The following is a 107,764-nucleotide window of genomic DNA, read 5'->3' as shown; positions in this document are numbered from 1 at the left end:
TCAGGCGTGCCCGAACTCGTCGCCAGTGCCTCTAGGGCGCCGCAGCGCCGGGCGGCCCACGGGAGCGCGATTCCGCGCCACCCCGGCTCGGAGCGGTCCTGGGTGGGCATCTCACTCCCCGCCCTGCATCGGGACGAACCGGACGGCGCCGTGGTCCTCGCGGCGCAGGCCGTCGTCCGTCTTCGTCGCCCTGACGAGCGTCTGTCGGCCGCGACCGATCGGGGCGAGGACGACGCCGCCGACGCGGAGCTGGTCGACGACCCGGTCCGGCAGCTCCGGGGCCGCGCAGGTGAGGTACGCCGCGTCGAAGGGGGCGTGCTCGGGCCAGCCCGCGTGGCCGTCGCCGACGCGGACGTTGACGTCGTAGCCGAGGCGGTCGAGCCGGCGCCGGGCGTCCTCCGCGAGGTCGGCGTGGTACTCGACGCTGTAGACGTTGCCGTCGCCGACGATCTCGGCGGTGACGGCGGCGTGGTAGCCGCAGCCCGTGCCGATCTCGAGGACCTGGTCGCCCGGCGAGAGTTCCAGAAGGTCGCACATGATGCCGACCATGTGCGGTGCCGAGACGGTCTGGTCGTTGCCGATGGGCAGCGGCCGGTCGGCGTAGGCGCTCTCGCGGCGGGATTCCGGGACGAACTCGTGTCTCGGGACCGTCTTCAGCGCCTCGATGGTCTCCGGTCGCTCGACGCGGCCGGACTCGGCGAGCCCCTCGACCATCCGCTCGCGTCGGGTCTCGAAGTCGTCGGGACCGGAGTCGCGTCCGAACATCGGCTCACCACCCGGACCACGCCCGCTGCTGTGCGTTCTCGTCGCGTGCGTACACGCGCTTGCAGTCCTTCGCCAGCGCGAAGTCGCCGTCGTGGTCGTACCCCTCGCGGTGGTAGTTCGTGGCGTCGTCGCGGACGAGGATGCGCTCGACGGTGAACTCCTCGCCGCCGTACTCCTGGACTTCGCCGACGACGAACTTCTCGTCGCCCGGCACCTGGATCTTCACGCTCCGCGTCTCATCGTGGCCGCCGTCCTTCGGGTGCAGCGTCAGGTTCACCGCGACGTTGCCGACCGCGCGGGTCCACAGCGTCTTGACGTCCTCGGCGGACGCCTCGTCGGCCCGCGAGCCGTCGGTGAGCTCCAGGGACGTGACCCGCGCCGTCAGGATGGCCTCGTCGGTCTCGACGAGGAACTCGTCACCCGTCGACAGCTCCTCGGCCGGCGGGATGTCGATCCGCGCCTCCGTCGACTCGTCCTCCTGGGAGACGATGACCCGGCGGTCGACCCGGGACTCCTCCTGGATGGTCGTCTTGTGGACGTGGCTACACTCCCCGCACCGGACGGTCGCCTGTCCGCCCTCGTTGAGGACCTCGTGGGCGGTCTCCGCCCCCGGCGAGCAGGACGGACAGCGGACCGCGACGCGCTGTTGACTCATTGGAGGTACTTTTCGGTCGGGACGTATAAGCGCGCGGCTCCGCGTCTCAGGTGGCCGACCCTCACGCCGGGACTGCAGGTCGCCCCGTCATCGGACGGTCGGCAGGTCGATCTCCTCCCCGTCTACGAAGACGGAGGGCTCCCGGAGGATGCCGTCGAGGTGGATGGGCGCGTCGTTGTCGCCGCCGATGCCGGCGTCGTCGCCGAGCGCGATGTGGACGGTGCCGCCGGCCTTCTCGTCCAGCAGGACGCTGCCGACGAGCTCCGTGACGCCGATGTTGGTCCCGATGCCGAGCTCCGCCAGGTTGTAGGCGTTCTGCCCGACCTGGTCGGCGGCCTCCTCGACGTCCGCGCGGATGGCGTCATCGCCGATGTCGGTGACGTAGCCGTCCTCGACCTCGAAGGCGACCGTCTGGCCGTCGTCGAGCAGGCCGTGCGGGCGGATGGTCCCGTCGACGACGTAGGTGCCGTCGGCGGACTCGGGGCTGACGAACACCTCGCCCGCGGGCAGGTTCGAGAACGCGCCGTCCTCGTGGACGATGCCGGTGTCGTCCTGCCAGACGCGGTCGCCCAGCTCGAAGGTGATGTCGGTCCCCTGCGGCGACCGGACGCGGATCTCGTGGGCACCGACGACCTCCTCGAGCATCGACTCGCACTCCGCGGCGATGGCCTCGTAGTCGGCGTCGAGCCCGGTGGTGAACACCTCCTCGGTGATGCCGGGGAGGGTGGCGCCGCGGGCACCCTGGTCCGTGGCGTCCGAGCGGGCGCGGGTGTGGCTCAGGCTCTTCGTCGTCGGCGCGAGGAAGGCGTCGGCCGACGCCAGCGCGGCGGCGACCGGCGCGGGCGGTTCGGCGCCGTGCTGGGGCCCCGGCGGGTAGCGGACGACGACCGCGTCCTCGGTGGCCTCGAGGGCGGCCTCGTACAGCGCCTCGCCGATGGGGCGGCGCTTGTCGTCCGTGACGACCACGCAGGTCTCGCCCGCCTGTACGTCCAGACACTGCTGGACGGCCGTCTCGGCCGCGGCGGCGACGGCGTCGGAGTCCTGTATCTCGAGTACGTCGGAGTCGCTCATGGCCCGTGGTTCGACGGGCCGCCGGATATTCGTTCCTGTCGTCGGTCACTCCTCGCGGAGCTTGAACTTCTGGACCTTCCCGCTGGGGTTCTTCGGCAGCTCCTCGACGAGGTGGTACTCGCGGGGCCGCTTGAAGTCGGCGAGGTCGTCGCTGTCGCGGACGTGGGCGTCCAGCGTCTCGCCGTCGACGTCGCCGACGACGTAGGCGACGACGAGTTCGCCCCACTCCTCGTCGGGCTGGCCGACCACGGCGGCCTCGACGACGTCGGGGTGCGAGAAGAGGACGTCCTCGACCTCCGTCGGGTAGACGTTCTCGCCGCCGGAGATGATCATGTCGTCCTTCCGGTCGACGACGAAGAGGTAGCCGTCCTCGTCGCGGTAGCCGAGGTCGCCGGAGTAGTACCACTCGACGCCGCCGTACTCGCGCAGCGACTCGGCGGTCGCCTCCGGCCGGTTCCAGTACTCCCGCATGGTGCAGGGGCCGGCCAGGAGGATCTCGCCGATCTCGCCGCGCTCGACGGTGGCGTCCGGCGCGGCGCCGGGTTCGACGATCCGGAGGTCGTGGTTCAGCGCGGGCAGCCCCGCCGAGCCCTGCTTCGAGAGCTGCTCGTCGGGGTGCTGGAACGTCCCGCAGGGGCCGATCTCTGTCATGCCGTAGGCCTGGAGGTAATCTTCGCAGAAGCGGTCCATGCAGGCGTCGAGGACGTCCTTCGGCATCGGGGAGGCGCCGTAGAAGCCGAGCCGGAGCGAGGTGGTGTCGGCGTCGACGGCGTCGGCCGCCTGCACCAGGCCGTTCCAGGCGGTCGGTGCGGCGAAGAACAGCGTCACGTCGTGCTCGTCGACCGCCTGCAGCACCGCCGCCGGGTCGAACTCGTGGTGGACGACGTTCGTCGCGCCGACGTGGACGCGCGGGAAGAGGTTCGCGTGTAGCTCCGCGCAGTGGTACAGCGGCAGCGCCGAGAGCCCGACGTCGTCCTTGCGGATGCCGCCCTCGGCGACGCAGATGAGCGAGTGCTCGACCATGTCGCGGTGCTCGTGGACGACCCCCTTCGGACGGCCCGTGGTTCCCGAGGTGTAGATGAACGCGTAGACGTCGTCGGCGTTAACGACGGTCGACGGTGGTTCCGCCGGGGCCGCCTCGACCATCGCGTAGAAGTCACGGGCGTACTCGGGACCGTCCTCGTCCACGTAGACGAACTCCTCGACGGTCTCGAGGTCCTCGCGGGCGCCCTCGACGGCCTCGCGGGTGTCGGCCTCGAAGAGGAGGACGCTCGAGCCGGCGTCGTTGCAGATGAACTCCACCTCGCCCGCCGGAAGGCGGTAGTTCAGCGGGTTGAAGACGGCGCCGAGCTTCCCGCAGGCGTACGCCGTCAGGACGATCTCGCTGCCGTTGTACAGCATCGTCGAGACGCGATCGCCCTTCCCGACGCCGAGGTCGGCCAGGGCGTTCGCCAGCCGGGTCGCCCGCTCGTCGAACTCGGCGTAGGTGTACGACTGGTCCTTCCGGGGGTAGACGAGCGCCTCCTTCTCGGGGTACCGGTCTGCGGTCAACTCGAGGGTGTCTGCCAGCGTCGGTTGCATGAGAATAACACACAGTACGGCCCCGGGGAGTTAACGGTTCGGGGGTCGGCCGGCAGTCGAGGAGGTCCCTGTTCCGCTCGGCCCACAACGATTCGGCGAGAAGCCGGCCCCGACGCCTATGCCGTCACGACGCCGGTACTGGACGATTACTGTCACGCGTCAACGGGGCACGAACTGTTGGTTAGGAGAGAAATGGTTATTCGGGTCGCCGAGAGATATCAGAGTATGACCATCCAGGTCGCGGTCAACGGCTACGGGACTATCGGCAAGCGCGTCGCCGACGCCGTCACGCTCCAGCCCGACATGGAACTCGTGGGCGTCGCGAAGACCAGCCCCAACCACGAGGCGGAGCTGGCCGTCGAGAACGGCTACCCGCTGTACGCCGCCATCGAGGAGCGCATCGAGCTCTTCGAGGACGCCGGCATCGAACTGGCCGGGACCGTCGACGAACTCGTCGACGCGGCCGACGTCGTCGTCGACGCCTGCCCCTCCGGCATCGGCGAGGAGAACAAGTCCCTCTACGAGGAGTACGACACGCCCGCGCTCTACCAGGGCGGCGAGGACGCCGACATGGTCGACGTCTCGTTCAACGCGCGGTCGAACTTCGCCGACGCGGAGGGCGCCGACCACGTCCGCGTCGTCTCCTGTAACACGACCGGTCTGTCGCGACTGCTCGCGCCGCTGCAGGAGGAGTACGGTGTCGAGAAGGCCCGCATCACGCTCGTCCGTCGGGGCGGCGACCCCGCCCAGAGCGGCCGCGGCCCGATCAACGACATCCTGCCGAACCCGGTGACGCTGCCGAGCCACCACGGCCCGGACGTCAACACCATCTTCCCGGACCTCTCGATCGACACGCTCGGGCTGAAGGTGCCGGCGACGCTGATGCACACCCACTCGGTCAACGTCACCCTGGAGACGACGCCCGACGCCAGCGAGGTCGCCGACCTGCTCCGCGAGCAGAGCCGGACGTTCATGATCCAGGCGGACTCCGGCATCGACGGCGCCGGCGCGCTCAAGGAGTACGCCCAGGACCGCGACCGCCCGCGGGCGGACATCTGGGAGAACTGCATCTGGGAGGAGTCGATCTCCATGGAGGGCGACGACCTCTACCTCTTCCAGGCCATCCACCAGGAGTCCGACGTCGTCCCGGAGAACGTCGACGCCATCCGCGCCGTGCTCGGCGAGGCCGACGCCCAGGAGTCGATCGACCGGACGAACGAGGCGATGGGCGTCGGGTTCTAGGCCGACGACCGCGACGAACTCGCTTCTTGCCGCGTGCCGAACTCGCCGGCCGCGCGGCTGGCGAACGTCGAAGAACTGGCCGAGAACAGCGACGGACTCAGAACTGGGGGACGAGGGGCGCCTCTACCTCTGGCGCCTCGTAGCGCTTCTGGCGGCCACCGTCCGCGACGACGCCGGAGGTGGACGTTTGTCGAGGCATCACGGGAACCATCGGCTCGATTTCATCGTTCGTCATCTACCTATGGGTATCGGCTCGACAGTATTAAACCTCATGATTGTTAGTGTAGATGCGGCAATCGTTGCCGGACACGGTCGCGACGGGGGGTCGCTAAGCGAGCGTTACGGTCTCCGTGGGGCTTAGCGGCCCAGTGTAACGGCCTCTTCGAACTACCGGCGCCAGGTTTTACGGTACCGTTGTAACAGAGTAAGCACAGGCAGGGCTCGCAAGGCCGACGTCGTCACGGCCGCGAAAACGGAGATGGAACGGGGACTAGCCCTGCGCGGGCAGCGACTCGAGGGCCGAGGGGTTCTCCCACAGTTCGTGGAGCGTCCCGGCGGCGAGGAAGCGCGTCGGCGCGGCGACCCACTCGCTCGCGGCGGGGTCGTCGATGGCCGGCGCGTCCGGCGTGAACCACCACGCCACGTATCGGCCGTCGTCGAGCCTGGCGGTCGGGTACGCCTCTTTCTCCACCAGGATGTCGATTCTCGTGTTCGACTCCACGGCCGGCTGCTCGTCCTCCGCGTCCACGCTCACCTCGATGGGGACGTGGTCGTCGTGAGGAGGGTCCTCGTCGGGAGTGTCCCGTTGCGACATGGTCTGGGAGTGGTCTCTTGGCCGAGATACTACAAAAAGGTCCGTCAGCCAGGCGTCTGACGGTCCCGCCTCGATGGGGTTGACGGCGGCCGGTGGACCCACGTCTCGCCCTCGCCGGAGTGCATGCGCCGACGCGACCCCGGGACGTCAGAGCGGCCGTCTCGGGCCGTCTCCTCCGGGTTCCTCTCGGGCGGTCGGCGGCGGAACGGTATCGAAACGTGCCACCGACAGAAGGCTTTTCATGCGGACTCTCGTACCCACGCCCATGCGCCGGGACGACCGCGACGACCCCTTCGACGACATCTTCAGCGAGATAGAGCGGATGATGGAGGAGATGACGGGCGGTGTGGCCGGCGGCAACGCCGGCTTCGGCAGCGACGCCCACGTCTCCATCTACGAGGAGGACGACGAGATCCGCGTCGTAGCCGACATGCCGGGCGTCTCCAAGGAGGCCATCGACATCAAGTGCGACGGCCGGCACGTCACGATCTCGGCGTCGACCGACCGCAGCGACTACGAGGAGCGCATCGAGCTCCCGACCCGCGTCGACGAGCACTCCGCGAAGGCGACGTTCAACAACGGCATCCTCGAGATCACCCTCGACCGCACCGGCAGCTCCGCGAACATCGACCTGTCCTGACCCGGTCCGCGTCCCGCAGCCGACTCCGCTTCCGTCTTCTTCGCGCCCCGTGTCCCGCGGTCGTCCGTCTCGCTTTCGCTACTCCTGCCGCGCCGTCGTCCGTATCAGCCCCGCCAGCCGGTCGTAGAACCCCGGTTCGTACTTCGTCGCCGCGTCGACGGTCGGCCGCGCGTTCGTCTCGTTGACCACCGCCCGCTCGCCGGATACGAGCAGGTCGACGCCCAGCCAGTCGATCTCCAGGGCCGCGGCGGCGTCCTCCGCGAGCCGCCGGAGGGCGTCGGGGAGTTCGACGCCCTCCGCCGTCGCCCCGCGGTGGACGTTGTGCTTCCAGCGGCCGGCCGCGCGCTCGCCGTCGGGGAGCCGCCGCTCGACCGCGCCGACGTACTCGCCGTCGACCACCATCGCCCGGTAGTCGCGGGCGTCCGGGAGGTACTCCTGGACGAGGAACGACCGGTCGCCGGTCGCGCGGAAGTCGTGGATCAGCGAGAGGTAGTCGCAGACGCCGAGGAAGGAGTCGAGGTCGTGGGCCTTCGCGACGCCGACGCCGCGGGTCGTCGAGTTGGGCTTGACGACGACCGGCGGGTCGAACCGCTCGAAGACCGCCGCCAGTTCGGACTCGCCGACGGGACTGGAGACGTAGGCGGACTCGGGCGTCGGGACGTCGGCCGCCCGGAGCCGCGCCAGCGTCTCGGCCTTGTTCCGGCTCCGGAGGACCGCCTCCCGGTCGTTCACCCACGGGACGCCGAGTATCGCGTCGGCGACGCCGCCCTCCATCAGTCGCGGCGGGTAGACGAACCCGGCGTCGAAGGCCCCGTCGGCGAGCGGTTCGTCCAGCGGCTGGGCGCGCTCGCGGGTCGGGACGTGCTCGGCGCGGATGTCCTGGTCCGCGAGCGGGTCGCGGATGCGCTCGAGGGTCTCCGCGTTCGTCGCCACCGCCAACCTGAGCATGGGTGTGCGTGGGCCGGCGTCGTCTTGAATCCGCAGGTCCGGCGACCGGTACGCCGTGGGGCTGGCTGCGCCTGAACGGTCGGCGACCGCCGGCTAGTCGTCGTCCGTCTCGGTGCGGGCCTGCCGCTTCGCGGCTCGCTCGATGAACTCCTCGGGCAGCTCGTCGATCTCGCCGGCCTGGACGCCCCAGAGGTGGGCGTACAGCCCGTCGTTCTCCAGGAGCTCGTCGTGGGTGCCGCGCTCGACGATCCGGCCGCCCTCGAGGACGACGATGGTGTCGGCGTCCTTGATGGTCGAGAGTCGGTGGGCGATGGCGAAGGTGGTGCGGTCGGCGGTGAGGCGGTCGAGGCTCCGCTGGATGAGCATCTCCGTCTCGGTGTCGACGTCCGAGGTGGCCTCATCGAGGATCAGTATCTCGGGGTCCTTGAGGACGGCGCGGGCGATGGAGATGCGCTGGCGCTGGCCGCCGGAGAGCTTGACACCGCGCTCGCCGACCATGGTGTCGTAGCCGTCCGGGAGGTTGGTGATGAACTCGTGGGCCTCCGCGGCCTTGGCGGCCTCGACGACCGACTCGTGGTCGGCGTCGAAGGCGCCGTAGGTGATGTTCTCCTCGACGGTGCCGTAGAACAGGAACGTGTCCTGGCCGACGTAGCCGACGTGCTGGCGCAGCGAGGGGAGCGTGACGCCCCGGACGTCCTGGCCGTCGATGCGTATCGCGCCGTCGTCGACGTCGTAGAGCCGCAACAGGAGCTTGAGGACGGTCGACTTGCCGGCGCCGGTGGGGCCGACCAGCGCGAGCGTCTCGCCGCCCTCGACCTCGAAGTCGACGTCCGCGACGACGGGTTCCTCTTCGTCGTCGTAGCCGAAGGTGACGTCGTCGTACTCGACGCGGCCGTCGTCGACCGTCAGCGGTTCGGCGCCGGGGTCGACGGCGAGGCGGTCGGGTTCGTCCATCAGCCCGAAGATGCGCTCGGCGGAGGCGTACGCCCGCTGGTACATGTTGATTATCTGCCCGAACTGCGCCATCGGCCAGATGAACCGCTGGTTCAACAGGATGAAGGTGACGAACTCGCCGGCGTACAGCGGCCGGGTGAACGGCCCCGGGGCGCCGCCGGTGGTCTCGGTGGTCAGCACCCAGACGCCGCCGATGAGGAACGTGAGGACGAAGCCGACCCCGGCGAGGACGCGCAGCCCGGGGAAGAACTTGATGCGGGTCTCGATGGCGTCCCAGTTGGCGTCCAGGTAGTCGCCCGAGACGTCGTCGACGCGCTCGCTCTCGTAGGACTCCGTGTTGCTCGATTTGATGACCTGGATGCCGCCGAGGTTGTTCTCCAGCCGCGAGTTCACGGTGCCGACCGTCGAGCGCACCTCGGCGTACTTCGGCTGGATGATCTGGATGAAGAGGTAGGTGAAGCCCGCGATGAGCGGGACGGGCAACAGCGCGACCAGCGCCAGCTGCCAGTTGAGGTAGAAGAGGATGCCGGCGATGCCGATGACCATGACGACGAGCCGGAACGCGGAGTTCAGCCCGTCGTTGAGGAACCGCTCGAGGCGGTTGACGTCGTTCGAGAGGATGGACATCAGTTCGCCGGTCTGCTTGTCGGCGAAGAAGTCCATGTTCAGCCGCTGCATCGTGTCGTAGGTGTCCGTCCGGATGTCGTGCTGGATGTGCTGGGCGAAGGCGTTGAACCCCCAGTTGCGCAGCCAGTGGAACCCGGCGCCGAAGAAGAACGCGCCCGCGATGAGTGCGACGACGAGGTACAGTTGCCCGTCGGGCGTCGTCGGGGTCCAGGCCTCGGGGACGAGCCAGAGCGCGAACGCCCTGTCGTTCCGGAAGATCGCGTCCAGCGCCAGCCCGAGCAGGACGGGCGGCAGGAGGTCCAGGAGCCGGGCGGCGATGCTCGCGACGACGCCGACGACGAACGCCAGGCGGTTCTGCGCGCCGTACTCGGCGAACAGCCGCTGCATCGGGTTCTCGGCGTTGGCCCGCTGTTCCTCGAATGGGTCGTCGTCCCCGTCCAGCCCGTACTCCGCCATTACCCTAACTGACCGTCCGGTCAGTATAACGCTTGGCCCAGCGGCCGGAACCGCGGGCTCCGGCTGTCGACGCTGTCGAAGACGCGGGGCCGATCACTGATCGATCTCGACGTAGCCCTCGATGGCGACCCGGTCGCCCTCCTCGACGCCGCGTGCGTCGCTCCAGCCGCGGTTGACCTCGAGGACGTACGTGCCCCTGCCGCTGTACTGCTGGTCGCCGCCGTCCTCGTCGTCCCCCGGCGCCGGCGCCTCGTGGATGGTCGTGACGGTGCCGTTCTCGGCGACGAAGACGATGTCGAGCCCGAAGTCCATGTTCCGCATCACGTAGGTCCGCCGGTCGGCGTCGTCGTGGACGAACAGCATCCCACGGTCCGCGGGTAGTTCGTCGGTGTTGCTCAGACCGACGTACCGCGTCCGGAAGCTGTCGGCGACGGCGGCCTCGACGGTGCCGAGTTCCTCGCCCGTCGCGTCGTCGACGACCGTGACTGTGGTGTGGTCGTAGTCGCCCGGCTCCGCGGGGTCGTAGCCGCCGAGGTACGGGACGAGCAGGCCCGTCGCGACGCCGAGGTACAGCAGCGCGACGGCGACGGCGACGGCCGTGAGTGCGTAGCCGGGCGTGCGGGACCGCATCGACCGGGCGAACGGCGGCGGCCGCGAAAAGGCTGCCGACGCGCGGGCGGCGTCACCCGCCCCCGGCGCGCCGCCTCACTCCGGGAGCTCGAACTCCACGCGGTCGCCGGCCTCGATACCCCGCTCGGCGGTCCACTCGTAGTTCACCTCGAGGACGTAGCGGCCGGTCCCCGAGTAGCCCTGGTCGTTGCCGTCCTCGTCGGGGCCGGGTGCGGTCGCGTGGTGGGTCGACGTGATGGTACCGTTCTCGGCGACGAAGACGATGTCGATGCCGAAGTCCATCTTCCGCATCACGTAGGTGAGGTCGCGCTCTCGCTCGTGGACGAACAGCATCCCGCGGTCCGCCGGAAGCTCCTCGGTGTCGCTCAGGCCGGTGTAGCGGAGCGAGCTGTTGTCCGCGACGGCGGCCTCGACGCGTCCGAGTTCCGCGTCGGTCTCGGCGTCGAGAACGGTCACCGTGGTCTGGTCGTACCCCTCGTGTGCCGCCGGCGGGGGTGACGGCGAGGGCGTCGGCGTGGCCGTCTGCGTCGCCGGCGTCTCGGCGGTCGGCGTCGACGAATCGCCGGCGTCGAAGGGGGTGACGCAGCCGGTCGCGAGGAGAGCCACGACGAGGAGGAGGGCGGTCGCGAGGGTGCGAAGTGAGGTCACGCTCCGGGATATCGTCGCGGGCGACCCTAAGCGTTCCGCGACGGAGAGTAAGCGTTATCCGCTCGGGCCGATTCCGTCCCGGTGCGGGCGCGTGGTCTAGTGGCTATGACGCGTCCCTTACAAGGACGAGAAGATGGTTCGATTCCATCCGTGCCCACTCGCTTCTGCGGCCGCGAAAGGCCTATCAGCCGTCGCCACCGACTAACACGTAATGTCAGGACGCGCTGGGTCGGACTGTCCGGAGTGCGGCGGCCAACTGGTCTCGGAGGACGGCGTGGAGTACGTCTGCAAGAACTGCGGCCGGCGGTTCGACTCCGCGGACGTCTTCCTCATCTGACCGCCGCGCCGGGCAGCGACTTTCGAAACCCTTTTTGATAGCCTCGGCCTCGGTTCGTCTGCGAGCCGCCTTAGCTCAGACTGGGAGAGCACTCGACTGAAGATCGAGCTGTCCCCCGTTCAAATCGGGGAGGCGGCATTTTCCTGCGAGTCGTCGAGGGAGCGGAGCGACCGAGACCGCGAGCAGTGAAAACGCTCCCGACCCGATTCGAGTCTGGTAGTCGAAGCCCACACAGGGAGTGACCAGCGGGAAGGACCGAGCAGGACCGTCTACCAGCTATTGGAATCGGGGAGGCGGCGTGATTTCGCCGTGGATTACATCCAGCCCCGTGTGAACGAGGCGGGTTACTCGACGACGACGCCGCCCAGCATGCCGTTCCCTCTGTGGGGGTTGCAGTAGTAGCGGTAGTTCCCTGACTCCTCGAAGGTGTATTCGAAGGTGTCGCCTTGCTCGCCCTGGAGGTCGCTCTCGAAGTCGCCGTTCTCGTGGACGACGTTGTGGGAGCCGCCCTCGCCGGTCCACTCCCAGACGACGGTCGTTCCGGTGTCGATTCGAATCGCAGCCGGGCCGAACGCATAGCCGATGTCACCCGTCCCGACGTCGACGGCCACCTCGTCCTCGCCCGTGTGGTCCTCGAGCGAACCGTCGTACCCGTTGGCGTTCGAGAGGTACTCGTCGATCTCGTCGGGGACGTCGCCGCCGTTCCCGCCGTTGCCACCGTTCCCGCCGTTGCCCGAACAGCCCGCGACGGCCGGCGCGACGGCCGTCGCTCCCGCGATCTTGACGAACGCTCGTCGGTCCAGATCTGTCATGGTGCACCTGGACGGTGGAGGCGAACACTGAAAAAGGATGCCAGTGAGGCGCCGAGATTCCGCTCGCTGAACACTGACGAGGCGGTCGATACGGGTGGCGCTCCGGTGGGGTACCGATACGAAAAATCCGGTCGGTTCCTTCCCAGAACCGGTCCGCGCCCAGGTGGTCGATGCTATCCGCTGCTACGGAACTTACGGGCGAGCCGTCGGATCAGTCGGACGGTGGTGATGATGCTCGTGACGTTGTACACCAGCTTGCCGAGCCGCTTGAGTTTCGAAGCCATGCCCGTAATTAGGGCGACGAGAGGGAAGGGCGCGTGGCTGGCATTCGCCGGGTCGGGGGCGTCTCTGAAGCGACCGATCGGCTCCCGTACTGCCAGCACGGGCGATACATCTGGGTTCTCCAGAAGGGTGGTGGCGGATTCGACCGTGGTCACGACGTTGCGTCCGCCTCTACACCAGCGACTCCCGACCGGAGACGCTGCGTTCCGTGTCCGGCCTGCCGCCTACAGCAGCGAGCGCAGCAGCCGGAGCGGGAACGTGATGATCGCGATGACGAGACTGATGGCCTCCTGTGCGAACGAACGCAGGGTACCGAGCATACATCTGTCAATAGACGAACCAGAAGGAAGCCAGTCCGGGCTGCAACTGCAGGGCCTTGATACCCGGGTCGGCACCGAAGGACTGCGAGTCGGGCCGGCTGCGATTCTGTCCTCGGTTCGCGGTCGAAAGTTCGAAACGGCCGGCCGCCGACGGTACACACGAGACCATGACCGACGACCAGCCCGCCGAAGTCAGCGAGGCGCACATCGACGACGCCGTGATCGACCGAACGGCCGACCGCTTCGACGTCGACGCGGCGGAGATCCGGAACGTGCTCGTCGTCCTCTACGGGGACCTGCTCGGACGGCACTCCGAGTACGAGGCCGACCACGACTACGTGACGGTCGACGAGACGCGAGCCTACCGCGTTCCCTCGTCCGTCTGGGACGAGCTGGCCGAGGAGTTCGACCTGGACGACGACGTCGCCGACGCGGTCGAGCACGCCCACACGGAGCAGGCGCGGCTCGCCTTCGAGGACGCCGTCGGCGTCGACGAGCGTTTCGCGGACGACGACAGCGGGATCGTCGTCGGGATCGACACGGCGGAGGAGTTCTGATCTGGGTTCGGATTCGTCCTGACTGTCCCAGGCGAGGCGCCCACCGAGATTCGTAGAAATGCGCAGTGAGCGTCGATGAACGCCGCTCAGGAGCACTCTCAGGGAAGTACTCACCTCGCGTAAGGTCCCCGTTCTACGGCCCGGTACTCGACGTCGGTACCGATTCGAACGACCTCTGATTGGCGGCCGGGCGACCAGCTATCCGGTCAGCAGACGGTAAATTTCTGCCACTATATTATTCTAATCGTGACGAATATTTTGATAACTTAACTTGGTGGCGTTCTTCATATATTGTGTCTAACAATTCGTGTCCCATCCGTAGGTAGGGACTCATGGTACAACCTGACCAGCTATCGACGGTCGCACAGGTCGGAGCCGTGGAAGACCAGTTCCGAGAGGCGCTCGGAGCGGCGATCACGTTCCTGCCGCGGTTGATCGGCGCGCTCATCATCCTCCTCATCGGCTGGGTGGTGGGACGGGCGATCGGCGGCGTCGTCGAACGGCTCGTCGACAGGGTCGAACTCGACGAGATGGTCCTCGAGACGCCACTCGGCAACATACTCGGCGGCACCGAACGCGCGGTCGCCCACGCCTTCGGGACGCTCACGCGGTGGTTCGTCTACGCCTTGGCCATCCTGGCGGCCGCGGACGTCCTCGCCATCGCCGTGCTGTCGGAGTGGATCAACACCGCGGTCTCGTACCTGCCGGCGTTCGTCGCGGGACTGCTGGTGATCATCCTCGGGTTCGTGGTCGCCGACTTCGTCGGTGACGCGATCAAGCGGACGGAGGCGGCGACCCGCACCGGCTACACGAACTGGGTCGCCACCGGCGTCCAGCTGTTCCTCTACTTCGTCGTGATCGTGATCGGCCTCGACACGATGGGTATCGACGTCGGCATCCTGTTCGTGTTCGCGCGGGCGATGGCCTGGGGCCTCGCGGTCGCGCTCGCACTCGGCCTCGGTATCTCCTTCGGCCTCGGCGGCCAGGACTACGTCCGGGAGAACATCGACCGCTGGGCGCGCTCCGGGAAGTCCGAGGTCTCGTCGTCCGGCGCCGGTCGCGACCCGGACTCCGGAACCGGCCCGTCCAGTGGTCGGCCGCCGGAGTGACGACACTGCCGCGCTAGCAGCGTCGTCGACCCTGCCGGGCGCGTCGGCGTCCGGAGGGACGCTCCCCCTTCCTTTCGAGCTCGTACGCGTAGCTGAACGTCCGCAGGTCCACCTTCGCCGATAATCCGGCACAGCTGCCGTCGTGGACCGAGTGGTTGATCTTCGATGTTTCTGGCGACCCCCCAAGTCGCGACCCAGTTCGGGACCGCTGATCGGACCGACCGAATCCGACCCTTCTGGTACGACCGGCGGGTGACTCGATGTCTCCTCGCGCCCGTTCGACCGCCACCCAGCTTCCAAGGGTGGTCGCCCCCTCACGTGAGGCATGTGCGCCAGTCACGAGTACACCCCGCTCGACGACGTCGACCGCGCCATCCTCCAGTTGCTCCAGCGGGACGCCCGCAACCTGACGGCCGTCGACATCGCCGACCGCGTCGGCGTGACCGACGGGACGGTGCGGAACCGCATCGACAAGATGGAGCAAAGCGAGATCATCGAGGGGTACGTCCCGATGGTGGACTACGAGCTGGCGGGCTACCAGCTGCAGATACGGATCATGTGCACGGCGCCGATCGTCGATCGGGAGGACCTGGCGCGCGAAGCGCTCCAGATCGAGGGGGTCGTCGAGGTCCACGAGGTGATGACCGGCCGCGAGAACGTCGAGGTCAAGGCCGTCGCCCCCCGCCACGACGACCTCACCCGGATCGCTCGGACGCTCGACGAGATGGGGCTGAGCGTCGAGAGCGAGGAGCTGATCCGCCACCACTACTTCCGGCCCTTCAACCACTTCGGTACCCAGGACGTCAGCGGCAGCGACGACGAGGCGGTCTACGACGTCTGATCGCGAAGCGAGCCGAGCGCGTCCGGTTCCGACTTCCGAAACGGTATCGCCGTTACTTACCACTTGAGACAACGTTCGGCGGACCTCGGTAAGAAATCCGTAACCTTCGGATTGTGGTTTTCGTAACTCAAGGGATTGCGAAATTCGAAATCACTATACGGGCTTAGATTCTGTCGGAGGTAATGACGTCGCTCGACCGAGGCGCTCCCTCGACCGGTGGCCCAGGGTTTTCTGGCACGTGCGGCGACGACGGGACTGCAACCGAGAGCATGGTCGAACAGTCCGACGACCGAACCCAGCGTGGGGGACTCGGTAACTGATCATGGCGTGTGCAGAGTGCGGTCACGACGACGCGGAGACGGTGCGCATCGAGTACGTCGAGGCGGCGACGGAGACGCTCCAGCTCTGTGAGGGGTGCCGGCGGGAGTTCGAGGACGGCGATCTCGTCACGGTCGTGTCGGCCGTCTCGACCAATCAGGACTGAGCGGCGCCGACCCCTCGAAGGTCGTTCCGAACCGGTCGCAGTCTGCGAACCCATCTCCCGTAGATGTCAGCGAACCATACTTTCTCTAGGTGGTGTGTACTAATCCCTATCGACCGCGTACGTGGTATCATGTCACGCACCGGAGGCGGAGCGAACGACGAGACCGTCGAGCGAGGTCGCACCGAACGCGCCGGCGAGTGGTTCGCGGAATCGACGCTCCGGATCGCCCTCGCGGTCTTCGGGTTCGTCCTGTTGCTGTTCGCGCTCGGGCAGGCAGTCGGCATCGACCTGCTCGGGATGGTGGTCAGCGCTCTCAGCACGCAGATGGGTCGCTGGCTCCTGGTCGCGTTCTTCGCGCTGGCCATCATCGTGATCGCGGTTCGAGGTTTCGGTCCGTCGTCCTCGAGTCCGCCGGAGCGCGAGCCGGAACGCGAACCGGAGCGCGAGCGCAACCGGAACCGATAGGACCGTCCGCGGGTCGCCGTCTACGACCCGGGACAGGTATCGACGCCGAGCAGCGCGTTCACCGGACACCGCTGGATGACTGCGGTCGCCAGGAGGTCGCTGCCGGCGAGGAACGCGAGCGTCCCCGTTCTCGACTCGCGGTTCCGATAGCCGAACCCGAGCAGCGCGAGCGCCACCGCGACGCGGAGCCAGCGATCGATGCCGCCGACGTTCCGATCCATATCGGTACGTCGTTACGTGCGCCGAAAGCCGTGTTTGCCGGCTGGCTAATCGAGCCGATAGCGTGTTTGCCCGGTCGTGACCACTCCGTTCACGCTCGCCGTTACGTCGACCGTACTCGCGAGACCCGGCGCTCGCGGGCGGATTCGACGCCGCTGACGGGGCCGTAATCCCCGATTTGGTAGCGGCGAGGCGACCTTACCAGGGAAACTATTGGACCGCTTTATCCGGGTTCCGGGCGTCGTTCCGGGTAGCGGGTACTCCCCGCCTGTGATCACCGTGAGTCAGAATCCACATCGACACGCGAATCCGCAGGCGTATCGGGAAGGCCAGGACGACGAGGACGGGAGGGACGACCAGCAACGGCAGTACGGTCAGCAGTACCAGCAGGGGTATAGCCAGCAGGGACAGGGGGGCCAGAATCGGCAGCACCAGGGGCAGAACCAGCGGCAGGGACAGCATCAGCAGAGTCAGAACAGGAATCGGCAACAACAGTTCGGCGGCCAGCAGAACCAGCAGGGTCGTCAGAACCAGCAGTCCCAGGAACCGCTGCGACAGGAGATTCAGCAGCAGCGACAGGAGGAACTCTCCGAGCAGCCCACCCACTCCCAGGGGTCCCAGCAGGGCCGCCAGTCCGGCCAGGACCAGTACCGACAGCACGGCCAGCAGTCGGGCCAGCGCCAGCAGTCCGGCCAGAGGTCCCAGGGTGGCCGCCAGCAGAAAGTGAGCCAGAACCAGCAGCGGCAGTTCGGTGGCCACCAGGACCAGTTCGGAAGCCAGCAGAACCAGCAGGGTCAGCAGCACCAGCAGAGCCAACAGCCGCACGGGACGGCCGAGAACTACCGGACGCAGCAGGGTTCGACCCAGCAGGGACAGCAGCAGGGTGGCCAGTCCCAGCAATACAGCCAGCAGCGGGACCAGACCCAGTTCGGCGGCCAGCAGTCCAACCAGGGCCAGCAGAACCAGTTCGGTAGTCAGCAGGGACAGCGCTCTCAGCAGGACCAGGGCCAGCGGACGCACCTGGGTGGCCAGCAGAGCTACCTGAGCCAGCCGAGCGACGACCAGCGCCAGCAGTCCCAGCAGGGCTCGTCCCAGCGGTCCCAGCAGAATCAGCAGAGCCAGCAGAATCACGGGACGCCCCAGAACTACCGGACGCAGCAGGGGTCGACCCAGCAGGGACAGCAGCAGAGCGGTGGCCAGCAGGGTGGCCAGTCCCGACAGTTCGGCCAGCAGCAGGGCAGACAGCGGCGTCAGCAGAACCAGCAGGGCCGACAGAACCAGCAGGGCCAGCAGTACGGCCAGCAGCGCCAGGGCAACCAGCAGGTCGACCAGGGGCTCCAGTACGGTGGCGAAGCCCGCCACGAGCAGAACGACGCGTACGTGGGCGGCGAGCAGTCCTTCGGTGAGCCCACCCAACAGCAGCAGGGCGGTCGCCCCGGCCAGCAGGACGTCCAGCAGCAGGCCGAGCAGTTCCCCGGCCAGTTCCAGGGCCAGCAGCAGTACAGCCAGGGCCACGCCCACGAGATGGACGCCGAGCACTCGCCCATCAACCAGGACATCGACAAGCAGCAGCGATAGCCGCTGGGACGCACCGTTCAGGGGTTCGTGAGCCGCCGTTCGATTTTTCGTTTCCCGTCCCCTAGTAGCCGACGCGATGGTGGCAGACTACGACGTCCACGAACCCGAGTACTCGGGGACGACGACCGACGAGTGGTCAGCGCCACAGAAACAGGACTTCGACACCGACGACCTCGGAGAGATCGCCGATCACTTCGTCATGTCCGAGTCGGGGTTCCCGCCAGACGCGTTCACCGACCTGCAGTTGCCCGTCGTGGAGCCGGACGGGGACCTCAACGAGAACGCGCTTCAGACGGCACACGGCGGCGCACACAGCGTCGAGGCGATGGACGACGTCGACGACGAGACGGTCGAGGACGTCCAGGAGATCCTCGAGGAACTCTCGCAGGAGGCCTTCAACGAAGATATCGGCGACTAAGAGGGGTTGCCGGCTACTCCTCGTCCCCGTCCTCGTCGCGACCGAGGCGGCGTCGCGCGAGCTCGCCGAAGCCGAGCAGTCCACCGAGCCCGGAGACGAATCCGAGGCCTGGCTGGTCCTCCGCGCCGGCGGCGTCGGTGAGCTCCGAGGTCGCCGTCGCGGTCGAGGGTTCGTTGCTCGCCTCCGCGGCGGCGTTCGTCCGGGACGCGTTCGTCGGGGTGGTGTTCTCCGGGGTAGACGAGGTGTTGAGCTGGATGTGCTGCTCCTCCGTCCGGTTCACGCTCACGGTCGACGTGTCGGAGTCGGCCGTCGGAGTGGGGGTCCCATCGGCGGACAGGTCACTGCTCGTCGAGCCGCCGGACGTACTCCGACTCGAGGTGCCACCACCGCTCGTGGAGCCGCCGCTCGACGAGTCCTGTGCGCTCGTCGAGTCCGACGACGGCTGTGAGCCACCGGACGAGTCGTCGTCACTCGTGCTGTCGTTCGTGCTCCCGCTGCTCGTGCTGTCGTCACTCGGGGTGTCCTCGTTCGTATTATCGCTGCTCGTGCTGTCGTCGCTGGTGGAACCCGATTCGGTGGAATCGTCGGGGGAGTCGTCGCTTTCGTTCTGCTGCTCGTCCGTCCCGTCGCTCTCCTGGGAGTCCTGCTGGCCGCTCGTCTCGGGCGAACAGTTCGCCGAGTCGAGGTTGGCGTAGCTGTACTGGTCTCCGAGAACCTTGAAGTGGAGCTTATCGATGACTTTTCCGGCGTTATCGCCGGTGCCCTCGAGGGTCACCGGGAGTTCGTAGGCGCCGTTGTCGGCGTCGTCGGCGGTCCCGGGCGGGTTCTCGCTCGACCCGTCGGTGAACTCGAGGCGGACGTCGTCGATCCGATCTTCGCCATGGATCAGTTCCTCTTCCTCGACGGTAACGCTGGTGCAGTTGAAACGGAGCGCCTTCTCGGAACCGGGCGAACAGCCCTCGAATTGAACCTCCATCTCGACCTCGGGGTTGTGCTCGACGACCCTCTGGAGCGAGCGGCCTGGCGAGCCGTATCGTCGCTCTGCGTCGGGACCACTACCGCCGCGGTTCCGGAACTGCTTCGTGGCGCCCTCCGAGACCACGGCGAGATGCCTGGGCGGTTCGTCCGGCGTCTGCCACATCGAGCAGGACACCTCGAGGCTGCTGGCGCGGTCGTTGGTCTCGGTGACGGACTCGTCGCCGCGCGTCGCCGTGACCTCCCTGATGACGCCCTGCCAGCTACCGATGCGTGCGCGCGACGAGCCGTTCGTGTATCCGACGTCGAACTCGTTGCCGGCGTTCCACTCGTCCCGAGCGGCGCCGTCGAACGTGTGGGTCTCACCGTCGGCGGTGGTGATGCTCACCGTGTCGGGGTCGACGTCGTCGTCGCGCGCGCCGATCGTCGCGACCAGATTGTTCGAGTGGATAGTGATATCGGGAGAGAAATCCTGGGAATCCTGTTCTTGCGCTTCTGCGGACGCGACAGTGACCGGGACGACTGCGCCTGCTGCGATGGCGTTCACGACCTGTCGCCTTGTCGGGGACATTGCTCCCCAGAAAGTTGTTGGTAGTGATATACCCGCCCGACCGTGTAGAGTGGTAAGACCGACGTACGTCCGTGTAGGACTGTCTTAGAACGGACGTATTCGGACGATTCCGGCGCTGTATCCGACATCTAGGCGAAATCAGTAACCGACGGTTTCCATCGACCCTTCCGACCCCGAAATTTGCGATACCGCTCGACAGTGGCTAGATCGACTCGATGACTCGCACGTGTGCGAACAAGCGCAATATCTACTACCTGAGAGGAACGAGGAGCGCGTCATCACGAGTCCGTCCCCTAGCGGACCGACCTGGTGGGCGACGGACAGCGGGAATGTATCGGCGCCTAGGCAAGCAGTTAACGACCTCATAATAATCCTCCTCGTAACCTGACGTAGGGTGGAATGAAGCGAGGAGCTCTCATCACGGTGGGTGTGGTCTGTCTGGTCTTGCTCGGGGGGCTGCGTCGGCCCCTTCGGCGGCGGTGAGGAGACCGACGATCCGACGGCCACCGACACGGCCACGCCGACAGAGACGGCGACACCGACAGCAACGTCGACCGACCGAAACAGCGACCGCGACGCCGACTGCGACTGCGACGGCTACGGCGACGCCGACCGCGACCCCACAGGAGTCCTGGTCGGAACCGGAGCAACCGAACACGCCGCTGCAGAACAACATGGACGAGGAAGAGGGCGAGCGAATCCAGTCGATCGACGTCACCGGGTACGGTGGCGGCGACGGCGGATCGGCCTCGTTCCGCCTCGACGTCACGGCGAACACGTCGATGCCGGACGTCGACCCGGCGGAGCACGGGACGGTCCGGGGGGAGCCGTTCTTCCTGGTCTACCTCGACGCCGCCACAGAGAACGACTCCCGGTTCACCTACGTCGAGGGCGCGCTCGTCGAGCGCTCCCCGGAGCTCTCACACGAGTCCTCCGGCAGGTACACCCTGACCGTGCCGCAGGGCGCCTTCGAGGAGAACGGCGCCGAGCCGGGCGAACACGAGCTCCTGGTGCTGCTGATGGACCAGGACAAGGACTGGGACGACATCTACGGGATGCAGACGGTCACCGTCGAGTACCAGCCCGACGAGTAACTCGTCGGCCCGGCGGTTCCGGCTTCGGTATTTCTCTGGGGGATACTTCGAACGAGCCGATAGCTCGGAGCCGGCGCTCTCACCAGCTCGTCTCCGGGAGCGTCGATCTGGATTCGTCGTAGAAGCAGCGCGGTCTCGTCTCGGGTCGTTGCGTCCGGTCTTCGAGTTCGGAAGGGCTTCAGTTACCGTTCGGAGCCGCGTCCAGGTCTTCCTCCAGTCGACCGAGTCGGGCGGCGATGGTCTCACGGAGCGAACTGTCGTCGGGGGCACGGAGGAGCGCGATGAGCGACCACATGGTGCAGGCGCCGAAGGAGCCCAGCGCGGAGAACGTCATCCCCATCGTGAAGAACGTCATCGAGTAGACGGCGCCGATGGTCATCGACGGGATGCTCGTCGCCCGCGGGACGCGCGCTGCCGTATCACGGAGGGTCGGGTAGAGGAACATCACCGACAGGGAACTCCCCGCCAGGAAGATGAAGTCCTGCCACATCATCGCTGGTTGCCTCCGTTCGATACTGATTGAAGATTCGCTACCTGGAACACACTGCTTACTTCGCGTCAGGGGTTAAGTAATCGACGATTGTGAATATTTGATGACAGGATGATGGTTGGCTGTGGTTGAATATCGGGGGTATTGAGTTGCTACCTGGGCGTATTTCCCATATCGGGTCCTACAGGCTTCTAAGGCTGGTTTAGGGTAATATTACTACCACCTTACCGGTCTGGTCGGTGAATCTGTACCATGTTTGGGAGTCCTTTCCACCGGGTACTGGGCCCGAGTTTGGGCCGTCGGGATGCGCGCGCCAGACCAGGCGAAGAATTACCTCGGTGGGGTCGCTGCGAGCCCCCATGGAGAAGACGAACGTCGACGACCAGGAGTGGTCGACGACCGAGCGGGGGGAGACCGAGTTCAGACGGAAGCAACTCGCCGAGGCGGCCGGCGGCGAGGAGATTGGCTGCAGCCTCTACGTGCTTCCGCCGGGGCGGCGGTCGTGGCCCTACCACTACCACACCGCCAACGAAGAGGCGCTGTTCGTTCTCGAGGGTTGCGGGACGCTCCGGCACGACGACGGGACCGCACCGCTCGCTGCGGGCGACTACGTCGCGCTCCCGTCTGGGGCGGAGGGTGGCCACCGGGTCGTCAACGACTCCGACGAACCGTTACGGTACCTGGCGGTCTCGACGATGAACGACCCGGACGTGACGGTGTATCCGGACTCCGAGAAGGTCGGGGTGTTCGTCGGTTCGCCGCCCGGCGGTCGCGACGAGCGCAGCGTCCACGGCTACTACCGCCGCGACGACGACGTCGATTACTGGGCGGGCGAGGAGTAGTCCGCTCAGTCGAGGCGGTTGGCGTCCGCGAGCTCGCCGACCTCCTCCCAGCTCTCGTCGCTCATCCCACGCTTGCGGAGCCGGATCGGCCCGCCGGGCTGGGGGCCGCTGGTGAGTTCGACGAGGAACTCCTCGTCCTCGTTGCGGCCCTCGGCCTCCAGGCCGCGGTTCTCGTCGACGTCGACCTCGGTGAGCGTGGTCTCGATCGTCTCGCCGTCCTCGATCGAGAGCTTCCAGTCGCCCTCACCCATCTTGCCGATCGTGACCGCGAGCTGGTCGAGTTCCGACATGGGAGATTGTTGTTTCTCGGGCGACAAAAAGAGCCGGGTCGTACGACCGACGTACCGCGTGGCACCGGGTTTCCGTTCGGATTCCACGGATAGTAAGACCGCGCTTCGCGGGCGCTGCTGGGATTAACAGACGGGTCGGACCCTCCTAGCGGGGGCTTTCAGGTTCCATCCGCGTGAACGGTGGCCGTCGTTTAATCGCTCCTCCGCGTACCTTGAGCCGAGCTACCACATGCACCAGCAGGACCGCGGTACCCAGGGCCGAGGCGGACAGCACGGTGGCCGACGCGACCAGTCGGGCGGTCGGCAGCCGCCGGACCAGCAGGGCAGGGGCAGAGAGCAGCAAGGTGGACAGCAGTACCCGCCATCCCAATCCGGCCAGCCAGGTGAGAGGCAGCAACCTCCTCAGGGCAGCTCGAACGAGCCCCGCCGGGGCCAGCAAGGCGGCCAACCGGCGCCACAACAGCAGGGTGGACAGCAGTCCGGTGTCCAGCAGGGCGGGACGCGGGGCGAGCCCCCTGCTGCTCAGGACCAGACTCGGGGACGACAGCACCAGTCCAGTCAGCAGCATCACCACCAGGGTCAGCAACCTCCACAGTCCGGAGGCCACCCTGGTAACCAGCCGCAGTCGGGACAGCGACCCAGTCGGCCACCCGGTGGACAGCAGCAGTCCGGTCAGCAGGGCGGACCGCCGCCTCAAGGGCAGCATCCCCCGGAGCAACAGGCCGTCAGCCACCGATCGTCGCCCGGCGGGCAGCAGAACCGCGGTACCCAGCCCCCGGCGGGCCAGCGACCGCCGGAGGGACAGGTTCCTCGGCAAGCCCAACAGCCACCGCAGAACCGACAGCCACCGCAGAGCCAACAGACGCCACAGGGCCAGCAGCCCACGGGGGGACGACCGCAGGAACCGCAGGGAGGGCAGCGTCGACAGGGTGGACAGCGACAGTCCGGGCCGTCGGGCCAGGGCCAGCAGCCCCAGCCCTCCGGCGGCCAACGGCCACCGCAACCCCAGAACCAGCCACCGTCGCAGTCCGCCGGCCGGCAGCCGCCGAGGTCCGGGGGTCGACAGCCGTCTCCACAGGGAGGGCCGAATCCCCAGCCGACTCGACAGCAGGGCGAGCAGTTCCAGGGACAGGGAGGCCAGCAGGGTGGCTCGGCCGATCGGCAAGGTGGCGGGCAGGGGCGCAGTCAGCACCCCACCGGTCACGAGGCGCTCCCGCCGAAGGCCGATCAGTCGGGACAGCGGGGTGGCCGCCAGCAGCAGTCCCAGGTGAACCAACGTCCCGTCCAGTCCGGACCGCAGAGCCACCAGGGACAGGCCGCCGGTCGGCAGGGTCGACCGGAGCGACAGAGCCACCAGAACGCCCCGTCGGGCGGTCACAGTGGGCACCGATCGGGAGGAACACAGCAGGGCAGGCCAACTAATCAACACTCCCCGGAGCAGGACCGGCAGCGGACGGGCGGCCAGCACTCGCGAGATCAAGCCCCTGGCTCACAGGGCCGCGGCCAGCAGGGCCGGAACGCCGAGCCGTGGGGCCGGGACGCACAGCGATTGGACGAGGAACGAGACGGAGGGGAGCACGAGCAGGAAACGGGTGGCCAGCAGGAACAGGGCGACGCCGACCGCGAAAGGGACGACCGTCAGGAGGAGCCCGAAACCGAGCAGAACCGAACTGCAGACCAGGCGGAACAGAGCGGTCGAGCGGAGGAGGACCAGGAGTCCGAGGAAGGAGAGAGCCAGGAACTCGGAGAGCAGGCGGAACAGCAGTCACAAGAGCGGACCGACGAGCAGTCCGAGGGCCAGGCCGACGAACAGTCCGAAGCGCTGTCCGACGAAGGTGAGGAGGACGACAGCGATAGCGGGCTGACTGACGAGGACCGGAGTCGCGGCGGCAAGAACTCCTCGGAGAACCTGGAGCGCGACGACCAGGGCCGCTTCGTCAGGAAGGACTGATCGAGCCCCCGGGTCGACGGACCCGACGCGACGTCGACCGAGCCGGGTCTGGCCTCACCGACAGACGCCGTGGAGGTCGTGCAGGGAGTCGAGGTCGTAGGTGGGGTCGACCGATAGCTCGTGGTCGATGCGGTGCGGTCGGCGGAGGAACGCCGAGTCCACGCCGGCGGCCTCGGCCGCCCGGACGTCGCTCTCGTTGTCGCCGACGAACAGCGCCGTCTCGGCGTCGAGGTCAGCGAGCGCCCGCTCGATGTAGTGCGGTTCGGGCTTCTTCAGGCGCAGGCTCTCGACGGTCGGCTCCCGGCCGTAGGCCGCGTCGAACAGGTCGGCGACACCGAAGTGCTCGAGGGCGAAGTCGACGGTCGCCTGCTGGTTCGAGGAGACGATACCGAGCGGCTGGTCGAGGTCCGCGATGGTGCTGATGTCGTCGTAGAGGCGCTTGCGGCCCTCGCGGATCTCCTCGCGCTGGACGTCCGCCGCGACCCGGTCCCGCGTCGCCCAGAACTCCGCGGCGTCGAGGTCGTAGGTCGTACACACCTTCCGGACGTCGTCGGGCGAGACGCCGACGACCATGGACTCGACGTGCTCGGGGTCGGGGTCCGGGACGCCGACCTCCTCGAAGGCGTCCCAGGCGGCTTCGTGTAACCGTTCGTAGTGGGTCCGCCCGACGAGCACGCCGTCGTTGTCGAAGACGACGGCGTCGTAGTTCATACTCCAACGTCGTCACGTCCGCCTAAAAGCGTTTCACCCGACCGTAGCACGCGTCCGCGCGTGCGACAGCGCTCGGACCGCCGCCTCGGTCCCACCCGAAAACGTATTACTCCTCGGTGTCGCAGGCCGGGTAAGACTCCCCTATGCCGTCTCCCGACCACCCTACCGTCCTCGAGATGGTCCGTGCCGATCCCGTCCGGAGCGGCCTGTTCGTCGCCACGCCGATCGTCGTCGCCGCCGTCCAGTTGCTCAACAGCGTCGTCCACGGGCTCTCCTTTCTCGTCTCGGTGCCCTTCGCCGCCGTGATGCTGGCGTTCTCGGCGCTGCTCGTGTCCTACCAGTTCGCACAGTACCGGGTCGACCGACTCGAGACGGAGACGTACGGGTCCGCGACCAACTGACCGTCCACCGGGACGGTCAGCGCGTCAGGCGCGGGCGCTCGAACCGCGCGGGGCGTCCGTCCGTCGGCTCTCGTAGGCGTTGTACCCCGACAGGATGGCCACGGCGATTCCGCTGGCCATCGTACCCCAGACGAGCGCGGCGCTCCCGTACGCCAGCAGGAACGGCGCGGCGATCGCCCACAGCCCGAGCAGCGACGTGAGGCTCGTGCTCCCGACGTCCGGTCGGCGGTCCTTCGACATCCGGTAGAAGCCGTAGCCGGCGAGCAGGAATATCGCACCGCCCGTGGCGGCGTTGTTCCACTGGGACACCCGGGCCGTCTCGTAGAGGAACGCCGAGGCGGCGATCCACAGCCCGATGAGCGAGACGACCCCGCTCAGCCACTTGACGGCGTCCGTGTCGGCGCGCGCACGACCCTTCCTGTCCGTGTCCACGCGGCCCTGCTCCGGGTCGGTGTTGGCGGGGTCCGTCCGCTCGGACGGCCGGCGGTTGGAACTGGTGGTCGGCGAGTCCTCCGACCGGTGCCGGTTCGTATCGGCGCCCGCTCGGGCGTCCCCGGCTCCGAGCCGGTCAGTGCCCGTCACCTGGCTGTCGGGGTCGGGGCGTCGATCACCGTCCGTCCGCTCGTCGGTGTCGTTCCCGGCGCTGCGGTTCGGGTCGGTCGGAGGGTCGCTCATTACGGTCGGCGAATACGGCTCGACGCTTCATAACGACCCGACACGGTTTGCCGGCGACGCCTCCGCCGGTGGCGACTACGGTCGGCTTAACCGGGACGTGCTGTCTCAGGGCTCGGAGCCCGGGTCCGGACCCGGGTCCCGGTCACCGTCGATGTGGAGGGCCCCCGAGAGATCGTGTTCGGAGGGCGGACTGACGCCGATGCCCGCCGCCTCGAGGCGCTCCTTGACCCGACGGATGTACGTCGACCGCGTCCTGATGACGTTCTTCCGCGTCGGGTCCTCCAGCCAGAAGAAGACGCGGAGGTGGACGGCGCTGTCCCCGAGGTCCTCGACGACCACCTGGGGCCGCGGCGTCTCGAGGACGCCCTCCAGTTCTTCGACCTCCTCGCGGAGCGCCGTCGCCGCGGCGTCGATGCTGTCGTCGTAGGAGATGCCGAACTCGGCGCCGATGCGGATCCGGTTGCGGTTGTATGGGTGGGTCACTGCCGACGTCGCGAGCGTGGTGTTGGGAACGACGATGACCTGGTTGTCGGCGGTCCGGACGCGCGTCACCCGGAACCGGATGGTCTCGACGACGCCAGCGCCCTCCTCCCACTCGATCCAGTCGCCGACGTTGAAGTCCGGGTCGACGACGAGGAAGAGGCCGCTGACGAGGTCGCCGATGACCTCCTGGCCGGCGACGCCCAGCGCCAGCGTCGCTGCCGCGATGACGAGCGCCGACCCCGAGAGGAGGTCGCCGTACCCGGAGAACGCGAGGCCGATGATCGCCGCGAGGACGAGGATCGCCAGCCGCGTGTACCGACCGACGGCGTCGACGAGCGTCGGGTTCCGCTGGTTGCGCCGGCGGATGACGCGCATGATGGCCGGCCTGACCACCAGCTGTCCGACGAGGTAGGCGACGACGAACGCGAAGATGCCCCAGGCGGCCGGTTCGGCGAGCTGGCTGTACTCCTCGGACACCTGCTCGACCTCCGGCGGGACCTCGACCATCAGCTCTCAGGAGCCACGTCGGCGCTCTCGGGCAAAAAAGCGGGGTTTCCGGCCACGAACCGCGTTACGCGGGGATCTGCTGGTAGTCGTAGGACTCGGTGAGGTCCTTGAGCTTCTCGAGGGCCTCCTTCTCCTCCTCGAGGTTCTGGCCCAGCAGGTCGGCCGCCTCGTCGTAGCCGAGCTGGTCGGCCAGGAACGCGAGGTTCCCGTAGGCCGCGATCTCGTAGTGCTCGGTCTTCTCGGCGGCGTTGATGTTGTGGACGTCGAGGATGTGCTGTTCGGGGTCCTCGTCGAGGAACGACTCGTGCTCCTCGACGAGTCCCTGGATCGCCTCGCACTCCTCGGTCTCCGGCGGCTCGCCGATGATGTCGAAGACCTCCTCGAGGCGGTCGACGTGGCCCTCGGTCTCCTCGTGGTGCTCCTCGAAGGCCGACGCGATCTCCTCGTTCTCGGTCTGCTCTGCGAGCTCCTCGAGGGCGTCCAGGAGCTCGTTCTCGGCGAAGTAGATGTCCTCCAGCTGGTGCTCGAACAGGTCTTCGATTGAGTCCATGCTCATGCGGATGGACGTAGCCGCGACAGCCGGATTAGTATACGTCGGCTTCCCGACCGCCAACACGTCAATCAAAATGTACGTTCGCGTTACTCCCGGGAAAGCCCGGCGCAACGCCTGAAACCGCGTTCTGTCACCGGCTCGGACCGCTGATTACTTCCATCGGGACCGACCGCGTTCCGAGCGCTCGCTGCGACCGCCGCGAGCGATGTACGGCGGTCTTACTCTGAGGTGCCCTGGCTTTCCGTTCGCACCCTGTTGCTAACAAAGGGCAAAGCGGCGCGAGTACCTATGCATGCAGAACCAATCGCAGATGAAGGAGTCGAAAGAAGCGTCGAAGAGCACCGCCATCGATCCGCTGGTGCTGACCGCAGGTGCGTCCGTCCTGCTCGCCTGGGCGGCGTTCTACGGGAAGGGCGACAAGGAGCAGGGCCTGTTCATCGGGCTGTGGCCGCCGACGCTGCTGGCCTTCGCGAGCTACTTCCGCCTGAACAAGATAGAGGAGAAACTGGAGCAGCAGGGCGCCTCCGGCATCGTCCGCCGCGTCCAGCAGGCGATCGAACAGCAGCAGTAAGTCGCCCCGCAGCACCGCGATTCACAAGGGCACTCTGGCCGCCCTTTTTGCAGTCGCTCTCACTCCAGAGCCCTGGGCTCGCCGGTCAGTCCTCGTAGTCGTACTCCTCCTCGGGGTCGTCGGCGCCCTCGCCGCGGGAGCCGACCCACGCGCCGAGCGTGAGGCCGTAGACGAGGTGGCCGGCGTGGAACAGCGTGAGTTCGTCCTCGTCGAGCCGGATGTCGAGGATCTCCTCGAGCATGACGCGCGACCCGAACGCCGACAGGCCCATGCCGTAGACCGCACCCCACATGATGCCGCGCTGTTCGGCCTCGATGGGCCGTTCGGAGTCCAGGAAGCCGAAAAGTCCGCCGAAGACGGCGCCGGACGTGACGCCGTAGACGAGGTGGAGCAGCAGGCCGGCGACCGGGTAGTCCTCGGGGTCGCCGCCCCGGACAAACTTCGCCCAGAAGTTCGCCGACGGCGGGAGCGACCGCATCAGCGGGAGCCGGAACGCGGTCATCACGAACGTCGCGACCAGTCCGCCCTGGACGCCGCGACCGATCCAGTGGACGATCGACGGCCGGTCGTCGCTCGACGATTCCTCGGCCTGGCGCAGCAGTTCGGCCATACCGACACGACGTCGGACCGCTCCTTTAGTACGCTTCCCGTAGTCCGGCGGTCTCGAGGCAGCGCGGGGGCGAAGGCCGCACTTACGCGCCGTTCCGGTCGGCGTCGGGTCGCGCCGTTCCGGTCGGACCCCGTGCTAACCAGAACCAAAGGCTCAAAGACGTGCCGGTCGTCCCACCGATATGGAGACCAGCGATCGGCCGACCTTCGAGAGCGAGGCCGGCGAGGAGATCTACCGGTTCGTCGAGCGCCACGGGACGGCGGCGCGACACCGCGTCCGCGAGGTGACGTCGCTGCCCCCCGAGGAGTTCCAGGACGCCCTCGAGCGGCTGCAGTCCCGCGGCTACCTTGAGGACGACGGCGGCACCCTGGAGGTCGCCCTTGACGTCGGCTCCGTCGAGGCGTACTCGACCGACGACGGCCTCGAGTACGTCGTCCGGCCGGCCCGCCAGGCCGACTTCGAGAGCCTCATCAACACCATCCGCGACGTCACCAGCGAGGAGACGTACGTCGTCGCCGAGTCCATCGCCGAACAGCTCCTCTACGAGGACGCCGTCAACCGGCACAACACCGCCGAGTCTCGCGTCTTCTTCGTCGCCACGGTCGACGGCGAGGTCGTCGGCTGGTCGCACCTCGACCTCCCGCAGCTCGACAAGCTCCAGAGCAACGCCCAGCTGACGGTCGGCGTCCGCAGCGAGTTCCAGGGCCACGGCATCGGCACCCGCCTCACCGAGCGCGCCCTCGACTGGGCGGAGGCCAACGGCTACCGGAAGGTGTACAACAGCGTCCCGACGACGAACGACCGCGCGCTGGCCTTCCTCGAGAACAACGGCTGGGAGACCGAGGGCGTCCGCAAGGACCACTACACCATCGGCGACGACCACGTCGACGAAGTGATGCTCGCCTACACGTTCTGACCGACGGCGACGCCGGGCCCGTCCCTGTACTTCGACGGCCGGCTTTTCAACGAACCTGCAGTGCGCGGTCGAACACCTATGGTGGTGGCTCGCAAAGGAAGCACCGACCATGAATATCGATAACACGCGGCATCTCCAGCTGGACCGGGAGAGTCGGGGGACGCGCTACTACCGGAACGCGGTGGAACGACACTGGGACCCCTTCGACATCGACCTCGAGGCCGACAAGGCGGCGCTCGTCGACCACCTGCAGACCGTCGACGAGGCGGAGTCGCACTTCGACGGGATGCGGATGGGCGTCGCGCGGTTCGGCGCCGGCGAGCAGGCGGTCACCGAGGACCTCGCGCCGCTGGCGACCGCCCTCGACGACATCGACGACCAGATGTTCGTCACGACGCAGATCTACGAGGAGGCCAAACACACCGACCACTTCGACCGCTACTGGCGGGAGGTCATCCACCACGCCGAGGACGAACTCGGCTTCGAGCGCTCCTCGCCGACCGACGACAAGTGGTTCAACGACGCCTACGACGAGCTCTTCGAGCGCAACGAGGACGCGATGAACCGCCTGCTCGACGACCCCTCGCCCGAGACGTTCGCGAAGGCGTACTGCCACTACCACCTCGTCATCGAGGGCATCCTCGCCCAGACCGGCTACTACGGGATGCAGCAGTCCTACTCGGAGAGCGACCATCCGGAGCTGCCGCACCTCCCCGGCCTCTACGAGGGCTTCACGCTCATCCGGCAGGACGAGGGCCGCCACGTCGGCTTCGGGATGGCGAAGCTCAAGGAGCTCGTCGAGGAGGGCGTCGACCCGCAACTGCTCGACGACACCGTCAACGAGATCCTGCCGTACGTCAACAAGATCGCCGCCAATCCCGAGGACGAGTACGTCGAGGACGTCGGTCCCTCGCCGACGGAGCTGCAGGCCTTCGCTACCGACAAGCACGTCGAGCGGATGGAGCAGATCAAGGACGCCGCCGAGGACATCCCCGACCTCGAGTCGCTGACCGAACTGCAGGGCGTCGGCGACGACTGACCGCGTCGCACTGCGAACGGCGGCGACGCCGGACGTCTCGAACGGCCTCTCCTCGAACGTTTTCTGGTCGTCACGAGAGCCTCGACGTAGTCGATGTCACGCCAATGCCACGGAGTATTATAGGCGCGGCGGCCGAACCTGGACGTAGACCGCGACCATGAACACCGAACTCGATCTCGAGAGCGAACTCGTCCAGGACGTCGTCAGAGACGTGGTCCGCGTGGGGCTGCTCTCGCCGCTCCGCGACCCGATCCTCGAGGCCGTCCAGGAGGTGACCGGCGAGCCCGTGGCGCCCACCGACGAAGCGGACGTCGACGAGGCGGAGACCGAGGAGTCCGCCGATGGCAGCGAGAAGAGCACTCTCGCCAGGGGCCTGCGGGGCCTGATCGTCTTCGTCGTGATGTTCAGCGTGCTGTACCTCACGATCCAGCGGTTCGCTGGCGACGACTAGACCCGACGGGACTGCGCCACAGGCCGCCGGCACAGCGCAGTTCAACGAGCGGCGTCCATCCTCCTCGTGAGAACGGTGTCGAGCGTCGAATCGGAGCGACGCTACTCGTCCGTGGACTCGACGACGAGGGACCGGGCGACGCTGGCGCGCTCGTCCCTGAGACCGGGGCATCACCCGAGGACGCGACCTGAGCGTCACACTGGACTCCCGGGACGGCCGTCGTTCCACCACAGCGCCACCGCGAGCGCCAGCAACACGAGTTCCACCCACAGCGTGGTGACCGTCGCCCCGCCGATATCGACCAGCGGCTTCGTGCCCTCGTACTCGGGCATGGGGGTGACGGGCCACAGCAGGAACCCGAGTTCGTCGCGGAGCCCGAGGACGAGCGGCCAGAGCGCGTCGCCGGCCAGGTGTGCGCCGTACCCGAACGCGAAGGCCGTGCCGACCGGCTGCGGGAGCGACGAGCGGCGAACGAGGCGGGCGACGGCGAGGCAGACCGGGAGTGCCAGCAGCAGCGTGTGGCCGATCGTTCGCGTCGTCGGGAACCCGGCGAGGTGGTACAGGGGCTGGTCGATCAGGTCCGGGAGCACCGCACCGCCCACGAGGGCTAGCGTCGCCAGGGTCGTCGGCGCTTCCTCGTCGACGATTCGGCGACTCCCGCTGTACAGGAGGTAGGCGACGCCGGGGTGGGCTGGCGGGAACACGCTACTCCAAACCGACGAACACGGTCTTCAGTCGGCTCCCGCAGTGCGGACAGCAGAGCGTCTGCCACTTCTTCGGGTCGAGACCGCCCATCGTCTTCGTCCGCCGGGCCGCCTCGCTGCGGACCTCGGCGTCGCAGGTCTCGCAGGTGAGTGTCTCGGGGACGGACATCCCGTCGGCAGTAGGGACTGGATCCTCCTAACCGCTTCCGGTGGCTTCGAGGGCAGGGCTGATCCCGACTCGTTCGCGACCGCTAGTCGCCCTCCCGGGTGAGTTCAATGTGGGTCCCTATCAACAGGAGAACGACGCCGACGAACCCGAGCACGTACCGGAGTGCCTGGTACTGCCGGAACTCCGGTCCGGGGTGGTTGATCGATCTGTCGGTACCCACGACGGTGTAGAAGGTCCCGTTCTGGAGGTAGATGCGACCGAGGTCGTCCCGCTCGAGTTCCTCGAACGACGTCACCGTCTCGCCGCTGACGGCGGCGTAGTGTTCCAGGGTGGTGGTGCTGCGGTCGGGGATCGAGTGGCCCGAGACGTCGGCCGCGGATTGGGTCAGGACGCTCCTCGGCGGGACTTGCGTGACGTCGTGCGTCACGTTGGAGTCGTTCGGTCGGTGGATCCGTCGATAGTAGTCGCCGTTGATCTCGACGAAATCGGGAGTGGCATGGCCCCACTTCAGCTGTCTCGAGACCGTAACCGGCGGGTTGTCCGCGAGGTACTCGTCGAACGCGCAGGCGCGTTCGCCCTCCCGATCGGTCCGCTGGCAACCGACATCTTGGAGATTGTTCCGGCGGTGGAACCGACGGTTGTCGATGCCGTCGTAGGTTATCGTCCCGTCTTCGACGGTGATCTCCGAGCGCTCGTACGTGTACTCGGACTCACCGGCGTGCGGGAACAGCCAGATGGAGTTCGTGACCAGGAGGAGGCCGACGACCGCGAGGAGGGCGGCCTGCGTTCGGCGGGAGACCATAGCCAGAACGGGTACACCGGGGGGCCTAAGTATTTTCGGGTAGGGATTTTCTGGAATCAACGCACGTTCTGATTGTCGTCGCCTCTGCGTTCGTTCGAGGGTGGTTCCCTAGCGGCCAGATATCCAAATGTCTGGAGGCCGACTTCGATAGTATGGCAGGACAGGAGGCGACCCCATCGAACGCTGAGATCGAGGAGCGACTTCAACAGGTCGGTCGGTACTCACGCCTCGTCCGCGCAGGGCTGGGCGTCATCGTGATCGCGTTCCTGCTGGCGGTCGTCGGCGTCCTTCCCGCGAACCTCGACAGCCCCGCGCAGGCGATCCAGGCCATCCAGATGCCGCTGACGTTCGTCGGCCTGGGACTGATCCTCTTCGGGATCGGGATGCACCTCCACCTGATGCACCTGAACCTGGTCCGGCAGCTCCAGCCGGATTCCGACGACGGGTCTCGCTCCGACTCGGACGCCGACGACTCGGGCTGACCGGCGCCTCACCGGAGTCGGCGCCGGATGAACGGGACGAAGTCCTCGAAGTAGCCGGTCCCCCAGACGGCGACGAGGACGCCGCCGATCACGTTGAACACCATATCGGTGACGATGTCGTCGATGCCGAACACCTGGACCGGCGACGTCGTCCCGAGGACCTGCGAGACCCAGACGGCGCCGAACTCGAAGACCTCCCAGATGACGCTGAACGCGAGGACGAAGACGAGGATGAAGACGCCCCGCAGGTTCGACGTGAGCTCGATCTCCGAGGAGTGCTTCTCGAGGGCCGTCAGCACCGCGTAGCCGATGCCGGCGACGAGGAACGCCGAGACCGTGTGGGTGATCTCGTCGTACCACGAGAACCAGACGTAGAACCCCAGCGAGCCGAAGGCGTGCAGGAACACCGCGACGGTGATCAGCAGGACGAGTCCGGCGTCCATCGTGTAGCTGTACTCCCGCCGCAGGAGCGCTGGGAGGAACGTCACCGCCAGGGGCAGGCCGGCGTTGACCGCCAGTTCGAACTGCAGCGTCACCAGCCCGTAGCCGAGGATGACGGCCAGCGCAACCTGCAGGGCGCGGACGAGGCGGTACTCCTGTGTCTCGGAGAGCTGCAGGTGGTCGCCGAGCGTCATGGCGAACGAGCGGTGTCGTCCAGTTGTTCGTACGTTCCGACGTGCTCGACGCGACCGAAGTACCACTCGAAGAGGACGCCCATGACGAGGCCGACCACGGTCACGGCGACGATGTCGACCTGGAGCTCTCGCTGAGAGTGGAGGAAGCCGGTGTCAAGCCACAGGTCGGAGTAGTACTGGGCGATCACCCACAGCCCCTGGACGGCCAGCGTCGAGAGGACCGCGAAGGCGACGGCGAACCGACGGCTCATCTCCACGGACGTGAACGCGTCTATCTCGACGGCCGTCAGCAGTGCGAACCCGGCGACGACGAAGTAGCCGGCGACCTCCGTCGAGAGCCCGTACCCGCCGAGGAGGGCGGCGACCGCGGAGACGAGCAGGAGCGGCCACGGCGCCATCACGCGCCAGTCGCGCATCCAGATCGGCGGGAGGACGACGACGGCGAGGAGGATCGCTGCGAACCCGGCCCACAGCAGGGCGCCAGAGAGGACGCTCTGGACGACGACGAACGCCACGAGGCCCGTCGACAGCCAGCCGACACCGGCGTTCACGGACTCGTTCCTGGCGAGCACGTCGAGTGGTGCCACACCCTACGTAGGGCCGAGAGACGGATAAATCGTGACATAGCGGCCCCTCGCCGCAGTCCTCGTCTCGATATCCGTACACCGAAGTGGGGCCCGGTCGCCACTCGAGACGTGCAGCACGAGGAGCGACTGGTGGGCGGCTACACCGGCCGGATGCTCGCGGTCACGGCGCTGGCGTGGGCGGCACTGCAGCTTGCACGCTTCGCGGTGCCGCCGTTGCTGCCGGAGATCCGGACGGACCTCTCGCTGACGCTGGCACAGGCCGGCGTCGCGCTGACCGTCCTGCAGGGCGTCTACGCCGTCTTCCAGTACCCGAGCGGCCGGCTCTCGGACAGCTGGAGCCGGGCGACGCTGCTGGTGCCGTCGCTGGTCGTCCTCGCGGGCGCGTGCGTCGTGGTCGGGACGGCCCGGAGCTACTGGTGGTTCGTCGCCGGCGTGGGCGTCTTCGGACTCGGGAAGGGGCTCTACGCCATCCCCTCGCGGGCGCTGCTCTCGGACCTGTTCGTCGAGCACCGAGGGCGGGCCCTTGGCGTCTTCAGCGCGGGCACCGACCTCGGCGGGATGCTCGCCTCCGGCGCGGCGGTCGCGGCGATCGCGCTGGCGACGTGGCGTGCGGTGTTCCTGCCCGTCGCGGTCGTCCTCGCCGCGCTGGCGGCGCTGTTCGTCCTCTGGAATCGCGAGCCTTACGTCGTCGAGGCCGCCGACCTGGCGGTGTTGTCGACCGCCCGCCGGCTCCTGGCCACGCCGCGGCAGCGCTGGAGCATCGTCTCGTTCGTCCTGTTCTACTTCATGGTCAACGGCGTGCTGAACTTCCTGCCGGAGTTCCTCCGCGAGACGAAGGCGTTCTCGCCGACGCTGGCGAGTGCCGCCTACGCGATGCTGTTCGGCTTCGGCATCGCCATCAAGCCGGTCTCGGGTGCGGTCAGCGATCGGTTCCCCAGACACTCCGTCGCCGTCGCGGGGATGATCCTCGCCGCGGCCGCCCTCGGTGTGCTCGTCGTCGCCGAGTCGCTGGTCGGTATCGGCGTCGCCATCGTCCTCTTCGCGGTCGGCTACAAGGCGCAGTTCCCGGTCATCGACGCCATCCTGCTGGACGCGGCGCCCGACGCGAACGCGGGCGGCGACCTCGGGGCCGCCCGGGCGCTGTTCCAGGGCGTCGGCAGCCTCGGCCCCGCCTTCGTGGGGTTCACGGCCGGGGCTCTCGACTTCACCGTCGCGTTCGCGGCGCTCGCGGGGGTACTCGTCGTCGCGGCAGGTATCCTGCTGTGGATCGGCCGGCAGTGAACGAGCGGATCGGCTGGGGACTGACCGAACCGACCGCTATCGCGGGATACATGGGGTGCGGCCGTCTCCCTCGGCACGATGGGAACGGCAGACGACGACGGCGTCTTCGAGGTCTACCGCGACCGGGTCGACCGGCCGCTCTCGCGGCTGTTCCGCGAGTACGGGCTCAGGGAGATCGAGTGGTTCACGCTGGGGATGGTCGCGAACGTCACGGCGCGGGTCGCCAGCCTGCTGCCGCCGCTGGTGCTCGGCGTCGCCATCGACGCGGTGTTCGTCGGCGAGAGCGACTACACGCTGCCGCTCGTCCCGGACGCCTGGCTGCCGACCGGCGACGAGGCGCAGTTCTGGTTCTCGGTCGCGGTCATCGTCGGCTCCTTCGTCGTCACCGGCGTCTTCACCTGGATCTACGGCGTCGCCGCCAACGTCTTCGCCCACCGGGTGATGCACGACGTCCGCACCGACAGTTTCGCGAAGATGCAGCGACTCGACATGCCCTTCTTCGACGACAAGCAGACCGGCGAGGTGATGAGCGTCCTGAACAACGACGCCTCGAACCTCGAGGTCTTCCTCGACAACGCCCTGCAGAACTCCGCGCGCCTGGGCGTGATGGTGCTGGGCATCGCCGCGGTCCTCGTCTACCTGAACTGGCAGCTGGCGCTCGTCACGCTCGTGGTCATCCCCGCGATGGTGGGCTTCACGCTCTGGTTCATGCGCGCTGTCGAGCCGCGGTACGTCGCCCAGCGCTCCAGCGTCGGCGACCTGAACACGCGCCTGGAGAACAGCCTCGGCGGCGTCGAACTGGTGAAGGCCTCGGCGACCGAGGACCACGAGACCGAGAAGGTGACCGCCGCCTCCTACTCGTACTTCGAGCACACGATGGCCGTCCTGCGGCTGAACTACCTCTACCGGCCGGGCATGGAGCTGCTCGCCGGCGTCGCCTTCGCCGCGACGTTCCTCGTCGGCGGCGTCTGGCTGTTCTCCGGGGCGCCCGGCCCCTTCACCGGCGAGCTCTCGGTCGGCGCGTTCGTCACGTTCATCTTCCTCACCCAGCGGATCGTCACGCCGCTGGCGGAGGTGAGCAACATCGTCGACCAGTACGAGAACGCGAAGGCCTCCAGCGAGCGCGTCTTCGGGCTGATGGACGTCCCGGTGAAGATCACCGGCCCCGACGACCACGCGCCGCTCGACGACGTGGCGGGCCGCGTCGAGTACCGCGACGTCGACTTCGCGTATCCGGAGACGGCGCTGGCCGCCGCCGAGGGCGACGAGCACGGCGAACTCGTCCTCTCGGACGTCACGTTCACCGCGGAACCGGGCGAGACGGTCGCACTCGTGGGGCCGACCGGCGCCGGGAAGTCGACGGTCTGCAAGCTCCTGCTACGGCTCTACGACGTCACGGACGGCGAGATCAGGCTCGACGGGACGGACATCCGCGAGTACGCCCTCGAGGACCTCCGGGGAGCGATCGGCTACGTCAGCCAGGATACCGTCCTCTTCGACGGCACGGTCGCCGAGAACATCCGCTACGGCCGGTTCGACGCCTCGCACGAGGACGTCGTCGCGGCGGCGAAGGACGCCGAGGCCCACGAGTTCATCCAGCGACTGCCCCAGGGGTACGACACTCGCGTCGGCGAGGACGGCGTCAAGTTGTCGGGCGGGCAGCGTCAGCGGCTCTCGATCGCCCGGACGGTCCTGCAGGACCCCGAGATCCTCGTCTTCGACGAGGCCACCAGCGCCGTCGACACCGAGACCGAACTGCTCATCCAGCGGTCGCTGGAGCGGCTCACCGAGGATCGAACGACGTTCGTGATCGCTCACCGGCTGTCGACGGTCCGGGACGCCGACCGCATCCTCGTCCTCGACGGCGGCGAGATCGTCGAGCGCGGCACTCACGAGGCCCTCCTCGAGGACGGCGGGCTCTACGCGACGCTGTGGAGCGTCCAGGCCGGCGAGATCGAGTCGCTGCCCGACGAGTTCCTCGCGGACGCGCGGCGGCGCGCCGCCGAACGGCCGCCGCGGGACGGCGAGGACTGATCGACTGCTGGATCACGACCTCCATCGACCGGCAGAAAGCGGAGCCGTATCTCCTGCTTCCGGCAGAAGGGAAACTCGAACCGACGAGTCGGCCAGGAATCCTGCGTGGTTCGACTCTATCGGAACCATTCGTCTACACGATAGTCGTCCTGGGGCACGAACATCCAAAACTCTCGCGAGTGTGTTACGCATTGTTAATAACACTTATATACGCAACGGGCATCTGTCTATTTGCAATGGCGAAAGGAAACGTTGACTTCTTCAACGACACAGGCGGCTACGGTTTCATCTCGACGGACGACGCGGACGACGACGTATTCTTCCACATGGAGGACGTTGGTGGCCCGGACCTCGAAGAGGGGACGGACATCGAATTCGACATCGAGGACGCCCCCAAGGGCCCCCGAGCGTCGAACGTCACCCGACTCTAAGTCGGATCTCGCGCGGTTCAGTCTGATATCACTTCGGTCGGTGCTAACGCGCCGGTGCGGAGCCGGCATCCTCGCGGACTCTGTTCCGGGAGACGCCACACGATTCTTCGAACGCTACACCCACAGCGGCGTCGCCGCACCCGGTTTCGGGCGGTCTTCGCCGGCGAGCGGCAGCCCTGAGCCTCGTATCGGCGGCTCACCGTCTCGCAAAGGTTATCCGTGTTCCGCGTCTTGATAAAATTGAGATGGCAACTGGCACTGTTGACTTCTTCAACGACACCGGCGGTTACGGATTCATCGAGACTGACGACGCGGACGAGGACGTGTTCTTCCACATGGAGGACGTCGGCGGCCCGGACCTGGAGGAAGGTCAGGAAGTCGAGTTCGACATCGAGGAGGCGGACAAGGGTCCGCGCGCAACGAACCTGACCCGGCTGTAACGGCCGCAGTACGCGAGACAACCAGATTCTTCGAGCGCTACTCCGATAGCGACGGCGCCGTCCGGCCGAGGCCGGTCCCGTCGCGCCGAGCTACAGCAGTCGGCGAGCGTGGGCTTCGTACTCCTCGGGCACCGCCTCGCGCAGCCGTGATTCGTCCGTCTCGCCGTCGAGGTTGACGAGATAGCAGCGGCCGCGCTCGTTGCCGTAGACGCCCTGGAAGTCGTAGACGAACCCGAGGACGGTCTCGTCGTCGAGTTCGCCGCTGTCCCGGAGGAACGAGACCTGCCGGTCGACGTTGTACTCGACGAGCTGGTTGACGAGGCCGACCTCCCGCTCCTCGTCGATGCGGTCGTCGTCAAGCCCCGCCTCGATCACGGGCCGGAGCGCGTCGACGCGCTCCTGGACGCCCGGCGGGAAGTCCGCGCTCTCGCCGCGGTGGGCCTCCAGCGTCGCCGTGACCGCACCGCAGCTCGTGTGCCCGACGACGACGGCGACGTCGGTGCCGGCGTACAGCAGCGGGTAGAGGACGTCGCCGTTGACGACGCGCTCGCCGTCGCGGGTGTCCCAGACCTGGTTGCCGATGTTGCCGACGGTGAAGAGGAACCCGGCGTCGTCGACGTCCCACATCCCCTCTTGGGAGACGCGGGAGTCCGAACAGCAGACGGAGACGGCGGCTGGTTCCTGGCCGTCCTGGACGGCATCGAAGTGACCGTCGGCGAGCGATTCGACGTGCCGCTGGTTGCGTTCGAGGAGATCGGCGAGGGTGGTCTCCATACACGTGCCACTGACGGCCAGCAGCGTCATTATGCCATCGCTCCCAGCAGCGCCCATTCCCGTCCGATTGCGGAGAACTTGATTCCTGTCCAACATTTAATGGGCCTACCGGGCGTACCCTCGCGTATGCTGGTAGCCTTCAACTTCGACGGGTCGCTCGCGGAATCGGACGCCTACGCGCTGCTCGCCGAGGAGGCCGGCGTCGCGGGCGACGTCGCCAGCCTCACCGAGCAGTCGCGGACGGGCGACCTCGCGCTCGTGGACAGCATCCGGCGCCGCGTCGACTACCTGGAGGGCCTGCCCGAACTCGAGATGAAGGAGGCCCTCGACCGCGTGGCGCTGGACCCCGGCGCGGCCGACCTGATCTCGGCACTGCAGGCCAACGACCACCACGTCGCCATCATCACGGCCGCGCCGCGACAGGCCGTCGACGTCGCGCTCACCGACGCCGGCGTCAGCGCCGACTCGGTCGTGGCGCCGATGCTCGATATCGACCAGAACGCGCTGACCGGCGACGTCTCCGGGCGGATCCTCGATGCGACGAAGGGCGAACTCCTCGAGGAGATCGCCGTCGAGAACGAGATCCCCGTCGACGAGACGATCGCGGTCGGCTCCGACGACAACGACCGCGAGATGCTGGAGACCGCCACCGACAGTGTCTGCTTCAACCCGACCAGCGGCATGGAACAGCACTGCGAGAACACGGTGACGTCGATGGAGCGGCTCCACGAGCAGTTCGAACAGCGGAACCTGGTCTAACCGCCAAGCCGCGGTCGTTTCCCTTCTCGTCGACTCGCCGTGTCGCTAGTGCACCGGTCGCGGAACCGCGAAACGAGAGATAGGAACGGGCCCGGACCACCACCTCGCCCGCGTTACCGGAGTCGTCCGAGCAGCTCGTAGTCGTGGTCGGGGGTGTACCGCCGGAACAGCAGACTGTTCGACAGCACGGAGACGCTGGAGATGGCCATCGCGCCCGCCGCGAGGACGGGCTGGAGCAGTCCCAGGGACGCCAGCGGGATCATCGCGGTGTTGTAACCCAGCGCCCACACGAGGTTCTGTTTGATCTTCTGGAGGGTGGCGTCCGAGATGCGGATGGCCTTCACGACGTCGAGGGGGTCGTCGCGCATCAGCGTGACGTCAGCCGCCTCGATGGCGACGTCGGTGCCCGACCCGATGGCCGTCCCGACGTAGGCGACCGCCAGCGCCGGCGCGTCGTTGACGCCGTCGCCGACCATCATCGCCTTGCGGCCCTCCGACTGGATGGCGTCGACGGCCTCGGACTTGTCCTCGGGCAGGACCCCCGCACGCACGCGGTCGGGGTCGATGCCGACCTCCTCGGCGACCGCATGGGCGGTCCGCTCGTTGTCGCCGGTGATCATCATCACGTCGAGCCCGCGTTCCTGCAGGGCGGCGACGGCGTCCTTCGCGCTCTCCTTGACGGTGTCGGCGTCGGCGACGACGCCGACGAGTTCGCCCTGCTCCGTGCCAGCGGGCACGCGCGCCACGAGCATCGCCGTCTTCCCTTCGCCCTCGAGGCGTTCCATCGTCTCCGCGGCAGGCGAGGGATCGATGCCGGCGTCCCGGAGCAGCTTCCGGTTGCCAACGAAGATCTCGTCGCCGTCTCGCGGCTCGTCGCCGCTCGACTGTCCCGCGGAACGTCGTTCCGCGCTCTCCACGGTCGCGCGGACCCCCTGGCCGGGCACGTTCTCGAAGTCCTCGGGGTCGGCGAGCTCGATGCCGCGTTCCTCGGCGCCGTCGACGATGGCCTGCGCCAGCGGGTGTTCGCTGCCGCGCTCGGCGCTGGCCGCCAGCCGCAGCACCGTCGACTCGTCCACACGCTCGCGGCCGGTCACGGCGCCACCGTCGGCGGCCGGGTCCCCTCCGTCGGCGACCGGCGCGCCGTCCTCGAAGGCGACGACGTCCGTCAGCTCCATCTCGCCCTCGGTGAGCGTGCCGGTCTTGTCGAAGACGACGGTGTCGACGTCCTTCGCGCGCTCGAGGACGTCGCCGCCCTTGAACAGGACGCCGTTCTGGGCGCCGATGGTGGTCCCGACCATCGTCGCGGCGGGCGTCGCCAGCCCCAGCGCGCAGGGACAGGCGATGAGGACCGAGGAGGCGAAGACGACGACCGCGAACTCGAAGGCCGACAATGCCGCGGGGCCGCCGCCGACGAGGCCCCACAGCGGGAGCGCCTCGACGAAGCCCGCCAGCGCCCCGGGGAAGAGGTACCAGACCGTCCCCCACAGGACGGCGTTGGCGATGACCGCCGGCACGAAGTACGCGGAGATGCGGTCGGCGACGTTCTGGATGTCGGGCTGGCGGGACTGGGCGTCCTTGACGGTCTGGACGATCTGCTGGAGCGCCGTGTCCTCGCCGACCTTCGTCGCCTCGACGACGAGGACGCCGTTCTCGTTGATGGTCGAGCCGACGACCTCGTCGCCCTCGCCCTTCTCGACGGGGACGGACTCGCCGGTGACCATGGACTCGTCGACCGCGCTCTGGCCGTCGACGACGACGCCGTCGGTGGGGATCTGTTCGCCGGGACGGACCTTCATCCGGTCGCCGACCTCGACGTCCTCCAGTGGGACCTCGCGTTCGGTCCCGTCGTCGTCGACGAGCGTCGCTGTGTCGGCCTCCATCTCGAGGAGTTTCCGGAGCGCCTCGCCGGCCTGGCCCTTCGAGCGGGCCTCGAGGTAGTTCCCGAGGGTGATGAACACGAGGATCAGCGCCGCCGTGTCGAAGTACAGCCCCTCGCTGGCCAGCAGGCCGAGCAGGACGACCACCGAGTAGAGGTACGCCGTCGACGACCCCAGCGCGATGAGGACGTCCATGTTGGCGCGGCCGTTCTTCACGAGCGCCTTGTAGGAGTTCTTGTAGAACGGCCAGCCGAGGACGACCTGGACGGGTGTCGCGAGCAGGAACTCCACCCAGCCGAACTCGACGCCGAAGACGGTCTCGGGGAGCACCGCGCCGCCGAGGACGAGCTTGTCGACGATGAAGAGGAGCAGCGGGAGCGACAGCGCCGCGCCGAACAGCGTCAGCCGCAGTTGCCGGCGAACCTCGTCCTGGCGGGCGGCCTCGCGGGCGTCGCCGCCGCCATCGGTGTCCGTGTCCTCGCGGACGGGCTCGTAGCCGGCGCCCTCGATGGCGTCGTACAGTTCCGTTCGCGAGGTATCGGCCGGGTTGTACGTCACCTGCGCTTCGTCGGTCGCGTAGTTGACGTCCGCGTCGACGACCCCCGGCGTCGACTCGAGGGCGGACTCGTTCGTCTCCGCACAGTTGGCGCACGTCATGTCGGTGATGCCGATGGTCACCGTCTCGGAGACGGCCTCGTAGCCGGCGTCCGCGATGGCGTCGAAGATCTCCCGCAGCGACGTCCGGTCGGGGTCGTAGATCACGCTCCCCTCGTCGGTCGCGTAGTTGATGTTCGTCTCCTCGACGCCGTCCAGCGACGAGAGACGCTCTTCGATCGTCGCCGAGCAGTTGGCACAGGACATCCCCGAGATGTCGAGCCTGGTCGTCCTGGTGCTCATGGTTGTGCTAGTGTAGGGCCTCCATCTTTAGGCGTCTTTCCGCTTCGAGACCGGGGCTATCGGGGGTCGGAAACCTTCGATGCCAAAGCGGCGGTCACGCGCCCTCCTCGAGTTGCTGGTAGCGGTCCTCGAATCGGGACAGGCAGGACGGACAGCAGAAGTGGTAGACCTCGCTGTCGATGCGGGCGGTCTCGCCCTCGCTGTCGACGGTGTTGCCGCACTCCGCGCAGGTGAGCGCGAACTCGACGCCGTCGACCGTCGGCGTCCACTCGACGTCGTCGACGAGCGTGACCGTGTAGTCTACGAGGTCGATCCCCTCGAAGAGCCGCGCCACCCACTCGCGGACGTTCTGGGCCTCGGCGCGGGCGTAGAACCAGACGTCGCCGCCGGCGGTGACGAAGAGGTGCTCGACGCCGTCGGCGTCGCGCAGGCGCTCCCTGGCCGTCTCGACCGCCGCCGAGTCGAGTTCGACCTGGATGAACACGGGCACGCCGGCGCGGAGCTGCGAGCGGTCGACGTCGACGGTGAATCGGTTGATGATCCCGGCCTCCTGCAGCCTGGTCACCCGGTCGGAGACGGCCGGGCCGGAGAGGCCGACGGCCTCGCCGAGTTCGCTGAACGGGCGACGGGCGTCCTCGGCCAGCAACGAGAGGAGTTCGACGTCGGTCTCGTCGAGGTCGCGCATACCGCACCTACGATACTGCATCGTAATATGGTTTGCCCGGAATGGCTTCGGAATCGAAGGTCGAATCGCCGTTTCACTTTGGAGTGGAAGGGGAAACCCGCAAAAGACTGCAGCCCGTAGGTACACTCGACCATGAGCCAGACCATCTCCGTCGAGGGCATGACCTGCGAGCACTGTGAACAGAGCGTCGAGGAGGCATTGCAGGGCGTCAGCGGCGTGACCGACGTCGACGTCGACCGCGAGGCCGAGCGGGCGACCGTCGACGGCGACGCCGACACCGACGCGCTCGTCGATGCCGTCGAGGACGCGGGCTACACCGCCTCCGCCTGAACGGACTGTTCTGAGCGACTCCCCGGCCGGAGACGGCGGGATTTACGGTCGGTCGCGGCCAAGCCGGGCCGATGATCGACTGGGACGGGGTCCGGACCGCGCTGGCGGCGACGCGCCCGTACCTCCTCTCGCATCACCAACCCGGCGAGTGGGACCGCTGTTACGCCCCCCGGGTCGGCGGGCGGCGGGTTCGGCTCTGTGCGCGCTGTCTCGGGATCTACCCGGGGATTCTGGCCGGGCTGCTGGCGGCCCTAATCGGGTCGCCGCTGCCGACCGGGCTCTGGGTCGTCACGCTCCTGCCGATGCCTGCGCTGGTCGACTGGGCGGTCTCGGCGTTCACGGCTCGCCGCGGGTGGAATCCGGTGCGGACCGCGACGGGGTTCGGCCTCGGCTACGCCTATGGGGTCGGCCTGGCGACGCTGTACCTGACGGGCGATCTGCGGGTGCTCGCGATCGGCGTCGTCTACGGTCTCCTCGCGGGATTCCTGTTGTTCGTCCGTCACGCTCGACAGTAGCTATTTATCGCCACGCCGACCACCTGGTGGTATGCCCTCCGACGACGAGGCCGAAGACGACGCGAGCAGCGACGAACCGTTCGACGTCGACGAACGGCCGCCAGCCGCGACGCCGGGCGTGAACACCGGCCCCGACGAGAAGTTCTGTCACAGCTGCGGGGCGATCATCAAGAAGGAGGCCGAGATCTGCCCGGAGTGCGGCGTCCGCCAGAAGCCGGCGACCGCCGACTACGAGAAGGACCGCGTGACGGCCGGCGTCCTCGCCATCCTGCTCGGGTGGGCGGGCGTCCACCGGTTCTACCTCGGCGACACCGGCCTGGGGCTGCTGTACCTCTGTTTCTTCTGGACCGGCATCCCGGGGCTGGTCGGCATCGTCGAGGGGATCCTCTACCTCACGAAGACCGACGAGGAGTTCCAGCGCCGCTACGTCGAGTAGCTCTCGCGATACGACGCTCGCGGGTGGGAATTCCGGAGGCCTCGAACGTCGGATGCGCCCGTCTGAACCTCGCGGGTCGTCGTCACCGTTCGTCGGGCGCTGACAGTACCGCCGCACAGTGATTGTAGCCAGTTAGCTGGGTCAATCCGCTCCTTTACGTGTAAACTGCGCTTACGAACGGGTAACTATGCGACGTCGACAGTATCTCTCCCTAGCCGCCGCCGGTGCCGTCGGTCTCTCCGGCTGCTCGTCGATCGAGGGGCTGGGCGACGACGACTCGACGGACCCGACGGCGACGTCGACGCCGACGGCGACGGCCGCCGAACCCGATATCGAGATCATCGACGTCTCGGCGGGCGACGAGCGGTTCATCCAGGGGTCGAACGTCACCCTCACGCTGGAGGTCGGGAACTCCGGCGGCGACGGAACGGTGCCCGTGGAGGTCGTGGTCGGCGACCAACCCGGCTACGAGGGCTCGATGGAGGTGGAGGGGTCCCGGGACGTCGAGGAGATCGAGCTCAGCGACGTGCCGGACGGTTACTACGAGTACACCATCACGGTCCAGGACGACACCGTCACGGGTTCGTTCACCGTCGGGACGCCGGTCGAGAAGCCGCGCGTCGTCACCTCGCACTCGGTGCTCCAGCGGGAACAGAACAACACCGCAGGTGCGGGTCGCCTCACCGTCCACCTCGAGGTGAAGGGCGACCCGGAGCGGGGCATCGCGCCGCCGGGCCGCGAGAAGCTCCTGGACATCTGCCGGAAGCTCGTCATCGACGAACTCCAGGAGCGGTACTGGGACGTCCTCAGGTTCGGCATCTGGCGGGAGACACAGACCGTCGGCGAGGAGGAGCCCCACGCCACCATCGTCTGGGGGCCGAACGGGAACTGGTCGGTCGACGACCCCGGTGCGACCGGCGATTACTCGGCCCACGAGTTCGACGTCACCGGCGCCCCGTACCTCGTCACCCGGGGCGTCGAGGAGATCCGGACCGACCCCTGGGACTTCCGCGTCGAGTTCGACATCGTGAACCAGGGCCTCGAGCGGGAGACCTTCCAGGGTGGGGTCTCGACGCCGACGACCGACGAGTTCCGCTTCGAGATCGAACTCGACCCCGGCGAGAGTCGGAACGTCTGGTACGAGCGAGTCTACGACGGCGTCCTCAATCGGACCGAGTACACCATCGAGGCCTACGGGAGCGTGCCGATCTACGGGAAGACCTCCGAGTACATCATGTTCTACTGAGCGTCCGAACTGGCGCCCGGGACGACGGTGGCGTCGGAGTCGAATCCCCGGACTAGCAGAACAGCTGGGTGACGTAGAGTGCGTCCTCGCCGATGGCGACGCCGACGCCCTGTCTGGTGTAGCGGTCACGGAGCAGCGTCTCGCGGTGGCCCGGCGAGTCGAGCCACGACCGGACGACGTGGTCGGCGACGGCGCGTTCGGAATCGGCCAGCGAGCCGCGCGGCGTCTGGTAGATGTTCTCGCCGACGCGGCACTCGAGGCCGGCCGCCGCGGCGCGGTCCTGCGGTCGCTGGCCGTCCGGGTTGGTGTGATCGACGAAGCCCCGGTCGCGCATGTCGCGACTGTGGTTCCGGGCGACCGCGGCGAGGGTCGGGTCGTGGGTCGTCGCTGCGACGTCGCGGGCTTCGCGTTCGTCGTCGCTGATCGATTCGATCTGCGTCTCCAGGGTCCCCACGTCGACGCCGTCGTCGAGCGGGCCGGCCAGGGCGACGGCCCCGAGGGCGGTCACGACGAGAAGCAGCGTCACCACGGCGAGGCCGAGTCCCGGGCGGAACAGCGAGGTGAGCGATTCGTCGGCCGGCAGCGTCGCGTCGGTGCCGTCGAGGTCGAGCCGCCAGCCGGTCGTCTCGCCGGCGTCGGTCCCGGGACAGTCGTGGGCCGTCGGCGGCCGGTGCTGGGGACAGCACGCCGCGCCACAGTGCGGACAGGCGTCGCTGACGGTCGCCTCGTCGCCACAGACCGTACATGCGGGCGCCACGGCCGGGGTAGACGCCGGTGGCTAAAAACTGCGGCGTCGATTACAGCGTCAGTTCCGCGGCGGGCATCTGGAGGAACGCCGTCTCGTAGCCCTCGTGGCGGGCGACCTGCGGGTGGGTGACGACGTCGATGGTCAGCGCGTCGCCCGATGCGACGTCGTCGACGGCGGCGCCGTAGTGGTAGCCGAGGTCGCTGTCGAAGGTGCGCTCGAGGGCGCCCTCGAAGACCGTCTGGCCGTCGCGGTCGAGCGTCGCGTCGAGGGCCATCTGCGGGAGGACGAGCTGGTTGTACGGCGTCCGGGCGGAGACGGCGAGGTACGCGCCGTCGCCGTCGATGCCGGCCGGCGGACTTTCCATGCTGACGACCTCGAGTCGGGCGTCGCCGCTCTCTGCGGTGCCGTGGTGGGTGCCCGGCAGTTCCGCGGGGTCCGGGGCGACGCCGAGGGGGACGTCCATGTCCATGACCGGCGGCAGCGATGCCTCACCGGCCTCGTCCTCGGTCCGCTCGAAGCCGATGTTGTCGCGTTCCTCGGTGCTGAACTCGAAGGGGACGGTGACGGTGGCCTGCTCGCCGAAGCGGCCCTGGTAGTCGCCGGTCTGGCGGATGCTCGTCCCGCCGACCGAGAGGGCGATCTCGTAGTCGCCGTCGCCGTCGAGCTGGAAGTTCGCGCCGAAGTGAAAGCCCATCCGCGGCGACAGCATCGGGTAGATGACCTGCTCGTCGAGGGCCTCGCCGTCCTTGCGGATGTCGACGCTCATGCCGGCGTCCGGCAGCGTCCGGCCGGTCTGGGGGTCCCACAGCACCGACATCAGGTGGACGTCCTGGCTGCCGTCGGGGTCCTTGAGGATGGCATCGTCGACGGACTCGGTGGTGGCGTCGACCCGCCAGAAACGGTGCGGGTAGGTGTAGACGAGCGCGAAGCCGTAGTCGCCGTTGTCGGACTCCGCCTGCCCGACCATCTCCATGCCGTCGACGTGGGTCGGGTGGTAGACGCGGTCCGGGCGGTCCTCGAGGACCGGTGGCGTGGAGGGCAGTTCCTGCGTCTCGATGAAGCCCAGGTCGGTACAGCCGGCGAGGCCGGCCGCTGTCCCGGCACCGAGGCAGGCCTGGAGGTACTGACGGCGGTCCATGGGCGGGGAATGGGAGCCGCGGCGCTATCCAGTTTTTGGTTCGGCCGGAGAAACCATGGCGAGAGCCGCAGGCGCCGATCCGGGCGTTCGGGACAGGGATAATGGCGGAACGCCCGGGTCGACTGAAAGGCCCGCGAGCTCAGATCTCGAGTTCGATCTCCTCTTCCTCGTAGAGTTCGTCGAAGTCGAGTTCGCGTTCTCGCGCCTCGAGCTCGCGCTCGATCTCGAACCGGCGGCGCTGCTGCCGCTTCTTCTGGCCTTTCCGTTCGCGACCTCGCTTCGTGTCGGGCATGGTCATGGTAGTGTATCACACACACGCATATATACCTATTGCACGCGGCGGTACCTGCCCCAGGACGGCGCTGTCCGGCGATTTACGGCGAGAAGAAATTAGACCGGCGGCTCGCCCGCAAGCGAATCCCGGTCGTGGTCCGCCTCGAAATCGGGGTCGGGGCCCATCGGGACGATGCGCTTGGGGCTGACGTCCGGGTGGGTCGTGTAGTAGTGCTCCTTGATGTGGTCCATGTGCGTCGTCTCGCCGAAGCCCCGGGTCTGGTAGAGGTCCCGGAGGTACGGCCAGAGGTTGTCGTACTCCCGGATGAACTGGTGGTTGCACATGAAGTGAGTGTGGTAGACCTCGTCGAAGCGGACCAGCGTGGTGTACATCGCGATGTCGGCCTCGGTCAGCCGGTCGCCGACGAGGTAGCGCTGGTCGGCGAGCACCGAGTCCCAGTGGTCGAGCGCGTCGAAGAGCTCCGTGACGACCTCGTCGTAGGCTGCCTGCTTCTCGGCGAAGCCCGTCCGGTAGACGCCGTTGTTGATCGGCTCGTAGATGGCGTCGAGGACCTCATCGACGTCGTCGCGGAGTTCGTCCGGCACCAGGTCGACGCCGTTGCCGACCTCGTCGGCGAAGACGTCCGTGAGGTTCCGCATGATCTCGCGGGACTCGTTGTTGACGATGGTGTCCTCCTGTTTGTCCCAGAAGACCGGCACCGAGACGCGGCCGGTGTACTCGGGGTCGGCCTCGACGTAGGCCTCCCGGAGGTAGTCGAAGCCGTTCACGGTGTCGGGGGTGCACTTGTCCTTCTCGGGGGTGAACTGCCAGCCGTCGTCGTCGCGGTACGGATCGACGACGTCGACGGTGATGGAGTCCTCGAGGCCGAGCAGCTGTCGCGTGACGAGCGTGCGATGTGCCCACGGACAGGCGTAGGAGACGTAGAGGTGATAGCGGCCGGCCTCGGCGTCCTCGCTGCCGACGCGGTCGCGGAACGTCGTCGGCTGGCGTTCGAACTCCCCCTCCTCGTTGGTCGGGTCGTAGTCGGTCACCCACTCGCCGTCGACGAACTGATTGACCATATCCACGCTAGGCGTGCTGGCCGGATAGGACTGCTGGCGACGTGTGCGTTTGCCGAGAAACCGGCTACGGCTCGTGATTCGCCGGTCCGGCGACCGAGTATCGCGGATATCATGGTCGAGACGCTTCCTAGAGAAGCTGCTGGTTCGGCTCTCTCGTCTGCTTGCGGTCCAGACTCTCCGCCGCCTTCTCGATGGTCTCCCAGTCCGCTCTGGCCCGCGGTGTCGGGCGGTAGTACGTCCGGTCTTTCGCTCGTGCATCGACGAGGTCGTTCTTCTGTAGCACCTCGAGGTGGCTCTGTACCGTCGCGCAGTCCCGCCCCATCGCGTCGGCCAGCTGTTTGACGGTCCGGGCCTGGTCGGCCACGAGGAGCAGTATCCGCGTGCGGTCGGCACCGCCGCGCGTACCGGTCAGGACGAACCGACTCGTGGACGGCATCAATCGCTCCCCCGCGATAGCGTGCTCTCTTCGGACGTCCCCGTCCAGGACACTGCTCGCTTCCCCGCTGCCACCCGAGTATCGTCCGACCTGTAGCCCCAGTCGATGCCACCCTCGTGGTGGACACACTCGCAAATGTGTCGTCTCGAGCCGGACATCGTTCTGTTCGGTCCTTCGGCACCGGTCACATTAATTGGCGGTCCTTTTCACGCTGCGCCGTAGTACTGAATAACTGAGTGACGGCCTCGTGCGGTCGATGCGCTTCTGACGTGACACGCTACCAGGCGGTCGCTGGCAGCTGGGGTGGCTCCCAGATTGCCCCGAAACAGGGCGATTGACCTCCTTCCGCGCCTGAAGAGGCGGGAATCCCACCACGGGATTTCAGGTCGAGCGTCTGATCGACCTTGTGGTTTCAAGACGCATACGTTCCAAGCGTCGCCTGCTGGGTTTTAGCATCGGCTTGGCTGTCTTGTGGCGCGGTCAAACACGCCCCATCCTCAGCCGAGTCATCGTCGTTCTCGTGTTTTCTGGAACGACTCTCTCCGCCGAGGTAGCGGTCTGCGATGTTCACTGCCCCGTTCACGTCGGCTTGATATTCGCCCATCCAACAGTCGTCGTTCGTGCATTTGAACGTCGCCTGCTTCGGACGATACCCCACCTCACCACACGCGTGGCACTCCTTCGACGTGTTACGCGGATTCACTGTTTCAACGGGAATGCCCTTCTCGACGGCCTTGTAGCGGATTTGAGCGTGGAGTTTGGCGAATCCCCATCCATGAAGACGGCGGTTCATGTACTTACCGTAGTCCATCGACTCCCGTATGTACGTTAGATCTTCCAGCACCAGCACAGGGTTCTCGATTGACTCAGCATATTCTACAACTTCTCGGGTGACGCGGTGAAACACGTCGTCTATCTGGCTCCACAGGTCGTCACCGAACGACTCGGAGAGACGATCGCTTCCGCGTTCTTGAAGCCGTCGCGTAGCGGTGAAGTAGGTCTTGCGGAGCCGACGGACGGTCTTGCCCTCATCGGCCCATAGTTCAGGAGCGGTTGGGGACCCGTGGTCGTCACGGTGACACACCGTAACGAGTGACGCTTCCCCAATGTCCACTCCGATAGGCGTCCGTTCTTCGGCGGACACCTCGAAACTATCCTCCACGTCTCGGGTGACGGTGACGTGGAGAAACCACGTCCCGTCTCGCTCGAACAGCCGACTCTCGCCCAGCTCCGCGTCACCAGCATGCAACGCTTCCAGCCAGCCCCGCTGTTCGGGATTCGGCTGTGCTGGCAGCCAGAGATGGTAGTCCTCATGGTGTGGGATCTTGACGTACCACTCGATTGCGTTCTCGGGCTTGTGGTCGAGGCGTAGCCCTTCGTTCGTGAACCGGATAGGGTGGTCGTCGTGAAGTTCTTCCGCGTTGTATGTCGTCGTCAACTGCGGGACATATTTCTTGAGGGCGTTCTTCGCATACCCCGACAGGTCGTAGTTGACCACTACGTCGTTCGCTTCGGTCTGGGTGGTACATCGGGCGCCGAACGTGTCGTGAAGCGCCTGCTGGTACGCCTCTCGCGTCTCACGGAGTTTCCGCCGCTTGTGTGCGTTCGGCTGAACCAGTTTCAGTTCCAGCGTCTTGGTGAGTTCGGTCACGACTCGTCCGCCTCGTGACGTTGGATGTAGTTCTTGACTGTCTCGCTGGAGACGCTGCCTGCTGTTCCTGCGTAGTAGCCCCGCGTCCATCGAATCTTCTCACCGTCGTTGTCCGCGTAGCGGTGATTGTATTTTCGCGAGGAAATCCCTTTGAACCAATTGGCGAGAAGCGAGGGGGCGTTTTTCGGCGGACTACTGATGAAGAGGTGAATGTGGTCGGGCTGAACGGTGAGGTTGAGTATCTCCAAACCCTTGTCGTCGGCTATTTCGTGGAGGATGGTTCGCACACGGTCTGCAACCTCGTTGGCGAGTACCGAGTTGCGGTACTTCGGCAACCACACTATGTGGTAGTTGAGGTTGTAGGTCGCGTGCCGTGTGGTCTTCATCCGTGTTGCACAGTATGGAGTGTTGGTATCTAATATTGACGGTGAATCGGTGGAAAATCCAGTCGTGCCGTCGTCGGTGGGGGTGTACGCTATTATCCACTTGACCCCGCCTGAAGAGGGGGTATGCGCTCGTAACTCTATCACAACGCTATTGAGGGGGCTGTCCGAACCACCCGATATGGCTGCTACGACAGTGGGAATCGCTGGCGGGGCGTTGCTGACGCTCGCTGCGGTCGTCCTGCACTACTCGAAGGGCTCCGAGTGGACGCCCCGCGAGGACATCTCCCAGGACGTCCTCGAGCGGCGCGCGGAGACGGTCCCCGAGACCGACTTCCCCGAGCCGGGCAACCGGTCGATCGGTGGCGGCGGCGCGGTCGCCGCCGTCGGCGGCGCCGGGGGCGAAGGCGAGGGCGAACTCGCGGAGGGCGAATCCGGCGACGACAGTCCGGCGGCGATCCCCGACGACGAGGCCGAGGTCTTCGAGGTCGAGTACGTCAAGGAGGGCGAGACCGTCGAGGTCCAGGAGAACGAGACGCTGCTGGAGGCCGGCGAGGACGAGGGCTGGGACCTCCCCTACGCGTGTCGTGAAGGCCAGTGCATCTCGTGTGCCGGCCACATCACCGACGGCGGCAACGCCGAGGACTACGTCGAACACCACACCAACCAGATGCTCGGCGAACCCGAGCTCGACGAGGGCTACACGCTGACGTGTGTCGCCTATCCGAAGTCCGACCTGACGCTGGAGACCGGCGAATCGCCGTAATCGACTGTCGATAGAATTCTGCGCGTCGTTTTCTCGCTGCGAGATCGGTATTCCGACTCGGTGTCGTTCGGTGCGTGCTTCGTGGACCGTTAGTCGAGTAGCCCGGGGTTGATCGGGTTCTCGTCGACCTCCTGGGTGAGGTCCTCGAAGTCGTCGACCGGACCGTTGACGAACATCGCGTGGCCCATGAAGGCGATCGCGACGGCGCCGAGGAGGACGATGGCGAAGGGCATCGCGATCGGGGTGAGGGCCCCGATGGCGCCGCCGAGAGCGATCGAACCGATGATCGCCACGAGGACGAGATCGTAGTACTGGAGCGTATAATCCATACTAGAGCTAATGTGGCGGGGCCGGATTAAGGGTGGGATTGCCGCCGGCGTGTCACAACCGTTTTATCGGCGCCCGGGATACGAACTGGTAGGAGCCCGTAGCTCAGTGGACAGAGTGCTTGGTTCCGGACCAAGATGTCGCGGGTTCAAATCCCGTCGGGCTCGTCATAATTTTACTCGTTTCGTAATCAAGGGAAGGCTCTATGTTGCCTTGACAGCCTTTTTGGCAGCTGGGGGCCCGCTGGTTACAGTCGCGCCACATTTTGAAACGCACCCCCTGCCGGCCGTGCATCGTGATAACTATTCCGAGGATGAGGGTCAAAAAGCTACCGGGGATCGACATCCATCGGCTGGTTCCGCCCCCAAGAGAAGACGACTGTCACAACCTGTGAAGATAGGAGGACCGAGAGATTACGCTTTGACAGGGATCTCCTGGGTGATCTCTTCTTTATTAGACCAGCGGAAACAATAGTCCAGAGAGTCCGTTAACTGGTCTACTATCTCGTCCTCATATAGTCCATCAACATCGTCTATTATCGCACCGTGGGAATAGTCCGTGTCTTGGATCTCCCACCAATTGAGTTTCACGCGGTCAACCTGTTGACGCAATAGATACGGACGCTTCGAATGCACGGTATCCAATAGGACCATTGGCTCACGATGATTGATTCCAATATCGAACTCGCGAGGTTCAGTAGCACCCTGGACTTCAGCGGGTGATTTGTAGTCGTACCCAACTCCTTCCAAGTACTCGGATACAGTTGTTCTAAACCGAGACGGTTGCTTGGTTTGGTGAGTGTATATCAGATACGAGACCGCCTGAACTGCCTGAATCACATCCACAATTCGATGCCCTAGCTCAGCTGAGGGAGAGATAGCAGCGATTTCACCCTCGAATCCATCGACCAGATTGAAGCGCTTCTTGATGGTTCGAACACGGGGCTTGTTCGCGTCGGACTTTGGATTCACGCCATAGAGCTCCAGCATAGCGAAGGTCTCTCCGTAGTCTCGAATGAGTAGCTGATCACCAGCTTTCGGTTGAATCCAGAGTCGCACGAGGTCACCGTTTTGCTGCTGGAAGGGGGTGAGGACTCGACAACTGTTATCATCACGCTCGATCTCGAAGGCATCGAGTGCGTCCTCGAGCGCCGGACGAATGGTGTCAGTACAGTCAAACATAGTCCTCAATCCCCCTGATTTCGTCGATGGTAGCGTCCTCGTGCCTTATTGTGCATTCTTCAAGGAAGTCAATAAGCGCTTGGTTCACGTCGGAAGTAGACACATCGTCTACTGGATACGGCTCCCCATACTCCGCATCTGGTGTATACGGATGTTTATGGCCACCTTCGATGCCCTGGTGATGGTCGTTGAAGTCCCAAAGCCGTATGATGTTGTTCCTGTAGTGCAGAGAGAAGCTATACCCTTTCTCCCAGATCTCTCCTCGTACGGTCAGAACAGCATCGCTCTCTATCGCATGTACCAGGGCATTCAAACTGTACCTCGCATCGAAGCGGTGGTCCCAAGAGACATCCTCCGCTAAGATCTTCTCTTCACGATAGAGGCTCTCCATGACCTCCGATGATATATCAGTCATCCCCCGACCCTTTGCTCCCAATGTACCTGGTAACATCATAAATCCTTAGTGCGAATCAAAGTGAGTCTCCTCTTGATACTCTCAGTTCCAGCACACCGCAAGGAGAACACGGAGGGGGTGTTATCGAGGGAGCAATCTTCGCGGGATGACGAGGCCAACCGAAACCGGGGGTAGCTTAATGACCTGCAAGGGAGAACGCCGGACGTCTAACTGATGTCCGCCCCAGGAACGCAGGCAGTGTTTGACTTCTCGGAGTTCGAGACCGAAGTAACCACCGAGGACGAGAACCGGATCATCGAGACGATTCACGAGAGCATTACGCGCCTCCGAGAGCAGATTGACGACGACACACTGGACGAGGTCTTCCGGTCCGACCCCGGTAGATACGTTCTCCGGTCGGACTTCACACGCGACCAACTCGACCCCGAACCCACCACCAAGGCCCGAGTAATCGAACCTCTCCTTGATGTGCTCAATTACGACGAGTACGGGTACGAGGCTGGAGGATTCTCCGGAGGACGAGGAGAGCAAGCTGACTACGCAGTCTCCCTTCGAGACGTCGACAGCGTCGCCTCAAGCCGGTTGCTCATCGAAGCCGAACCAATCAACAAACCTCTCCGTGATCGTGGACATGGTCTCGATCAGGTCAAGAGCTGGTTGAGCCAACGTGAGTTCGAGAGCGATTACGGGTTCGCAACAGATGGAGTCCGATGGATCTTCATCAGATACGATCCCGACTCGTACAGCCATAGCGTGATTGAGGAGGTTGACCTCCAACCAGTCTTCCTCCGGCTGTTCGAGAACCTGACCACCGAACAAGCCCCGCCAACGGAAGTTGTCTCTGAGGATCACCGGGAATTGATCGCCACCTTGGCTCGCTCCTTCGAGTTCGATAACTTCCGTGCGATTATCGACGATGCCCGGGAAGTCATCAAACGGACCCAGGAGGAGATCACCGACGCGTTCTACGATGATTACATCCAGATCGTCTTCGGGGTCGAAGAGGATGCTGAGGAACGCCGGGCAAGGAGCCTCATCGGTGAAGGCATCATCCCACCTGAGGATGCAGACGGAGACGATGTCCGGCTGTTCTCCGTCGACCTCATGAACCGGCTACTCTTCATCAAGTTCCTCGAGGACAAGCGAATCGTCCGCTCTGACCTTCTAGACGTACTGACAGATACCTACGAAGATGGCGTATACCCTCAGACGTTCTACAAGACGTTCTTGGAGCCGTTATTCTACGAGGTCTTCAACGAGAAGCCAGACGATCGAGACCCCCAAGTGACCGGCGTCGATGTCTACTCAGATATCCCGTATCTGAACGGCGGATTGTTCAGACCCGAGCTCAATGGCGGATCGTCCTCGGTCGACGAGCGCGACTTCGACGTCCGAGACAGTGTGCTCGAATCCATCATTGACCTCCTTGAACGCTACCGGTTCTCCACCGATGGTGGCCCGACAGACATCGATCCGAGCGTCCTCGGTAGTGTCTTCGAGAAGACGATCAACTACCTCACGACCGATCCTGGCGACCAGAACGCCGATCTAGGAGCTTACTACACGCCGAGTGAGATCACGCGCTTCTGTGCCGAAGAGACGGTTCGACCAGCCCTCACCGAACGCTTCAAGGACGTGCTCCGAGAGGAGCGCGACTGGCCAGAAGCTGAACTCAATCAATACGAAACGCTCTACGAGCTCATCGACGGGCTACCGGGCTCAGGCGATCTATTGACACGACTGCTCGCAGAGATCGACGAGTTTTACGTGGTCGACCCTGGGATGGGGAGCGGACACTTTCTAACCTCGGTGATGGAAGAGCTAGTGAACGTCCGTGAGGCGCTCTACGCCCAGCAGGACTCGCATCCGAGCCGACACCGGCTCAAGAAGACCACGGTCGCCAACAACATCTACGGCGTCGACATCATGGAGCCAGCGGTCGAAATCGGAAAGCTTCGGCTGTGGCTCTCTATCATCTCCGAGCTCCGCGAAGAGGACCTCCAGGAATTGGACGTTGAGGAGATCGCACTGCCGAACATCACCTTCAACGTCCGACAGGGGAATACGCTCATCGGTTACGTTGGTTTCCCCGAGGAGACCGAGGACGGCCTAGCCACTTTCGAGCGTTGGTCGGAAGACACCGTTCGTTCACGTTACGAGGAGGTGATCGAGGAGATCGAACTCTACGAGCAATACAGCGCATTCCCGGAACGTGCAGAGGAACACCGACAACGAGCCAAGGACCTCCTGGAGACGTACCGTGCGGAATTAGACGAGGAAATCATCCAAGACTTCCGGGATGTCGTCGGTGATGTCACCGAGGATGAGCTGGAGGAGTACACTCCGTTCCACTGGGTCCTCGAGTTCGCAGAGGTCTACGCCGAAGGGGGCTTCGATGTCATCATCGGTAACCCTCCCTGGGACCGCCTTACACCTCAACGGGACGACTTTTTCTCCCGTTACGATGAGGACTTCCGGTCTCTCCTTCCCGAGGCGAAACAAGATCGTCAGGAGAACCTCTTGGAAGATCCCGAGATAGCAGGTAAGTGGGAGGAGTATCAGCATGAAATCGAGATCATATCGGAGTACTTCCATGAGTCTAGCGAGTACACGATGCAGACCCCTACAATCGGTGGGTCCACCCAAGGTACGGAGAACGACCTCTCGGCACTCTTCCTTGAACGAATCTTCCAGCTCGCGAAATCCGGTGGATACGTCGCTCAGGTGCTCCCTGGGGCGATCTTCAATGGTGCGTCAACGAAAGATCTGCGGACACATCTATTGGATGAGACAACAATCACGAAGCTTGTCACATTCGAGAACCGGGGGATATTCCCGGAAATTGACACGAGGTACAACTTTGGTGTAATCGCATTCAAAAATGATGGTCGGACAGAGGACCTCCGAGGTATCTTCCAACAAGTTGGGATGGAGGTCTTAGACTCGTTTGATGCAGACGCGTTGACGATTCCACGACGGGTACTTCGAGACTACTCCCCCGAGGCCCGCATCTTCCCTTACATACAATCGCAGGAAGAAGTGGATGTACTCCACACGATCTTAGCACATCCATCGATTGGCGAACGCTCAGATGACGAATGGTATCTGGAACCCTATGCAGAACTCCATCGAGGCAGCGATACTGATCGGTTTGTAGAACGTGAGACAGATGGCGATTACCCTGTGTTGGGTGGCAGTAACATCTACCAGTTTATGTATGACTCAACGTTCCTTGATGATCTGGAAGAACCCAAGTTCTGGAGTGTCGAGGAGGACTCTGACCCAGAGTCCAGCGCTAAACGGAGGATTCGTGAGAAGAACTTCCGTCGCTTGAAACGCGAACTGTACAACGCCTTCGAGGGGCAAGGTTCCCAAATCGGGTTCGTCAACGAGTTGCTGGAGGACCATCGCGACGAGCCACTCGGGGAGGATGACGTCCTCCTCGATTGTACTGAATACCGCCTTGCCTTTCGAGACATTGCCCGCTCAACGGATGAGAGAACTATGATCACGACAGTGCTTCCCAAGGGCGTGGTGTGTCACGACAAAGCACCAACATTCCGTCCCTACGAAATCCAACCCGAAGAGGATGACCTTACAGATACACCATTGCATGGGGTCTACAAGCGCATTTTCAGCGACCAGGAACTATTCGTTGCCCTGGGATTGATGAATAGCCTCCCATTCGACTACCTGATGAGGACCAAGGTCGACTCTACTGTAGTATACTACAAATTGACTGAATCACAGGCGCCACGTCTCACTGAGGGAGACGAATGGTTTGACTTCATCTCGCACCGGTCTGCTCGACTGAACTGCTACGGTGAGGAGTTCGAGGAGATGCGCACTCGACTCGGGGGTATTGAGCCTGCTACTGCCCCAGGTGAGCGGGAACGTCTTCAGGCCGAGATCGATGCAGCGTCCTTCCACGCATACGAGCTCTCGAGGGAGCAGACGGAGTTCATCCTTGAGGACTTCCACCAAGTCCGTAGCCCTCGACGGATGACAGAAGAGTACTTTGACTTGGTACTGGAGAAGTACGAGGAGATCGCACCTGACGCGTAGTTAGATCGGTCGCAAGTCACGCCATCGAACATCGACTATCTCACCCGTTTCCAATTCCACGCGGAATAGTTTTGAGTCTCGTTCATCACCGGTGAATTCAGATGCGTCATCTTCTATAACATCTATTATGGTTCCTTTTTCTCGGTGGAGATTGAAATCGGGGTCATCCCTATCTGGGATATCAACACGTACTTTGTCTCCTTCATAGATCATAGCTTAGTGATTGGGTTGGTGGCGTTTCATTCCTTAGTTCGAACGCTATCAGTAATGATTGATTCATCGGTGTAGTTACTTAATCGCTTACTCCTGCGTATCGACTCTTCCTTGACAGTTAGTCACATAGTGGTGGTTGTGGTATAGGAAGTGGTATCGATTATCAGTTGTATGATATGATATATCCGTGTCAGCCTCCAAGGTGTTAGCATGGCTAAAGAGCCAAAGGCGGTGCTCGAGATCGATGGAGCCTGTAGCGGAAACCCCGGCCCAGCGGGCTACGGTGTTGTACTCCAGGTGAACGATGAGACCTACACAGAGAGCGACTCAATTGGTCCGGCCACGAACAACCGGGCGGAGTATCGAGGCCTCATCGCAGGATTGGGCTTGGCACGTGACAAAGGGGTGGACCATCTCACCGTGAAGAGCGATTCCGAACTCCTGATTCGACAAATGAACGGTGAGTATCGCGTGAGGGACACCTACCTTCGGGCCCTCCGCCAAGAGGCTACCAAACTTGCTCTTGAGTTTGAGACTATCGTCTTCGAGTGGGTATCACGAGAGGAGCTCGGTCGCGCTCATGAGCTCGCCCGCTTGGGCCGGGATAGTCAAGCCTGACGGAGGTCTCGCTAATCTCTTGTCCATGTCTGGGAGATACAGAGCTCCTGGACGAGGGCGAATCGCTGTGGCTAGCTCTCCTTGGCTCAATGGCTCTCCAGGGAAGCAGTGAGAACACGGGGGTTGTTTGATGTCCGTTTTTTATAAGGTCTGTTTCGATGGTTCCTTCAACCAGGGGCAGGCGTGTAGAAAATTCGAGAGGTCTGTACTCAGCATCCCTGTCGGCAGTTCGATGACGAGGTGAGTATTGTCTGTCGGCTTATAGGGCGCGCTTCGACTACGGATTAGACGGGGTGGACAGACGTTCCAACCCTACCTATACACCATGCCATCAGATGGACGTAAGTCGATCGCGATCCCTGTAGAGACGTACGAACACTTCATTGAAGTCCACGAAGCTAGCCGTCCGAACGAACGAACACCTCACTGGTATACACTCAACATGCTTCTCGATCTCTACCAAGAGAGTGCGCAAGACTGCTGAACACCCGACCGTGCAAACAACCCCATTGGTGGTGGATGAAAACCATCTTGTCTACGTGCGTACACATGATAGCTGAGACGAGTAATGACGCTACAAACTGCACTCTACCAAGCGTGCTAAGACTTGACGATCTTCCGAAGCAGGGTCAGGTTGCACATCATGCAACTTCATGTCGGTCAAATTAGAAATGCTTATGTCGACACACCGCCGACGGTGAATAACGACTCACGGACGCACCCTGTGTACCGGGGTCCCCTCTTCGAACGGGTCGAGTGAGGGTCACTGTCGCACGAACCGCTCAACAACCCATTCGCCTGCAGGAAGTCACTGGCACCTCACCGAAGTAGGTGCAGAAGGTGGCCCCTGTAACGAGACTACGGTAGTCTCCCAGAGTGGTGAGAGTGGCGTGCGACACCATGAATCGCACCAAATCTACTCGAACCGAAACTCGGTCCACTCGCTGGGCCCGCTACCGCCATGGCCATCCCCGTCCGGATGACGAGGATGAACATGGTGATGAAGTCGAATCGTCTGACTCCCACCACCACACCACCCTACTCACAGACGGAGGCATCTCGTCCCGACCGGGCGATGGATCTCACTCCCAACAAGACTGCTTCCGCGATTGCTGGGCGTACACCCTTTCACCAGGGTTCGCCACCGGCGTCCGGCCCGATCTTAACACCGGGTTCGTGCCCGCGAGAACCACGTTCTACGCGGAGGACGCTCCGGAGCACAAAGAAGAGCGGTATGATGCCCTCTGGTTGATCGACCAGGGGATCGACGGCTGGCCCGAGTGTCCCTTCGATGAAGTCGAACGCGGACACCGGCTGAACCGAGCCCACCGCGGGAAGTACCTCGTCTGCGACACTCTACTGCAGCAACTCGAGGTTCCACGCCACGTCCGTGAGGGCGTTGTATCTCGCGTCGTGATGACGGACTGCAGGGCGTTCTCACGCCACCATGGAGGGGTGAAGGGCGCAGCCATAGGGTTCGCCATCATCTCTCTCGTCGACACCGAGGAGGAGCTGTCTACGAGCGCCTACTGGCCTCTCGTCAAGGAGACGTGTTCGTCGATCGGAATCGACGCGGATGCGTTGGCTTCCTACCTGTTCCGGACCTACGCTCCGACAGGGGAGGAGAACTGATGTCGGGAACGAGCGGACAGCCAGGAGAACACGGGTGGGGGTGGGCAGACCCCATCCCAGACGAGCTCCTCGAGCGAGAGCAATGGATCGTCACGGACGAGAAGAAGCCGGTCAGGCCACTGTCCGGCTGGAACACTCCCGAAAAGCAGTTCGGCTCCAGGCGAGCATTCAACGTCACGGCAGGTACCCACTGGGACCCGGCCTTCGTGCTACGCCCCGATGATCCATACGTCGTCATCGATCTGGACGACGTCGGCTCCCCGGGCGAGTACTCAGAGACTGTCCAGGGCCTGATAGACGGCCTTGATACCTACACGGAGGTCAGCCGGTCGGGTACCGGCCTTCACGTGGTCTGTAAAGGAGCGAGGCTGCCAGACCGCTTAACCAAAGGCCAGCTCGATGGCCCGGGAACGGTAGAAGTGTACGACGCGAACCAGTACGTCGTATTCACCGGTGGACGCCTCGGTCCTGCTACCGACATCGCTCCCGGTGGCAAGACCCTAGAAGACTTCCAACGAGAGGTGCTCCCGACCCGAGATGAGGATGGCCACCACGGATGGAAGAAGACTAAACCGAGCGACGAGGTAGACATGGAGCGACTGTCTACCTCCACACTCTCGCTGACTCCTACCGTTATCCGTCGGACGATCAAGGAGTACGCTGCTGGTGGGATGGAGGGTGCAAAGGACGCGCTCCGACTCTGGGAGTCACCAGCAGGAAGCACTGATCGCTACAGTTCAGCATCGGAGGCTGATCTAGCGCTCTGTTCGCACCTAGCGTTCTGGTGTCAGGAGGATGCCAGTCTAATGGATCGATGCTTCCGAGCCTCCTCGCGTCACCGATCGAAGTGGCGTCAGGTAAGCTACCGAGATGGAAGGTCCTACGGTGAAGGAACGATTCAGGTAGCGATAGCGTCGAACCCCAACACGTACACTGTCGGCAAGTACGTCGTCTGGAAGTAACCCACCGGCTTTCTTCTTCTATTAACCGCATCTAGAAGGTCCAACGACGCTGATGTCTACAAATACAGTAGTATCTATACGAGGGAGGTCAAGATGGTAGCCCTGTTCCAATACAGTGAGATCGAGTTCCCTCGACTGAGCGTGGTTGGTACGGCCCGCGGGGAAAGGATGGAGTTGGGGACCATGTGGTCAACGGTCCAGGGGGTGTCCAATCCCACCTAGAGTTGGTCCCTCCGTTGCAAGGGGAGCAACGATAGTGTCTATCTTAGTCCAAGGTGCCGTCATTGACTGGTGTAGTCTCTCACCACCACACCGTGTTCTTCCTGCTTTGCTTCGGGCGAAACGATGCTAAGACCCACCAGCTGTGCCCCAACCTGTGTGAAAGGAGTCCTCCTATCGTTATCCCCAACGGGTCCAGGTGTCCTCCAGAGGCTGTTCTTTTGGCCTTGTGTGTAATGGCTCTCGGGTGCCCACGATTCCCGTCTCTGGGCAACACAGGCTCTGTGTGGCGGTCTACTGCCTCCACTTCAGTTAATGGGCGGTATCCCATCTACAACTACAGTAGTATCTATACGGAGAGAAGGAGACCGAGACCATCTACACTGGAAGGGATGCCCCGTCTATGCAGACCTTGCAGTTGCTCAGCTCCTACCCTTGCTCTCGATCTAGTGTAACACCCGCAAGATAGGGGTGGGCAGATCAGGCTAGGGAGCATGACCCCCCGTGTTCTCACTGCTTCTTCTCTTGATACTACCCCTAACACTGATTCGACCCAATCCTCCCTCTCTCCTTCTCCCTTGTCATAGAAACGAAGGGAGAACCCGATCTCAATTGGTCAGTACTGACTCCTTGACTAAGAGTCGATATCGTAGGTACGTTTAAGCGAGCTGAGTCAAAGCGACCACTGATTGTATCAATGAACAAGTTAACCAAATGGTGGGTTCGACTGACTCGATCTGTTTACTGGCATGAGTTCAATCGTGAATCGATTGACCCTCTAATTGACACTGAGCGATGCTCGAGCACCTGTTCTGGCCCGAAGTCTGTGGACTGCCCTACTGAGCACCTCATCTCTCATCACGAGGTTATCTAGCCTATGAGTGACGATCCAAGCCCCAGTCAGTCCAAGATGTCGAAGGTGGATGTCGATGAAGAGATGTCCAGTGGATATGCACTCCCGGAGAGTGCTGAGTCGTATGCTCGGTGGCTCGCTGGAGTTTCTGTCATACCGGCAGTTATCGGACTGTACTATCTCTTGGATGGGATCGAGCAGTCAAGTGATGCTCCAATCGCTATCCTGGCATCATCCATCGTGGCAACTTCCTTCTTCCTCCTAACTCTCGTACTCATTGTGGCCAGCGCTTACCTTCGGAGCTACGAAGTTGCACACCACGGGTCAACTCAGTAAACATGGAAGCTCTTTGAAACCAGCATCCAAGCTTGGTCGAAACTCGTTATTGCTACTCTCGATACCAATCTTCGGATAGCGTGATGACTTGATCTTCACTGTTCCCGCTCTAATGAGTGTGGCTGTCAGGGTTCGTTAGGAGAGCGTTGGTTGGAATCGTCCCGCTCTTGCGCTCGATACTCTCGGAGAAGCTCGGTCGCACGCAACCCCTCCGTCTCCAGGACCCCACGGAACTCCTTGAGTTCATCGCTCCCCATGATCTGTGATCAGGTAGCGATTGATGATACTTAACCTCAAGGGGCACTAACTCGTCAGCGAAATGAGGGGAGTGACTCAAAGACCGATAGCTTCAGTCTGAAATCGGATTGCGCTACCCTATCGTCAGTGTCGGGGATCTAGTTGTTTGCACCGAAATGTATCTGGATCAGGTGTTATATGGGGACTGCGAATCGAGCGGTAGACGAAGGGACGTGGGATTCACCGAAATCTTATTACTAATTTGCTATATTGAAATCTGTGAACAGAAGAACAATCATTATCACTATTCTCAGTTTCGCAGGGCTATCGGGCTGTAATTTGCGAGAGTCTGAACCTCCTACTGTATCCAATGAGACCATCGAACAGTGTGAGGAGTCATACCTTCGAGAGCGAAAATCCGGTGACCCTCACTCGGAAGTTATCTCTACCGAGGCCAACGATGACTGGAGGACGTATACTGTCGAATCTGCTTGGGGCCACTCTTACCGAGATAGCGAAGATAGAGAAGTCATCGTTGACCACTACGAGATGGCGTATTATCACGTGAGCGAGGACGGAACCTATCGGACCGACGAAGCGGATTCAGACCCTACCAATGGCAAGGAAATGGACTGTTGACCGTTCAATACCCACCCTCGTCTACTCTCTAAATCTCCTGAATGAATCGGTTCGTGAGTCCCCTCCCACTGGTCATCTTCCCCTCTTCGATCATGCTTAGGCTAGTCAGCAACTCCTCGGATATGGGTAGGCGATAATCATCCCTCTACGTCCAACATGACCCCACTTGCTGTACCGCCGGAAACAACTTAGAAGAATTGACTGATTGAAGGGACTCCTCTCAGGAAAGGGTGAAGATGAATCTATCACTTGTTTCGATTGTCGGTACTCTAGTGGGGTTGATAGTAGACAACAGCGACAATACGGCGTCGGACTCCTAATGACTCAAATCCGAACAGACTGCCCGAGATCATCGCTGCGATCTCTGCTAAAGAGGGGCTGTCATAGGGGATTCGATGTTGGAGTTAGTACCCATTCGTGATGTGGGTCATCCGGGGGTGGGAAGAGGTTCGATGGTTGAACGAGCTCATTCCTGTCATCAATGGACCGACGAAATCAACCTACAACCAGAACTATCGAATCCATATAGAACCATGAACCGACGCAAATTTATCAAGCAAGCAACGGCTGCAACATCGATGGGAACCGTGATGGGGTTATCGGGCTGCACTGGGAGTGCTGCGGAGGAAGCACTTGAAATCCGTTCTCATCGGATGGCTCGGGGACAATACGGGAATCTCTACGTTGTCGGGCAGGCGGTGAACACTGGCGATAAGCCCATGAGTTATGCCTCCGTGGAAGTGGTGTTCCTCGACAGTAGTGGTAGCCAGCTTGAGAGTGGAATGGACAACATCAATAATCTCGCAGCAGGTCGGAGCTGGAACTTCGAGGCGATTTATCCCGGGATGGATGGTAACCGTGTGTACAATTACGAGATACAGCCTGGAGCGAGCTTCTAAATAGGGGAACCCATTTTAGCTCCTTGAATTCCAGCCACTCAGTTGACATATCCCGCTGAGAGGAGGACTGAATGTCTCAGCCCATTCACTCGGTGCCTCATCAATCCACCCTCTCCGATACGTGTTCCCTCGATGTTGCCCGTTTAGTCCGAGCAGACACTGGATACAGAGGAGTTCGATGTTCAACGGGTGGTGGATCAGCTCTGGTGCCGAGAAAGGTGGGAGGACGTGGACAGCTCGAACGTCTCTGCCGGTATACTCGAAGCTAGAGCCATCCTCGAGTTCTATAGTGATGCGTCGGTTCACTTGTTGAGTGTGGCCACACGCTGAACATCTGTACTCGTGGGTGTACTCCATCTCACGCTGAAGACTAACCCAGTCTCTCCACTGGCCTTCTCTGAGTTGAGAGTCAGCTGGCAATACGAGGGGGATCTCGAGGCCAGTGAGGTCCTTACAGAGCCAGGACATCAGGTGCGGTCGGCCCTTCTCTAATCCCTCTAACTGGCTATGGCACTTCTTACACAGGATGACGCAATTCGAGATGTGGTGCTGACTTCGGCGATCTCGGACTGAGTACTTCCCCTCGTCAATCTCACTCGGGACGGGGAAGTACTGGCGCTTGACGAGGTGATGCCATTCGCCAATCTTCAGATTCGAGGACCTCTCTGGGTGTCCACAGGCGATTTGCTCGTCACATATGGAGCAATAGTAGTCCCCTTCAGCAGTTTCGAAGCGCTTCCATACTCGATCTCGCTGCTTCTTCTCTCCTCGAACTCTGTTGCCCGTGAGTGTGTAGTCGCCACTAATGGCGAGCTTCACATCGACCGCCCGCTGACTGTATATTGTCATGAGTTCTTAGGGCGGGTGGTCAATCGAGACCGAGTACATCTCGTCGCTGCTCCATCTTCGTCTTCTCAGTACGCGTATCGTAGTGCTGGCGAAGCACCCGGGGTGTCACGTCAGCCCGCTCACTGAGCGTCTCGATAGGGAGATCGTTCGCCAGATCCCGTGTCAACGAACCCTTTCGGATTGCATGTGGCGCGACACTCGTTGGACACTTCCCTGCTGAGTGATAGGGGATTGCCTCACACCCCTCCTCCGTCGGTTCTCTCCCGTGAGGGCACTCGTTCTGGTAGTAGCAGGGGCGGGTAACGTTGTAGATGACCTGCCGGATGGTCGACTTGTGGGCTCGTCCCTGTTGGGAGGCGATGAGTGGCTCTCTGCCGTATTCGTCCGTGGTGTCCGGCCTGTTGTGGGCTAGCCAGTCCTCGACGATCTGGAGGGTATCTGAGCCCACTGCGACCATTCTCTCCGAACGCTCCTTGTTCTTGAGCGTCGTTCCAGTGTCCGGACGGTGGCGGAGACGAAGTGCTCGGTCGTCCCACCGGATGTCATCGATATCGAGGCTATGGAGAGCTCCGGTCCGCATATCGGTGTGCCAGAGCAGTGCGAACGTTACGTGTCTCTGGCTGGCGTATTCGAATCGCTGGAGGTGGTCGAGGATTGCCTCTGCCTCCTCAATGTCGATGGCGACGTCGCTGATCTCTTCACCGACGTTGAGCTTCACTGGATCTACCTTCCGGTGGAAGTCCTGGGGGAGCGCCTCGATCTCTTCGCAGAACTGGAGGAACATTCGTATCGTCGAGATCTGGCCCTTGAGACTGGCTGGGGCTAATCCATCCTCGTGTTCTCGCTTCTGGCGGTACTGGAAGACGTCCCGTCCCGTGAGCTCGTTCAGGTTCGTGAGGCCCTGTCCTTCCAGCCATTGGATGAAGATGCGAAGGTGGGAACGGTTCGACGTCAGCGTTGAGGGAGCGCGGTTGTTCGACCGTCGCTTGTCCATGAACAGTTCGAGTGCTTCTCTGGGCTCGATCGGGTCGAGCTCGTCAATGTGGGTTGACATGGTTTGACGTCGACATTGACGATGCACAGAGCCGGCCCTGAGGCTGTCCGCTGATCGAGGAACACTGAGTATGCGGGATACCCCGCTCCTCACTGGGTGGGTCCCTGGTAGGACTCGGGACAGACTCCGATGGCGCGGATGGCCGGTCTTCGCGAAGGCGAAGAGCGGGCCTGGTTGCAGAGCCCGAGAACGGACGTTAGAGGGCCTGCAACCGTCAAATCCCGTCGGGCTCGTTCCTTTTCGGAACGCACCAGATTTAACGGACGGCAGCGGGGCGTATTTATACCCATGCCGAATCCGCTTCTGGATTTCGTGTTGTGACATAGCGAAATCCACATCGCAGGTGCGATTCACCCTGACTAAGCATATCTTGTTTCAAAAACCTTGCTTTGGTTCCACTACGAGTACCAATTCAAGAGAAATCGCTCATTCGGTGGTGGTATTTCCAAAGTAGTTAGTCCAGCTCGATCGCTTTACTGGCAGCGTCCAACGGATCTGTATAGAACACCAATTGTAGCTGGTCGAGGAGTTCATCTGGTATCTTCGCTAAATCCTCCTTGTTCTTAGCTGGCAGGAGCACCGTTTTTGCGCCGGAATCTGCCGCCAACTGTAGTTTGTCGATCAATGAACTCACAGCCACTAGTTCGCCCATTAGGCTCATCGTTCCCAACACGACAGCTTGTGACCGAACCGGCCGGTCCAAGATGCCAGAAACAATCCCTACAAGTAGCCCAACACTCGTCTCCGCGCCTTCATCAGCATCGGCAGGGTTGAGAACTTGCACGTTGATATCATAATCGTCCAGCGTCTCATCTCGTCGTCGTTGAAGGGCGTTAATGACTGGATGGGTTCTTGACTGAACCACGAGCAATGTTTTCGCTAGCGTTGTGAGTAGCTCGGCGTCGACAGAGCGGCCACCAAATAATGGTCGTTTGTGCCGACTAAATCAAGGGGCAGGCGGAAACTCTCGTTTATGGCTCGTTGTATGATAATGCTCGAGGATTCGTTCAACCACATTCGTCTCAACTTCAAGTTCTGAAGTAATTGCTTCCGAGTCGAGGTCCTTCTCAACGCGGAGAAAAAGTGTCGCATCGATCAACTCATAAGAGCTACCAATCTCGTTGATGTCTGATTGCCCCGGCCAGAACGCGGCAGTCGGCGGCTTTTCATGGATGAATTCTGGAACGTCAAGCTCCTCAGCGAGCGCACGCACCTCCGTTTTGTAATACTCTCCGAGCGGGAGGAAGTCCGTTGCACCGTCTCCGTACTTCGTAAAATACCCCAAGAGAAGTTCACTCCGATTGGTCGTTCCAACGACCAGCCGTTCCATCGCGTTTGCAGCGAGATAGGCAAATGCCATCCGGAGTCTCGCAGTGAGATTCCCTCGGACGATCGGGTCACCATGGAGGTCGATTTCCTCGGGCGCCAGTTCGCTCATCACGGTGAGCAGCGGCTGAAGGTGGACGGTGTCGTACTGAATTCCCAGCAGCTCGGCGATCTCCTCAGCATCCTGCGCAGTCGCTCCATCGATTTTGCTACTGGGGAGGACGAGCCCGTACACAGACTCGGGCCCGAGTGCCTCAACCGTGAGGGTTGCAGTGACTGTCGAATCGAGCCCGCCACTGAGATTCACTACTACCCCACTTGCATTCGATTCCGAGACATAAGCCTCGATAAAGGTCGTCGCGCGCTCGCGGACCTCCATAGGGGTTACAGTCATCCCTTCCGGGAGAGTGACTGATTTATCCAGATTGGTAGTCGGATTGCCGGAATCTCCAGTCATACTGCCATCGACACGATATCGGATACGGTCATCGTCAGCTGAAGTGCGTCCCGGGCGTCGGCGGGACGTCGCGTTTGTGCGCGGCCGCGCGGTACATCTCCTCGAACTCGGCGACGAGTTCTGGGTCGAGGCCGAGCTCCGCGGCCGTCCGCTCGACGCTGCAGCCCTCGTCGACTAGTTCCCGGAGGACCGCGTCGATGGTCTCGTAGGGAGCGCCCAGTTCGTCGGCGTCGGTCTGGCCCGCCCAGAGTCCGGCGGTGGGCTGCTTCTCGACGATGTCCTCGGGGACGCCCAGGTGTCGGGCGAGCCGCCGGACCTCCGTTTTGTAGAGGTCGCCCAGCGGCAGCAGGTCCACGCCTCCATCACCATACTTGGTGAAATACCCGAGCGACAGTTCGGTGCGGTTGCCGGTGCCGAGGACCAGGCGGTCTCGGAGGTTCGCCTCGAAGTACGTCGCCATCATCCGGGCGCGGGCGGTGGCGTTGCCGACCGCTTCGGTGTAGCCGTCGCGGTCCTTGATCGGATCGCAGAGCTGCACCGCCTCATCCGACCCGAACGACAGTGCCGCCATCTGCCGGAGCCAGTACTCTTGCGCCATGGTGTCGGTGAGCGCGTCGACGACGGGCTGGACGTCAACGGTCCGGAAGTTGATTCCGAGATCGAAGGCTGCGTCTTGGGCGTCCTTGATGTTCGAGTCATCACTCGCGTCGGCTGGGATGATAAGCCCATAGACGTTCTCTTTGCCGAGCGCTTCGACAGCGAGGGTGGCTGCCGTCGTGGAGTCGATGCCCCCGCTCAATCCGACGACAACGCCGTCTGCACCGGCTTCAGTGACGGTTGAACGGATGAGTGACAGGCACTCTTCTTTGATGATGTCGAGATCATCTCGAAACTCGGTCGCTAGTTCAGGGGGTTCGGTGTTTTGTTCGGTTGTGGCCATTGTGGATGGATTCTTTGGGTGTAATCGCGCGTGCTAAATGAGGACTCCATGGGACTACTGGAGTCAAATTCTCGTTGAGCGCTATCGGTATTTGCATATAAACAAAGATTCCGTAAAAGAGTGTCGGATAATTGTCTGAATACAGTAATAGGTGTACATTCATATGTGATGAATGGTTTTCAGCGCAAATATTATATTTTGGAGGTGAATAGCGCTGGCTCGGTTGAATAAGGGACAGGTGGATTTCAGAGTGACGAGATGACCTTGATTACAGGAAGCTGTATCCCTTCCAGACCTGATGAAAATGATAGGCTCCTACTATTGCAGATGTTCACTAGCGGGGGATCTATCTGGATTATTGTCTTACAGGAGTGTGAAGTCGAATAGAGGGATAGAACCCTCCAGTGATGTGTCTATGGAGCAACTTGCAGACGCGAAAACGGATTAGTGCCCGCTGGGATTACGCGGACGTGTACCATATGTACAGGTAGATACCTGACGCATTCATGACAGGTTGTTATGGTACAGTGGCAGGTACCAGAGTTTCACGTAGTGGAATCTGATTTTTGATCTTACACCTCCGTGCGTGCCATCGACGGTTCAGCAACCCCCTCAGAGGATGGTTGTAGGGGCACACTCGGTGCGAGCAACACCGGGATTCCATCCCGTGAGCGGCTTGCGAGCATTACACCGACACATGGTCTCTCCGAGCACATAAAACCCCCACATTATCATCCTAAAACAAGATTAGGGAAATGGACGTACATTTTTTATCGCATACAGTTTATACTCATGGTATTCGACGGGGGGCGAGACACCGGCCTCTCCTGTGAATGGCAGTGCAACTATCCCTGGCCAACAAATTGAGCGGGCGATATCGAGATGAACTCTCAACGTGTCTTGGTGACCTACTCTCGACGATGCCCTTGAATTAGCTCATGAAGAGTCGGCGGTCTGCACGTTCGTGCTTCATGCTCATCGTCTCTGCTAGCGGTGCAAATGATGATAAGTCAGATAATTCCGAATCAGCGTATTCGTCACAGACCGATTCCATCACCGGCAGGAGATCGGCCAATTGGGACTGGACGTCTGTATGACCGAAGCGACCGAGACGTTGCGCCGCACCGAGTAGATCAGAAGCGAACGAGTACATCCCGACCAGGCACGCTTCTCGACGCTCGATACCCGCTCGCTGCGTCAGTACACCAAGCACGACTGGATAGTTGCCTGGTGTCTCGTTCGTCGATACGGCCTCATCGAATGCTGCAACGGTCCCGCAATCAGGGCTACCACCGAACAAGGTTTCATCCGTCTCAGTAACGAGGTCTAGTAGCTTATTCCCCGCTCGTGTCGATCCTTCTCTGAACTCCGTGGGTATCGTTGCTGCATGTAGCCGCTCATCGGCCGCGACGATGCCCTCGAGATCCTCATCGGCTGCGGCAGTGTGTGCGTTCGCCAGTGCTACCGTTTCGGCCGGGCCGATCACTCGCCAGAGATACGCCTCGACGAGTGACCGGAGTTCAGAACTCGTTTCGACTCGACCTTCGTTGATGTACTGCTCGATAGCGTACGACGAGGTGTACGTCCCTACGGGGAGGAATGAATCCGCGAATCGCATCGCTGTCAGGAAGGCCGTGTCACTCATGGCCGGTCTCGTTGCTGTGAGAGTTGATTCCCGCGTCGGTATGAGTGTGTTCGTGTCCCTGGTCAGAATGAATGTGGCTGTGCTCGTGTTCATGGCCATGCTTCTCCGGTTCGGGATTACGAGGTTGGTCAAGGAACAGGGCCGCGTCTACCTGTTCGTATCGGGTCGACGCCCCGCCTGGGATGTAATTCTCGAGGACATCTTCCAGGATGTGTTTGTCTGCCTCGACGGGGATGTAGACAGCTCGATCCTCAAGCGCGATATCCCAGTGTTGGTTCCCGATCCGATGACCTAGTTCGACCGCCATACACATCGCATCGTCAGCTGGCTCTGGTAACTCGATGACGTATGCCTCTCGTTGCTGGAACGTTACGATCGCCGCCCGCTGTTCATCGATGAACAGCACGTCGCCCGCGCGGAGTTCAGGCCGATCCACGATAATCCCGAGGTCGGTCCCAGCGTCTGTCTCGACGCGCAGTCGTGATTTCTTGCGGTCGCCGAGCTCCAGAACAACTCGTTCGAGGGTGCCATCCTGCTCGTGGGCATGGATTGCTGCGTCGAGTTCTGGGTCATCGTATCGGTTGCCGGTGATGCTGTCGATTTGTCGCATCAGTACCTCCGGTCGGCAGGTGCGCCGACCCCCAAAATTGCTTTCCGCGCCGTATCCCAGGCAGTAGTCATCGCGTTAGTCACGTCCGCGCTACGATGGCCGAGGATACGCACAGTAACTCCACTTCCGTACGGGAGCTCCGATGCTCCGGCTTCCGTTGACTCATTATCGGCCAACTGATTGTATATGGCGTCGGAAATCGATTCGACATCTTCTGAGGGTGCCAGGACGTATAGTGTCCCTATGATCCCGTACTCTCCGACGGTCGCCGGGTCCTGTGGCTGGCGATCACTCGGTCGAAGGTCTACTGCATCTGCACATATCAGACGCTCCTCATGACGTGCTTCGAGCCGGGTGTGATAATGATCGAACGAGAACGGATCGTGATCTGAGAGTCCGTCCGGTACCATGAGATCCCCGACGATCACGGACCCAGACTCTGCGAGGTCGACCGTTGTCGTCTGGAGGCACCGAGCCTCCTCGTTGAGAATCGTTGGCCCGGGGAGGTACTCGAGGTGTGCGTTCGGACCGGCCTCGAGGGTCGCATCGAGATGAGCGTAGTTCGCCCGCATACTGTGAACCTTCGTCGCACTCTGGGTTGTCAGATGGGCTCGGGCATCAGCTCGTGCTTCGACGTTGATACTATGGCGATCGCCCTGCGCCACCCCTCCGGTGGGTTCCTGAAGACAGAGAGTAGTCAAGCCAGGTGCCGGGTCGTTGTCCAGTGTCCCAGTGAGGTGGTATGGAACCTTCGTGTAATCGCGGAGCAGTCGCGTTTCACCGCCTGTCTCACGCACGAGCGTAGCTTCAAAAACACCGTCCTTGCCGTGACCGAACGCTGGTGCTTGCTGAAGGCGTTCATCACCGTACGACCTGAACGCTTCAGGGACGGCCATCATGAGAAGAGCACACTCTCCTCGATATGGGTGACGACGTCGTCGATCCCTTCCTCGGCCTTGCAATCAGTGAAGCAAGTTGGGTCGTCACCGCGAACCGTCTCGGCATCACGCTGCATCACCTCGAGGTCGGCGTCGACGTGTGGAGCGAGGTCGGTCTTGTTGATGACGAGTAAATCGGCCTGCGTCACACCCGGCCCGCGCTTGCGAGGGATGTCATCGCCCTCTGCGACACTGATGACGAAGAGGAAGTAATCAGCCAACTCTGGGTTGAAGGTAGCGGCGAGATTGTCGCCACCACTTTCGAGCAGGACGACATCTAATTCCGGATACGATTCCGTGAACTCGTCGATGGCCGCGAGGTTCATCGAGGGGTCTTCGCGGATTCCAGTATGGGGACATGCTCCCGTTTCGACGCCTTCGACGAGGTCCGGCGGAAGAACACCATCGAAGGATTGTCGAAGGCGATCAGCGTCCTCCTGGGTCATGATATCGTTCGCGATAACGCCCACGTTGTAGCCAGCATCATCTAATCGGGGGACCAGCCGTTTCACCATGGCAGTTTTCCCCGATCCGACGGGACCGCCGAGTCCAACCGTTGCGACGTCTCTGTGCCCCATTATTCCTCCAGTTGCTCCTTTGTATCGGCCCGGATCGGATCGTGAATCGTCACGAGTTTCGTCCCATCCGGAAACATCGGTTCGACCTGAACCATGTCGACCATCTCTGGAATCCCATCCATGACGTCCTCTCTAGTCAACAGCGTCGTCGCTTCCTTCCGTATCTCTGCGACCGACATTCCTTCCCGAGCGCGTTCGCATGCCCAGTCAGAGATGTACGCGACGGTCTCCGGATAGTTTAGCTTGATACCCCGTTCCTTCCGGCGGCGAGCAAGTTCCGCCGCCATGAAGATTGTCAGTCGCTCGTGTTCTTTCGGATTGAGTTTCATAGGTTCAGAGGTGGTAGCGCTGTGCGAGTGCGAGTTCATCGGCCGGTTCGCAGGTCACGTGCTCGCCGTCGACCGATACTTCGAATGTCTGAGCGTCGATTTCGATTTCGTCGGGGCAGTAGTCGTTGTGGACCATGTCGGCCTTCCTGACTGACCGCGTTCCACTGACCGGTCGAATGGGAGTCTCTAGCCCGTATGCGTCATCGACACCGTTCTCGTATGCCGCTTCGCTGACGAACGACACTGACAGAGCGTTTTTTGCAGTGCCCATCGCACCTGCACGCGGACGCATCTTGATGGGCTGGCAGGTCATGAGTGAGCCGTTGGCTTCACCCATCTGACTGTATACCGGGAAGCCGCCTTTGATGACGTATTTCGGTTTGATGCCGAAGAAGTCCGGCTCCCAGAGCACGACGTCGGCCATTTTGCCGGGTTCGAGCGAGCCGATGTGGTCATCTATGCCAGCGACTATCGCTGGGTTGATCGTGTACTTCGCGATATATCGCTTGATGCGGTAATTGTCAGCGTCAGTCCCCTCATCTGCCGGGAGAGGACCACGCTGTTTCTTCATTTTATCCGCCGTCTGCCACGTCCGGGAGATGACCTCGGCCATCCGACCCATCGCCTGGGAGTCAGAGGACATCATACTGATTGCCCCTTGGTCATGAAGTACGTCTTCAGCGGCGATCGTCTCCGCCCTGATGCGGGATTCCGCAAACGCGACGTCCTCCGGAACGTCCGGGTTGAGGTGGTGGCAGACCATCACCATATCGAGGTGCTCGTCGAAGGTATTCGTCGTGTAGGGCATCGACGGATTCGTCGACGACGGCAGCATGTGTTCGTCGCCGATGAGTTCGAGTACGTCCGGAGCATGCCCACCCCCGGCACCCTCGATGTGGAAGGTGTGTATCGCACGTTCACCGATAGCGTCGAAGGTCCGTTCGACGAATCCGGATTCGTTGAGCGTGTCCGTGTGGATGCACACCTGAACGTCAGCTTCCTCGGCGTACTCGAGGCAAGAATCGATCGCTGCTGGTGTTGACCCCCAATCCTCGTGGAGTTTGAGTCCACAGGCGCCTGCCTCAATCTGTTCGCGGAGGCCGTCGACCTGACTGCTGTTCCCCTTTCCGTAGAAGCCGACGTTCATCGGCCACTCGTCGGCCGCCTGCAGGAACCGCTGTATGTTCTTTGGCCCCGGTGTGCACGTGGTGGCGCCGCCCCCAAACCCACCGCCGAACATCGTCGTTACGCCACTGGCCAGCGCGTGGTCGAATAATTGTGGGCTGTTGAAGTGGACGTGAATATCGAATGCACCGGGGGTGGCGATCAGGCCATCGTCTGGTATCGTGTCCGTACTCGGGCCGATAACTAGTTCCTCGTCGACGCCATCCATCGTGTCGGGGTTCCCGGCTTTGCCGATACCGGCGATGCGGCCGTTACGAACACCGATGTCCCCCTTCTGAATACCGAGTATCGGATCAATGACGACGACGTTCGAATAAACCCAGTCTAAGGCTCCTTCGGCTTGCGTCGTACCGGACTGCATCCCCATGCCGTCCCGCATCGTCTTCCCGCCCCCGAAGACGGCCTCATCTCCGGGCGTTCCATGGTCCTGTTCAATCTCGGCCAGGAGAGATGTATCACCGAGGCGGAGCCGATCGCCCTCGGTCGCTCCGAAGAGGTCCGTGTACTCACGACGGGAGAGTTCTCGGGTCACTCTTTTTCCTCCACGTAGTCTTCTTCGGTCGCCCGTTCGAGTGCGCGAGCCCGTACCTCGTCGTCGTCGAGTTCACCATCGACGAGCCCTGCCATCCCATGCACGATTCGATTTCCTGCGATGGCGACCAGATCGACATCTCGTTCGCTGCCCGGTTCGAATCGAATCGCGGTACCGGCAGGAATGTCGAGGCGCATCCCGTAAGCTGACTCACGGTCGAACGAAAGTCCTGGATTCGTCTCGAAGAAATGGAAGTGCGAGCCCACCTGGACCGGACGATCACCTGTGTTCTCGACGCTTACGGTCACCGTCTCTCGATCAGTATTGATTTCGATCGGGTCATCACCGGCGAGTAATTCCCCTGGGACGAAATTTGTCACCGCTGGAACCCTCCTCTAGATGGCCCGAGAGTTCGCAACTTGATGAGCTGAAGTGTAGTTCGCATTAGTTGAGTGCCAGGCTCATTCTGCAGTATTCTTGACCCGATTGCGAAGCACCGTCGAGACACGGTTTACAGAAAGGCCGACGCCAGTTCCCGCGACGAACCCGAAGAGAGCGGTGACGATTGGCCTGCTGAAGTCAGTGTGCTCGATACCAAGGTGCAACAGTGTGTCGAACATAGACGGAGGAGGGAACCGGGTAGTACAAAGCGTACCTATACTGGCGATATTTTCACTATGTTCAGAAGTATTCCTACGTTTGTATGGTAAAAGCGGAGTGTATTAACAATTCCGTGGGAATACTCCAGGGGAAAAATCGAGTAAAGTTAGATGTTCAAGTCTTCTCTGTAGATTCACCTGTTACTTGGACTGGGAAATTATTGTACCCAGATTCTCTCCCATCAGGCCGGTGTCATTGAGACCTGGAAAAGGCAACCAACGAGAAGAATGATTTACTCATTGATCCCCCATCCCTGAAAGGGGGCTACCGCTCGCTTCATATCTCTCCTGCATCCATCCATATATCAGATATATAATCTTTATTCTATGCTCATCCACTTTTCGATGTGGTAGTTTCATATTCCAAAATTCGCTATGCCTACAATCCCCTTATACTATTGCGAACATTCGAATGAAGACATAATATTGAAGTGGAAAAATTTATTTATGAACCATCGATTCTCGGAGGTGTGACAATGGACGAAAGTTCAACTATGCTCGAAAATCGTTCCGGGTTGCTAGGCCAAGAAGCGTTTTTTGTTTACACGTGCACTACGAGAAAGGGTGGTGCTAAATGAAGCGACCTTCCGTTAGCCGTCGTGGATTCATCACGGCAGGTGGTGCGTCACTTGTCGCCGGCCTCGCGGGGTGTACAACCGAAAACAATCAAGGCGCCTCGACCGGCGGAGCGAGAAATAGCGACGTGGTCAGAATCGGCGTGCTGGAAGATCAGTCGGGGAACTTCGCCTTGGTCGGGGACCCGAAATACAAGGCTTCGATGCTCGCAATCGAGGAGATCAACGCCAACGGCGGCATCGACGGCAAAGAGATCGAAGTCTACAGCCGCGACCCTCAATCCGACAATCAGCGATACCAAGAACTTACGCGGGAGATGATCAACGAGAACGAGGTCGACGTCCTCTGGGCTGGATACTCCTCAGCGACCCGTGAAGCCATCCGGCCAATCATCAACCGCAACGAACAACTGTACTTCTACACGACCCAGTACGAAGGTGGTGTCTGCGACAAGACCACCTTCGCAGTCGGGCCAACGGCACGCCAGCAGCTCGGAACCGTGCTTCCCTACCTCCGCGAGGAGTACGGCCCGGAGATCTACACTATCGCTGCAGACTACAACTTCGGTCAACTCTCAGCTGACTGGGTAAAGGTACTCGCCAACGAGAACGACGCAGAAGTCATCGGCGAGGAATTCATCCCACTCGAGGAATCCTCGTTCGGATCGGTCATCAACAACATTCAACAGGCCGATCCGGACTTCGTTATGTCGATGCTTGTCGGCGCCAACCACACGTCCTTCTACGAGCAGAAGGCCTCCGCTGGGTTGGATATCCCTATCGGAACCTCAACCGCGATGGCCCAAGGGTACGAACACCGGCGTCTCGATCCGCCCGCGATGGCGAACATTTACGCTGGCGTCAACTACATGGAGGAAGTTCCCACAGAGAGTAACACTGGCGACGGTGGATTCGTCGACCGGTACTTCGAGAAGTACCCCGATGCCCCATACCTCAACGAGGAGGCCGAGACGAATTACTTCTCGACGTACATGTACAAGAAGGCTGTCGAACAGGCCGGTACGCTCGAACAGCCGGAGGTCATCGAGGCCCTCGAGTCGGGCATCAGTCTGGGAACCGAACGGGCACCCGAAGCGCCGGCAGGAGAGACGATTGAACTTGATGGAGCCACCCACCACGTCGACCACCACATGTGGATCCTGCGGGCTGACGAAGAACACAACATCGAAGCTGTAGACGACTTCAAGGTCCCCGAGAAATTCCTCTCGGAGACCGTCGGCTGTGACCTTCGGGAAGAAGCCGAACAGACCCAGTACACCCCGGTTGACTTCTACGAGGAGGCGGAATAAGGATGGTAAACTGGCTCAACCAGGTGTTCCTGTTCCTCGACAGCTTCGCGTTCATCGTCCTAGCAGCACTGGGGTTGGCCATCATCTTCGGGATCATGGGCATCATCAACCTCGCTCACGGCGAGTTCATCCTCGTCGGAGCGTACTCCACAACGCTCGCCGTGACCAAATTGGGTCTCCCGCTGGTGGTCGCGATGGTCGTCGGTGCGTTCGCTACGGCTATCTTCGGACTGCTCGTCGAACGGGTCATCATCTCTGGTGCGTTCCCGAACTGGCTCGCCCAGCGAACCATCGGTCGTGACATCGTCGAACCACTTTACGACCGATTGGCCGACTCCATGGTCGCCACATTCGGGTTGAGCCTAATCATGATTCAGGGAGCCCGGATTATCTTCGGGAACTCGATGGATCAGATAGCCACTCCGTTCGGCAATGTCTCCTACGGGTCGTTCTCGTACTCGACGTACCGCATCGTTCTGGCGGGTGTCAGCATCGGTATCCTCGCTGCCGTGTACTACCTGTTCACCCGAACGGACTACGGAATGCGCGCCCGGGCAACGATCCAAGACGAGACGACGGCACGAGCGCTCGGGGTCGACACAGAACGGACGTACATGGCGACGTTCGCGATCGGATCGGGCGTCGCCGGCTTGGCCGGTGCGCTCTTCGCGCCGATCGCCCCCATGCAACCCACGATGGGGAGTGACTACCTCGTCGAAGCGTTCGTCGCAGTGGTCGTCGGCGGATCGAGTGCTGTGCTCGGAACAGCACTTTCCGGTGGGCTATTGGGTGCTATCCAGGCCATGTTCTCCAGTACCTACGGGACGTTCTTCGGTCGTATCGCACTCCTGGTGACCGCGATTCTGGCCCTACGGTTCCTTCCGGATGGCATCACTGGATTCATCGAACGGGTCCGAACCCGCCGTCAGGAGGCCAAATAGATGTCGGTAAGCGAATCAGGACCCAATCGGTCGGTCATTACGCGGCTACGAGACCGTCTCGAGGGTCCGAACACCATCGGTAACTCCAAAATGTTCTGGGCTGGATTCGGGGTCGCGTTACTGGCGTTGCTCGTCTTCCCTGTCTTCGGGAACGCCCAGCAGTTCTCACTGTTCCTCGTCCTAGCACTGCTCGGACTCTCGCTTTCCCTCGTATGGGGCTACTCGGGAGTCCTCAGCTTCGGCCAGGTCGCCTTCTTCGGTATCGGTGGCTACACATTCGGGGTCGTCTCGATCAACTTCGCGACACCACAGGGAATCACCGGTGCCGTCATCGTTGGAATCCTGGCTGGCGCTATCGGAGCCGCATTGCTGGGCTACTTCATGTTCTACGGCGGCGTCCGTGATGTCTACGTCACGATTATCACGCTTGTCACCGTGATGGTCCTTCACACGTTCATGGCTCAAACGGCCGGCTCAGAGTGGACCATCGGGGAGGCAGCACTCGGTGGCTTCAATGGAATGCCCCGGATCCCGCTGCTCACGCTTGGCTTCGAGGGACTCTCGTTCCAGTTCCTCTACAACGATATTCTCCTCACAGTCCCGGGTATGGGGATTGTTGAACTTGATCCGTTCTACTACCTCGCGTTGGCGATTCTGGTAATCACCTATCTTGGGCTGCGGGTGCTGGTCAACTCCGATTACGGGCGTGTTATGGTTGCGATCCGCGAGGACGAAACCCGAACGCAACTGTTCGGATACAACGTCATCCAAGTCAAGTTCGTGGCATTCACACTCGGTGGTGCTCTTGCTGGGCTCTCAGGAGTCCTGTACGCTGCCCGAAACGTCTTCATCGACCCGACAGTGTTCACGCTGCTGTTCGCGACTCTGCCCGTCATTTGGGTCAGCGTCGGCGGCCGCAAGAGCCTCCTTGGCGCGATTGTGGCAACCATCGCAATCGAGTACATTCGCGTATCGATGGAAGGCGAACTCGCACTCGTCCTGCTCGGCGCGCTCCTGACAGTGACCATCCTCGTGCTCCCTGGAGGATTCGTCCCCTGGGTCTACAGGATGGTACAGAAACGCACGAACCCAGCTGACATCGATGGGCGGGAAACACCCGACGCATCGACGGAGGTAACTGATTCATGAGTGAATCTGAACACGAAACCGACCTCGAGAGCCTCGGACCGAACGTCCGCCAGACCGCCGCTGCGAAGGCGACCGGTGAACGGACCGATACACTTCTTCAGACGGACGAACTGGTGAAGCGGTTTGGTGGCTTCACCGCAACCGATGAACCCGAGTTCTCCGTCGAAGAAGGCGAACTCCGGTGCCTCATCGGCCCCAATGGGGCTGGAAAGTCGACGTTGCTGAAGTTAATCACCGGAACGTATCGACCGACCAGCGGGAGCATCTACTACGACGCCCACGACATCACAGACTTGGCCCCGCACGAGCGGGTCCAGCGTGGCATCAGTATGAAACTCCAGGTTCCATCGGTATACGGCGACCTCACGGTTCGTGAAAACGCTCGCCTCCCTATCCAACAGTTCGCAGATGGCCTCGAACGAGACCGATTGATCGACAATACAATCGCTGCTGCTGGGCTTGAAGGCTACGAAAACGTTACTGCCAGTGCGTTATCACACGGCCAGAAGCAGCAACTAGAGATCGGGATGGCAGCCTCGTTAGATCCGAAACTCCTGTTGCTGGACGAGCCCGTCGCCGGTCTCTCGGTCGATGAACGTGACCGCATCGCGGAGCGGATACGAACGCTCAACGAAGAGCGAGGAATCGCGTTCGTCGTCATCGAACACGATACGGATTTCGTCGCCAAAATCGCGGATACAGTCACGGTCCTTCACCAGGGAGATATCTTCCGCGAAGGGTCAGCTGCTGATATCGAACAGGACCCAGAGGTACGGCGGATCTACCTCGGTGACGGAGGTGACAGTTGATGACATTGCTGGAGTTAGATAATGTGACTGCTGGTTACGGTCCCACGCCAGTACTTCGGAACATCGATCTTACTGTCGAGGCCGGTGAAATCGTCGGTGTCATCGGGAAGAACGGGGTCGGAAAGACAACCCTATTGAAGACCGTCATCGGTATCCTCGAACCGACCCACGGCACTGTCACGTACCGAGGCGAGGACCTCACGGGAGCTTCCTCGGATGTTCGGGCACGTGCTGGAATGGGTTACATTCCACAGGGTCGGGACGTATTCCCGAAACTGACCGTCGAGCAGAATCTTCGCATGGGTGAACTCGTGAACGATGAGAGTTCGACCAAGCTGTACGACGAGATGTACGATCTGTTTCCGATCCTCAAGGAACGCGCCACGCAAGAAGCCGGGACACTATCCGGAGGACAACAGCAGATGCTTGCAATCGCGCGAGCACTCGTCGGAGATCCAGATCTCCTGTTGTTGGACGAACCGAGCGAGGGCGTCCAGCCCTCCATTATCGACCGTATCAGCGAGGATATGCGGACGATAAACCAGGAGTTCAACACTACCATCCTCTTCGTTGAACAGAACCTCGGGGTCATTCGCGAGCTAGCTGATCGATGCTATGCGATGGAACGGGGAGAACTCGTCGACGAGGTGGGTACAGAGGCGCTCGAAGATGAGGATACCGTTGCCGAGTACTTAGCAGTCTGAAATCCTAGCTCGGGATATTCTCCCTTCTCTCTGGTGTGAATACTGATGGTGATTTAGGTCATCAAACTGCCAGACGCTGCGGAGAGTGGTAGCTGTTTGATACTGATAACCCAATCGAGGAATCCTGACGGGTACCATTCGGTATTCGTCTGATTCCCCTCCAAAGTGAGCCTGATATCCTGTTGTTCTCGATCGGAGTCAGCGGGTAGAACTGGGGCACACTGTCAGTTATGAGTGACTCGCTGATTGTCAGCGGGGAGGTACGACCCCTGTGGTGGGACTCAATCGATGCTACAAGCTGGACAGTCGCTTCGGTCGCGACCATAGTTCTTCCCACAGCCGGCACAGGGACAGGAGGGAATGCTATCGATTCGCCCGGGTCGCTGTAATCGTCTGTTCATGGTTGGGTGAGGGGGACGGTATGTCCACCGGGTTGGTGATCAGTCGAGTTCGCCGCAACTGCTACAGCGGGATGCTCCAGCCGCGTGATCGTAGACGAGATTCCCCTCTTCACAGTGGCGACAACCCATGTAGCTGGCACAGCGAGGGGCACTCGGCGAGTCGGTCGTCGGTACGGATGGCGTGTCTGGGTCTTGGACGCTCATCGTACTAACACCATATGCGCAATGCTACTAAAGTGTTGTGGACAAATGACCTAGAAGAACTAGAATAGCAGCCCATACGATTCCGAATATCCAGAGATAGTTTGGGTCTTTAACGAATACTGAATACATCACCATGTTTGACCATCCAAGGATTCTGGGTATTCTTCTTGACGTTCACGTGTCTCTGATGCTGTGGCTACTTGAGGGAGGGAAATCGTCAGCAGAGATAGCGGAGACGACGGGGGGAGTCTCAGGCCGGCATCAAGGAGAACAGTCTTATCTAGCGATTTCTTCGAGAATCTCGTCGGTGGTTGTGACCGTCGCGAATTCTCCGTCGAGTTGTGCGAGGGCCGTTCTATGGACTAACGCTGCTTCGAAGTGCTCATCGTCGAGTGATCGGTCGAACGTCGCCGTGGCGTCGCGTGGAACTAATACCTCAAAGTCGCGGTTTTCGGCCATCCGAATCGTCGTAGAAACGCAGTGGTCCGTCGTCAATCCACAGACGACAAGGGTTTCGATGCTGCGTTTCCGTAACCACTCTGCCAGACCCGTATCCACGAACGCCCCATTTACCTCTTTGACGAATTGCGCCTCGCCGGTTTCTGGCTCGAGTCCGGGCACGTATTCGTACCCTGGTTTATCGCTCCGTAACGGGGAGTCAGGTTCCGCCGAGTCATGTCGGATGTGGACGATGGGGAACATTCGCTCTCGCCATTCTTCGAGGAGTCGAACGGCAGCCATCTCTGCATCGGGGTTATTTCGAGTGCCCCACTCCTCGTCGCCGAATCCCTGTTGGAAATCAACGAGAATAAGCGCGGGTGGCGTAGTTGATATCATCGTCGTGGAGTATCGGCAATCGGTTCGCTTCTGTCGAGCAGGATGTCCGACTTCGGATGCTCTCGCGTCACGGTTATCGGACAGACATCCGGCATCTGGGTTTCATCCGATGAGAGCATGTACTGTACCCACTCGCGGTCACCATCGACTCCCCAGTCACCGAGATCAGCGTGGGGACAGACGCCATCGTACTCTTCTAGCCGCCCCTGGATGATCTCGCGTGCACGCTGCCCTGTCTCTTCATCAGCTGTGACGTTCAGGTTCTCGAATAGTGCCCGTGGCTGGAAGGTGATCTCTAATCCGATCGGACAGTATCGGCTTTTCCGTTCCTCGTAGAACGGTGCTCGACAAGTCGGGAAGATTGGTTCGCCTCCGAACGAGAATTCCCAATGCGGGTCGTCCGGTTCGGTCGGGATATCCTCGGGCCACGGTTCCGGATCGTGGATATGGAGGAACTGGAGGATATGCCAGAGTGTTTCGTGATACTCTGCCTCGGAGAGGTCACGCGATGGGGGACGGAAGAACGTCACGAGGGAGGCCCGTTCGCTGTGTTCCTGGTAGGTCTCAAGATACTCGAGAAGTGTTCGGCCGAGACCAAGGAGGGCATCCTTGTCAGTCATAGAAGGGACCGCCGTGTAAAGGGGGTCGCCATCCCTAACCGATTCTGCACCGAAAAAACACGGGAACGGAGTGTTATTGCGTTCTCCGAGAAGTCCGTTGCTGAATGTCTGCCAGTGGTCTGCCACCCAGGTTGGTGCGTCTCCGGATTCGACGCGGGCTTCGACGACCTCCTGGGGTTGGAGCTCACCAACTACTGTCGAAGACATACGAAACTCTCTGTGTTATTCCCGTAATTATCTACCGATTTAAGTTAATATTCGCCCTCTGATTCATGTTCGTCTCGTTTGAGTCTATAGAGGTTGACGTATGAATGTCGGACGACTATTGTCACGGCCCGTTTTACTCGGGGACCGACCACTACTCATAGTTTCACGTACTACTGACACCGAAGGGGGCGGATACGATGTCTCAGTCGCCGACTTGCCGAAAGTCGTCACTGCCACAGGTGCAGGAGGCAACGCCGATGGGCTGGGGTGACCCATCGCCACGAACCTCCGCTGGGTAGATATCTCCGCAGGAACGACACTGGGCGGCGCATCTCGCCTCTGTTTCAGTCTTCGACATACCTATGACAATATGGGCAGGGGCCAAGATGGTGGCTCCTAAGTCATTATGGGGATGTATGTCTAGATGGTAATCAACTCGATAGCGACGGAAAAAGCGGCGACTCTGTTCTGGCAGAATGGCCAACAACGGTAGAATCATACCACCCCTATCTACTAGTCACTAACAGATTGACTAATAATTAATGGGGTCTCACCAATAATCCTTTTGTACACCTTTTACATACTCAATCAGCCCAGAAGGAGGCCAAGCCGTGGGTATCTCTCGATGAGGGGTTGGCCGTCGATCTCGTACTGTTCGACGTACTGATCGAGGCCGAGGATGCGACCAGCGCCGAAGGCGGCCACCGAGAGGAACACCAACATGTACATGAAGTCGCTGTTGATGGGGCCGTGTGCCATATCCCAGTTCCCGAAGTAGAACAACAACATCATGAACGCGCCGAAGAACGCGGCCAGTCGAGTCAGCAACCCGACGATGATGCCGAGGCCGATGGCGACTTCGCCCCACGGAACGGCAACGTTGACGAACTCGACGAACCAGGGGGTCTGGCTCATCCAGAGGAACAGCCCCTCCAGGGGATTCCCGTTCGTCGCCGCGACGTTCCCGAGATACCCCCCGGCGGAGAATCCACCGAGGACTTTCTCGACGCCGGAGTAGAGGAACGCGATCCCGATGACGAGGCGTAACGCGAGGACAAACCAGGCGCTGAGCGAGTGGGCTTGTCCCTCGACGGTGACGCCACCGATGGTCGATCGGAGTTGGTTATACCGGGTGTGTGCATCAGCTGGGGAACTCATGAGCGAAGATAGTCCAGAGAAAGTGATAATAGTACCTCCGAGTCCCGGAACGCGGGAATCGATAACGTATCCTCCATCGATCAGGAAGCAGACCTGATCGCTCCGCTGAATCAGTCTCGTCGTGCTGGAATCATTCTACTCTCGATTCGGTCGATAGAGGGGACTTACCTATCGGATTCTCGCCATACTTTTCCGAATCGTGTCCGAAGCGACAGACAAGGTGTAGAAGATGGATGCCGTGAGGCGGAACCTACAGCGGAGAAAGAATCCACCCCCTCGGGGACTGAGGGGCGGGGATGGCCAGGGCGTTCCGATTCAAATGACCTACAATCCACAATCGGCCGGTAATTCGACAACCTGTATCCAGTAATTCGCCAGCGTCCGTATCTTCTGGATGAACTCGTCCGGGTCCGGCGGCTTCGTCATATAGGCGTTCGCTTGGAGCTGGTATCCCCGCACGATTTCCTCCCCAGCTTCGCTCGAAGAGAGAATTATCACTGGAATCGTCTCTAACTTTTCAGATTCCTTGATCGCCGTGAGAATATCCATCCCATCCATGTCCGGGAGATTGATTTCCAAGAGAACGATATCGGGTCTCGGGCGGCCCTCATACTCCCCCTGGCCCTCAAGATAGTCGAGCGCGTCTTGGCCGTTATTGACGACGTGTAAATCGTTCCTGATACGCCCGTCTTTGAACGCCTCCTTGGTCAGCCTGACATCACCGGGATTCGGCTCAACTAAGAGAATATCTATCGGTCGCCCTTGGGTGGGTTCGGCCATAAGGGGCCCAAGATTCCCAAGATGGTAAACGTGTCTCCTGTCTCGTAGTCTGGCGGACAATCCGGAATAGTGTCGATGACTCTCAATAGTATCTGGATCCGGTTGGAAAAGTATGGGGCAATACGCAGGCTCACTCGTTCGGTCGTCTCAGCCTCGCCGCCCTGGGGGTATCCTCCACTCAGTTCGATCGATACAGGAAAGTAGAACGGGAGAGAGATTCTAGCCAGCCTCATTCTGAGCGCCAGTTTGCGCACATGTGCGCATAGTTTGGGTTTTATTGTACTTTAGCCACATATACATCTGTCTATCGTATGACCCAGAAAATCCACGATATAGTCCGTATTGAGTCGCCTGAAGCAACAGTCCATGTTAGCAAAGAAGCTGATGAATATCTGGATGAACGGGGAGAATGGGATGTCGAGAATATCCGGATTAGAGAGAATGGCTGGATCGATATATGGGAAGAAGAGGAAGGTACGTATGCTAGATCGCTACCTCCTCATGTCATATATCGCATTGACTGGGGAAAACTGGAGGAGTGAGGAATACGAAAATCCCCATAGTAATATTTAGTCAGGCTATCCTCCCATAGGCGTCTGCCAAGACACGGATTTAGACGCGTCAATACTCCCTTAGATGGCCTTACCTCTTATCCCAGGCCTTCGTAGAAATTTTCGTCAATCTCTTCCGGATGAATTGGCCTTCTACGCCGGGGTGTCCCTTAACACTAATATACCACCTCTCATAGCGGAGAGTAGACGCGCTGAACGCCCCGACTTACCGGGGTCAGTGGTGCGGTAGCGATCAATATGAGCGCAGAAGATAGTCAGACAGAGGTATCTCTGTCGAACGATGAGAATGACAGCGTATTGGACGGTAGACAGTCTGCGGTACTCGAAGACGGGGATTCCATCGATCGCATTCATGTGATGGAACAGTACGACGCTTACGAGCCGTGCGGGGCGCTGACTGGCCAATATGATCTTGAGGATGTCTCCCCTGCGGAGGCCATCCAGGATTTCATTGATAGCAAGCAGTATCGAGTAGGCGAGAGTAGTATTGAAACGTACGAGTCAAAGCTGAATCAGTTCCTAGAGTTCTGTGAGGAGCAGAACCTCCATTCGATGAGTAACCTGAATGGAAGGCTCCTCAGTGACTGGGAACAGCATAGAGCAAGCAACGTCGCAGCTACTACGCTGGAGAAGGATCTGGAGGTACTGAAGCAGTGTCTCACCCATGCCGCTACTGTCGGGTTCATCGAACCGCAGATCGTTAGCGCGATAGACCCGACAAAACTAGACATTGGCGTTGAAGATGAGGTCAGGCTGGACCCGATAGATTGGGGAAGGGCAAAAAGTATCGTTGAAAGTGCCGGACAAATCCGTTACGGCTCGCGTGAGCATACCATCGTGTCTCTGTTTCTATACACGGGCATGCGTCTGGGCACGCTCCGATCCTTAGATCGAGATGATTTCTACATTGACGGCGAAACTGCGTATCTCAAACCGAAGCACAAGCCTGCTAAAGGTACAGCTCTGAAGAACGGCGAAGGTGGTGAACGGCCGATTTGGCTTCCTCTGAAGGCCGCAAATGTCCTCTCTCACTACCTGGATTGTAATCATCCGGAGGTGAGAGACGAATTTGGTCGGATGCCCCTGATCGGAACGACCAGTGGCCGCCCTCAGCCTTCGACATTCAGACGGGACGTGTACGCGATGAGTCTGCCGTGTGTTGTCAATAACAGCGCTTGTCCTATCGAACCGGATGAACGGCCGGAAGATGCGAAGAACGTAGCGCAATGCCCAGCCGAATCTCGGAAAAACAACGCATCGAAATGTCCTGAATCAGTCAGTCCCCATCAGCTTCGATCGACTCACATCACGAAACTGCGAGACGAGGGGCTTCCGTTCTGGCTGATCATGCAGCGGTGTAACGTCTCGATGTCCGTCCTTCGGAAACACTACTTAGAGAGACCTGAGAAGGAAAAGTTCGAAGACAGAACCGTCTTCCTCGACATCGCTGATTTCGGGTAGATGATCGTCATCGGTCGCACGTACAGACGCCACCTTCCTGCACCTGGTCCGTAACGTAGCGGTGAAATTCGCTTGCTAGTCGCTGGATCGCTTCCGCTTGTTCCTCTGTCGGTTGCTTTCCGCCATAGTAGCTATCTGTCCTATTTTCGTTGTAGAGGCCCTTGAGTTGGTCTGCGGTCTCTCGTGAGAGGAGTCCGAGAGCAGTTACTCGCTCGTAGCAATATGTGTGGTCGTGGAAATCAGATAGTTCGTCTCCTCCTTCGGAAAGGGCAAAAGCCTCTAACGATCGCTCTATCGCGCCGAAGCAGAGCTCAATATTCGCAGTATAGAACTTATCCCCCGGGATTTCATCGACTGCTCGAAGCAGTCTGCATCCCTTGGTTAACTGCGTCTTCCAATCGGTAGTAGTGTCGATATCTTCTTCATAGGTCGGTAACCCTCGTCCCTGTTCATTGAACGCGTCAATTGCGTCTGAGAGGGCTTGCTTGACCGCTTTCGGATCGGAATCGTTACTCATCTGCCTCCCCGTGTAGTATCAGACTCTTCACCGTGGCAAACTCCTCGGATTCGTACAAAGTGAGTCCCTCGTGGACGATTTCTTGCAGTTCTGTTACGTAGTTCGGAACTGCTTGGAGCACTTCGACGTCGATGTCGTAGCTGTAGCGTTGGCCATCGAAAGTATCCTCTTCGAGGGTCTGTCTAACCTGGTTTGCTCGCCGTTGGTTCGCCATTCGGTCGTCTTCGACCAAGACCCACAGGTCAATATCGCTTCGTCGATCGGCGTCACCACGCGCAACACTCCCGTACAGAACGACGGCGATTACTCCTCCTAGCTCGTCTACTACCGCTTCTGTAGCGGCCTTTATCGGTTCGTGGAACTCTCTCTGAGGTATCTGAAGGTACGGATCATCAGGGACTGAGAGCCGTTCCCGGTTAATCTGTACTAGTCGGCGTTGTCCGTCTCGTTTTTCGATGACGAGGTCGTTGCTGGAGAGGACATCTACTGATTTGGTGATACTGGGCCGTGAATGCTCGGTTGCGTCTGCGAGGTCTGTAATCGAAAACGCCTCGTCTGGATGACGACCTAAAAACACGAGCAAATTGTCAATAGTCTCGCTTCTGAAGATACTGCTGTCCTGAGCTGGTATATCGAGCGTGATGCAGGGTCCTTCTATTGATACACTGTTCGCGTTCCTTGTCATTGTAAAGGGTCTGTGTTCCTATTCACTTAAACTTTATATCGGTGCAACAGTCTGATTTATATGTCTGTCCCCACCCGGGTACTCCAATACCGAGAAACTGGGGTGGAGGCTATTCTCCGGCTATCGCAGTCACAGCCCTTATCTACTCCTCGTCGAGGTCCTCAGCCCACTTCCGTCTCGATTCCATCTTCTCTTCCTCTGAGCGCCGGTCGTAGTGTTTGTCGATGACGTCGGGAGCAACATCGAACCGGCCTGACACTGCCCGATCGGGCGCGTCTGTCTTGCGGAGCATCCGGGTGATGGTTCCTCGCCGCCACGGGTGGGGACTTTTTGATGAAGGACATTTGTTCGCGCTATCCCCTCCACGTACTCTGGCTTCACAGGACTCGATTTCTCGATCGTCCGGGCACTCACTGCTGTAGAAGCATGGTCGAGTGATCTTGTAAGAGATGCTGCGAAGCGTTTGTTTGGCGGCTCTTCCCTGACTGGTTGCTAAGAGGGGTTCTCGGCCGTAATCGTCTTCGACATCCGGCCGCTGATGGGCGAGCCAGTCATCGATGACTGTCGCTGCCTTGTCCGTGATGGCGATTTTGCGCTCTGCCTCTTCGCCGTTCTTCAGCGTGGTCCCCGTCTCGGGACGGTGGACAACTTGGAGGGATTGTTCCTCTGGATCGTAGTCGGGTACGTCCAGTGAGTGGATCGAGCCGACGCGTAACCCTGAAAGGAGCAGCTCAACGTAGGTGTGCCACAGTGAGGCGTACCGGAACTCGCTGAGGTAGGCTCGGATCTGTCGCGCTTCATCGCCGTCGACCATCACGTCTCGGCTTCCCTCACTCTTCCCCATGGTGGGGAGCTGGACTTTCTCGTAGAGTCGTTCCGGAACCGCGTCGATCTGGGATGACCAGCGGAGGAAGACACGGACAGTTGCGAGTTGGCCTTTCAGGCTGGCTTTGGCGAGGTTCTGTCCACGCCAGGTCTTGTACCGCATGAGATCGCGGCCGGTAATCTCGTTGAGGTTCTCGATGTCTCGCTCGTCGACGAGCCAGTCGGCGAAGATGGCGAGTCGGTAGCTCTGGGCCTCGACCGTTGAGTCGGAGTATTCATCGCGTTTGTCTTCGAGGTACCATTCGATTGCGTCGTGCGGATCGATCGGTTCGAGATCGTCGGTCATGGTGGTGGGGTGAATCGCACCATGATGTGGACTGCTTCCCAGCGGCGCTGTTAATCTGGCTGCGTTCCGCGCGGAACGTTATCGCCGCGCCTTCGGGCGATTTTTCGGGTTAACCCTGTCGGGCTCGTTCTACTGCATCACGATTGGAATACACAGGACAGTGCCTCTCTTCCTTTTTAGAAGAGGCACTCGAGGTGTCAGATGGTTCCAGCGGGATGAGACTGAATCTGCCGATTGGCTGAGCCTTCGTATCCATCGGTGAGTGGGGTCAGCCGGAATGTACTGTCTGTCGGTAGTAATACCCGACAATCCCGAGAAATCCGATGACGAGAAACAGAGGAACCAGATACATCCACGCTATGCCTGTGCCGAGGAGTCCACCTACAGCGACCGCGATGAAAATCGCCCCGTAAACGAGGAGTCTGTCGGAATCGTGTTCGATGATCGATTCCAGAAGCGACTGAGTCGGCATATCTGCATTCGAACCGATGACTCAATAAATGCTTCTGCCGCGTATCTCGCGGCCTATATCTGACGATTCGCTTAACCCGGGACCGGCTCATCGGTAGTACCGATTTGGACCCTCCATCGACCTAGCGGGAGTGGGTTCGAACGCGACGAGACTGAATCACCTGATCCGTGCCTGCAAGTAGCCACTCCGTTTTCAGTTTTGCACCCTGTACTCGATGCCACCACAGACGAGATAGAGAAGCAGATAGACCGGGCTTAGATAGAGGGCATAAAGGGCAAGCCCGAAGACAGCTGTGAGGGGAATTCCCTGCCCGAGACCGAGGCCGATCCATCCAAGAAGGAGCAAGCCTAGGATGACGAGGGGCGCCACCACTTGCAACCGGAGATACGCTGCGATGGGGATGGCGAAGACGGCGATCGCCATTCCACTGGCCAACACCACCCACCCGACGGTCGCGGGAGTCAGATGAGTGAGGAAGTCACTGAGGCTCCAACCGCCAACGAAGTAGCCAGTCACGAGAGAGAGACAGAGAATCGTGACTCCAGTGGCAACTCCAATCCGGAGTGCGTCCCTCGTCGATCGACTGGACATTTGTCGGTGGTGCATACCTGGAGAGACAATGAGGAGTCGCTTTACGTCACCGAGTGACAGAGACGACAGTAGCTGTCGTGGGCTGCGGTACCCGATACTTGCGTCACCTGTATCGATCGATACGGGGATGAGGTGGTCCCACCAAAACGAGACTGGATCAGCCGAGCGATTGCGTCTGTGTATCTCTCGGTATCCGAGCCTATGACAGACCTGAAATCTAAGGGTGCATGGATTTGATACTCTGAAAAAATCTGTAAGTCGTCATGGCTCACTGTCCAGACTGCGGTAGTCGCATAGCGGAATTGACGGTGAACGGCGATCTCGTTCCGAACTCCCAGTGTGAGGCCTTCACCTGTCCCGATTGTGGCGCCGTTCTCGGAGCGGGGACGGCTGATTGACGGTCGGTGTAGCTCCGCGTAAAACGGGGGATCTGTACACCCACCTGAACAGGAACGGTAATCGAGGATTGACAGCGTTCCACTGACTGAGGCACGAATACCCTGTACCGATCGAACCAAGCGTAGGATGTTCCAGCGCGACAGAACTGGATCAGCCTCACACTGAACCTGTGGATAGAACGTCTTCCAATCTGGACCGGTCGTCGAACCGTCACGGATTGCTGCGGCGTTAGATGAAGTTCCAGAGGAACGCGAACAGGCCAATGAATCCAGCGAGCACAAGGCCATCCTGGAGATTTATGCCGTGCGTCGAATGAATCCCATGTCCAAGGATGTAAACACTCCAGATGATGACGGCGAGTGACAGTACTATATGGAGGCTACCGCCTGAACTCTGCATTGCTTCGGCCTGCGCTTGGAGAGCTTCTGGGCTCGTGATACTACTCTCGAACTCATCGAGCTTTCGGCGAATCAACAGATATGAGAACGGAACGGACAACGCGTTCGGTGCATATCCCCATGCCGCCACCGCTACTGCCTCGTGGAACTCGCCACCCTGCATCCTTGGGGGTCCACTCCCGTAGTGGAGGATAGCAGCGATACCGAGCAGCACAATACACCCCAATATGGCAGAGAGAAGTATCCATTCGAACACCCTGTTCATCAGATGGCGTTTGAGTCCGACAGGAGGGGATTGAATCCTCTGAACCACCCCACGGACGGCAGTATACATGAGAAACGATGTCCCGATGAGGTACAGAGCGAATGCGGCTAAGCCTCGTGGTAGCGGGTCGTCAGCTTCGTCGAAGTACCGCTTTGGCTTCACTAATGGTGTTCGTGGAGGGCTGTCCGGCATATTCATACGCAAGTCAATTAGCAATATAATTATCTCGGTGCTATCGGTGCTGAAGTCCTCCCATATGCCGTATTAAACGCGATTCTCGCCACCTTGGCTTTCCACGTCTGCTCGTGAGCCATCATCACGCGTCTTTACACGACCAGCCTCACATCACCCCGGCTCATCGATACGTATACTCCTGTACCGCCTGATCCAGGCGTCAGATGGTTCCAACGTGGCAAGACTGAATCAGCCCAGCGGCGGAGCCTGCGAGAGTATCAGCACTTCGAGATGACGGAAGCAGAAACATCGTCTCCGAACGTTCTCTCACGAATCCTCGACCGTATCCTGGATCACCATCACTTTCACACGGCGCACGCCGTCGAAATCCCGGAGCCGGTAGGTCAGTTCTCGAACTCGGTTCGCTGGCCCTCGACAGAACAGCGATTCCAGACACCACTCGCCCTGATGGGTGTGGCTCGTGTTCAAGATCACGTCCTGGTACTCGTGTTGTACCGCGTGCAGCTCCGCGATCACGTCGTGGTGGCGGTAATCGAACCCGACGAGCGAGACGACCTCACCGGTCATCGCCTCCAGCTGCGAGTGGGATTCGATGTACTCCAACATCGCCTCACGCACGGCCCGAGACCTGGACTCCAGGCCCTGGTCTTGCCAGACCGTATCGAACTCGGCGATGACCTCGTCGGGAATACTGAAACTCGTTCGCATAGACCTACTGCGTGTTATGACGGTTTCCGGGGTTCGGTATTAAATACCCATATCCCGGGTGCCCTCTCAAATCACGCAACGAGATGGTGGTCGGTGAAAACATCGGTGTACTGGTGGGCGCGATCGCACTTGGAGCGATACATGGTATCGAACCCGGCCACGGCTGGCCCGTGGCCGCCTCGTACGCCCTCGACCAGTCGAACAAGTGGCTGTACGGCCTCGCTGCTAGCCTCCTCATCGGCGTCGGCCACCTCATCAGCAGTCTAGCGATGGTCGCGGTGTTCTTCTATGCGAAAGCGTACTTCGATCTCACGCAGGTCGACGAACCGATCACCGTACTCGGTGATCTTCAAATCGGTGGGCCGGTGAGTCTCGTGGCCGGTGTGTTGCTGATCGCGCTGGGCGTCCGCGAGTACGTTCACGGCCACTCCCACGGGAACCACGGTGGTGATCACGGGCACACCCACGGTCCCGACCAGCAGCACGATCACGACTCCGAGCACCCACACGGACACGGTCATGACTCGGACGACCAGCACAACCATCCGCAGGGCCACGACCACAGCCAATCGCAGGCCCACGAGAGCAGTGGACTCATTTCCCGTCTGAAGGGGCTCGTTCCGTTCGTCGGTGGGCACTCGCACTCCCACCATGAACTCGATGAAGCCGCCGATCGTGGCCTCTTCGGGATCGCGTGGTTCGCGTTCGTCCTCGGGTTCGCCCACGAGGAGGAGTTCGAGATTATCGCCCTCTGTGCGGGTTCGGTCTACTGTTTGGAACTGATGGTGGCGTATGCACTGACCGTGATTTTGGGCATCGTGGGGCTGACGATGCTCTTGATTGCTGGCTACCAGCACTCCGAGGAACGTGTCGAACGGTACACGCCGTATCTACCGGCGTTTTCCGCTTTCGTGCTCTGTCTCATGGGTCTCGGCTTCATCACTGGAGTCCTCTAAGAGAGGGCATCACCCCACTACGATACGATCTCTCCTTCTACCGACCATCGCGTCCCAATTCACCGTTCAGCGTCCCAGTGTGCCGGAAAATATCAGTCTACTACGGAACCAAACAGAATCGTTACCGCTTATCGTTCGAATCGTCGATTGAATAGTAGGCTGCGAAGCGTCACCGATTCCATTCCCCCCTTCCTACTATCCGATACCACCGGAGAGGCGAATCGAATTGCTATGCGTGTCGCGCGGACTCAGCGGTTCGTGAACTCGAACTCTGTCGAGTGACAGTCCGGGCACGCGTCCCAGTTCCGCGGTTCAGGTGCTGAGGAATCTTCCGAGTACGTGACGAATCCACAATTGCGGCATTCGATGTACTCTGCCAGGCTCGACATCGTGAACGGGTGAAGAACTCCTGTCACCTTCAGTAATACCCCTAAGTAACTGGGTAAGCCGGGGCTGAAGCCATCTCTCGAAATAAAGACCCGGCTTGAACTTGTTGCCAACAAGATGTGATTCCGTATCGGTCCTGAGTGACTGTGAACGCTTGTCAAGCTATTAAGCGACGCAAAACTAAGAGACATCTTCTGGTCAATAGATGCAGTTCATGACCGACGATTGGAATCTCATCGGGTTCGTCATCGCCTCGCGATACCGGAAGCTGGTCATCCAGGAATTGAGCGACCACCCGTCGACCCCCTCACAGATAACCGAGCGGACGGACGCAACCATGGCCAGCATCAGCCACGCCCTCTCGCAATTACGGGAGAAGGATTGCATCGAACTCTTGGTCGACGAGGACCGTCGGAAAGGCCGCGTTTACGGTCTCACCGACACCGGGGAACGAGTCTGGAAAGACCTCCGTGAACAGGAGTATCTGTGATCACCATTGAATGCGTGCTTCGCCTCCCGACGTTCCGAAAGTAGACCGGATAGAGCGGGAATTCGACGAGGAATATCAAGGATTACCAATCAGACACTGAAATACGGTCCGAGAACGCCGTCACCTCTTCTCGACACCGGTCTTCTCTCGAATCGACCTCCTTGGACCCTGAAAGATAGGGCTTCAGCTCACTACCTGCCCGCAGTGTACCGACCGAAACTCGGTGTCCGTTCTTACGTATCTCGAACAAGTGCCAAAGGGAGTTGGCCTATCAGGACTCAGTATCAGTGGTAGTATCGCCTGTTTCGGCTGACGGTCCTGCCTCTGTCCCTCCGCGCCAACTGAACAGTAATTCGCGCATCGTGAGTTCCCGGATACCAGGGTACCGCGATTGCTCGGTTTGAGCGTAGTTCACCAGTGTAAGCAAAAACACGCCGCCGATAGTATTGCCGAGGAAGATCGGCAACCAGTACTGAGAGAAGACGACGAAAACGCCCGAGTCAGTGGTTAGCAGAAAGTAGAACGCTTCAGCCGCAGCCGTAATCACGTGATAGAGGTCGGCAGCGGCGATCAGATAGAAGGAAATATAGATGATGAACAACCGCGAGATCGTATCTCGTGCGGCGTGATCGAGCCAGACAACACCGGCGACTAACCACCCGGCGAACAGCGCCCGGTTGAAGATCGACCACCATTCGTGATCGAGGCCGCCACTGACGAACGTCGTCCCGGTCTGGACTGCCTCCGGCGAAAGGACCCCACCGTACACCAACAAGTACGCACCGAGTCCCGCTCCGACGATGTTGCCGATCAATACAACCCCCCAGACGCGCATCAGGAGTGGCAGACTGGCGAGGCGAGCGAGGACGAGGCCGACGGGGGGTAACGTGTTCTCGGTATACAATTGATAGTGGCCGAGGATGATGTAGATGAATCCAACGGGATAGAGGATCGAGCTCAAGAACCGATTATCGGGGAACATCTCCACCCCGACGATATGCCCGAGGAAGGTGAGGACGATGGCGAAGCCGGCGGCCAGGCCGCTGAAAAACAGTTGTTGTTTCGGGGCCCCGATTTCCTGGGCGGCACTGGCCAGAATCCGTTCGAAGATCTCGTTCGCCGAGAAGCGATCCCGAACGGCCCACCCCGCGGCTGGAGCCCCGGATGCGGCCCGGTCGAGCGACTCACGGAGTTCGTCATCCGTTTCATCGTCATTTACGTCACTCACTTCAGATACCCGCTCGTGACGGCGATGTTGGTTCTGTCACGCCCACAGACGCTGAATATCACCTCTGGGTGGTCGTGAGCTCCCCAAATGCCGAACGGCCGGAGCGCCGCCACACATCCGTTTCTAGGCGTCACAATGAGCTATTCGGGAGCGATCCATAATTGGCTCACGATATACTACCTCGTGATCTCCATTTGGGAATAGCACAAATTCGAACATCTGTGTTTTAGGTAGGTGCCAAATTGCCGAGCAATAATCCACGAGATTATTGGCGTAAGATGGCCAGAGCGACGACAAGTGAGAGGCCTACGGATATTGGATTCTGGATGTATTCAGAGAGCAGTTTTTCGGATAGCACATCGCCCCCTATCACCAGTCGATCGACTCTGGTGGTTCCGGTATATCCCCCTCTACGGCTGTTCCAGATTGCATCAGCACGAGGGGAAGTACTGCTAATCCACCAGTTGTGATGGCCCCAATCATAAATGCCATCTCTGTGAACCCCGACGCGGAGCCGAGTGCCCGCGCAGCTACCGCTCCGGCGTACCCGCCGACCACGACCGCCCCGAGAAATACCTCTATCGCGGATCTTCGACGATCGGCGCGGGCCAGAACGCCCGATAGGTACCCTGCACTGATAGGCAGGGTCACGAGGACGCCCTGGGCCTGTGTCAATACGAGCGAGGCGGTCTGCGGCGGCGACCCACCCCCCTGCACGTAGGAGGTGTACATAACTGCCGCTCCCGAGATGAACACCAGCCCTGCCGCGCAAATCCCACCCAGAACAGCGGTCCGAATCGTGATGGGCGAGAAAACGTAGGTGATCACGCCAAGGGTGAGATAGATTACTCCGGCTCGAAGGAGAATCCCGGGGAATGAGATGATTTCAGACCCTGCAAAGAGGTCGCTACCCAGGAGCAAACAGAGTATGCCCGCGCCAGACAAGACGGAGACCTGCCGCTTCTTCATAAATTCAGAGAGTGAAGACTATCCATATACTTTCGGTAGCACTCAACGGAGATCCCTGAGACCTCTATTCAGACTAATAGGGGTATCCCCTACACCGACCAATCAATGGACGCCCTGTCTGGACCAGCTGCCCTCCGGGGTTCCCGAATGCCTCACACGGGGACCTGACGCAAGCACAGTGCACCCGTCTGGCTCTGCGGCAGACGCGGGTACGGCTTCCCAGAGCAGATAGCGCTCATATTACCAGTCGCTCTGTGTTAAATACGACTACATATTTTTATTAGTCCGATGCGTTGGGTGGGATATGCAAGAGACGTTACTTGAGGTCGAGGCGGTGGAACTCAGCACGGTTTCCGGCGTCAGCCGAGAGATGCTACTCGATTCCCTCCCGCGGTTCGTCCACGCGAACGGGCCGGTAACGATGGAAGACTGTGTGAAGGGCATCGCGATGCCCAGTGGAACGGCGCCGTCCGAACGGGCCAGGGCCGCCGCGGCTGCGGTGGCATCGGGCCCCGTCCAGCGCGGCCTCGAGTGGCTGGTCGAACAGGGGTATCTGGACACCGAGACGAACGAGGACGGGCAGGTCCTGTATTCCGCGACCGCACAACTCGACGAGCAGCTGTCGCTTGAGGGTGCGTCGTCGCTCGATAGTCTCGAATAGGGCCGACTCACAGAGATTCGAGGCGGATGTCCACGGCTTCAGCCGTGGGAGGAAGCCGACGATCAATGACACATCGACATGTTGCTGCCGGTCGACACCCCGATGCTGGAGTTCAAATACGAACACGAGTGGAGTGGACGTATGGTCGTGGAGGCCCGTCGCACTGTCAGGATTCCACTCGAGGTGCCGGCTGAGCGTATTGACGACCTGCATGCGACCAGCCATTGGTACCGTTACTGTCAGAACCGCACTGCGACGTACTGTTGGCCGACTCGACCGACTCGACCGTCTGATCTCACGACGAATACTCGCGAGGTCGAACGCACACTCTACGACCGGTTGCGCGAGGAGACGGCAGGGTTACACAGTAATCTCGTCCAGAAAGCGATCAAAGACGCGGTCGCTGCCGTCTCCTCGTGTCAAACCCATTGGAAGAACGGCGACCGTATCAGTAAACCGAGCTTCGATGCCCGTACGGACGGCTCGTATGCGATGACCTACGACAAGCGCGCCGCCACCTTCCAGAAGTATACGGTGTCGTTGGCGACCGTCAATGGCCGAGTACAATGTCGCTACCGCCTGCCAACGGAGTTGGCCGGGACGCCGTATGAGCGATACGTCCTCGATCGACGATGGTCGTTTTCGACGTCGAAGCTCGTCTACGACGGCGAGCAGTTCTGGCTACACGCCGTCCTGAAGCGCACCTATACCGACGCATCGACGTCGTCGACGCCACGTTCAGACACGCCCGAGGACTTGACGAGAGTCCTCGGCGTGGACGTCAACGTCGACGGCTACACGGCGGTGACGTCGGTCGGCGGCTTCCACGGGAACGCCGATGCACTCACCCATCGCCGACAGGCCTACGAAACGTTACGGGCGGAACTCCAGCAGACGGGCACCCAGAGCGCACACCGTCGACTCCAGGCTCGGAGGGGCGTCGAGCGGCGATACTATACACAGTACTGCCACGACGTCGCGAACGAGATTGTAGCAGACGCCGTTCGCGTCGGGGCGACCCATGTCGTGTTTGAAGACCTCACCCGTATTCGGGACCATATCTCGAATCGACCGAAATCCCAGCAATGGCTGTTCCGTCAAATCCAGACCTACACCGCGTACAAGCTAGCGGAACACAGGATCGACGTCGAGCGAGTGGATCCTCGGGAGACGAGTATTGCGTGCAGCCGGACGGATTGCGAGTGTAGTGACGACGAGAGTCGAGCGGGCAAGGAGTTTCGGTGCGTGGATTGCGGGTACGCGGTGAACGCGGACTACAACGCGGCGAAGAACATCGGGTTGCGCTTCCTCGAAGCGTCTGAATCCATCCCGACGGGCCACACGTGTTCGTCCGGGAGGGCTACCAGTCAGCTGGCCCTGATGTCGGGGACGCTCACGCCCGCTGGCGAGTTTGTCAGCCGGGAGTGGGTGTCCACCGACAAGCCCACCGCTTCAGCGGTGGGTCGCTGACGACAGCCTCACCGACTGGATAGGCGAACTCCAGTTGGACGTATAGAACACCCCTCGACCTCCAGCGATCATCTGCCTCCTAGGGGTGGGTGCCGGACATAGAACGCTGGCTACGACGCTGTGCAACCGCTCTGTTTTTCATCCACCCCTCCTCGCCATCACCACCCGGTTGGGGTCTCCTCCAATACGCGCTGGCCTCCGAGACTGCTCCGGAGGCTTATACCGCAGGCGGCTTCACCACCACTCGTCGATCGTTTCGAGAAGTGCCTCCACGCGCACGTCCGGTCTGTAGCGAATCTCTTTGCTCCCCTCGTCGAACTCGACGAGTCCGAGCCCCTCGAGTTTCGGCAGATGGAGGTGATAGAGGTCGAACCGCAGATCCTCCACGCTCAGTCTATCCGAGGCAGCCAACGTGTGCGCCGCCTCTGTCAGGTCGATTGCATCGTCCTGGTCGGCGAGATGGTCGAGCAGCTGTCGCCGATGTCGATGTCCGAGGGCATCGATCGCCGCGTCGACGCCGGCTCTATCGCCGTCCATCGCGGCCTGCTCTTCGTTCCTCGTTTTCCCTGACATGGACTAGCATACGCGTGAGTCTGGATAAACGCTCCTTTCACTCGAAAGTTCAGGAACGGGAACCAACTGGCAGCTACACCGAGGGTTATTGGACTGGTAGAGCTCCCACCTGTAGTTCAGCTCGGCAACGAAGTTAGTAACGGGCCTGCACACCATCCCCTCGAATCAAGAGAAGCACCAGGCGATTCGTCAAGAACTCCCGTCGGCGGAGAGTGTTGAGGTTCGTTCCTCACCTGGCAAGCTTAGCGATGCCGAAGCTGCCACCGGAACTCCGCGGCGAGTCGGTCACAGATCACTGCGCTCGCGCGGTCTCGTTCGCCGACCTCGCCCGCGATACACGTCGTGGCAGCTTCATTGAGAAGCGCCTGTTTCGTCTGCTCGTCGGTTGCACTCTCCAGGATGAACTGTTTCGCGCCCGCGAGCGCTGCATCCCACTCGTTTCCAGATGTCCGCTCCGGCCGGTCCCCCGCGGCGGTCGCCGCCATCTCGCCGTACATCGCTGCCCGCATCCCATCTAACCCCGGTTGTGAGGCGATCTCGCCGTCGGATCTGACCGGTGTCGGTTCGCTACCCATAAGTCGTACAACAGATATCGCTGACCAGCTCCATGAGTGTACAGCCGCGTTATACCTGCTATTTTTGTAGGTTGATTCCAGATCGCTGGTATGACCTGAATGCAGAGACTGTAGTCTATAATGGGTAGTTTACTAATTGGCCCAAGAGAGAAGCACGGATAGATGGCGGACGCTGAGATCACTCGCAGCGAATTCATCACTCTAGTGACGACGTCGGTAACGATCGGTCTCGCTGGCTGTTCCGGTAGCGGTGAAGACCCGGGAGCGGGGAGCGACGAGGATGTCGAGGTTGAATCCGAGCACGACAGCGATATCTCGACGGATGGCTCGGTGACCGTGGCAGATGAGGCGACCGTGAAGGGCGGAATCGACGCCGGCGGCCACGTGGATATCGGCAAGAAGGCCGATATCGACGGCAGTATCGAAGCGGGCGAGATGGTGACGATCCGGAAGAACGCTCACATCGGAGGGGACGTCAGTGGTGCAACAGTCGATATCGCCGAAAGTGCAACCGTTATCGGGAATGTTCAGAAGACGGGATAGCACTGTGGTAGTCGGATAGGCGGTTCGACCGCGACGCTACTGTCGGTGAATAAGTGGGGCTGAGCAAGGCGTCTAAGCTCGATGAATCGGTGCTTGTCTCATCGGGTGAGACTCGTAGGAGGGGTAGTTGCGGTAGGAACGCGTAGGTAGTCGCATGGCAGTGAACGATGCAGATGTGCAACCTGTGACGGACCGAACGCACGACAACTCGTGGTCGGCGAACCTCGAGCTCCCGCAGTACGCCGACGACGAGGCGTTGCTCGTCGAGCACGCCACAGACGCGATCCGGCGGACGACCGCCGGCCACCACGTGAACCTGGTGACGCACAAGGTCCACGGCCACCCCGACGAGTATCTCGTCGACGCCCTCGAAGAAGAGTTCGACGCGGTGACGCTCAGGTACGTCGAGCAATGCGGGTGTGGTGGCCACGTCCTCCGCGCGACCCTGTAGCCGGAGAGGCAGTACACTGCAAGCCATCGGGCGCCCGACGAATTGTCCAGTGCGGCGAGTTGACCCGTCGAAGGGACTTCGAGCGCTCGACCGCCTCAAAAAATCGAACGACGGCCGACGTCTTCGCAGTCGCGGGATCAGTCGGCAGTCGGCGACGGTAAGCCGACGCTGACGACGGGCTCCATCTCGTGAGCGAGCCGCATGAGGTTCCAGACCGGCGAGCGCTGTGCGCCCGCCGTCAGTAGCTCCACGTCCTCCTCCGAGAGGTCCTCACCTTCGACGGTGATCTCGACGTCGATATCGCCGAAGGTCTCCTCGGAGTGGTCGACGTCGTGGATCGTGAGGATCACACGGGGGTCGAAGTCGACTCGAACGGTGGTCTCGAAGTCGTCGAGTTCGATATCGTTGGCGAGTGCGGTCACGCCGACGGCCACGTTCACGCAGGCGGTCATCGCCGCGAGCGCGACCTCGATCGGTTCCATGCGGTCGGTCGGGTCGATGAAGCCGGAGACGTCCTCGACCTCTTTCCAGGCGCCCATCGGGAGCGTGTACTCGCGGGTCTCGCGTTTGATCTCCTCGCCACCGAGTGTGTAGGCGTCCACTTTCGCGAGGCTGTGGAACAGTCGGCCCTCCGAGATGGCCCGAGCGCCGAGCTCGAACTGTACGGCCTCTGGATTCTCGGTCGCGTACTCGACGAATTCATGGAACTCCTCGAGGTCCACCCCGTTCTTCACGGTCTCTGTTGGTTGCGTTGTTGCCATCGGTAGTCCTCCCTCCGATTCGGGGCGACCCCGCCTCCGTCCGTGGGACATCCCGAAGGGAGGGTCAGCTCGAATCAGTTTATCATGGTTAACAATGACATTAGCTGTTGTGCCAGGTTAGTCGGTCATAGTCGTCAGAGGAGCACAGAGGCGCACTTCTGGGTGTAAAACGCCGAATTGGTCCCTCGGTCCCGGCTCTGTGCATCGGTACTCCGATCGGACGCTCGGCGAGCATGATTCGGCGTGAGAAACCCCGAGTTACCGTCGCTGGGTGGCCATGAGGAGCGCCCCGACCAGTGCGAGCAGTGCAGTCAGGCCCGTGAATCCAGGGCCGTCGCCAACTACTCCAGTATCATCCTCGTCGGTGTTACTGGGCGTGACGGTCTCGGTATCCGGCTGTCCGGCAGGCGACTCCGAATCATCAGCCGGAGAACTTGCCGTCGTATTGACTTGGTTGCCCCCTCCCGTCGTGTTCGAACTCGCAGTCGACTCGGTGTTAGGGGACGGAGTATCGGAATCAGCTTGCGTATCCGGACCGTTCGTCCCACTGGTCGCCGTGTCGGTCCCAGTGGCTGCCTGTAGGCCGCCGTCGTCCGAGGTAGACGTCTGGGTCGTCCCTGAGGACCGGGCGCCGCTCGGCGTCGCTGTCGCGTCCGGCGTCGGTGTACGATCCGGGCTGTCGGCCGTCCAGGTGCCCGCACCGATGGTCGCCTGGAACCAACCGTCCGTCGTACTGTACTCTCTCTGTTTATTCCAGGCGTCGTCCGTTTGGAGATGGAGGTGACAGATTATAATACATATAGAATATATGGTGTGTGGACTGGCCTGTTTGACTAACCATCGGAAATGTGGAAAAGAAAAATTCCAATGGCACAGAGGGTCCAGAGGATGTTCAAAATAGAATATAAAATCGAGATATAATAAATTATTAGGATATTATTCGATAAAATAAAGTATACGATTAACAAGGGGTGGGGAATGTCTAATCGGTTCCAAAAGTAAACAAGCCATTTCATATCAATAGTTCCTACTTATTCTATCGCTTCGGTAAGGACTGCTGCTATATCGCCACAGCAGATCTATCAGCCTTGGTGTTGCGCCAAGACACCTAAGTTATGGAATTCTGACTATATCAGATTACTTATGTGAGGTTACATATGTCATAATTGAATAATATATCGGGATGATAAAACCCTGCTATAATTTAAATACTTCTCTTTATTGTGGATTAAAGGGAAAGGTTATTGATATACCTTACATATTTAGATGATGATGCCGAATTTGGTATCGCGGACAGCTATCCAATCTCAGAAACGGGCTATCGTCAAAACGATCCTCTATCGGATATTTATGATGCTCATCACGATGATCGTTGCCTGGCTGATCGTTGGTAATATCAATGATGCTATAAATATTGGAATAATAACTAACATACTAAAGACTATAACATATTACACGTATGAACGACTATGGGACCACATTCCGTGGGGAATCAAGGACTAGTTTTGTAAATATTAGTTATAAACCCAATGTCTGGATAAGAAGTGCGATTGGATCCCATAATCAGGATCGCTCATATTTGAGCTGCGACTGTAACTATCCCCATACTATCCACCCCAACAGCAAAGCCCCTGCTATTCCAAGTGAATTGTATGATGTCATCATTTCGTAATCGACTTTTTGGGGATGACACATCGGACAAAAATATCGATCTTGAAGTGAGGCAGCAGAAGGCTGATGAGACACTTCGTGCCGCTATCGAGCTGAATGGGTTCACTGTTGTAGACTGTGGCGTGACAGATACAGTTGTCGTCAATGAAAGTCGGGATGGAGAGAAGATTGTTGTACCCATCACCCAATTCTCACTTGGTAGTGACATTGAGACGCCTGATACAGATCTCGTCTGGGACTTCGTCGGTGAAGCAGCTACAGCACTGCAAGATCCCTTCCACGACGTATTCGTTCGCCATTACGATATTCAGTTCTCATTTGGGGGAGAGGGTTTCTTCAATAAAAAGACGTGTCGGCGTGTTCTCCTTACAAAGCCACTCGTGGACAAGTACACGACGGACCCTGATTTTTCATTGGCTCAACTTCGTAATGCGGTCGATGTATTAGATACCATCGACGACGAGATTGCTCCAGTTGCTTGGGGGGAGTGTTACGACTACAGGAAAATCAACAATGGTGCAGTTATAATTGGGTGAACCAAGTAGAATTTTCTTCACATGTGGCGAATTATGTAGGGATTCATCAAGCATGGCCTTTTCTAGGATGTTATCTGTGCAGCCTGATTTATGCTAATCGTTTATCGAAACAAATCAAGATCATCCGGTCGGTCAATATCACTAAGTACACCAGGGTCACCAGTTTCTATAGCTCTTGCATTGTAATTTTCGGTCAGCAAGTCTCGGCCGCCTATATCCCCATCAATAGCGAGCAGTCGATCAAAGAATCGCTCATCAAACAGAACCGGATTTCCACGTGCTCCTCCACAAGCCGCTGCAAGAACGTCGGACACGCCATACTCGTACGCTTCAATCAGAAGGTTGATTGAATCGACGGTGACTGCCGGCATATCGCCTAGAGCAATGAGGACGCCATCGGCGCTGTTGGCTTGAGCCGTTCGTACACCCTCACAAACGGATGTACTCTGTCCTACGTCGTAAGATGGGTTCGCACGAATCTCGACGGAGAAATCGTCGACTGCTTCTCTGAGACGGTCACACTCATGTCCAACTACGACCGTAACTCCTTGAAGAGAACTCTCAAGAAGCGTGGTAGCAGCGTGATGAATAAGCGGCATACCATCAAGGTCAGCGAGTAATTTGTTCTCCTCACCGTAGCGGTTACTTTGACCTGCGGCGAGTAGCACTCCCCATATAGCCTTCTCAGTGCGCTCACCGGTCTTCCGGAATTCTTCTGGGGCGACCGTAGGGAGTTCTTCCCTGGTCATTCGAGTACAGAGTAGGGGACGACGTCCACTTTTTCACCTGCCGATAGTTCCTCCTGTCGGAGAACAAACCCGTCGGCTCTGGTTGCCCGAGTTGTCGAGGAAAGTACGCTTGGATCAAACTGTCGATCATATACCTTGAGTGGGGAGTTGGTGTGCCCGAGGGGAATCGCGTTTCCATTTTCCAAGACTACGGGAATGGCATACTCAAACCCGTCCGGACCTAAGTCTACAGATGACTCTAACGTCGCATTGATTGTCGGGAGTTCCACTCTCCCAGTGAAGAAGGGTCGCGCGATAAGCGTCGCGATTGTGTGGGCACCAAGTGGCTTTCCGGGTATTGCGAATGCAACTGCCTCATCGTCCGCAAGGGTCGCCGCAGCGATCGGCTTACCCGGTCGAACTCGAACACGGTGGAAGTGGATGTTGCCAAGTTCGGATAATGCACGAATCACGTAGTCCTTATGCCCGACACTGGTACCGCCCGTCGTAAGAATGACATCGTACCGGTCGGCGAGGCCTGCAATTTTTGATTTGACGGTCTGGTAGTCATCAGGAACAGTTCCTTCGTAGGTAGCTTCGTGTCCCCACGATCGGACGAGAGCGGCGAGCATCGCGGAATCGAGGTCTTTGCGCTGCTTTTCGTGAATTTCTGTTCCTGTAGCGAGAATGCCGACCGAGAAGCGTTCTGCGACTTGCACCTCATCGTACCCGAGATCACCGAGTAAGATCGCGTCCTTGGCCGAGAGGCGCTCACCTCGCTCGAACAGCGTTTCACCCGCGCTGACATTACTTCCACGAGCGTAGGTATACATTCCTGGATCGATTTCTAAGCCGTCAAGCTGACCCTCGTCGACGGTCGCGGCTTCCCGTTTTAAGACAGCATTTGCGTTCGGCGGGAGCGGAGCTCCAGTTGCTATCTCGACTGCTTCGCCATTGTTGAGCGGCTCTGGCTCGTCCTCTGGGAACACCTCGCCATCGACGACTGAGAGCGGATAATCGTCAGTTGCATCGAATGCATACCCGTCCATCGTCGCATGGTCAACCGACGGGATATCCCGCTTTGCGACGATTGTGGTCGTAAGAACACGACCGGATAGCGAGTCAATCACGATGGTTTCGGAACTGGACTGTGCTAGCGCTGATTGCCGGAGTTCACTGACTTTTTCTACGGCTACCGAACGCCAGACCATGTCCTCGTGATCATGAACCATATCTAACCGAACGAATAGGTGGCCCAAAAGGGTTATCGTCGCCAGTACCATCTCCCATGATCACCACTTGGCAGCCTAGTACATGCGATCTCGAAATCGATGAGGTCTGTTGCACCACCGTAATGATGTGAATCTAAGAGTGAACCGAGGGTTTTTATATAATTGTGTTAATTGTTATCTCATGTCTGACTCACAATCGGAAGCGGCGGGACTAGAAGCAGCCGATGAGAACTACACCTTTGACCCGGAGGAGACGACGCTATTACTTTCTGGCAGACACGAAGTGTCCAAGTTCGATATAGAGGACATGGAGAAGATGGGTCTTGCAGATGTAGAGCTCGAAGAGGTCGACGGCGAGACAATCGTAACCGAGTGTTCTTTTAACATGACGGCGCTGGCCGCGGTGATCGGTGAACTAGATGTTGTTGAGCGGAAGATGGGTGACGATTGGCGAGATACCAGCTGGAACCCGAGAGTCCGGCTGAAGTACCTCTAATCCTGAACATAGCCTGGTTGCTGAGATAGCGTCCAGTATTTCTGCTGCCGGTTCATCCATTTTTG

General features: G+C 61.3%; 124 protein-coding genes and 3 tRNA genes (1 of these 127 running past the window's edge). 54 read left to right on the top strand and 73 right to left on the bottom strand.

All coding sequences use genetic code 11. The features are described from left to right. From HWV07_RS09560 to HWV07_RS09540, 5 genes are all read right to left on the bottom strand, one after another. On the bottom strand, positions 1-110 hold the 5' portion of the coding sequence (locus HWV07_RS09560; protein WP_178334079.1) for a class I SAM-dependent methyltransferase. The gene continues 799 nt to the left of window position 1, outside the view; 110 of the gene's 909 nt are visible here — the first part of the coding sequence; the start codon lies at positions 108-110; its stop codon lies off the left edge, out of view. Position 111: 1 nt separating this feature from the next. Then, positions 112-765: a protein-L-isoaspartate(D-aspartate) O-methyltransferase gene (locus HWV07_RS09555; RefSeq protein WP_178334078.1), complete on the bottom strand. Its 654-nt coding sequence runs from the start codon at positions 763-765 to the stop codon at positions 112-114. A 4-nt stretch (positions 766-769) separates the two neighbouring features. Further along, positions 770-1,420, bottom strand: a complete 651-nt coding sequence (locus tag HWV07_RS09550; RefSeq protein WP_178334077.1) for an HVO_0476 family zinc finger protein — start codon at positions 1,418-1,420, stop codon at positions 770-772. A gap of 87 nt (positions 1,421-1,507) precedes the next feature. Next, positions 1,508-2,491, bottom strand: a complete 984-nt coding sequence (locus tag HWV07_RS09545) for an aminopeptidase (protein WP_178334076.1) — start codon at positions 2,489-2,491, stop codon at positions 1,508-1,510. A gap of 45 nt (positions 2,492-2,536) precedes the next feature. After that, the gene (locus HWV07_RS09540; protein WP_211694266.1) at positions 2,537-4,072 is read right to left on the bottom strand and encodes a long-chain-fatty-acid--CoA ligase; all 1,536 of its coding nucleotides are present in this window, start codon (positions 4,070-4,072) and stop codon (positions 2,537-2,539) included. 225 nt (positions 4,073-4,297) lie between these two features. On the opposite strand from HWV07_RS09540, the gene HWV07_RS09535 reads away from it, so the two are divergent. Next, complete coding sequence (locus HWV07_RS09535; RefSeq protein WP_178334075.1) at positions 4,298-5,314, top strand: type II glyceraldehyde-3-phosphate dehydrogenase; 1,017 nt, start codon at positions 4,298-4,300, stop codon at positions 5,312-5,314. 97 nt (positions 5,315-5,411) lie between these two features. On the opposite strand, the gene HWV07_RS09530 is transcribed toward HWV07_RS09535, so the two are convergent. Beyond that, the gene (locus HWV07_RS09530) at positions 5,412-5,549 is read right to left on the bottom strand and encodes a hypothetical protein (RefSeq protein WP_178334074.1); all 138 of its coding nucleotides are present in this window, start codon (positions 5,547-5,549) and stop codon (positions 5,412-5,414) included. Positions 5,550-5,804: 255 nt separating this feature from the next. Beyond that, a complete protein-coding gene (locus HWV07_RS09525; protein ID WP_178334073.1) occupies positions 5,805-6,128 on the bottom strand; it encodes a hypothetical protein in 324 nt (107 codons plus the stop codon). A 265-nt stretch (positions 6,129-6,393) separates the two neighbouring features. Here HWV07_RS09525 and HWV07_RS09520 point away from each other — a divergent pair, with 265 nt between their 5' ends. Then, a complete protein-coding gene (locus tag HWV07_RS09520; protein ID WP_178334072.1) occupies positions 6,394-6,768 on the top strand; it encodes an Hsp20/alpha crystallin family protein in 375 nt (124 codons plus the stop codon). A gap of 78 nt (positions 6,769-6,846) precedes the next feature. On the opposite strand, the gene HWV07_RS09515 is transcribed toward HWV07_RS09520, so the two are convergent. The 4 genes from HWV07_RS09515 to HWV07_RS09500 all read right to left on the bottom strand — a co-directional run bounded on the left by HWV07_RS09515 (position 6,847) and on the right by HWV07_RS09500 (position 11,031). Then, the gene (locus HWV07_RS09515) at positions 6,847-7,716 is read right to left on the bottom strand and encodes an ATP-grasp domain-containing protein (protein ID WP_178334071.1); all 870 of its coding nucleotides are present in this window, start codon (positions 7,714-7,716) and stop codon (positions 6,847-6,849) included. Positions 7,717-7,809: 93 nt separating this feature from the next. Further along, positions 7,810-9,753: an ABC transporter ATP-binding protein gene (locus HWV07_RS09510; protein WP_178334070.1), complete on the bottom strand. Its 1,944-nt coding sequence runs from the start codon at positions 9,751-9,753 to the stop codon at positions 7,810-7,812. A gap of 93 nt (positions 9,754-9,846) precedes the next feature. Further along, positions 9,847-10,383 carry a DUF192 domain-containing protein gene (locus HWV07_RS09505; RefSeq protein ID WP_178334069.1) on the bottom strand — a complete coding sequence of 179 codons (537 nt, stop codon included), beginning with the start codon at positions 10,381-10,383 and terminating at the stop codon, positions 9,847-9,849. A 75-nt stretch (positions 10,384-10,458) separates the two neighbouring features. Then, entirely contained in the window at positions 10,459-11,031 is a 573-nt protein-coding gene (locus HWV07_RS09500) for a DUF192 domain-containing protein (RefSeq protein WP_211694264.1), read from the bottom strand. 85 nt (positions 11,032-11,116) lie between these two features. Between HWV07_RS09500 and HWV07_RS09495 the strand changes: the two genes are divergently transcribed. From HWV07_RS09495 to HWV07_RS09490, 3 genes are all read left to right on the top strand, one after another. Then, positions 11,117-11,188, top strand: a tRNA-Val gene (locus HWV07_RS09495). Positions 11,189-11,242: 54 nt separating this feature from the next. After that, complete coding sequence (locus tag HWV07_RS19910) at positions 11,243-11,368, top strand: hypothetical protein (protein WP_281362339.1); 126 nt, start codon at positions 11,243-11,245, stop codon at positions 11,366-11,368. Positions 11,369-11,432: 64 nt separating this feature from the next. Then, positions 11,433-11,506 (top strand) — tRNA-Phe (locus HWV07_RS09490). 206 nt (positions 11,507-11,712) lie between these two features. Here HWV07_RS09490 and HWV07_RS09485 read toward each other — a convergent pair. Together HWV07_RS09485 and HWV07_RS09480 are read right to left on the bottom strand one after the other, a co-directional pair. Further along, the gene (locus HWV07_RS09485; RefSeq protein WP_178334068.1) at positions 11,713-12,180 is read right to left on the bottom strand and encodes a halocyanin domain-containing protein; all 468 of its coding nucleotides are present in this window, start codon (positions 12,178-12,180) and stop codon (positions 11,713-11,715) included. Positions 12,181-12,353: 173 nt separating this feature from the next. Further along, entirely contained in the window at positions 12,354-12,617 is a 264-nt protein-coding gene (locus tag HWV07_RS09480; protein WP_178334067.1) for a hypothetical protein, read from the bottom strand. Between the two features lie 332 nt (positions 12,618-12,949). Here HWV07_RS09480 and HWV07_RS09475 point away from each other — a divergent pair, with 332 nt between their 5' ends. The 5 genes from HWV07_RS09475 (at position 12,950) to HWV07_RS09455 (ending at position 16,238) form a co-directional block, all read left to right on the top strand. Further along, a complete protein-coding gene (locus HWV07_RS09475; RefSeq protein WP_178334066.1) occupies positions 12,950-13,339 on the top strand; it encodes a DUF8048 family protein in 390 nt (129 codons plus the stop codon). A 332-nt stretch (positions 13,340-13,671) separates the two neighbouring features. Then, positions 13,672-14,448 carry a mechanosensitive ion channel family protein gene (locus HWV07_RS09470; protein ID WP_178334065.1) on the top strand — a complete coding sequence of 259 codons (777 nt, stop codon included), beginning with the start codon at positions 13,672-13,674 and terminating at the stop codon, positions 14,446-14,448. Positions 14,449-14,773: 325 nt separating this feature from the next. Further along, the gene (locus HWV07_RS09465) at positions 14,774-15,289 is read left to right on the top strand and encodes an Lrp/AsnC family transcriptional regulator (protein ID WP_178334064.1); all 516 of its coding nucleotides are present in this window, start codon (positions 14,774-14,776) and stop codon (positions 15,287-15,289) included. A 322-nt stretch (positions 15,290-15,611) separates the two neighbouring features. Continuing rightward, on the top strand, positions 15,612-15,773 hold the full coding sequence (locus tag HWV07_RS09460) for a hypothetical protein (RefSeq protein WP_178334063.1): 162 nt from the start codon (positions 15,612-15,614) through the stop codon (positions 15,771-15,773). Positions 15,774-15,902: 129 nt separating this feature from the next. Then, a complete protein-coding gene (locus tag HWV07_RS09455) occupies positions 15,903-16,238 on the top strand; it encodes a hypothetical protein (RefSeq protein ID WP_178334062.1) in 336 nt (111 codons plus the stop codon). 20 nt (positions 16,239-16,258) lie between these two features. On the opposite strand, the gene HWV07_RS09450 is transcribed toward HWV07_RS09455, so the two are convergent. Both HWV07_RS09450 and HWV07_RS09445 read right to left on the bottom strand, forming a co-directional pair. After that, entirely contained in the window at positions 16,259-16,459 is a 201-nt protein-coding gene (locus tag HWV07_RS09450) for a YgaP family membrane protein (protein ID WP_178334061.1), read from the bottom strand. Positions 16,460-16,667: 208 nt separating this feature from the next. Continuing rightward, positions 16,668-17,216, bottom strand: coding sequence for a hypothetical protein (locus HWV07_RS09445; protein WP_178334060.1), 549 nt, complete (start codon positions 17,214-17,216; stop codon positions 16,668-16,670). On the opposite strand from HWV07_RS09445, the gene HWV07_RS09440 reads away from it, so the two are divergent. Together HWV07_RS09440 and HWV07_RS09435 are read left to right on the top strand one after the other, a co-directional pair. Next, on the top strand, positions 17,181-18,035 hold the full coding sequence (locus tag HWV07_RS09440) for a hypothetical protein (RefSeq protein WP_178334059.1): 855 nt from the start codon (positions 17,181-17,183) through the stop codon (positions 18,033-18,035). The two genes, HWV07_RS09445 and HWV07_RS09440, sit on opposite strands and share 36 nt — an antisense overlap. Before the next feature lie 76 nt (positions 18,036-18,111). Next, on the top strand, positions 18,112-18,453 hold the full coding sequence (locus HWV07_RS09435; RefSeq protein WP_246279864.1) for a hypothetical protein: 342 nt from the start codon (positions 18,112-18,114) through the stop codon (positions 18,451-18,453). A 13-nt stretch (positions 18,454-18,466) separates the two neighbouring features. Here HWV07_RS09435 and HWV07_RS09430 read toward each other — a convergent pair whose 3' ends face one another. Further along, positions 18,467-19,999 carry a hypothetical protein gene (locus HWV07_RS09430; RefSeq protein WP_178334058.1) on the bottom strand — a complete coding sequence of 511 codons (1,533 nt, stop codon included), beginning with the start codon at positions 19,997-19,999 and terminating at the stop codon, positions 18,467-18,469. Between the two features lie 674 nt (positions 20,000-20,673). On the opposite strand from HWV07_RS09430, the gene HWV07_RS09425 reads away from it, so the two are divergent. Then, the gene (locus HWV07_RS09425; RefSeq protein WP_178334057.1) at positions 20,674-21,093 is read left to right on the top strand and encodes a hypothetical protein; all 420 of its coding nucleotides are present in this window, start codon (positions 20,674-20,676) and stop codon (positions 21,091-21,093) included. Between the two features lie 178 nt (positions 21,094-21,271). Here HWV07_RS09425 and HWV07_RS09420 read toward each other — a convergent pair whose 3' ends face one another. Continuing rightward, positions 21,272-21,586 (bottom strand): hypothetical protein, encoded by a 315-nt coding sequence (locus HWV07_RS09420; protein ID WP_178334056.1) that lies wholly within the window; start codon positions 21,584-21,586, stop codon positions 21,272-21,274. A gap of 356 nt (positions 21,587-21,942) precedes the next feature. On the opposite strand from HWV07_RS09420, the gene HWV07_RS09415 reads away from it, so the two are divergent. Continuing rightward, positions 21,943-22,425, top strand: coding sequence for a cupin domain-containing protein (locus HWV07_RS09415; RefSeq protein ID WP_178334055.1), 483 nt, complete (start codon positions 21,943-21,945; stop codon positions 22,423-22,425). A gap of 5 nt (positions 22,426-22,430) precedes the next feature. Here HWV07_RS09415 and HWV07_RS09410 read toward each other — a convergent pair whose 3' ends face one another. Both HWV07_RS09410 and HWV07_RS09405 read right to left on the bottom strand, forming a co-directional pair. After that, positions 22,431-22,715, bottom strand: coding sequence for a hypothetical protein (locus HWV07_RS09410; RefSeq protein WP_178334054.1), 285 nt, complete (start codon positions 22,713-22,715; stop codon positions 22,431-22,433). A gap of 145 nt (positions 22,716-22,860) precedes the next feature. After that, positions 22,861-24,069, bottom strand: coding sequence for a hypothetical protein (locus tag HWV07_RS09405; protein ID WP_178334053.1), 1,209 nt, complete (start codon positions 24,067-24,069; stop codon positions 22,861-22,863). Between the two features lie 195 nt (positions 24,070-24,264). Between HWV07_RS09405 and HWV07_RS09400 the strand changes: the two genes are divergently transcribed. Beyond that, positions 24,265-24,666, top strand: a complete 402-nt coding sequence (locus tag HWV07_RS09400; protein WP_178334052.1) for a hypothetical protein — start codon at positions 24,265-24,267, stop codon at positions 24,664-24,666. 54 nt (positions 24,667-24,720) lie between these two features. Here HWV07_RS09400 and HWV07_RS09395 read toward each other — a convergent pair whose 3' ends face one another. Continuing rightward, entirely contained in the window at positions 24,721-25,377 is a 657-nt protein-coding gene (locus HWV07_RS09395) for an HAD family hydrolase (protein ID WP_178334051.1), read from the bottom strand. A 176-nt stretch (positions 25,378-25,553) separates the two neighbouring features. Here HWV07_RS09395 and HWV07_RS09390 point away from each other — a divergent pair, with 176 nt between their 5' ends. Further along, positions 25,554-25,778 (top strand): hypothetical protein, encoded by a 225-nt coding sequence (locus HWV07_RS09390; protein ID WP_178334050.1) that lies wholly within the window; start codon positions 25,554-25,556, stop codon positions 25,776-25,778. A 24-nt stretch (positions 25,779-25,802) separates the two neighbouring features. Here HWV07_RS09390 and HWV07_RS19760 read toward each other — a convergent pair whose 3' ends face one another. The 3 genes from HWV07_RS19760 to HWV07_RS09375 form a co-directional block, all read right to left on the bottom strand. Next, positions 25,803-26,453 carry an SPW repeat protein gene (locus tag HWV07_RS19760; RefSeq protein WP_178334049.1) on the bottom strand — a complete coding sequence of 217 codons (651 nt, stop codon included), beginning with the start codon at positions 26,451-26,453 and terminating at the stop codon, positions 25,803-25,805. A gap of 105 nt (positions 26,454-26,558) precedes the next feature. Beyond that, entirely contained in the window at positions 26,559-27,443 is an 885-nt protein-coding gene (locus HWV07_RS09380; protein WP_178334048.1) for a mechanosensitive ion channel family protein, read from the bottom strand. Positions 27,444-27,507: 64 nt separating this feature from the next. Continuing rightward, positions 27,508-27,999: a YciE/YciF ferroxidase family protein gene (locus tag HWV07_RS09375; RefSeq protein ID WP_178334047.1), complete on the bottom strand. Its 492-nt coding sequence runs from the start codon at positions 27,997-27,999 to the stop codon at positions 27,508-27,510. Between the two features lie 289 nt (positions 28,000-28,288). On the opposite strand from HWV07_RS09375, the gene HWV07_RS09370 reads away from it, so the two are divergent. Further along, positions 28,289-28,567, top strand: a complete 279-nt coding sequence (locus HWV07_RS09370) for a hypothetical protein (protein WP_246279863.1) — start codon at positions 28,289-28,291, stop codon at positions 28,565-28,567. Between the two features lie 85 nt (positions 28,568-28,652). On the opposite strand, the gene HWV07_RS09365 is transcribed toward HWV07_RS09370, so the two are convergent. Further along, complete coding sequence (locus HWV07_RS09365; RefSeq protein WP_178334046.1) at positions 28,653-29,177, bottom strand: hypothetical protein; 525 nt, start codon at positions 29,175-29,177, stop codon at positions 28,653-28,655. A 181-nt stretch (positions 29,178-29,358) separates the two neighbouring features. Between HWV07_RS09365 and HWV07_RS09360 the strand changes: the two genes are divergently transcribed. From HWV07_RS09360 to HWV07_RS09350, 3 genes are all read left to right on the top strand, one after another. Then, a complete protein-coding gene (locus tag HWV07_RS09360; RefSeq protein WP_178334045.1) occupies positions 29,359-30,093 on the top strand; it encodes a GNAT family N-acetyltransferase in 735 nt (244 codons plus the stop codon). 109 nt (positions 30,094-30,202) lie between these two features. Then, positions 30,203-31,132: a ribonucleotide-diphosphate reductase subunit beta gene (locus tag HWV07_RS09355; RefSeq protein WP_178334044.1), complete on the top strand. Its 930-nt coding sequence runs from the start codon at positions 30,203-30,205 to the stop codon at positions 31,130-31,132. Between the two features lie 157 nt (positions 31,133-31,289). Then, a complete protein-coding gene (locus HWV07_RS09350; RefSeq protein ID WP_178334043.1) occupies positions 31,290-31,583 on the top strand; it encodes a hypothetical protein in 294 nt (97 codons plus the stop codon). 194 nt (positions 31,584-31,777) lie between these two features. Here the strand turns inward: HWV07_RS09350 and HWV07_RS09345 are convergent, their stop codons facing one another. The 3 genes from HWV07_RS09345 to HWV07_RS09335 form a co-directional block, all read right to left on the bottom strand. Next, on the bottom strand, positions 31,778-32,287 hold the full coding sequence (locus HWV07_RS09345; protein ID WP_178334042.1) for a metal-dependent hydrolase: 510 nt from the start codon (positions 32,285-32,287) through the stop codon (positions 31,778-31,780). Position 32,288: 1 nt separating this feature from the next. Then, complete coding sequence (locus tag HWV07_RS09340) at positions 32,289-32,456, bottom strand: hypothetical protein (protein WP_178334041.1); 168 nt, start codon at positions 32,454-32,456, stop codon at positions 32,289-32,291. A gap of 82 nt (positions 32,457-32,538) precedes the next feature. Continuing rightward, a complete protein-coding gene (locus tag HWV07_RS09335) occupies positions 32,539-33,258 on the bottom strand; it encodes a hypothetical protein (protein ID WP_178334040.1) in 720 nt (239 codons plus the stop codon). Between the two features lie 152 nt (positions 33,259-33,410). Between HWV07_RS09335 and HWV07_RS09330 the strand changes: the two genes are divergently transcribed. Further along, positions 33,411-33,740 carry a hypothetical protein gene (locus HWV07_RS09330; RefSeq protein WP_178334039.1) on the top strand — a complete coding sequence of 110 codons (330 nt, stop codon included), beginning with the start codon at positions 33,411-33,413 and terminating at the stop codon, positions 33,738-33,740. 8 nt (positions 33,741-33,748) lie between these two features. Here HWV07_RS09330 and HWV07_RS09325 read toward each other — a convergent pair whose 3' ends face one another. Together HWV07_RS09325 and HWV07_RS09320 are read right to left on the bottom strand one after the other, a co-directional pair. Then, entirely contained in the window at positions 33,749-34,375 is a 627-nt protein-coding gene (locus HWV07_RS09325) for a DUF2238 domain-containing protein (protein ID WP_178334038.1), read from the bottom strand. Continuing rightward, positions 34,372-34,962: a hypothetical protein gene (locus HWV07_RS09320; protein WP_211694262.1), complete on the bottom strand. Its 591-nt coding sequence runs from the start codon at positions 34,960-34,962 to the stop codon at positions 34,372-34,374. The genes HWV07_RS09325 and HWV07_RS09320 overlap by 4 nt, the downstream gene beginning before the upstream one ends. 150 nt (positions 34,963-35,112) lie before the next feature. Here HWV07_RS09320 and HWV07_RS09315 point away from each other — a divergent pair, with 150 nt between their 5' ends. The 4 genes from HWV07_RS09315 (at position 35,113) to HWV07_RS09300 (ending at position 39,148) form a co-directional block, all read left to right on the top strand. Beyond that, entirely contained in the window at positions 35,113-36,243 is a 1,131-nt protein-coding gene (locus tag HWV07_RS09315) for an MFS transporter (RefSeq protein ID WP_178336033.1), read from the top strand. Positions 36,244-36,321: 78 nt separating this feature from the next. After that, the gene (locus HWV07_RS09310; protein WP_178334037.1) at positions 36,322-38,277 is read left to right on the top strand and encodes an ABC transporter ATP-binding protein; all 1,956 of its coding nucleotides are present in this window, start codon (positions 36,322-36,324) and stop codon (positions 38,275-38,277) included. A gap of 236 nt (positions 38,278-38,513) precedes the next feature. Next, positions 38,514-38,708 carry a cold-shock protein gene (locus HWV07_RS09305; protein WP_178334036.1) on the top strand — a complete coding sequence of 65 codons (195 nt, stop codon included), beginning with the start codon at positions 38,514-38,516 and terminating at the stop codon, positions 38,706-38,708. Between the two features lie 245 nt (positions 38,709-38,953). Further along, positions 38,954-39,148 (top strand): cold-shock protein, encoded by a 195-nt coding sequence (locus HWV07_RS09300; RefSeq protein ID WP_178334035.1) that lies wholly within the window; start codon positions 38,954-38,956, stop codon positions 39,146-39,148. A 90-nt stretch (positions 39,149-39,238) separates the two neighbouring features. Here the strand turns inward: HWV07_RS09300 and HWV07_RS09295 are convergent, their stop codons facing one another. Then, complete coding sequence (locus HWV07_RS09295) at positions 39,239-39,952, bottom strand: carbonic anhydrase (protein ID WP_246279862.1); 714 nt, start codon at positions 39,950-39,952, stop codon at positions 39,239-39,241. Between the two features lie 96 nt (positions 39,953-40,048). On the opposite strand from HWV07_RS09295, the gene HWV07_RS09290 reads away from it, so the two are divergent. Next, a complete protein-coding gene (locus HWV07_RS09290; protein ID WP_178334034.1) occupies positions 40,049-40,681 on the top strand; it encodes an HAD family hydrolase in 633 nt (210 codons plus the stop codon). Between the two features lie 113 nt (positions 40,682-40,794). Here HWV07_RS09290 and HWV07_RS09285 read toward each other — a convergent pair whose 3' ends face one another. Both HWV07_RS09285 and HWV07_RS09280 read right to left on the bottom strand, forming a co-directional pair. Further along, positions 40,795-43,455 carry a heavy metal translocating P-type ATPase gene (locus HWV07_RS09285; RefSeq protein ID WP_178334033.1) on the bottom strand — a complete coding sequence of 887 codons (2,661 nt, stop codon included), beginning with the start codon at positions 43,453-43,455 and terminating at the stop codon, positions 40,795-40,797. Positions 43,456-43,549: 94 nt separating this feature from the next. Continuing rightward, a complete protein-coding gene (locus tag HWV07_RS09280) occupies positions 43,550-44,140 on the bottom strand; it encodes an AsnC family transcriptional regulator (RefSeq protein ID WP_178334032.1) in 591 nt (196 codons plus the stop codon). Between the two features lie 132 nt (positions 44,141-44,272). Between HWV07_RS09280 and HWV07_RS09275 the strand changes: the two genes are divergently transcribed. The 4 genes from HWV07_RS09275 to HWV07_RS09260 all read left to right on the top strand — a co-directional run bounded on the left by HWV07_RS09275 (position 44,273) and on the right by HWV07_RS09260 (position 46,667). Beyond that, on the top strand, positions 44,273-44,470 hold the full coding sequence (locus HWV07_RS09275; RefSeq protein WP_178334031.1) for a CopZ family metallochaperone: 198 nt from the start codon (positions 44,273-44,275) through the stop codon (positions 44,468-44,470). 71 nt (positions 44,471-44,541) lie between these two features. Next, positions 44,542-44,985, top strand: coding sequence for a DUF2085 domain-containing protein (locus HWV07_RS09270; protein WP_178334030.1), 444 nt, complete (start codon positions 44,542-44,544; stop codon positions 44,983-44,985). Positions 44,986-45,016: 31 nt separating this feature from the next. Beyond that, positions 45,017-45,421, top strand: a complete 405-nt coding sequence (locus HWV07_RS09265) for a TM2 domain-containing protein (protein ID WP_178334029.1) — start codon at positions 45,017-45,019, stop codon at positions 45,419-45,421. 187 nt (positions 45,422-45,608) lie between these two features. Further along, positions 45,609-46,667, top strand: a complete 1,059-nt coding sequence (locus tag HWV07_RS09260) for a hypothetical protein (RefSeq protein WP_178334028.1) — start codon at positions 45,609-45,611, stop codon at positions 46,665-46,667. A 52-nt stretch (positions 46,668-46,719) separates the two neighbouring features. Here the strand turns inward: HWV07_RS09260 and HWV07_RS09255 are convergent, their stop codons facing one another. The 7 genes from HWV07_RS09255 to tnpA all read right to left on the bottom strand — a co-directional run bounded on the left by HWV07_RS09255 (position 46,720) and on the right by tnpA (position 52,382). Then, positions 46,720-47,424 (bottom strand): CAP domain-containing protein, encoded by a 705-nt coding sequence (locus HWV07_RS09255; RefSeq protein WP_178334027.1) that lies wholly within the window; start codon positions 47,422-47,424, stop codon positions 46,720-46,722. Between the two features lie 40 nt (positions 47,425-47,464). After that, positions 47,465-48,553, bottom strand: a complete 1,089-nt coding sequence (locus tag HWV07_RS09250; RefSeq protein WP_178334026.1) for a DUF7350 domain-containing protein — start codon at positions 48,551-48,553, stop codon at positions 47,465-47,467. Between the two features lie 139 nt (positions 48,554-48,692). Beyond that, complete coding sequence (locus HWV07_RS09245; RefSeq protein WP_178332311.1) at positions 48,693-48,851, bottom strand: hypothetical protein; 159 nt, start codon at positions 48,849-48,851, stop codon at positions 48,693-48,695. Between the two features lie 92 nt (positions 48,852-48,943). After that, a complete protein-coding gene (locus HWV07_RS09240; RefSeq protein ID WP_178334025.1) occupies positions 48,944-49,909 on the bottom strand; it encodes a glutathione S-transferase family protein in 966 nt (321 codons plus the stop codon). A gap of 127 nt (positions 49,910-50,036) precedes the next feature. Next, positions 50,037-50,345 carry a helix-turn-helix domain-containing protein gene (locus HWV07_RS09235; protein ID WP_178334024.1) on the bottom strand — a complete coding sequence of 103 codons (309 nt, stop codon included), beginning with the start codon at positions 50,343-50,345 and terminating at the stop codon, positions 50,037-50,039. Between the two features lie 412 nt (positions 50,346-50,757). After that, positions 50,758-51,996: an RNA-guided endonuclease InsQ/TnpB family protein gene (locus HWV07_RS09230; RefSeq protein WP_178334023.1), complete on the bottom strand. Its 1,239-nt coding sequence runs from the start codon at positions 51,994-51,996 to the stop codon at positions 50,758-50,760. Next, complete coding sequence (gene tnpA / locus HWV07_RS09225) at positions 51,993-52,382, bottom strand: IS200/IS605 family transposase (RefSeq protein ID WP_178334022.1); 390 nt, start codon at positions 52,380-52,382, stop codon at positions 51,993-51,995. The genes HWV07_RS09230 and tnpA overlap by 4 nt, the downstream gene beginning before the upstream one ends. Positions 52,383-52,560: 178 nt before the next feature. On the opposite strand from tnpA, the gene HWV07_RS09220 reads away from it, so the two are divergent. Beyond that, positions 52,561-53,145, top strand: a complete 585-nt coding sequence (locus HWV07_RS09220; RefSeq protein WP_178334021.1) for a 2Fe-2S iron-sulfur cluster-binding protein — start codon at positions 52,561-52,563, stop codon at positions 53,143-53,145. 89 nt (positions 53,146-53,234) lie between these two features. Here the strand turns inward: HWV07_RS09220 and HWV07_RS09215 are convergent, their stop codons facing one another. Next, positions 53,235-53,474: a DUF8015 family protein gene (locus tag HWV07_RS09215; protein ID WP_178334020.1), complete on the bottom strand. Its 240-nt coding sequence runs from the start codon at positions 53,472-53,474 to the stop codon at positions 53,235-53,237. A gap of 92 nt (positions 53,475-53,566) precedes the next feature. Between HWV07_RS09215 and HWV07_RS09210 the strand changes: the two genes are divergently transcribed. Continuing rightward, positions 53,567-53,639 (top strand) — tRNA-Arg (locus HWV07_RS09210). A 246-nt stretch (positions 53,640-53,885) separates the two neighbouring features. Here HWV07_RS09210 and HWV07_RS09205 read toward each other — a convergent pair. Together HWV07_RS09205 and HWV07_RS09200 are read right to left on the bottom strand one after the other, a co-directional pair. Then, on the bottom strand, positions 53,886-54,653 hold the full coding sequence (locus HWV07_RS09205; RefSeq protein ID WP_178334019.1) for a DUF1828 domain-containing protein: 768 nt from the start codon (positions 54,651-54,653) through the stop codon (positions 53,886-53,888). Further along, positions 54,646-55,068, bottom strand: a complete 423-nt coding sequence (locus HWV07_RS09200; RefSeq protein ID WP_178334018.1) for a toxin-antitoxin system TumE family protein — start codon at positions 55,066-55,068, stop codon at positions 54,646-54,648. Before HWV07_RS09200 ends, HWV07_RS09205 begins: the two co-directional genes overlap by 8 nt. Before the next feature lie 213 nt (positions 55,069-55,281). Here HWV07_RS09200 and HWV07_RS09195 point away from each other — a divergent pair, with 213 nt between their 5' ends. Further along, positions 55,282-59,133 carry an Eco57I restriction-modification methylase domain-containing protein gene (locus tag HWV07_RS09195; RefSeq protein ID WP_178334017.1) on the top strand — a complete coding sequence of 1,284 codons (3,852 nt, stop codon included), beginning with the start codon at positions 55,282-55,284 and terminating at the stop codon, positions 59,131-59,133. Here the strand turns inward: HWV07_RS09195 and HWV07_RS20105 are convergent, their stop codons facing one another. Further along, complete coding sequence (locus tag HWV07_RS20105) at positions 59,134-59,346, bottom strand: DUF8139 family protein (protein ID WP_425487797.1); 213 nt, start codon at positions 59,344-59,346, stop codon at positions 59,134-59,136. Between the two features lie 210 nt (positions 59,347-59,556). Between HWV07_RS20105 and HWV07_RS09190 the strand changes: the two genes are divergently transcribed. The 5 genes from HWV07_RS09190 (at position 59,557) to HWV07_RS09170 (ending at position 65,741) form a co-directional block, all read left to right on the top strand. After that, positions 59,557-59,964 carry a ribonuclease HI family protein gene (locus HWV07_RS09190; RefSeq protein WP_178334016.1) on the top strand — a complete coding sequence of 136 codons (408 nt, stop codon included), beginning with the start codon at positions 59,557-59,559 and terminating at the stop codon, positions 59,962-59,964. A 1,176-nt stretch (positions 59,965-61,140) separates the two neighbouring features. Then, positions 61,141-61,596 carry a hypothetical protein gene (locus HWV07_RS09185; protein ID WP_178334015.1) on the top strand — a complete coding sequence of 152 codons (456 nt, stop codon included), beginning with the start codon at positions 61,141-61,143 and terminating at the stop codon, positions 61,594-61,596. Continuing rightward, the gene (locus HWV07_RS09180; RefSeq protein ID WP_178334014.1) at positions 61,596-62,558 is read left to right on the top strand and encodes a phage NrS-1 polymerase family protein; all 963 of its coding nucleotides are present in this window, start codon (positions 61,596-61,598) and stop codon (positions 62,556-62,558) included. The genes HWV07_RS09185 and HWV07_RS09180 overlap by 1 nt, the downstream gene beginning before the upstream one ends. Positions 62,559-63,654: 1,096 nt before the next feature. Beyond that, positions 63,655-63,966: a hypothetical protein gene (locus tag HWV07_RS09175; protein WP_178334013.1), complete on the top strand. Its 312-nt coding sequence runs from the start codon at positions 63,655-63,657 to the stop codon at positions 63,964-63,966. Between the two features lie 1,409 nt (positions 63,967-65,375). After that, positions 65,376-65,741 (top strand): FxLYD domain-containing protein, encoded by a 366-nt coding sequence (locus tag HWV07_RS09170; protein ID WP_178334012.1) that lies wholly within the window; start codon positions 65,376-65,378, stop codon positions 65,739-65,741. Between the two features lie 868 nt (positions 65,742-66,609). Here HWV07_RS09170 and HWV07_RS09165 read toward each other — a convergent pair. The 12 genes from HWV07_RS09165 to HWV07_RS09110 form a co-directional block, all read right to left on the bottom strand. Next, positions 66,610-67,644, bottom strand: coding sequence for a tyrosine-type recombinase/integrase (locus HWV07_RS09165; RefSeq protein ID WP_178334011.1), 1,035 nt, complete (start codon positions 67,642-67,644; stop codon positions 66,610-66,612). A 454-nt stretch (positions 67,645-68,098) separates the two neighbouring features. Next, complete coding sequence (locus HWV07_RS09160) at positions 68,099-68,428, bottom strand: S16 family serine protease (RefSeq protein ID WP_246279861.1); 330 nt, start codon at positions 68,426-68,428, stop codon at positions 68,099-68,101. A gap of 162 nt (positions 68,429-68,590) precedes the next feature. After that, positions 68,591-69,349, bottom strand: coding sequence for an NAD+ synthase (locus HWV07_RS09155; RefSeq protein WP_246279860.1), 759 nt, complete (start codon positions 69,347-69,349; stop codon positions 68,591-68,593). Between the two features lie 112 nt (positions 69,350-69,461). Next, positions 69,462-70,226 (bottom strand): NAD(+) synthase, encoded by a 765-nt coding sequence (nadE, locus tag HWV07_RS09150; RefSeq protein ID WP_246279859.1) that lies wholly within the window; start codon positions 70,224-70,226, stop codon positions 69,462-69,464. 1,072 nt (positions 70,227-71,298) lie between these two features. Continuing rightward, positions 71,299-72,012, bottom strand: a complete 714-nt coding sequence (locus HWV07_RS09145) for an urease accessory protein UreF (RefSeq protein WP_178334008.1) — start codon at positions 72,010-72,012, stop codon at positions 71,299-71,301. After that, positions 72,005-72,622: an urease accessory protein UreE gene (ureE, locus tag HWV07_RS09140; RefSeq protein WP_178334007.1), complete on the bottom strand. Its 618-nt coding sequence runs from the start codon at positions 72,620-72,622 to the stop codon at positions 72,005-72,007. The genes HWV07_RS09145 and ureE overlap by 8 nt, the downstream gene beginning before the upstream one ends. Beyond that, complete coding sequence (locus tag HWV07_RS09135) at positions 72,622-73,521, bottom strand: urease accessory protein UreD (RefSeq protein ID WP_178334006.1); 900 nt, start codon at positions 73,519-73,521, stop codon at positions 72,622-72,624. Before HWV07_RS09135 ends, ureE begins: the two co-directional genes overlap by 1 nt. After that, complete coding sequence (gene ureG, locus HWV07_RS09130; RefSeq protein ID WP_178334005.1) at positions 73,518-74,138, bottom strand: urease accessory protein UreG; 621 nt, start codon at positions 74,136-74,138, stop codon at positions 73,518-73,520. Before ureG ends, HWV07_RS09135 begins: the two co-directional genes overlap by 4 nt. Continuing rightward, the gene (locus HWV07_RS09125) at positions 74,138-74,467 is read right to left on the bottom strand and encodes an urease subunit gamma (protein ID WP_178334004.1); all 330 of its coding nucleotides are present in this window, start codon (positions 74,465-74,467) and stop codon (positions 74,138-74,140) included. Before HWV07_RS09125 ends, ureG begins: the two co-directional genes overlap by 1 nt. A gap of 4 nt (positions 74,468-74,471) precedes the next feature. Further along, complete coding sequence (gene ureC / locus HWV07_RS09120; RefSeq protein ID WP_178334003.1) at positions 74,472-76,184, bottom strand: urease subunit alpha; 1,713 nt, start codon at positions 76,182-76,184, stop codon at positions 74,472-74,474. Further along, the gene (locus tag HWV07_RS09115) at positions 76,181-76,564 is read right to left on the bottom strand and encodes an urease subunit beta (protein ID WP_178334002.1); all 384 of its coding nucleotides are present in this window, start codon (positions 76,562-76,564) and stop codon (positions 76,181-76,183) included. Before HWV07_RS09115 ends, ureC begins: the two co-directional genes overlap by 4 nt. Before the next feature lie 81 nt (positions 76,565-76,645). Beyond that, positions 76,646-76,804, bottom strand: a complete 159-nt coding sequence (locus HWV07_RS09110; RefSeq protein ID WP_178334001.1) for a hypothetical protein — start codon at positions 76,802-76,804, stop codon at positions 76,646-76,648. A gap of 613 nt (positions 76,805-77,417) precedes the next feature. Here HWV07_RS09110 and HWV07_RS09105 point away from each other — a divergent pair. The 5 genes from HWV07_RS09105 to HWV07_RS09085 are packed head-to-tail and all read left to right on the top strand — an operon-like array spanning position 77,418 to position 82,331. Next, complete coding sequence (locus HWV07_RS09105; protein WP_178334000.1) at positions 77,418-78,728, top strand: urea ABC transporter substrate-binding protein; 1,311 nt, start codon at positions 77,418-77,420, stop codon at positions 78,726-78,728. A 2-nt stretch (positions 78,729-78,730) separates the two neighbouring features. Next, positions 78,731-79,669: an urea ABC transporter, permease protein UrtB gene (urtB, locus tag HWV07_RS09100; protein ID WP_178333999.1), complete on the top strand. Its 939-nt coding sequence runs from the start codon at positions 78,731-78,733 to the stop codon at positions 79,667-79,669. After that, positions 79,670-80,818 carry an ABC transporter permease subunit gene (locus HWV07_RS09095; protein WP_178333998.1) on the top strand — a complete coding sequence of 383 codons (1,149 nt, stop codon included), beginning with the start codon at positions 79,670-79,672 and terminating at the stop codon, positions 80,816-80,818. Next, positions 80,815-81,627: an ABC transporter ATP-binding protein gene (locus tag HWV07_RS09090; RefSeq protein WP_178333997.1), complete on the top strand. Its 813-nt coding sequence runs from the start codon at positions 80,815-80,817 to the stop codon at positions 81,625-81,627. The genes HWV07_RS09095 and HWV07_RS09090 overlap by 4 nt, the downstream gene beginning before the upstream one ends. Beyond that, on the top strand, positions 81,627-82,331 hold the full coding sequence (locus HWV07_RS09085) for an ABC transporter ATP-binding protein (protein ID WP_425487796.1): 705 nt from the start codon (positions 81,627-81,629) through the stop codon (positions 82,329-82,331). The genes HWV07_RS09090 and HWV07_RS09085 overlap by 1 nt, the downstream gene beginning before the upstream one ends. Before the next feature lie 881 nt (positions 82,332-83,212). Here the strand turns inward: HWV07_RS09085 and HWV07_RS09080 are convergent. The 4 genes from HWV07_RS09080 to HWV07_RS09065 form a co-directional block, all read right to left on the bottom strand. Beyond that, entirely contained in the window at positions 83,213-83,773 is a 561-nt protein-coding gene (locus HWV07_RS09080) for a cysteine hydrolase family protein (RefSeq protein WP_178333996.1), read from the bottom strand. Next, on the bottom strand, positions 83,770-84,600 hold the full coding sequence (locus HWV07_RS09075) for a YqcI/YcgG family protein (RefSeq protein ID WP_178333995.1): 831 nt from the start codon (positions 84,598-84,600) through the stop codon (positions 83,770-83,772). The genes HWV07_RS09080 and HWV07_RS09075 overlap by 4 nt, the downstream gene beginning before the upstream one ends. A gap of 588 nt (positions 84,601-85,188) precedes the next feature. After that, on the bottom strand, positions 85,189-85,758 hold the full coding sequence (locus tag HWV07_RS09070; protein WP_178333994.1) for a DoxX family protein: 570 nt from the start codon (positions 85,756-85,758) through the stop codon (positions 85,189-85,191). Positions 85,759-86,082: 324 nt separating this feature from the next. Then, positions 86,083-86,538, bottom strand: a complete 456-nt coding sequence (locus HWV07_RS09065; RefSeq protein ID WP_178333993.1) for a response regulator — start codon at positions 86,536-86,538, stop codon at positions 86,083-86,085. A 311-nt stretch (positions 86,539-86,849) separates the two neighbouring features. Here HWV07_RS09065 and HWV07_RS09060 point away from each other — a divergent pair, with 311 nt between their 5' ends. Together HWV07_RS09060 and HWV07_RS09055 are read left to right on the top strand one after the other, a co-directional pair. After that, positions 86,850-87,080 (top strand): hypothetical protein, encoded by a 231-nt coding sequence (locus HWV07_RS09060; RefSeq protein ID WP_178333992.1) that lies wholly within the window; start codon positions 86,850-86,852, stop codon positions 87,078-87,080. Positions 87,081-87,347: 267 nt separating this feature from the next. After that, a complete protein-coding gene (locus HWV07_RS09055; RefSeq protein WP_178333991.1) occupies positions 87,348-88,571 on the top strand; it encodes a tyrosine-type recombinase/integrase in 1,224 nt (407 codons plus the stop codon). Positions 88,572-88,578: 7 nt separating this feature from the next. Here the strand turns inward: HWV07_RS09055 and HWV07_RS09050 are convergent, their stop codons facing one another. The 7 genes from HWV07_RS09050 to HWV07_RS09020 all read right to left on the bottom strand — a co-directional run bounded on the left by HWV07_RS09050 (position 88,579) and on the right by HWV07_RS09020 (position 93,972). Continuing rightward, on the bottom strand, positions 88,579-89,088 hold the full coding sequence (locus tag HWV07_RS09050) for a DUF8154 family protein (RefSeq protein ID WP_178333990.1): 510 nt from the start codon (positions 89,086-89,088) through the stop codon (positions 88,579-88,581). After that, complete coding sequence (locus HWV07_RS09045) at positions 89,081-89,773, bottom strand: nucleotidyltransferase domain-containing protein (RefSeq protein ID WP_178333989.1); 693 nt, start codon at positions 89,771-89,773, stop codon at positions 89,081-89,083. The genes HWV07_RS09050 and HWV07_RS09045 overlap by 8 nt, the downstream gene beginning before the upstream one ends. Before the next feature lie 142 nt (positions 89,774-89,915). After that, positions 89,916-90,944 carry a tyrosine-type recombinase/integrase gene (locus HWV07_RS09040; protein ID WP_178333988.1) on the bottom strand — a complete coding sequence of 343 codons (1,029 nt, stop codon included), beginning with the start codon at positions 90,942-90,944 and terminating at the stop codon, positions 89,916-89,918. Between the two features lie 268 nt (positions 90,945-91,212). After that, entirely contained in the window at positions 91,213-91,416 is a 204-nt protein-coding gene (locus tag HWV07_RS09035) for a hypothetical protein (protein ID WP_178333987.1), read from the bottom strand. Positions 91,417-91,608: 192 nt separating this feature from the next. Further along, positions 91,609-92,022, bottom strand: coding sequence for a hypothetical protein (locus tag HWV07_RS09030; protein WP_178333986.1), 414 nt, complete (start codon positions 92,020-92,022; stop codon positions 91,609-91,611). A 612-nt stretch (positions 92,023-92,634) separates the two neighbouring features. Further along, complete coding sequence (locus HWV07_RS09025; RefSeq protein ID WP_178333985.1) at positions 92,635-93,261, bottom strand: YIP1 family protein; 627 nt, start codon at positions 93,259-93,261, stop codon at positions 92,635-92,637. A 309-nt stretch (positions 93,262-93,570) separates the two neighbouring features. Next, the gene (locus tag HWV07_RS09020) at positions 93,571-93,972 is read right to left on the bottom strand and encodes a CopG family ribbon-helix-helix protein (protein WP_178333984.1); all 402 of its coding nucleotides are present in this window, start codon (positions 93,970-93,972) and stop codon (positions 93,571-93,573) included. Positions 93,973-94,055: 83 nt separating this feature from the next. Here HWV07_RS09020 and HWV07_RS09015 point away from each other — a divergent pair, with 83 nt between their 5' ends. Then, complete coding sequence (locus tag HWV07_RS09015; protein ID WP_178333983.1) at positions 94,056-94,928, top strand: sulfite exporter TauE/SafE family protein; 873 nt, start codon at positions 94,056-94,058, stop codon at positions 94,926-94,928. Between the two features lie 592 nt (positions 94,929-95,520). Then, positions 95,521-95,805 (top strand): winged helix-turn-helix domain-containing protein, encoded by a 285-nt coding sequence (locus HWV07_RS09010; RefSeq protein WP_246279857.1) that lies wholly within the window; start codon positions 95,521-95,523, stop codon positions 95,803-95,805. 271 nt (positions 95,806-96,076) lie between these two features. Here the strand turns inward: HWV07_RS09010 and HWV07_RS09005 are convergent, their stop codons facing one another. After that, entirely contained in the window at positions 96,077-97,033 is a 957-nt protein-coding gene (locus HWV07_RS09005; RefSeq protein WP_178333982.1) for a formate/nitrite transporter family protein, read from the bottom strand. 369 nt (positions 97,034-97,402) lie between these two features. Next, the gene (locus HWV07_RS09000; protein WP_178333981.1) at positions 97,403-98,002 is read right to left on the bottom strand and encodes a hypothetical protein; all 600 of its coding nucleotides are present in this window, start codon (positions 98,000-98,002) and stop codon (positions 97,403-97,405) included. A gap of 304 nt (positions 98,003-98,306) precedes the next feature. Here HWV07_RS09000 and HWV07_RS08995 point away from each other — a divergent pair, with 304 nt between their 5' ends. Next, a complete protein-coding gene (locus tag HWV07_RS08995; RefSeq protein ID WP_178333980.1) occupies positions 98,307-98,663 on the top strand; it encodes a hypothetical protein in 357 nt (118 codons plus the stop codon). Positions 98,664-98,741: 78 nt separating this feature from the next. Continuing rightward, the gene (locus HWV07_RS08990) at positions 98,742-100,133 is read left to right on the top strand and encodes an RNA-guided endonuclease InsQ/TnpB family protein (RefSeq protein WP_343046123.1); all 1,392 of its coding nucleotides are present in this window, start codon (positions 98,742-98,744) and stop codon (positions 100,131-100,133) included. Between the two features lie 234 nt (positions 100,134-100,367). On the opposite strand, the gene HWV07_RS08985 is transcribed toward HWV07_RS08990, so the two are convergent. Together HWV07_RS08985 and HWV07_RS08980 are read right to left on the bottom strand one after the other, a co-directional pair. Further along, positions 100,368-100,706 (bottom strand): DUF7344 domain-containing protein, encoded by a 339-nt coding sequence (locus HWV07_RS08985; protein WP_178333978.1) that lies wholly within the window; start codon positions 100,704-100,706, stop codon positions 100,368-100,370. Between the two features lie 242 nt (positions 100,707-100,948). Beyond that, positions 100,949-101,281, bottom strand: coding sequence for a hypothetical protein (locus HWV07_RS08980; protein WP_178333977.1), 333 nt, complete (start codon positions 101,279-101,281; stop codon positions 100,949-100,951). A gap of 162 nt (positions 101,282-101,443) precedes the next feature. Here HWV07_RS08980 and HWV07_RS08975 point away from each other — a divergent pair, with 162 nt between their 5' ends. Beyond that, the gene (locus HWV07_RS08975) at positions 101,444-101,824 is read left to right on the top strand and encodes a polymer-forming cytoskeletal protein (protein ID WP_178333976.1); all 381 of its coding nucleotides are present in this window, start codon (positions 101,444-101,446) and stop codon (positions 101,822-101,824) included. 154 nt (positions 101,825-101,978) lie between these two features. Then, positions 101,979-102,275, top strand: coding sequence for a CGCGG family putative rSAM-modified RiPP protein (locus HWV07_RS08970; RefSeq protein ID WP_178333975.1), 297 nt, complete (start codon positions 101,979-101,981; stop codon positions 102,273-102,275). A 137-nt stretch (positions 102,276-102,412) separates the two neighbouring features. Here the strand turns inward: HWV07_RS08970 and HWV07_RS08965 are convergent, their stop codons facing one another. Continuing rightward, positions 102,413-103,036, bottom strand: coding sequence for an OsmC family protein (locus HWV07_RS08965; protein ID WP_178333974.1), 624 nt, complete (start codon positions 103,034-103,036; stop codon positions 102,413-102,415). A 1,266-nt stretch (positions 103,037-104,302) separates the two neighbouring features. Between HWV07_RS08965 and HWV07_RS20025 the strand changes: the two genes are divergently transcribed. Then, a complete protein-coding gene (locus tag HWV07_RS20025; RefSeq protein ID WP_343046122.1) occupies positions 104,303-104,539 on the top strand; it encodes a DUF2061 domain-containing protein in 237 nt (78 codons plus the stop codon). A 149-nt stretch (positions 104,540-104,688) separates the two neighbouring features. Then, on the top strand, positions 104,689-105,243 hold the full coding sequence (locus tag HWV07_RS08955) for a hypothetical protein (RefSeq protein ID WP_178333972.1): 555 nt from the start codon (positions 104,689-104,691) through the stop codon (positions 105,241-105,243). Positions 105,244-105,344: 101 nt separating this feature from the next. Here HWV07_RS08955 and HWV07_RS08950 read toward each other — a convergent pair whose 3' ends face one another. Next, positions 105,345-105,992, bottom strand: a complete 648-nt coding sequence (locus HWV07_RS08950; RefSeq protein WP_178333971.1) for a nucleotidyltransferase family protein — start codon at positions 105,990-105,992, stop codon at positions 105,345-105,347. Continuing rightward, positions 105,989-107,203, bottom strand: coding sequence for a molybdopterin molybdotransferase MoeA (locus HWV07_RS08945; protein WP_178333970.1), 1,215 nt, complete (start codon positions 107,201-107,203; stop codon positions 105,989-105,991). Before HWV07_RS08945 ends, HWV07_RS08950 begins: the two co-directional genes overlap by 4 nt. A gap of 181 nt (positions 107,204-107,384) precedes the next feature. Between HWV07_RS08945 and HWV07_RS08940 the strand changes: the two genes are divergently transcribed. Continuing rightward, entirely contained in the window at positions 107,385-107,699 is a 315-nt protein-coding gene (locus HWV07_RS08940; RefSeq protein ID WP_178333969.1) for a hypothetical protein, read from the top strand. Positions 107,700-107,764 lie beyond the last annotated feature (65 nt).

The organism is Natronomonas salina (genome assembly GCF_013391105.1).
In the GTDB taxonomy this organism is placed as follows: domain Archaea; phylum Halobacteriota; class Halobacteria; order Halobacteriales; family Haloarculaceae; genus Natronomonas; species Natronomonas salina.
Note: the sequence above shows the minus strand (reverse complement) of the source record. Positions and strands in the feature narration are given on the sequence as shown.

What these genes read in the sequence shown, in the direction of transcription:
- HWV07_RS09175 (WP_178334013.1), top strand. Translation starts at nt 63,655, where the DNA reads ATGAGTGACGATCCAAGCCCCAGTCAGTCCAAGATGTCGAAGGTGGAT.
- HWV07_RS09200 (WP_178334018.1), bottom strand. Translation starts at nt 55,068, where the DNA reads ATGACTGATATATCATCGGAGGTCATGGAGAGCCTCTATCGTGAAGAG.
- HWV07_RS09325 (WP_178334038.1), bottom strand. Translation starts at nt 34,375, where the DNA reads ATGACGCTCGGCGACCACCTGCAGCTCTCCGAGACACAGGAGTACCGC.
- HWV07_RS09030 (WP_178333986.1), bottom strand. Translation starts at nt 92,022, where the DNA reads ATGCACCACCGACAAATGTCCAGTCGATCGACGAGGGACGCACTCCGG.
- HWV07_RS08995 (WP_178333980.1), top strand. Translation starts at nt 98,307, where the DNA reads ATGCAAGAGACGTTACTTGAGGTCGAGGCGGTGGAACTCAGCACGGTT.
- HWV07_RS09375 (WP_178334047.1), bottom strand. Translation starts at nt 27,999, where the DNA reads ATGAGCATGGACTCAATCGAAGACCTGTTCGAGCACCAGCTGGAGGAC.
- HWV07_RS09085 (WP_425487796.1), top strand. Translation starts at nt 81,627, where the DNA reads ATGACATTGCTGGAGTTAGATAATGTGACTGCTGGTTACGGTCCCACG.
- HWV07_RS09105 (WP_178334000.1), top strand. Translation starts at nt 77,418, where the DNA reads ATGAAGCGACCTTCCGTTAGCCGTCGTGGATTCATCACGGCAGGTGGT.
- HWV07_RS09010 (WP_246279857.1), top strand. Translation starts at nt 95,521, where the DNA reads ATGCAGTTCATGACCGACGATTGGAATCTCATCGGGTTCGTCATCGCC.
- HWV07_RS08950 (WP_178333971.1), bottom strand. Translation starts at nt 105,992, where the DNA reads ATGACCAGGGAAGAACTCCCTACGGTCGCCCCAGAAGAATTCCGGAAG.
- HWV07_RS09410 (WP_178334054.1), bottom strand. Translation starts at nt 22,715, where the DNA reads ATGTCGGAACTCGACCAGCTCGCGGTCACGATCGGCAAGATGGGTGAG.
- HWV07_RS19910 (WP_281362339.1), top strand. Translation starts at nt 11,243, where the DNA reads ATGTCAGGACGCGCTGGGTCGGACTGTCCGGAGTGCGGCGGCCAACTG.
- HWV07_RS09540 (WP_211694266.1), bottom strand. Translation starts at nt 4,072, where the DNA reads ATGCAACCGACGCTGGCAGACACCCTCGAGTTGACCGCAGACCGGTAC.
- HWV07_RS09280 (WP_178334032.1), bottom strand. Translation starts at nt 44,140, where the DNA reads ATGCGCGACCTCGACGAGACCGACGTCGAACTCCTCTCGTTGCTGGCC.
- HWV07_RS20025 (WP_343046122.1), top strand. Translation starts at nt 104,303, where the DNA reads ATGATGATGCCGAATTTGGTATCGCGGACAGCTATCCAATCTCAGAAA.
- HWV07_RS09165 (WP_178334011.1), bottom strand. Translation starts at nt 67,644, where the DNA reads ATGTCAACCCACATTGACGAGCTCGACCCGATCGAGCCCAGAGAAGCA.
- HWV07_RS09470 (WP_178334065.1), top strand. Translation starts at nt 13,672, where the DNA reads ATGGTACAACCTGACCAGCTATCGACGGTCGCACAGGTCGGAGCCGTG.
- HWV07_RS09530 (WP_178334074.1), bottom strand. Translation starts at nt 5,549, where the DNA reads ATGACGAACGATGAAATCGAGCCGATGGTTCCCGTGATGCCTCGACAA.
- HWV07_RS09170 (WP_178334012.1), top strand. Translation starts at nt 65,376, where the DNA reads ATGAACCGACGCAAATTTATCAAGCAAGCAACGGCTGCAACATCGATG.
- HWV07_RS09550 (WP_178334077.1), bottom strand. Translation starts at nt 1,420, where the DNA reads ATGAGTCAACAGCGCGTCGCGGTCCGCTGTCCGTCCTGCTCGCCGGGG.
- HWV07_RS09195 (WP_178334017.1), top strand. Translation starts at nt 55,282, where the DNA reads ATGTCCGCCCCAGGAACGCAGGCAGTGTTTGACTTCTCGGAGTTCGAG.
- HWV07_RS09145 (WP_178334008.1), bottom strand. Translation starts at nt 72,012, where the DNA reads ATGAGTGACACGGCCTTCCTGACAGCGATGCGATTCGCGGATTCATTC.
- HWV07_RS09260 (WP_178334028.1), top strand. Translation starts at nt 45,609, where the DNA reads ATGCGACGTCGACAGTATCTCTCCCTAGCCGCCGCCGGTGCCGTCGGT.
- HWV07_RS09125 (WP_178334004.1), bottom strand. Translation starts at nt 74,467, where the DNA reads ATGAAACTCAATCCGAAAGAACACGAGCGACTGACAATCTTCATGGCG.
- HWV07_RS09240 (WP_178334025.1), bottom strand. Translation starts at nt 49,909, where the DNA reads ATGGTCAATCAGTTCGTCGACGGCGAGTGGGTGACCGACTACGACCCG.
- HWV07_RS09075 (WP_178333995.1), bottom strand. Translation starts at nt 84,600, where the DNA reads ATGTCTTCGACAGTAGTTGGTGAGCTCCAACCCCAGGAGGTCGTCGAA.
- HWV07_RS09520 (WP_178334072.1), top strand. Translation starts at nt 6,394, where the DNA reads ATGCGCCGGGACGACCGCGACGACCCCTTCGACGACATCTTCAGCGAG.
- HWV07_RS09235 (WP_178334024.1), bottom strand. Translation starts at nt 50,345, where the DNA reads ATGCCGTCCACGAGTCGGTTCGTCCTGACCGGTACGCGCGGCGGTGCC.
- HWV07_RS09475 (WP_178334066.1), top strand. Translation starts at nt 12,950, where the DNA reads ATGACCGACGACCAGCCCGCCGAAGTCAGCGAGGCGCACATCGACGAC.
- HWV07_RS09295 (WP_246279862.1), bottom strand. Translation starts at nt 39,952, where the DNA reads ATGACGCTGCTGGCCGTCAGTGGCACGTGTATGGAGACCACCCTCGCC.
- HWV07_RS09315 (WP_178336033.1), top strand. Translation starts at nt 35,113, where the DNA reads ATGCTCGCGGTCACGGCGCTGGCGTGGGCGGCACTGCAGCTTGCACGC.
- HWV07_RS09450 (WP_178334061.1), bottom strand. Translation starts at nt 16,459, where the DNA reads ATGGATCGGAACGTCGGCGGCATCGATCGCTGGCTCCGCGTCGCGGTG.
- HWV07_RS09290 (WP_178334034.1), top strand. Translation starts at nt 40,049, where the DNA reads ATGCTGGTAGCCTTCAACTTCGACGGGTCGCTCGCGGAATCGGACGCC.
- HWV07_RS09265 (WP_178334029.1), top strand. Translation starts at nt 45,017, where the DNA reads ATGCCCTCCGACGACGAGGCCGAAGACGACGCGAGCAGCGACGAACCG.
- HWV07_RS09360 (WP_178334045.1), top strand. Translation starts at nt 29,359, where the DNA reads ATGGAGACCAGCGATCGGCCGACCTTCGAGAGCGAGGCCGGCGAGGAG.
- HWV07_RS08955 (WP_178333972.1), top strand. Translation starts at nt 104,689, where the DNA reads ATGATGTCATCATTTCGTAATCGACTTTTTGGGGATGACACATCGGAC.
- HWV07_RS08945 (WP_178333970.1), bottom strand. Translation starts at nt 107,203, where the DNA reads ATGGTTCATGATCACGAGGACATGGTCTGGCGTTCGGTAGCCGTAGAA.
- HWV07_RS09025 (WP_178333985.1), bottom strand. Translation starts at nt 93,261, where the DNA reads ATGCCGGACAGCCCTCCACGAACACCATTAGTGAAGCCAAAGCGGTAC.
- HWV07_RS09505 (WP_178334069.1), bottom strand. Translation starts at nt 10,383, where the DNA reads ATGCGGTCCCGCACGCCCGGCTACGCACTCACGGCCGTCGCCGTCGCC.
- HWV07_RS09215 (WP_178334020.1), bottom strand. Translation starts at nt 53,474, where the DNA reads ATGGATTATACGCTCCAGTACTACGATCTCGTCCTCGTGGCGATCATC.
- HWV07_RS09415 (WP_178334055.1), top strand. Translation starts at nt 21,943, where the DNA reads ATGGAGAAGACGAACGTCGACGACCAGGAGTGGTCGACGACCGAGCGG.
- HWV07_RS09350 (WP_178334043.1), top strand. Translation starts at nt 31,290, where the DNA reads ATGAACACCGAACTCGATCTCGAGAGCGAACTCGTCCAGGACGTCGTC.
- HWV07_RS08970 (WP_178333975.1), top strand. Translation starts at nt 101,979, where the DNA reads ATGGCAGTGAACGATGCAGATGTGCAACCTGTGACGGACCGAACGCAC.
- urtB (WP_178333999.1), top strand. Translation starts at nt 78,731, where the DNA reads ATGGTAAACTGGCTCAACCAGGTGTTCCTGTTCCTCGACAGCTTCGCG.
- HWV07_RS09285 (WP_178334033.1), bottom strand. Translation starts at nt 43,455, where the DNA reads ATGAGCACCAGGACGACCAGGCTCGACATCTCGGGGATGTCCTGTGCC.
- HWV07_RS08940 (WP_178333969.1), top strand. Translation starts at nt 107,385, where the DNA reads ATGTCTGACTCACAATCGGAAGCGGCGGGACTAGAAGCAGCCGATGAG.
- HWV07_RS09250 (WP_178334026.1), bottom strand. Translation starts at nt 48,553, where the DNA reads ATGGACCGCCGTCAGTACCTCCAGGCCTGCCTCGGTGCCGGGACAGCG.
- HWV07_RS09340 (WP_178334041.1), bottom strand. Translation starts at nt 32,456, where the DNA reads ATGTCCGTCCCCGAGACACTCACCTGCGAGACCTGCGACGCCGAGGTC.
- HWV07_RS09390 (WP_178334050.1), top strand. Translation starts at nt 25,554, where the DNA reads ATGGTCCGTGCCGATCCCGTCCGGAGCGGCCTGTTCGTCGCCACGCCG.
- HWV07_RS09545 (WP_178334076.1), bottom strand. Translation starts at nt 2,491, where the DNA reads ATGAGCGACTCCGACGTACTCGAGATACAGGACTCCGACGCCGTCGCC.
- HWV07_RS09205 (WP_178334019.1), bottom strand. Translation starts at nt 54,653, where the DNA reads ATGTTTGACTGTACTGACACCATTCGTCCGGCGCTCGAGGACGCACTC.
- HWV07_RS09190 (WP_178334016.1), top strand. Translation starts at nt 59,557, where the DNA reads ATGGCTAAAGAGCCAAAGGCGGTGCTCGAGATCGATGGAGCCTGTAGC.
- HWV07_RS09420 (WP_178334056.1), bottom strand. Translation starts at nt 21,586, where the DNA reads ATGATGTGGCAGGACTTCATCTTCCTGGCGGGGAGTTCCCTGTCGGTG.
- HWV07_RS08975 (WP_178333976.1), top strand. Translation starts at nt 101,444, where the DNA reads ATGGCGGACGCTGAGATCACTCGCAGCGAATTCATCACTCTAGTGACG.
- HWV07_RS09045 (WP_178333989.1), bottom strand. Translation starts at nt 89,773, where the DNA reads ATGACAAGGAACGCGAACAGTGTATCAATAGAAGGACCCTGCATCACG.
- HWV07_RS08990 (WP_343046123.1), top strand. Translation starts at nt 98,742, where the DNA reads ATGTTGCTGCCGGTCGACACCCCGATGCTGGAGTTCAAATACGAACAC.
- HWV07_RS09355 (WP_178334044.1), top strand. Translation starts at nt 30,203, where the DNA reads ATGAATATCGATAACACGCGGCATCTCCAGCTGGACCGGGAGAGTCGG.
- HWV07_RS09080 (WP_178333996.1), bottom strand. Translation starts at nt 83,773, where the DNA reads ATGATATCAACTACGCCACCCGCGCTTATTCTCGTTGATTTCCAACAG.
- HWV07_RS09000 (WP_178333981.1), bottom strand. Translation starts at nt 98,002, where the DNA reads ATGAAGAAGCGGCAGGTCTCCGTCTTGTCTGGCGCGGGCATACTCTGT.
- HWV07_RS09035 (WP_178333987.1), bottom strand. Translation starts at nt 91,416, where the DNA reads ATGCCGACTCAGTCGCTTCTGGAATCGATCATCGAACACGATTCCGAC.
- HWV07_RS09300 (WP_178334035.1), top strand. Translation starts at nt 38,954, where the DNA reads ATGGCAACTGGCACTGTTGACTTCTTCAACGACACCGGCGGTTACGGA.
- HWV07_RS09040 (WP_178333988.1), bottom strand. Translation starts at nt 90,944, where the DNA reads ATGACCGACGATCTCGAACCGATCGATCCGCACGACGCAATCGAATGG.
- HWV07_RS08965 (WP_178333974.1), bottom strand. Translation starts at nt 103,036, where the DNA reads ATGGCAACAACGCAACCAACAGAGACCGTGAAGAACGGGGTGGACCTC.
- HWV07_RS09070 (WP_178333994.1), bottom strand. Translation starts at nt 85,758, where the DNA reads ATGAGTTCCCCAGCTGATGCACACACCCGGTATAACCAACTCCGATCG.
- HWV07_RS09090 (WP_178333997.1), top strand. Translation starts at nt 80,815, where the DNA reads ATGAGTGAATCTGAACACGAAACCGACCTCGAGAGCCTCGGACCGAAC.
- ureE (WP_178334007.1), bottom strand. Translation starts at nt 72,622, where the DNA reads ATGCGACAAATCGACAGCATCACCGGCAACCGATACGATGACCCAGAA.
- HWV07_RS09395 (WP_178334051.1), bottom strand. Translation starts at nt 25,377, where the DNA reads ATGAACTACGACGCCGTCGTCTTCGACAACGACGGCGTGCTCGTCGGG.
- HWV07_RS20105 (WP_425487797.1), bottom strand. Translation starts at nt 59,346, where the DNA reads ATGATCTATGAAGGAGACAAAGTACGTGTTGATATCCCAGATAGGGAT.
- HWV07_RS09275 (WP_178334031.1), top strand. Translation starts at nt 44,273, where the DNA reads ATGAGCCAGACCATCTCCGTCGAGGGCATGACCTGCGAGCACTGTGAA.
- HWV07_RS09245 (WP_178332311.1), bottom strand. Translation starts at nt 48,851, where the DNA reads ATGACCATGCCCGACACGAAGCGAGGTCGCGAACGGAAAGGCCAGAAG.
- HWV07_RS09050 (WP_178333990.1), bottom strand. Translation starts at nt 89,088, where the DNA reads ATGAGTAACGATTCCGATCCGAAAGCGGTCAAGCAAGCCCTCTCAGAC.
- HWV07_RS08985 (WP_178333978.1), bottom strand. Translation starts at nt 100,706, where the DNA reads ATGTCAGGGAAAACGAGGAACGAAGAGCAGGCCGCGATGGACGGCGAT.
- HWV07_RS09305 (WP_178334036.1), top strand. Translation starts at nt 38,514, where the DNA reads ATGGCGAAAGGAAACGTTGACTTCTTCAACGACACAGGCGGCTACGGT.
- HWV07_RS09015 (WP_178333983.1), top strand. Translation starts at nt 94,056, where the DNA reads ATGGTGGTCGGTGAAAACATCGGTGTACTGGTGGGCGCGATCGCACTT.
- HWV07_RS09180 (WP_178334014.1), top strand. Translation starts at nt 61,596, where the DNA reads ATGTCGGGAACGAGCGGACAGCCAGGAGAACACGGGTGGGGGTGGGCA.
- HWV07_RS09370 (WP_246279863.1), top strand. Translation starts at nt 28,289, where the DNA reads ATGCAGAACCAATCGCAGATGAAGGAGTCGAAAGAAGCGTCGAAGAGC.
- HWV07_RS09430 (WP_178334058.1), bottom strand. Translation starts at nt 19,999, where the DNA reads ATGTCCCCGACAAGGCGACAGGTCGTGAACGCCATCGCAGCAGGCGCA.
- HWV07_RS09310 (WP_178334037.1), top strand. Translation starts at nt 36,322, where the DNA reads ATGGGAACGGCAGACGACGACGGCGTCTTCGAGGTCTACCGCGACCGG.
- HWV07_RS09155 (WP_246279860.1), bottom strand. Translation starts at nt 69,349, where the DNA reads ATGGAGGTCCGCGAGCGCGCGACGACCTTTATCGAGGCTTATGTCTCG.
- HWV07_RS09220 (WP_178334021.1), top strand. Translation starts at nt 52,561, where the DNA reads ATGGCTGCTACGACAGTGGGAATCGCTGGCGGGGCGTTGCTGACGCTC.
- HWV07_RS09110 (WP_178334001.1), bottom strand. Translation starts at nt 76,804, where the DNA reads ATGTTCGACACACTGTTGCACCTTGGTATCGAGCACACTGACTTCAGC.
- HWV07_RS09380 (WP_178334048.1), bottom strand. Translation starts at nt 27,443, where the DNA reads ATGGTCGAGGTCCCGCCGGAGGTCGAGCAGGTGTCCGAGGAGTACAGC.
- HWV07_RS09555 (WP_178334078.1), bottom strand. Translation starts at nt 765, where the DNA reads ATGTTCGGACGCGACTCCGGTCCCGACGACTTCGAGACCCGACGCGAG.
- HWV07_RS09135 (WP_178334006.1), bottom strand. Translation starts at nt 73,521, where the DNA reads ATGATGGCCGTCCCTGAAGCGTTCAGGTCGTACGGTGATGAACGCCTT.
- HWV07_RS09365 (WP_178334046.1), bottom strand. Translation starts at nt 29,177, where the DNA reads ATGGCCGAACTGCTGCGCCAGGCCGAGGAATCGTCGAGCGACGACCGG.
- HWV07_RS09435 (WP_246279864.1), top strand. Translation starts at nt 18,112, where the DNA reads ATGGTGGCAGACTACGACGTCCACGAACCCGAGTACTCGGGGACGACG.
- ureG (WP_178334005.1), bottom strand. Translation starts at nt 74,138, where the DNA reads ATGGGGCACAGAGACGTCGCAACGGTTGGACTCGGCGGTCCCGTCGGA.
- HWV07_RS08980 (WP_178333977.1), bottom strand. Translation starts at nt 101,281, where the DNA reads ATGGGTAGCGAACCGACACCGGTCAGATCCGACGGCGAGATCGCCTCA.
- HWV07_RS09510 (WP_178334070.1), bottom strand. Translation starts at nt 9,753, where the DNA reads ATGGCGGAGTACGGGCTGGACGGGGACGACGACCCATTCGAGGAACAG.
- HWV07_RS09095 (WP_178333998.1), top strand. Translation starts at nt 79,670, where the DNA reads ATGTCGGTAAGCGAATCAGGACCCAATCGGTCGGTCATTACGCGGCTA.
- tnpA (WP_178334022.1), bottom strand. Translation starts at nt 52,382, where the DNA reads ATGAAGACCACACGGCACGCGACCTACAACCTCAACTACCACATAGTG.
- HWV07_RS09060 (WP_178333992.1), top strand. Translation starts at nt 86,850, where the DNA reads ATGACCCAGAAAATCCACGATATAGTCCGTATTGAGTCGCCTGAAGCA.
- HWV07_RS09055 (WP_178333991.1), top strand. Translation starts at nt 87,348, where the DNA reads ATGAGCGCAGAAGATAGTCAGACAGAGGTATCTCTGTCGAACGATGAG.
- HWV07_RS09020 (WP_178333984.1), bottom strand. Translation starts at nt 93,972, where the DNA reads ATGCGAACGAGTTTCAGTATTCCCGACGAGGTCATCGCCGAGTTCGAT.
- HWV07_RS09270 (WP_178334030.1), top strand. Translation starts at nt 44,542, where the DNA reads ATGATCGACTGGGACGGGGTCCGGACCGCGCTGGCGGCGACGCGCCCG.
- HWV07_RS09425 (WP_178334057.1), top strand. Translation starts at nt 20,674, where the DNA reads ATGGACGAGGAAGAGGGCGAGCGAATCCAGTCGATCGACGTCACCGGG.
- HWV07_RS09515 (WP_178334071.1), bottom strand. Translation starts at nt 7,716, where the DNA reads ATGCTCAGGTTGGCGGTGGCGACGAACGCGGAGACCCTCGAGCGCATC.
- HWV07_RS09465 (WP_178334064.1), top strand. Translation starts at nt 14,774, where the DNA reads ATGTGCGCCAGTCACGAGTACACCCCGCTCGACGACGTCGACCGCGCC.
- HWV07_RS09335 (WP_178334040.1), bottom strand. Translation starts at nt 33,258, where the DNA reads ATGGTCTCCCGCCGAACGCAGGCCGCCCTCCTCGCGGTCGTCGGCCTC.
- HWV07_RS09535 (WP_178334075.1), top strand. Translation starts at nt 4,298, where the DNA reads ATGACCATCCAGGTCGCGGTCAACGGCTACGGGACTATCGGCAAGCGC.
- HWV07_RS09065 (WP_178333993.1), bottom strand. Translation starts at nt 86,538, where the DNA reads ATGGCCGAACCCACCCAAGGGCGACCGATAGATATTCTCTTAGTTGAG.
- HWV07_RS09330 (WP_178334039.1), top strand. Translation starts at nt 33,411, where the DNA reads ATGGCAGGACAGGAGGCGACCCCATCGAACGCTGAGATCGAGGAGCGA.
- HWV07_RS09455 (WP_178334062.1), top strand. Translation starts at nt 15,903, where the DNA reads ATGTCACGCACCGGAGGCGGAGCGAACGACGAGACCGTCGAGCGAGGT.
- HWV07_RS19760 (WP_178334049.1), bottom strand. Translation starts at nt 26,453, where the DNA reads ATGAGCGACCCTCCGACCGACCCGAACCGCAGCGCCGGGAACGACACC.
- HWV07_RS09460 (WP_178334063.1), top strand. Translation starts at nt 15,612, where the DNA reads ATGGCGTGTGCAGAGTGCGGTCACGACGACGCGGAGACGGTGCGCATC.
- HWV07_RS09485 (WP_178334068.1), bottom strand. Translation starts at nt 12,180, where the DNA reads ATGACAGATCTGGACCGACGAGCGTTCGTCAAGATCGCGGGAGCGACG.
- HWV07_RS09525 (WP_178334073.1), bottom strand. Translation starts at nt 6,128, where the DNA reads ATGTCGCAACGGGACACTCCCGACGAGGACCCTCCTCACGACGACCAC.